The organism is Micromonospora sp. DT63, from assembly GCF_049841615.1.
Classification (GTDB): Bacteria; Actinomycetota; Actinomycetes; order Mycobacteriales; family Micromonosporaceae; genus Micromonospora.
This window is the reverse complement of sequence record NZ_JBNCKQ010000004.1, coordinates 89681-202092: the sequence shown is the minus strand read 5'-3', so window position 1 is coordinate 202092 and position 112412 is coordinate 89681. Positions and strand designations below refer to the sequence as shown.

Below are 112412 nucleotides of genomic sequence, written 5' to 3'. Positions count from 1 at the left end.
GAGAGTTGCGTGCGGGTGGCGCACCGGTGAACGGCGTCGGCTTCCAGAGCCATCTCCGGGTGGGGTCCGCGCCGAACGACCCGACGGGCAACCTGCGCCGCTTCGCCGCCCTGGGCGTCTCCGTGGCCATCACCGAGCTGGACGTGCGGATCCAGTTGCCGGTGTCCACTGAGAAGCTGCTCGATCAGGCTCTGCTTTACCAACACATGCTGAGGGCGTGTCTTGCCGTGTCCACGTGCGAGTCGATCACGTTGTGGGGCTTCACGGACGCCAGTAGCTGGATTGGTTCGCACTATCCCGGGTACGGCGCCGCCTGCGTCTTCGACACGAAGGTCGAACCGAAGCCGGCGCACGACGCCCTCGCGCAGGAACTGCGCTCCCGCAAGTCGGCACAGCCGAGCTGATCTGGCGCGAAACGCACCCGAACGCCACTAGTCAGGACACCTTACCGCCGCATAGGGTGCTCGTCGCGATCCTCCGTCGGGGAAATTGGGAAAGGAAGGTCGTGTCCGCGCACGCTCAGTTCCTCACGCCTGTCACGCCACAGCAGGCGCCAAGGTTCGACCCCGACCTGGGGGTGATCACACCCCCCTCCAACGGCATGGCCCGGACCGTGTTCGCGCGTCCGGCGCCGCGGGCCAACTGGCGTCGACGGTACGTGGCCTGGCTGGTGCTGCTCGACGTGCTCGCCGCCCTGGCCGCCAGCCGGACCGTGGTCGCCCTGCTCGACGAGGCCGATGCCGGCTTCTGGGACCAGCGGGTCCTGGGCAACATCAGTTCGTTCACGCTGGTGGCGAACGTCGGGGTGCCGGTGGGGTGGCTGGTCATGCTCGTCGCGGCCGGCGCGTACGACAGGCGGGCGCTCGGGCTGGGCACCGAGGAGCTGAAGAGGGTGGCGCGGGCCAACCTCGCGATGGCCGCCATGGTGTCCTTCCTGGCGCTCGGTTTCAAGAAGGACCTGTCCCGGGCGACGGTCGCCGCCATCATCATCTGCCTGCTGGTGTACACGCTGGTGGCGCGGTTCGCCGCCCGGGTGGTGCTGCGCCGGGTCCGGCGTACCGGGCGGGCGGCACAGAAGGTGCTGCTGGTCGGTCGGCTCTCCGACGCGCTCGCCCTGCACGAGGTGGTGACCCGCAACTACGGTGCCGGGCTGCATCCGATCGCGATCCACCTGCCCCGTCACCCGAGCCCGGGCGCGCGGGTGACGGCCCCGGTGCCGGTGTACGTGGGCTGGGACCTGGTTCCGTTGGTCCAGCAGATCGGCGCGGACACGATAGCGGTCTGCGGCCCCGCCAGCCTGGAGTCGTACGAGCTGCGCAAGCTGGCCTGGCAGTTGGAGGGCACCGGCCTCAACCTCGTAGTGGTTCCGCAGGTCACCGACGTCACCGGTCCCCGCATCCACGTCCGGCCGATCGAGGGTCTGCCACTGCTCAACGTGGACGAGCCGACGATCTCGGGCCTGTCGCTGCTGGCCAAGAACGTGCTCGACCGGGTCACCGCGCTGGTGGGACTTGTCGTCCTGAGCCCGGTGCTGATCGCCATCGCGGTGGCCATCAAGGCCAGCGGTCCGGGGCCGGTGATGTTCCGCCAGACTCGCATCGGCCACGAGGGCCGGGCGTTCAAGGTCTGGAAGTTCCGGACCATGTACATCGACGCCGAGGAGCGGCTGGCGGCCCTGCGCGACCGGAACGAGAGCGACGGGCTGCTCTTCAAGATCAAGGATGATCCTCGGGTCACCCCGATCGGCCGGCACCTGCGGGCGCTCTCACTGGACGAGCTGCCCCAGCTGATCAATGTGCTGCGGGGGCAGATGTCGCTGGTGGGCCCGCGCCCGCTGCCCACCGAGGACGACGACTACCGCGGTGACGTACGACGGCGGCTGCTGGTGCGACCGGGCATCACCGGCCTCTGGCAGATCTCCGGTCGCTCCGACCTGACCTGGGACGACGCGGTCCGGCTGGACCTGCACTACGTGGACAACTGGTCGCTGCTGTACGACCTGGCCATCCTCTGGAAGACCGTCAGCGTCGTGCTGGCGCGCAGGGGCGCGTACTGATCCGTCGCTGGCACCTGCCCCTACGGCGACGGGCGGCGGCCTCGCGGCCACCGCCCGTCGTCCAGACCAGTCCTACTTCTTGCTGCCGAGGCTGACGATCTCGCCCACCGAGTCCCGCCGGACCGCGTCGTAGAACGTCTTCACCCGCGGCTTGTCGGCGAACACGACGCTCTCCGAACCGACCTGACCGGTGCCCTTGGTGGGGCTGGTCAGGAACGTCATGTTGCCGCCCCGGACCCCGCGCAGCTGCGTGGCCATGTCCAACAGGGACAGGTCCCGGTCCACCGAGACGGAGTTCGAGGTGGCCTTGAGGAAGTCGTTGAGCTTGACGGGGTTGGTGATGATGCCACCGGACGACGCCTTGTCGATGATCGCGCGGATCACCTGCTGCTGGTGACGGATCCGGGCGAAGTCGCCGTCGGCGAACTGCTTGCGCTGACGTGAGTAGTCCAGGGCGGTCTCCCCGTCCATCCGCTGCACACCCTGCTTGAACGTGCGGAACGGCTCGTGGATCGAGGTGAAGCTCTTCTCGGAGTCGATCTCGATGCCGCCCAGCGCGTCGATGATCTCCTTGAAACCGGCGAAGTCGATCACGGCCACATGGTCCACCCGGACCCCGGTGAACGACTCCACGGTCTGCACCATGAGCGGAATCCCACCCCAGGCGTAGGCCGCGTTGACCTTCGCGTCCCGCCCGCCGTGGTTGCCGTCCTTCGACTTGGGCACCGGCACCCAGGTGTCCCGGGGAATCGAGATCAGTTGCGCGCTCGACCGGTCCTTGGGCAGGTGGGCCAGGATGATCGTGTCGGTGCGCGACCCGCTCGTCCGCTCCGGGTCACGGGAATCGCTGCCCAGGATCATGATGTTCGTGGCCCCGGTGACGGCCGGCTGGGGGCGGGACTCCTCCGGCACCCCGTCGAAGGCGTCGACCCGTTCGATGTCCGACTCGACCGACCGGAGGTAGAGCCCGCCGGCCACCGCACCACCGGCACCGAGCACCACCAGCACCAGCAGGCTGATCAGGAGGATCCGCCGCCACCGGCGACGCGGCCGCGGACCGCCCGGCGTTGATCCCTCGGCGGGCTCCAAGGACCCGGCGGCACCGGTGCTCGGTTCCGTCCCGGGCTCCGAGGTCTGTTCACGATGTGGCATGGGCGCGATGCTACTGAAGGCCGTTGCGCGCCGCGTACCCTCGTACAGCCGGCGGATGCTGTCATGTGGACGGTTCCTCGCCCGCCGCCGGTGCGACGTCGACCACCGGTACCCCGGCGACGGCATCGGCATGGCATGGTGGCCGGGTGCGGCTGACCTCGATCCACACGTACCCCGTCAAGGGTTGTCACCGCCTCGACCACGATGGCGCGTTCGTGCAGCCGTGGGGCCTGGCCGGCGACCGACGCTGGATGGTGGTGGACGCCGACGGCGTCGGCGTCACCCAGCGGGAGACCACGCTGCTGGTCGGCCTACGCGCCATGGTGCGCCCGGGCGGCCTGGTGCTGCGCGCGGACGGGCGGCCCGACCTCGACGTGCCGGAGCCGGCCGGCGGCGACCCCGTGGCGGTACGCACCTTCCGCAGCCGGACGATCCGGGTCGAGGCGCTGCCCGCGGGCGCGGCGGCCGACGCCTGGCTCGGCGAGCTGCTCGGCCGGCCCGTCCGGCTGGTCTGGTTGGCCAACCCGGCCCGGCACGTGGCCGCCGGCACGCGCGAACACGACACCGGCGACCAGGTCAGCTTCGCCGACGCCTACCCGCTGCTGCTGACCAACGCCGCCTCCCTCGACGCCCTCAACGGCTGGCTCGCCGACGCGGGAGAGGAGCCGGTGCCGATGACCCGGTTCCGGCCCAACCTGGTCGTCGACGGTGCCCCGGCCTGGGCCGAGGACGGCTGGGCCGGCCGGTCGCTGCGCATCGGTGACCTGCGGCTGCGCGCCGCCGGGCCGTGCGACCGCTGCGTGGTCACCACGACCGACCAGGAGACCGGGGTACGCGCGAAGGAACCGCTGCGCACACTCGGCCGCTACCGAAACGTCGGCCAGAAGCTCCTCTTCGGACTGAACGTGGTCCCCGTCGACAGTGGTGAGGTGCGCATCGGCGACCCGGTCGTCGTCGAAGCCTGACGCGGCGGCAGTTCCGGTTCGTGGATCCGCTGCGGGAGCGCACCCGTCACCGTGCGTCGATGCTGTCTTAGCTTTGGCTTAGCCGGCTTGTCCGCTCCCGCGCCGGTCCGGCAGCATCGCCGACGTGACCGACGGAAGCGCTCCCGGCGGCGTCGACAGCAGAGGCGCCGACGTCCGAGGTGTGGACGTCCGAGACGTCGACATCGAACTCGACCTGGACCCTGCTCCGGACGACCTGGCGGCGTCCCCGTCCGGCCCGGTGCCCTGGCTGGTCGCCACCGGCGTCGTCGTGCTCGCGGCGGTGCTCGGGCTCACCCTGGCCCTGCGCTCCGGCTCCGCCCCGGCCTGCGCGGCCGGCCGGACGCTCGCCGCCGCGCCACCCACCGGCACCGCCACCCACAGCGGCAAGGCGACCTTCTACGACTCGAAGGGCACCGGCGGCAACTGCTCGAACCCGGCGGCGCCAGCCAACCGGCTCTACGTCGCGCTCGGCCCCAGCGAGTACGCCGCAGGTGCCGCCTGCGGCGGTTTCCTCGACGTCACCGGCCCGAAGGGCACCGTGCGCGTCCTGATCATGGACCAGTGTCCGGAGTGCGAGCCGGGGCACCTCGACCTGTCCCGCGAAGCGTTCGCCCGGATCGCCGACCCGGTGCAGGGCCTCGTCCAGGTCACCTACCGCGCGGTGGTCAACCCGCCCCTGCCCGGCCCGCTGAGCTTCCGGATCAAGGAGGGCGCGTCGCAGTTCTGGTTCGCCGTCCGCGTCGGCAACCACGGCAATCCGCTGCGCTCCGTCGAGGTGCGCCAAGGCGCCGACGGCCCGTGGCGGGCAACCGCCCGGCAGGACTACAACTACTGGCTGCTGGCCTCCGGCGCGGGCCCCGGCCCGTACAGCGTGCGGGTCAGCGACGTGTACGGACACCGGGTCACCGTGTCCGGCATCCGGATGGCGCCCGGTCAGGTGCAGTCCACTGTGGTGCGGATGTACGAGCGCGGCGTCGTGGCCAGGACCTCGCGACCGTCCGCGACGGCCCGCCCACCGACCGGCCGACCCGGCGGTACGCCGACAGCGGCACGCCCACCGGCCGAGGTGGCGAAGGCGAACGCCCCGGCCACCCCGGTCGTCGACCGGCCCTCCACCCGCCCGGCCGGGGCAACCGCCCGCTGGTGCGGCTGACCGGCCTGGTGCGGTTGGCGGCTCAGCCGGTCGGTGTCAGGTCGAGCCACATGAGGATCTCGTCGCGGTCGTCACCCGGCGCCACCCGCAGCGCGCCCGGCAGCCGACCGATCTCCCGGTACCCGAGGCCGCGGTAGAACGCGTCCAGCCCCAACCCGTCGCGCACCGTCACGTGCAGCGCCTCGTGGCCCAACTCCCGGCCCAGTCGCGCGGCCTCGCGCATCAGCGCCGACCCGTGCCCCGCACCCTGGGTGTCCGGGTGGACCATCACCCGCTTCAGCACACACCAGTGCGCCTTGAGGCCGAACCGGTTGTCGGCGAAGATCAGCACCGCGACAAGCCGGTCGCCGTCGTACCCGACCAGCAGCCGGTCCGGCCCGTCCGCGATGCCCGCGAACGTCGGGTCGGCGATCGTACGGACATCGGTGGCGGTGACCGGCGGTACGAAACCCACCGCGCCACCGGCGTTGCTGACGTCCACCCACAGGGCGACGATGTCGGCGCGCAGCCGTGGGGTCAGCTCGGGATCAAGGACGAAGCGCAGACTCACGGCGCCCATCCTGACCCGGCGGCCAGGCTCCCGGCCCGTGATCGTGACGCGGCCGACAGCCAGCTCCCGCGGCACGCGGTGTCCGTTGATCGGTGCGGGAGAGGGGATTCGAACCCCCACATCCTTCCGGATACAGGTTCCTAAGACCTGCGCGTCTGCCGTTCCGCCACTCCCGCGTAATCGCAAAGTCTAGAGCGTCTGGCTTCGACGGTGTTGAGCCCGGCCTCCCTCAGGATGGTGAAGGTCGTGCCGTGACTCACCCCGCGCTTTGAGCGTGCGCCAGGTTCAGTCCAGGCCGAGGTCGCGGCGGAGCTTGGCGACGTGCCCGGTGGCCTTGACGTTGTAGAGCGCCCGTTCGATCTTGCCGTCGGCGTCGATGACGAAGGTCGAGCGGATCACGCCGGTGACGGTCTTGCCGTACAGCTGCTTCTCGCCGTACGCCCCGTACGCGGTGAGCACCGCCCGGTCCACGTCCGACACCAGTGCGAAGGTGATGGCGTCGCGGTCGCGGAACTTCGCCAGCTTCTCCGGCTTGTCCGGGGAGATGCCAACCACCTCGTAGCCGGCCGCCTGGAGCGAGGCGAGCGAGTCGCGAAAGTCGCACGCCTGCTTGGTGCAGCCGGGGGTCATCGCCGCCGGGTAGGCGTACAGGACCACCTTGCGGCCCCGCAGGTCGGCCAGGGAGAGCTGGTCGCCGGTGTCGGTGGGGAGGGTGAACTCGGGCGCGGGGTCACCGGGGGAGAGGCGGTCGGGCGCGGTCATGACCCGACCCTACCGCCGTGCGTACCGGTGCCGGCGTCGGCGGCACGCCCTCCTCCGGCAGGGGCATGAGCAGATCTTGGACAGTTTCCGTCAGCTGCTGACGGAAACTGTCCAAGATCTCGGAGCCGCCAAAGCGAACGGGAAGCGGCCGGCGCGCGACGTCGGGGCCCGCCAAAGGTGATCAAGACCATCCGTTGTTGCCAGAGTCTGGCAACAACAACTCCTAGGAAATAGGCTGACCCGGCCGGTCCCGGTCGGGTCCGCTGACGCGTGGGAGGTCGCGTGGAAACACTGGCGATGCACATCTCGAACGGGATCATCGACGGCCCCGTCGCGGCGGTCTTCGCGGCCCTGGCGCTCGCCGCGCTCACCGGATGCGTCCTGCGCGGCCGGCGGGACCTGGACGACCGGCTCGCCCCGATGGCCGGCCTGGTCGCGGCGTTCATCTTCGCCGTCCAGATGCTCAACTTTCCGATCTTCACGGCCGGTGTGAGCGGTCACCTGCTCGGTGGCGCGCTCGCCGCGATGCTGGTCGGGCCGTGGGTCGGCGCGCTGTGCGTGGCAGTGGTGCTCGTCGTGCAGGCGCTGATCTTCGGCGACGGCGGTGTGGCGATGCTCGGCCTGAACATCACCAACATGGCGCTGCTCGGCACCGCCGCGGCGTACCTGCTGATCGCCGTGCTGTTGCGGGTGCTGCCCCGCACGCGGGCCGGCCTGGCCGTCACCGCGTTCGTCGCGGCGCTGGTCAGCGTGGTGGTCGCGTCCCAGGGCTTCGTCGTCGAGTACTGGCTGGGCGGCACCACCGACCTGGGCGGCAACCTCGCCGGCCTGGCCGGCACGATGGCCGGCGTACACCTGCTGATCGGCATCGGCGAGGGCCTGATCACCGCGACCACAGTGCTCACCGTCGCGAAGGTGCGCCCCGACCTGGTGTACGCGCTGCGCGCGCTGCCCACCCCCGCCACCCCCGTCGTCCCGGTTTCCGGAGGTGTCCGATGAAGAACCGTTCCTGGGCGTTCCTGGCCGGCGGTCTGCTGGTCGCCCTGCTGCTCGCCGGTGTCGTGAGCAACTACGCCTCGTCGCACCCGGACGGCCTGGACTCCTCCCTGCTCAAGGGCTGCACCGTCGACGCCGACGACAACATCGTCGGTGGCAGCTGCCCGGCGCAGCAGGCCCGCGAGCACGAGCTGGGGGACAGCCCGCTCGCCGACTACGGCGTGCGGGGCATCGAGAACAGCTTCGTCTCGACAGGTCTCTCCGGGGTGCTCGGGGTGCTGGTGACCTTCGCGATCGGCGTCGGCGGCTTCTGGCTGCTGCGGCGGCGAGGCACCACGTCCACCACCGGCGACGGCCCGGCCACCCGCGACGCGTCGACCACTACCGACGCGACCGGCGACGCGGTCACCGCCAGTGATGCCGGGCACCGCACCGGCGCGGCCGGCTGAGCAGGAGGTACGCGGATGGGTGCCGGTCACGGGCATGTGCTGTACCGCGAGTCGACCTCGCCGGTGCACCGGCTCCCGCCCGAGGTCAAGATCGTGGCGATGGTGGTCTTCACGATCGCCGTGGTGGCCACCCCGCGCGAGGCGTTCTGGGCCTTCGGCGCGTACGCCCTGCTGGTGGCCGGGGTGGCGGCGCTGGCCCGGGTCGGGCCGCGCTGGCTGCTCAGTCGCGCGCTGATCGAGCTGCCGTTCGTGCTGTTCGCGGTGGCGCTGCCGTTCCTGGGCGCCGGCGAGCGGGTCGAGGTGCTGGGGCTGCGGCTGTCCGAGGACGGCCTGCACGGGGCGTGGAACATCCTGGCCAAGGGCACTCTCGGTGTCCTCGCCTCGCTGCTGCTCGCGGCGACCACCACCACCCGGGACCTGATCGTCGGGTTGGACCGGCTGCACTGCCCGCAGGTGCTCACCCAGATCGCCACGTTCATGCTGCGCTATCTCGACGTGCTGGTCGGCGAGGCGCGGCGGATGCGGGTGGCGCGGATCTCGCGGGGTGACGACCCCCGCTTCCTGTGGCAGCTGCGCGGCTTCGCCGCCGGCATCGGGGCGCTGTTCCTGCGCGCCTTCGAGCGCGGCGAGCGGGTCTACCTGGCGATGCTGTCGCGGGGCTACACGGGGCGGATGCCCGCGGTGTGGCAGGGCGACGGCGCGGCGACCGCAGGTCAGTGGCTGGTCGCGGCGACCGTGCCGGTGGTGGCGGCCTCCATCGCCGCGACCGCCGTCGTGCTGACATGATCGGTGTCGTGCAGACCGCCCTCTCGCTGGACGTTCGTGGCGTCCGGTACGCGTACCCGGACGGTCACGTGGCCCTGCACGGGGTGGACCTGACGGTGCCGCGCGGTGACCGGGTGGCGCTGCTCGGGCCCAACGGCGCCGGTAAGACGACGCTGGTGCTGCACCTCAACGGCATCCTCACCCCGACCGAGGGCAGCGTGAGCGTCGGTGGGCTGACTGTCACGCCGGACCGGGCGACCCTGGCCGAGGTGCGTCGCCGGGTGGGCATCGTCTTCCAGGACCCGGACGACCAGCTCTTTTTGCCCACGGTGGCGGAGGATGTGGCGTTCGGGCCGGCCAACCTGGGCCTGCGTGGCGCGGAGCTGGCCGCCCGGGTGGACGAGGCGCTGGCCGCCGTCGGGATGAGCGAGCATCGGGCCCGGGCACCGCAGCACCTCTCGTTCGGGCAGCGCCGACGGGTGGCGGTGGCCACCGTGCTGGCCATGCACCCGGAGATCCTGGTGCTTGACGAGCCCTCGTCGAACTTGGACCCGGCGGCCCGGCGTGAGCTGGCCGAGATCCTGCGTGGCCTGCCGGTGACCCTGCTGATGGTCACGCACGACCTGCCGTACGCGGCGGAGCTGTGCGAACGCTCGGTGATCCTGGACGCCGGCCGGATCGTCGCCGACGCACCCACCCACGACCTCCTGAGCAACGAGCCCCTGCTGGCGAGCCACCGCCTGGAACTCCCCTACGGCTTCACCCCACGCCCGTAGCCCCCTGCCGCCGCTCTCGGCGATCTTGCACTTGCTGTCCCGGCTTTTGCCGCGAAAGCCGCAGAACTCCGACACAAAGTGCAAGATCGCGGGGAGGTCAGCGGGTCGGGACCGTGGCTCGGGAGGTGGCGTGCAGGCGTAGGACTCCGGCTGCTGTCGCGCCGACACCGGTGATCAGGACTGCGGCCACCATGGCGCGGGCGACCTCGGGTGACCACGGCACCGGGGCGACCGACCGGGCGAACACCGCGGCGTTCGCCGCGCCCGCGAAGAGGGCCAGGCAGGCGCCGGCCAGCGCCACCACGAAGTCGGCCGCCGGGCGGCGGGCCAGCGCGTAGGCACCGGCGGCGAGCGCGCCCAGACCGGTGAGCAGCGCCCAGACCTGACCGCCCAGCAGCCCGGCGAGGACCCCGCCGACGCCCTGGGCGCCAGCGTCCAGCTCCCGCCCCACGGGGTAGAGCACGGCGACCGCGCCGCCGACGACCAGCAGCGCGCCCACCGCGGACAGCGCCCGGGCGCCGGCCGTGGAGGCGGCGGCGAGCAGGCCGAGCGCGCCCACCGCGAGCAGGCCGACGATGGTCACCGCCCACCAGGTGTACGCGTCCGGCGGTGGCACCCAGTCCAGCGTGCCGGCTATCTGCGCGGGGTCGGCGCCGTCGCGCAGCGGGATCGTCCAGTCCCGGACCCGGTGCTCACGCTCGGGCGCGGCGCGTGCCACGTCCGGTGGTGCCGACTCCTGCCACAGGGCCCTCTGGTCGTGCCAGCGCACGCTGACCCCGTCGTCGACGCGTCGCCAGGACGGCGGAGCGGCCGGGTCGGCGTCGGCCGGCAGCGCCGTGTCCCCGGCGAGGGTGCGGTTGAGGTAGGTGGCGGGGGACCGGCTGTTCTCGTACACGCCGTCCGGACCGACCCGCAGGTACGGCTCGCCGGAGTAGCCGATCACCTCGATGGCCCGGCCCGTGCGGTTGGTCAGCTCCAGTCGGGCACCCGCCTCGATCACCCGTACCGTCAGGCCGGGCCGGGCCGGCGTGACGCCGGTGACGCGGGTGCGGTAGTCGGAGCCGTCCGGGGCGTCCGCGCCGTGCGCGGCGGCGGGCGCCGCGGTGAGCACTGTCGCCGCGCAGGCGGTGGCGGCGATCACTGTGGCGCGCGCCAGCAGGGTACGGATCACTTGCCGGCCGCCGCCACGGCAGCGGTGAGGCCCTGCGGGCTGCGGTCGGCGAGTGGCTGACCGTTGACCAGGACGGTGGGCGTGCCGGTGACGTCGCTGCGGCTGGCCTCCTCGGTGACGTGCTCGGTCCACGTCTTGTACGTGCCATCGGACACGCAGCCGCCGAATGAGCCACGGTCCAGTCCCACGCCGACGCCGATGTCGATCAGCTCGTCGTCGCTGAGCCCGGCGCTGCCCTCGGGCGGCTGCTTGGCGAAGAGCGCCTTGGCGTACTCGTGGAACTTGCCGCCGGCCGCCGCGCAGCCGGAGGCGGCCGACGAGCGCGTGGAGTACTCGGTGGTGGAGAAGCGGTTGAGGAACGCGACCGGGTGGTAGACCACCTTCGCCTTGTTCTCGGACACGAGCTGCTCCAGCGTCGCCCCGGTGCTCTGCTCGAACTGCTTGCAGACCGGGCAGAGGAAGTCCTCGTAGACGTCGACGGTGACCGGCCCGCCGCCGACGACGATGCCGGTGCCGGGCTCGTTGGCGCCGGGCGGGGTGGTGAAGTCGTCCGAGCGCTGGCTGGACCAGACGCTCCAGCCGATCAGGCCGGCGATGACCAGCACCGCGACGGCGGCGGCGGAGACCCAGAGCGTGCGGCGGCGGCGTCGTTCGCGGGCCAGTTGCTCGCGGACGACCCGAGCCGCGTCCCGCTGCCCCTTGCGACTACTCATCCTCGTCCTCCACGGCCGGTTCGGCGGACAGCCACCCGTCCACCGAGACGGGCGTACGCGGCCAGATCACCAGAAATCCGGCCAGCACCAAGAATCCCAGGTCCCGCAGGATCTCCGGGAGGTAACTCGGGGCCTGTCCCTCGGCGAGCTGCCCGCCGCTGCCGAAGCAGCCGCAGTCGATGGCCAGGCCACGCGTCCAGGCCGAGGAGATCCCCGCGATGAAGACCAGCAGCAGCGCGACGGAGATACCCGCGCTGAGCCGGGTGGCCAGACCGAGCAGCAGCAGCACGCCCAGGGCCAGCTCGACGAACGGCAGCGCGGCGCCGACCACTGTCGCCACGTCGTACGGCAGCACCTGGTAGGCGTTCACGGCCCGGCCGGAGGCGGCCAGGTCACCGACCTTCGACGCCCCGGCGACCAACCACACGGCGGCGAGGCCGAGGCGGGCGGCCGTGCTGAGCCAGGGGCGGACGGCCGCCCAACGGCCGGCCCGGATGGGGGGTGCGGTCACGTTCATTTGTCGTCCCGTCTGCGCCGGAAGTTCCGGACTCAACCGGTGAGGGCGTCGCCGACGGCCTCGACCAGCTCGTCGCGGGCCCGGGCGACCCGGGAGCGGATGGTGCCCACCGGCACCCCCTCGACGTCGGCGGCCTCGGCGTACGACAGGCCGAGCAGTTGGGTGAGCACGAACGCCGCACGTCGCTCGGGGCTCAGCCGGCGCACGAGGTCGGCGGCGCCGAGCTGCCCGGCCGGGTCGGGATGCGGCCGGTCGGTGTACGCGTTCGCGGCCAGCCGCTCGTCGAGACGGCGACGCCGGATCACCGTCCGCAGATGGTCGGCGCAGGCCCGCCGGGCGATGCCGAGCAGCCACGTGCGGACGCTGGACCGGCCCTCGAACGCCGGCAGGGCCCGAAACGCCCGCAGGTAGGTCTCCTGGGTGAGGTCGTCGGCGCTGTCCGGGCCCACCAGAGCGGCCGCGAAGCGCCACACCTCGGCCTGGGTCAGCCGGACGAACACGGCCTGGGCTGCGGGGTCGCCGTCGCGCGCGCTCAGGGCCGACTCGGTCGCCGGGTCCCGGGCGACGTCACCTGTCGCACCGGCGGCACCGGAGTCACGCGGGACGGGGATCACGACAAACCAGGTTACGCGCCGCCGGGTGTGACGTCAGGGTCCTTCGGCCCTTGGATGGTCTGCGCCACGTCGGGAACTTTTCCCCGCCGCCAGCCGACTACCTGCTCATGACACGCGACCTCTCGTGCGCGGCGCTGGCGGCTGGCCACAGGTGAGCCGATCCCCCGCCTCGGGTCGCCGACATCCAGGTCCGTCGGCGACCATGGCCGGCATGACTGTCGCACCCCGCCGCTGGATCGCCCGGCTTGCCGCCGCCGCCGGCCTCCTGGTCACCGTCGTCGCCCTGTTGATCGCGCCCGCCACCCCGGCCAGCGCCCACGCGGTGCTGTCGAGCAGCAGCCCGGCCGCCTCGTCGGTGGTGTCGAGCGGGCCGGCCGAGGTGGTGCTCACGTTCAGCGAGTCGGTCCGCAAGGTGCCCGACAAGATCCGGGTCATCGCGCCGGACGGCGCCCGGGCCGACCGGGGCGAGCCGTCCTTCGAGGGTGGCGTCGTCACCATCCCGGTGGACCCGGCCGGTCAGCGCGGCACCTACCTGGTGACCTTCCGGGTGATCTCCGCCGACAGCCACCCGGTCTCCGGCGCGTTCACCTACTCGGTGGGCGCTCCCTCCACGCCGCCTGTCGATTCCGGCAACGACAGCCGCGCCGACCCGGTGGTGGAGAACGCCGTGAAGGTGGCCCGCTTCCTCGGCTACGCCGGTCTGGTGCTGCTGGTCGGGCCGGCGCTGGTGCTCGCCGCGCTGTGGCCGCGCCGGCTCTCCCGCCGGGGTCCCACCCGGCTGGCCTGGGTCGGTCTCTCCCTGGTGGCCGTGGCCACCCTGGCCGACCTGTGGTTGCAGGTGCCCTACACCGCCGGTGGCGGCCTCTTCGAGGTGACCGGCGAGGGGTTCGGCAGCGTGTTCGGCAGTGCCTTCGGCGCCGCCCACCTGGTCCGGCTCGGCCTGCTGGCGGCCTCGGCGTTCCTGCTGCGGCCGCTGCTGGCCCGCCCGGCCGGCCGGGCCGACGCGATCATCCTGGCCGTGCTCGGCGGGGCGGCCCTGCTGACCTGGCCGCTGGCCGGGCACCCGGCGGCCTCCCCGGCGCCGGCGGTCTCCGTGGTGGTCGACGCGGTGCACCTGGGCAGCATGGCGGTCTGGCTGGGCGGCCTGCTGATGCTCGCCGTCTTCCTGCTGCGCCAGGCCGACGAGCGGGAGTTGGGCGCGATCCTGCCGATCTGGTCACGCTGGGCGGCGCTCGCCGTGTCGGCCCTGCTGCTGGCGGGCACCGTCCAGGCGCTGATCGAGGTGGCCACCCCGGACGCCCTGTTCACCACCACGTACGGGCGTCTGCTGCTCGCCAAGATCGGGCTGTTCGCGATCGTGATCGCCGTGGCCGCGTACTCCCGGCAGTTGGTCCGTCGACGCACGGCGGCCCAGCGACCGACGCCGGTGCGCCGGGCGGTCCTGGTGGAGTTGGCCGTCACCGTGGTGGTGCTGGGGCTGTCGGCGACGCTGGTGCAGACCACGCCCGCCCGCACCGCCGTGGCCGGGCCGTCCGGCACCCAGGCCGGGCTCTTCTCCACCACGCTGACCAGCTCGCTGTTCACCCTCCAGGTCGAGCTGGACCCGGCCGAGCGGGGCAACAACTCGGTGCACCTGTACGCGTACACCAAGGACAACCAGCCGCAGCCGGTGGCGGAGTGGCGGGCGACCGCCGCGCTGCCCTCGGCCGGGATCGAGCCGATCGAGCTGCCGCTGCTGCCGCTTACCGACAACCACTCCTACGGCGACATCAGCCTGCCGGCCGCCGGCGACTGGCAGTTGAAGATCACCGTTCGTACGTCCGACATCGACCAGGCCACGGTGACCGCCACCGTGCCGATCCGTTAGAGAGGTTTCCCAAGCCCATGATCCGTCTCCGGCGTACCGCAACCGCCGCTGCCGCCCTGGCGTTCACCGCCGTCGCCACCGCCGTGCTCGGCTTCGCCGGGCCGGCGTCCGCCCACGTCACGGTGAACCCGAAGGAGGCGACCCAGGGCGGCTACGCCCGGGTGGCGTTCCGGGTGCCCAACGAGAGTGACACCGCGTCGACCACCAAGCTGGAGGTCGTGCTGCCGGAGAACGCGCCGATCGGCTCGGTGTCGACCATCCCGGTGCCGGGTTGGACGGTGACGACGGAGAAGCGCAAGGTGGACCCGCCGATCGACGTGCACGGCAGCCAGCTCACCGAGGCGGTCTCCAAGATCACCTGGACGGCTACCGGTGACGCGGCGGTCAAGCCGGGCCAGTTCCAGGAGTTCGGCGTCTCCATGGGGCCGCTGCCGAAGGTCGAGTCGATGGTCTTCAAGACCCTCCAGACGTACTCGGACGGCAACATCTCGCGCTGGATCGACGAGCCGCAGCCGGGCGGCGAGGAGCCGGAGAAGCCCGCCCCGGTGCTCACCCTCACCGCCGCAGGGCCGTCGGCGTCGGCCGCCCCGGCCGCTACGGCAGTCGCCGCGGCCGACGACGACGATGACGAGAGCGACGGCACCGCGATCGGCCTCGGCATCGCCGGCCTCGTCGCCGGCCTGGCCGGCCTGGTGCTCGGCGGTCTCGCGTTCGCCCGGACCCGCCGGAGCCCGGTCGCGAAGTCCTGACCCGTCGCTCACCGCTGGCCCGCCGGATTCCGGCGGGCCAGCGTGCTTTCGCCGACCGAAGCCGGCCGTGCCGTCGATATCCCCTGATCAGCCGGTCTACGTCGGTAAGGTCGGCCGGGTATCTGGCTACGGAGGGGGACGCTGCGAATGCGGTTCGTGCGGGTGATCACCGGAATGCTGCTGTTGGTCATCGGGATTCCGGCGCTGTTCGCCGGCGGCGGGCTGTGGCTCGTCACCCGGCACGCCGACCCCGGTGGGACCTTCACCGCCCGGTTCGAGACGGTCCGCACCCCCGGCCACGCGGTAGTGGTCACCGACCTCGACCGGTTGCTGCGGCGGGAGGCGCCCTTCACGCGCGCCGCGCAGACCCGCCTCCGGCTCGACGCCCGTACCCCCGACGGCCCGGCCTTCGTGGGGCTGGCGCCCACCTCCGAGGTGCGTCGGTGGCTGGAGTCGGTGCCGTACGCCTCGGTCCGCCGGGTGGCGTTGGCCCGAGGTCCGCTGCCGGTCCGCACGGACCCGGCGGTCCCGGCGGCGGCTCCGCCCGCCGGTGCGGCAGTCACCCCGCTCGGTCGCCCGTTCTGGGTACGCGAGGGTGTCGGCACCCTCCAGTGGAGCGCCGACGAGCTGAGCGGCGAGTCGATGAGCCTGGTGGTGATGCGCCCGGACGGCCGCGCCGACCTGAGCCTGGATCTGCGCGCCGAACTGAGCGCGGGTTGGGTCGGTCCGGTCACCTGGGGCCTGCTGGCGGTGGGGGTGCTGCTGGTGGCGTGCGCGGTGCTGCTCCTGCTGCGTCCGCCGCGTCCGCGCGAGGTGGTCTTCGTTGTCGAACCGGACCAGGTGCCGGTGCTCGCCGGCCGGCTCGGGGTCACGTCGCTCAGCGGCCTGAGTTCCCGGAATTCCGGTGCGGCCCCGCCGTTGCCGGCGGTGCGACAGCTCGTCCCGGTCGGCTCCGGCGCGGCCGGGTGGCCCCGGTCGGCGTCCGGCGCCGAACCGACCCAGCCGGTCACCCTCGCCGACCTGGACGTGCCGGCCCGGCTGCCCCGCCCGCCGGAGGTGGCGTTGAGCCTGGCGTGGCCGCCCGCCGGCGCCGAACCCACGGCACGGCCGATGCCGACGGACTGAAGCGGCGAGTGGCCCTCCGCGCTGCCGACGCGGAGGGCCACTCTCACCGGGGGATCGGTGCTACCCGAGCGACGCTTGAGGTAGGTGAGTCCAGATTAGCGCCGATGGTCGCTACTGGGGAGTTGTGTCCATTTGGTGCGACTTTTCCACGGTCCGGACCGGGCGGGCCACGCGGACCGGCAGGACCACCAGCAGCAGCAGGCTGAGCAGCACATAGCCGTTGCGCGCCACGAAGTCCACCGGGTCGTCGGTGCGGACCGGCGCCACCCCCCAGTCGTGGAACGACACCACGCCGTAAATGATCAACGCGGCGGTTCCCACGGCGAGCCCGGCGAGCCACCGCCGTCGACGGGACTCCTCCGGCCGGTTCGCGCTCAACGCCGCGTCGGCGAGCACCACCACCGCCGGCACGAACCAGTAGATGTGGTGGGTCCAGGTGATCGGGCTGACCAGAGCGCCGACCAGGCCGGTCAGGGTCAGGCCGGTCAGCGCGTCACCGGCACGCGCGGCGCGGGCAGCCCGCCACAGGCCGTAACCGGCCACCACCGCGACCACCAGGAGCCACAGCAACCGGTCCGGCTTCTCCGGCGCGGTGAACCGGCTGAGCAGCCCGAAGAGCGACTGGTTGCCGGTGTAGTCGGTGCGACCCACCCGGTCGTTGTCCCACAGCTCCTGCGTCCAGAACCGCCACGAGTCCCGGGGCGCGACCGCCGCCGCGAGCAGCGTCGCCGCCGCCGCCGTCGCGCTCGCCACCGCGGCGGCCCGCCACCGTCGGGTGGCCAGCAGGTACACGATGAAGATGCCCGGGAAGAGCTTGAGCGCCGTCGCCAGCCCCACGCCGACCCCCGCCCAGCGCCGTGCCTGCGGTACGGCGAACAGCAGGTCGGCCAGGATCAGCACGACCAGCAGCATGTTGATCTGCCCGAACGTGATCGTCTCCCGGGTGCTCTCCACCGCCAGCACCAGCAGGACGGCCACGGTCAGGGTGAACGTTCGCGGCAGGTGGTGCCGGGCGATCACCGGCGTCACCAGCCACCGGGTGGTCACCACCACGGCCACCAGAGTGAGCACCGTGAAGATCGCCACGGTGGCGCCGAGCCGGATCAGCCCGAACGGCCACAGCAGCAGCGCGCTGAACGGTGGGTACGTGAAGTACAGCTCACCCTGCACGCGGTCCGGCTGGACGTAGTCGTAGAGCGGGTGGCCGGCCGTCCACCAGTCCATCGCCGACATGTAGATCTTCAGGTCGAAGAAGTTGTGCACCAGGCCGGGCAGGTAGAGCGCCGGCAGCACGGCGATCAGCGCCACGATCGCGACCAGCCGACGGACCGTACGGCCGCCGGGATCGTCGTCGGTGACGGCGGGCGGTGCGACGGGTTTGACTGGCACTTGAGAAACCCTAGCGGTCCGTCCGGCCGAGAGCGCGCAGCCGTGGGGCGTGGGCTGCGCGTAGGCTGTCCCGGTGGCTGATCTCCTCGTCTGGATCGACTGTGAGATGACCGGGTTGGACCTTGGCAGTGACAAGCTGATCGAGGTCGCGGCACTGGTCACCGACCCCGACCTCAACGTGCTGGGTGATGGTGTCGACGTGGTGATCCACGCCGACGAGGCCGCGTTGGAGGCGATGCCGGAGATCGTCCAGACCATGCACGCCAAGTCCGGCCTCACCGAGGAGGTCCGCCGCTCGGCGGTCACCCTGGCCGAGGCCGAGGACCGGGTGCTGGAGTACGTCAGCACCTTCGTCAAGGACCCGCGCACCGCGCCACTGTGCGGCAACTCGATCGCCACCGACCGTGGCTTCATCGCCCGGGACATGCCCCGCCTCGACGCGCACCTGCACTACCGCATGATCGACGTGTCGTCGATCAAGGAACTCTGCCGCCGCTGGTACCCCCGGGTGTACTTCGGTCAGCCGCAGAAGGGCCTGGCGCACCGGGCGCTCGCCGACATCCGCGAGAGCATCCGGGAGCTGGAGTACTACCGGCGCACCATCTTCGTTCCGCTTCCCGGCCCGGACGTCGAGACCGCCAAGGGCATCGCCGCCGAGCTCTAGAGCGGGGCCGCGCGGTCGGCGGGGAACCCGCTGGACGCCGTGAGCGGTGGTGTGGCTATTATTGGTCCGCACCCCGCCCGGGGCGATCGACCGGGCGTCGGAGGCGTGGTGGCTGTAGCTCAGTTGGCAGAGCACCGGGTTGTGGTCCCGGTTGTCGTGGGTTCAATTCCCATCAGTCACCCCACTAGTGGATCTCTTCCACTGCGGCTCAGGCCCCCTCTTCGGAGGGGGCCTGAGCCGTCATAGGGGACTGGTAGGGAAAATCAGTCCACCGGTATCCGGTAGATCAGCTCGTATCGCCCGCGCGGCAGCACGATAGTCGCCGTCTCGACCGGCGTGCCCCCGGCGAAGTACGTCCGATCGATCTCGTACACGTCCGCCGGCCTACCAGGCAGACGCAGCGCGTCCGCCTCCGCGTCCAGCGCAGGCCGACTACTGATTCGCTCTTCGAACTCGTCGACGCGCACGCCGATCGCGTCCATTCGGGCGACCACGCCGACGGCCGTGCCGCCCTCGGGCCACTCGACCGGTGTTCCGCCCGTGATGCTCAGCGGCTCGTACGACGTCGAGAGTTGGACCGGCTCGCCGTCGGACAAGAACCGATATGCCGTCCGCATGACGGGAGTGCCCGGCTCGACGCCGAGGCGCACCGCGATCCGCTCATCGGCCTGCTCGTGGCGGCTCTCGTGCTCCCAGGTGGCCTGCTGGCCGGCGCGGGCCGCGTCCCGGGCGAACGGCGACGTCGATCCGGAACTGCTGCGGACGTCGCGGCCGGGTGCACGCCGCACCAGCCGTCGAGTGGCCTGGACGTAGACGCCGGAGCCTGCCCGGCCCTCGACGAGACCTTCACCCTTGAGCACGCTGATCGCCCACTTCGCGACGGTGCGGCTTACGCCGAACCGGGTCATGAGCTTGGTCTCGCTGGGCAACTTGGCACCCGCCGCCAACGCGCCGGACTGGATCTCGGCGCGTAACTCAGCGGCGATCGCCAGATAGGCAGGCGTCTTAGCCATGGGAATACAACCTCCGGTCAGCACGACCAGTCGATCACAGGCAACCTGGCGTGCCAAGTTTGCGCGGCGGGCTTGTTCGGGCGAACCTAGTGCACTAGGTTTCGAATAGCTCCCTGCTATCGGACGGCTCCGGTCAGCAACCATCGCTGCCGGTAGCGGGGAGTCCCAGACGACGTGTTGCCGCAGCACCTTGCCTATGCGGCCACCCACCGGGAAGGGATGTCGATGTGGCACATGATCAAACGAATCGCTCGGCAGTGGCCCCGCTGCGACCCCACGGCCGGCCGGGCCTGGCAAGCCGCGGACCGGCTGGCCGCGCATCAGCGCCTACTCGACCTGGCGGCCCGTCGGCGGGCCGAGCATTTGGCCGACGGGCCGACGCCATGATGGAAGAACCGACCACCGCCCGGGCTGGGGTAGAGGCGCACCACCAGCGGGCGATCCGTGAACTGACCGTGCTTGAGGCACGGCTCGCCGACGAGCACGTGCCGCGCCGCCCCGAGTGGGAGTGCCAGAGTTGTGCGCCGGGCACGTCCTGGCCTTGCCCGCCCGCACAGGTCCGCCTGTTCGAGCTGTACGGCCGCGACCGTATTGGGCTTTCCATGCACGTCGGTGCGCTGTACTACGTCGCCAGCCGGGAGCGGCCCGACGACGACCCGGGCGAGCTGTACGACCGGGTCGTCGGTTGGATTCGCTGATGACACCTGACGGTGGACTTACAGGAATCCGGGGTGTCCCGTCAGCGGGGACACCCCGGATTCCTGTAAGACGAGTCGATGGTGCGTGGGGCTCAGGCGGTCGGCGTGGCGGACGGGGTGCCGGCGCCGTCCGGGGTCGACGTGGCGTCCGGGTCGGCCGGCGGCTCGTACGGCAGGGCGCTGCCCTTGACGTACTCGTCCCAGCTCATGTTCCAGTCGGTCCAGCCGTTGCCGTTCTGGAGCTTGCGCTCGGTGCCCTTGACCGTGATCGGGTCGCCGATCTGGGTGTTCCTGAACAGCCAGTCACCGTTGGCCATCGACACGTTCACGCAGCCGTGCGAGACGTTGACGCTGCCCTGCTGCCCCTCGGACCAGGGGGCCGCGTGGATGAACTCGCCACCCCAGGTGAGTCGCTGCGCGAAGTCAATCTTGGTGCGGTAGCCCTCCTCGGGGCCCAGCTCCTCCATCGTGTCGAACACGGTCTTGCGCAGTTTCTCGATCACGACCATCGTCCCGCTGGACGAGGGGGTGCTCTTCTTGCCCAGGCTGACCGGGATGGTCTTGATCACCGAGCCGTTGCGGGTCACCGTCATCCGCTTGGTCTTGTTGTCCACGGTCATGATCAGCGATGAGCCGATCTTGACGTCCACGGAGAGGTCCGAGCGGCCGTAGTAGCCGTCACCCATCGGCAGGCCACCGGCCTGAACGCGGTAGGAGACCTTGGTGTTCGCCTTCCAGAACTCCTTCGGCCGGTACCGGATCTCGGTGGGACTGACCCAGTGCCAGATGCCCTCCTGGGCCGGCGTCGAGGTCACCGTCATCCGGCGCTGGACGTCGTCGCGGTAGTCCTCCGGCACGGCACGGCTGAACTTCACGATCAGCGGCATCCCGACGCCGACCACCTGGTTGTCGCCGAGGAAGCTGCTCACCCGTACCTGCTTGTCGGGCTTGGCCATCGTGGTGAAGCTGCTGGTCGCGGTGGCCGGCCGGCCGTCGTCGCCGGTGGCGGTGACCGTGGCGGTGTAGCTGGTGCCGTACTCGAGCGCCCCGTTCGGAAGCCACGTCTTGCCATCCTTGGCGAGGGTGCCCTCGACCGCCTTGCCGGCCGCGTCCTTGAGGTCGACAGTGGTCTCCTCGGCGTCCTTCGTGCTGAAGGTAATGCCGGTGGACGCCGGCACGTCCTTGGCATCCGCCGCCGGCTCGCTGATGGTGGCCGCGGCCTTGGGTGCCGGGCTCTCGTCGCCGCCCTGCCACGAGGACGGCTTGCCGCCGTCGCTGTCGGTGCAGGCGGAGGTGAAGGCCAGCGCCACGGCGAGCAGCCCCGCCGCGAGCACGCGGCGTCGCCCACGGGGCCGGATCAGCTGGTCCTGGCTAGCTCGCATGATGTCCTCACAGTCGTGGTCCCTGACCCATCGTCTCCTAATGACGCGCCAGAACCGGCCCCGGTTGCCGAGGGTGAACCGGAACACGCCGATCAGGATGCCGGATTTTTGTTACTATCCGGCGTTTCGTGATTCGGGCTCGTCTTTGCGCGGGACTGAGGGTCGCCGCCGCCGTCGTCGCGGCGCGGGCAGTGCAAGGGTACGCGCCGGCCCGTGCCAACGGCAGGGGCCGGCGCGCAGGAGTCGAACCCTCAGAGCAGCGGGCCGGAGCCACCCTTGGGCACCGGCAGAGCGCTGCCCTTCACGAACTCCGACCAGCTCAGGCTCCACGCCGTCCAGCCGTTGCCGGCGACGACCTTGCGCTCGGTGCCCTTGATCGTGATCGGATCACCGATCCGCGTCTTGTCGAACAGCCACTTGGCGTTCGCCATCGACACGTTCACGCAGCCGTGCGAGACGTTGGACCGCCCCTGCACATGCTCCGACCAGGGCGCGGCGTGGATGTACTCGCCACCCCAGGTGAGCCGCTGCGCGAAGTCGATCTCGGTGACGTAGCGGTTGGCCGGGTCCGGATCGTCGCGGGTGTCGAAGACCGTGGACTCCTTCTTCTCCATCACGACCATCGTGCCGCTCGACGACGGGGTGCTCTTCTTGCCCAGGCTCACCGGGATGGTCCGCGACAGCGCACCGTTCTCGTACACCGACATCTTCTTCGTGGCGTTGTCGACCTTCATCACGAACGACCGGCCGATCTTGGCGGTGGCCTTGCGGTCGATGTCGCCGTACTTGCCGTTGCTCAGCGGCACGCCGGCCAGCGCGATCCGCACGGTGATCGTGGTGCCCGGCTGCCAGTACTCCGGTGCGCGGTAGTAGGCCTGGGTGCCGTTGTCGACCCAGTGCCAGGCGCCCGGCTGCGGCGGGTCGGTCTTGACGAACATCCGCTTCTGGACGGCGGCCCGGTCCTTCTTCGGGATGCCCGGGTGGAACTCGGTGACCACCGGCATGGCGACCCCGTAGCTCTTGTCGTCGAAGAGGTAGAGGCCGGACCCGATTGTCGACTTCGGCTTGGCCATCGTGGTGAAGGTGCTGGTGCCCTGGCTCGTCGTGCCGTCGGACCCGGTGGCCGTCACCGTCGCGGTGTAGTTGGTGCCGTACTTCAGGGGAGCCGACGGCACCCAGGCGGAGCCGTCGGTGCGCAGCTTGCCCTCCACCGAGCCCCCGCCGGCCGCGGTCAGGGTGACCGAGGCCACCTTGCCGCCGTCCGGGAGCTTGGCGCTGATCTCCGTGCTCACGGGCTTGTTCTTCGTGCCGTTGGCCGGGCTCAGCGTCAGTGCCGGCCCGCTGGGCGCGCTCGACGCGCCCGATGTCGACGGAGCGGCCGATTCGGGTACGGCACTTGCGTCTGTCGACGTACCGCCGACGAATTCCGGCTTCTTCTGCTCGTCGCCGCACCCGGTCAGTGCCAGCGACGCCGCCAGGGTCAGAGCGCCCACCACCGCCCCGGCTCGCGTGAACCGTGCCATCCCCACCTCTGTTCTCGCGTACCTGGCGGACATCGTGCCGTATCAGTGCCGCGACCCACGCCCCCGTCCCAGGGCTGACGGCCGGTTTGTGGCCATATGCCCAATAAGCTCGACCGAAGGGGGGAGCCGGGTAACCGGATTGGAGCCCGGGTTGGCGGGGTGCTAATGTTCTCTCCGTTGCCGATCGAGCGCCGCTAGCTCAACTGGCAGAGCAGCGGACTCTTAATCCGCGGGTTCGGGGTTCGAGTCCCTGGCGGCGCACCAACGAGATAGGTCCTGACCTGGTGGTTCACACTGGGTCAGGGCCTTTTTCGTGTGCCTCGGTGGTGGGGTGGTCGCTCGGTGGGTGCTCGGGAGCCGTTGGACGGCTCGGGCGCTGTAGGGACCAGGCGCTGTGCTCGTGGACATCAGCGGCATCGGGTGGCGCTGGTGTTGTGCATGCAGCCCGACCCGGGCCGGGCTGAATCCACTGCTAGTCGGTCGAGTGCGGCAGGGGCATTGCCGTCCTACCGACTGGCCGGCGAGCGATTGCAGGGTCGTCAGCCGGTGCGACCGCGACGCCTCCGTGTTTTCCCTGACCGGCTGCCCTGTACGTGGCCAGGGTAGATTTCCGCTTGTCTTGAGCGGCCTCTAAGTGTGATCCTTCATGCTGGACATGAAGGACGTACAAATGGCATACGCCCGTTGGCGCCACATCCTGACCGAGTCGCAGCGGCACGCCCTAAAGGCAGTGGACGAGTGGAACTGCTCAAGCGGCAACTACTGCGACTTCCTCACCCACATGCACAAGGCCTGGCACTATCTGTTGCATGCTGAGTTCCACCAGGCAAAGATCGACTATCACTACAAGGACGCCCAGACCGGCGAGTACAAGTTGATCGACGGCGAGCCGAAGGCGTGGGATCTTGAATTCTGCTTGAAGCAGCGCTATCCCAACAGCAGCGACCCGGTCAGGCTGAACGCAGAGCTATTCGTAGCGCTGCGTAATAAAGTAGAGCATCGATACGAGCACAACGCGAAGGTCGCGACAGGCGGCAAGGCGCAGGCGCTTGTCATGAACTACGAGCATGAGATGGTTGGCCACTTCGGAGGCGCCTTCAGCCTCGCCGAACGACTCCGCTTCCCCGTCTCGCTCCAGTCCCTGACCGCCGAAGGACGTGAGCAGCTTCGAGCGACTGCCGCGAAGTTGCCGAAGGGCACTCGCGATCTGGTCGCGAAGTTCGAAGCGGCCATCGATCCGGCTGTGCTGGATGACTTGAAGTACGACTACCGGGTTCGGCTGGTGCCTGTCATCGGTTCGAAGACCGATGCCGACTTGGCGATCGACTTCGTCAAGCTCGATGACCTGAGTGAGGATGAACGCAAGGTCATGATGGAGGCGGGCCGGCAAGGAACAGTCATCATCAAGAATCGGCATGTCGAGGTGGCGGACAAGGACAAACTGCTTCCCAGTCGCGTTGCTTGTCTTGTCGAAAGCCAGTTGCCCTTTGAGTTCAACGTTCAGCGCGAGCACATCGAGATGTGGAGGCGGCTCGCGGTACGGCCTACTGCCGGGGCTTCCGATCCGTGTGACACCGACGCGCGGTACTGCGTCTACAACGAGGCTTTCAAGAGCTACGCCTACACTCCGGCTTGGGTGAAGCGGATCGTCAAGGAGATCGGCACCGTGGACAAGTATCGGGCCTTCTTCGGGCGCGAGCCCCGCATGAAGAAGGTGACCAGCCTGCCGAGGCAGGAGGGCCCGACGTCCTCCTCCCTCCACGATGGGCAGCCCATGAGGGAGACAGCCTGAGCTTGCCGAGAGCTCATTCAGCCTGGTTGGTGATCTTATGGTCGCCCGGATCCTCTATGAGATGTCCCAACGGGCCGATGTCGGTTGGTTCATGGGGGCCTTCGGCGAGGCCGACCTCATCCTGACCCCCTTTGGTCAGGGCGTCCAGGTGTGCGCAGTGCTGCATCACATTCTCGTTCGCAGCGGTGAGTGGACCGTAGGTGTTGAGGAGGCTTTCGCGTAGGTCTGGGCGGAGGGGCCAGATGCGGGTGGCGAGGCGTACGAGGTCGCGGGGCGCGAGGTCGTAGCGGCTGTGTTCGAAGTCGATCAGCCGAACTATGCCGTCGTCGCCGTAGATCATGTTGCGAGGCATGAAGTCGAGGTGGCACGGCACGGTCGATAGCGGTGCGAGCTCTCGTAGTGCTCGCATGTGGGCCCGTACCTCGTTGCGGTAGCTGGGTGTGATCCGATCTTCGGCGACATGAATCCAGTACTCGGCTCGGTCGGCGAGCCAGGCCGTCCAGTCCGGTTCGAGGCGGGGTGGTCCGGCGGCGTGCAGTGTCCTGAGTAGTTGTCCTGCCTGCCGGTAAGCGTCCTGCTCGGCTCCGGGGTCGAGCCGCCGCTGGCTGAGCGGGATGCCCGGTACGGCAGTGATGACGATGGCCGGTGGATCGTCGGTTGTCGCGAGCAGCCGGGGTGCCCGGTCACCGAGGGCGGGGACCCAGGTGCGGTAAGCCTGGACTTCCTGAGTGTGGCGTTCCGGGCTGCGGTGGGTCTTGACGATCACCTCACCCTGTGCCGTCGTCGAGGCGCGTAGGGCGCGAGTGCCGGCGTGGCCCGGGTGCCAGCTCACGGGCTTGGCGTCGGTGTCGAGGAGACGTTGGCAGAGCGCGAGGTGAACTCTGAGGTCAGTCATGGCGGGGTCGGAGGTGTCGTGTGTCGTTGTGGGTGACCAGCTGCCAGATGGTGCGGCCGAAGCGGTTGGTTGGTCGCTGCCAGCGAGCGACGGATGCATGGTCGGTGACGAATCCGAGCCCCAGGCACGCGTTCGGGGGCAGGCCGAGCAGCAGGGTGTGCGCCGCTTCGACGGTTTCCCCATGGGCCACGAGGAGAATTCGTTCACCATCGTGGCGGGCGAGGATCTTATGTAGCGCTGCGGTGGCTCGGTGGAGGTATTCGTTCCAGGTCTCCGAGCCGGAAGCGTACTGGTGGTCCGGGCTGTGCTGAGGCGGCCCTTGGAAGGATGTCTTGACGTCAAACCAGGGTCGGCCGTCGGCATCGCCGTGGTCAGGGCCGCGGAGGTCCGGATCAATGGTTGGGGGCAAGCGCAGGGCTTGAGTGATGATTTCGGCGGTCTGGGTCACTCGGAGTCGGGGTGTGGCGTAGAAGGCGGCATATGGTCGGTGAGCGTGCTCGGCGGCCAGCAGGGCGGCGAGTTGCGCCGCCTGGTTCCGGCCGAGAACGGTGAGGCCGGTGCAGCCCGTTTTGCCGCCGACGATTGCCGCGACGTTGCAGGCGGCTTCGCCGTGGCGGGCGATCACGAGTTCGGTAGTGGAGGTCATCCGAGAGCTCCTTCTCTGGTCGGCTCGGCGGGGAACGGGTCGGGCCAGGGTCGGACGGTGGGCCAAGGGTGCCGGTAGCCGTTGCGGCCGAGGTATCGCAGCGTCAGCAGGTGGTGCAGTTCGGCGTACTGCCTCAGGTTTGTCAGGCTGCAGAGCTGAGGTGCGATCACGACGCGGTAGGCGTGGAGGCAGTGGGCGAGGGTTTGCTCGTCGAGGCGGCCGTAGGTCATTGAGGCGGTGACCAGCAGGCCGGCCAGGTCGTAGCCGAAGGGGGCGAGCGTCATGTCATCGAAGTCGACGACGGCGACGTCATCGCCGTCCGCGAGGTAGTTCCGGATGTTTGGGTCCTTGTAGAACGCAGCGGGCCGTCCGGCTCGGTCGAGTACTGCGTCGATGGCCGACCCGTGGACGCCCGCAGCGGCAGCTGCGCGGTGTAGCGCCCCCAGCCGCGGGCTGACGAAGTCGGGGATAACGATCCCGGTTGAGGTCGTGTGGTGCTGATCGAGGCTGGCGGCCTGTAACTCCTGTCGGTGCGCGGCAGCGTGGAGCCGGCCGAGTGCCGCAGCGGCGCGTGGGAGATCGCCCACCTTCGGTGTGTGCCCGGGTAGCCGCTCGAAGATCAAATGCCGGACACCCCGTGCGACAAGCGTGGGCAGACGTACACCGGAATCCAGGCTGGCCAGCCAGGCGTGGTGGGCGGCAGCGGCAGAGCAGCGTCCCGGGTTGTCGTAGCGCTTGACGAAGGCGGCACCACTCACGGCCGCACCGCCACGGCGTAGCTGACGGTGGATCGGGTCATATAGGGCGGCGCGGATAGCCTCTGCCGGAGGGTCGCGGCGAGGGCGGGGATCCCGCCGGTCAGGGGGATCCGGTATTTGGGTGTGGTGGTGAGGTAACGGGCGAGGTGCGTGGGGTCCACGAAGTGGAAGACGTGTTCCTCGTGCTGGACGTCGATGACGGCCAGGTTGGTGGCGGCGATGGCGTGCAGGTTGCCGCTGTGGAAGCTCTCGTAGAGGCTCGGCCGATTGATGGCACCGAGGTCGAGTCCGGCGGCGTGCACGAGATGGTCGAGTTCGGCATAGCTGTCCAGCGACTTGGTGACCAGGACGGCGGTGCCGCCGGGGCGTAGGCAGCGGGCAATCTCCGCGACGGCGGTGGCCGGCGTCGGCGAGTGGTACAGGCAGAAGGCGGCCACTGCGGCGTCAGCCACTTTGTCGGGCAGGGGTAGGTGGTGAAAGTCGGAGCAGACCATGGAGCCTCGCGCGCTGGCGTGGCCGAGGCGGTCGCGCGTGGTGTCAAGCAGCGCGGTCGAGAGGTCCACGGCAACGAGCTGCCGGGGCCGGAGCCGGTCGGCCAAGCGCAGGGTTGTGGTCCCGCGCCCGCAACCGATGTCGAGCACGACCGCCCCGCGTGGAACCCGGGCGGCGAGCAGGTGGGCGATCGTGTCGGCGACGTCGCTTCCGCTGATCTTGGCGCGATGCAGCGCGTGGGTGCGGTCGGCGAGCCGGTCGTTGCCTCGGTAGAGGTCGCCATGGACCAGTGTGGGGTCAAGGAACGGGTTGGTCGACATCTGTCGCCTCCCGTCCCGCTTCGGTCAGGTCACGGGCTGGTGCTCGTCGCGGACGCGGTTGATCAGACGGGCGGCCTGGCGGCGGCTGGTGAGGGTGATCAAGTAGACGTGTGGTCCGTGCTCGCGGAGCAGGTCCTGGACTCGCGGGCGCATTCTGCGCCGGTAGCTGAGGATGTAGCGGACGAAGTTCCAGGTGATGCGGTCGTAGACGCCGTCCTGGTGGTGCTGTCCGCCGCGGTAGCGCCAGCGGCGTTGGGCGATGCCCCACAGGCAGGTCGCGGCGGACAGGTCGAGAAAGATCACGGTGTCGGCGGCGGCGAGCCGGATGGGCAGGGTGCCGGCGTAGTTTCCTTCGATGATCCATCGCTCGCCAGCGACGAGTTTCTCCTGCTGGGCGGCGAACTCGTCCTGCGGTAGCGGCTTCCAGTGCTCGTCGTAGTAGGTCGCGTCGAGGTGAGTCAGCGGCACGTCGAGGATCCGGGCCAACTGGCGCGCGACGGTGGACTTGCCGCTGCCGCCGCAGCCGATGATGGCGATCCTGTCCATGGTTCTCCAGGGTAGAGGTGCGGTGAGCTCGTCCGGTGGTGACACGGTGAGTCATGACCGCACCGGCTCCGGGTGGCGCAGCAGGTAGTCGAGCACTTCGAGTTGGGTTGAGAGCCGGAACGGGTCGAGGTGACGGAGGCATTCGGTGATGAGGTTGGCGTGCTCGCCGGTGCCGGCGATCTCGGTGAGCCAGCCGATGCGGTGCCGCACGTCTGCGGCGTCGTCGACGATCAGCGACGAGGGAACGAACGCATTGGCGCCTCGGACGTCGGCGGGCAGCAGCGGCACACAGCCGGCGAGGACGGCCTCGAAGATTCGTTGGGTCATCTGCCCGGCGGCGGCGTATCGGGCGGGCAGCAGCAGGACGGTGGCGAGCGCGTCGGCGTAGATCGCGGAGACGCGGGGGAAAGGGACTCGGCCGATGAAGTTCAGATTCGGCCAGCGCCTGGTGTCGGCCCACTTGCCGGCGATCAGGTGAGGGAGTTGCGCGGCGGTCGGCGCGAAGTAGGTGTCGAACGGGTGGTCGCGGTCGTACTGGTTGCCGATGTAGACCAGCGGGGTGCGACGGGGCAGGGCTACAAGCGTGGTGGGGTCGGCGGCGTCGATGGCCGTGTCGGCGACAGGAAAGAGCAGTGGTACCGCGCCCGGAGTCGGGTGCAGAGCGGGTTCGCAGACGGTGACGTTGCGGGTTCGGCGCAGGGGGTCCGCTGCGGGCAGCCGACGGTCCTTGTCCCACAGGATCGTTGGGGTGCCGAGCTGGTGGGTGTAGTGGTCGAGTAGATCGGCCTGCCTATGCAGGTCGCAGGTATGGCCGGGTCGCCCGCAGACGGTGGTGTTGCGGCCGGGAATGGGCCAGCGCCATTCGAGGAACAGGGCGTCGATATCGGGCAGGCCGACGTCCCAGCGGTAGTGGCCGGTGAGATCGTCGCCGGCCTCGCACAGGTCCCGGTTGGGTTGAAGGAAGACGATGTCACGGCCGGCTGCACGTAGCCCGTCGACCAAGGTCCGGCGGTGGCTGCGGCCTCCGTCCGGGGTGTCAGTGATGCCGGTACCGAGGAATCCCCAGAAGCTGTAGCCAATCTTCACTTGGTCACCCACTGGTCTTCGATGAGCAGTGCGTCGAGGCCGGATTCGGTTAGGCAGTCCAGGGCCATCTCTGGTGTGCCGCAGATCGGCTTGCCCTTGATGTTCAGTGAGGTGTTGATCAGCACGGGGTGGCCGGTGATCTCACCGAAGCGGGTGAGAACGTCGGCGAGGAAAGGGTGCTGCTCGCGCGTGACGGTCTGGACCCTGGCGGTGCCGTTGACGTGCACGATCGCGGGCAGCTTGTCGCGGGTCAGCTCGGTCACGGGAGCCGCGAGCGACATGTACGGCGACGGTTGGCGTAGCCGGAAGTAGTCGGTGGCCTTGTCGGCGAGTACGACAGGGGCGAAAGGCCGGAACGGTTCGCGGAACTTGACGCTGGCGTTGAGCCGCTCGACCACACCGGCCTCCAGGGGAGAGGCGAGGATCGACCGGTGCCCCAGGGCCCGTGGCCCGGCCTCCAGCGCGCCGGTGAACAGGCCCACGATTGCCCCGTCGGCTAACTGCCGGGCCAGATGGTGGGCGGGTTCGGCGGGGCGGCTGGCGTGCAGTCCCGCTCGCGGTGCGGCCGGTAGTACCAGGTCGGGATAGGCGGGGCCGAGGTAGCAGTGGTGGCGTATGCCGGTGGGTGGGCGGCCGGTCGCCTCGAGCCAGGCATGGGCGGCGGCGCCGATCGCGGTGCCCGCGTCGCCGGGGGCGGGCGGTACGTGTATCTCGTCGACAATGCCGGCCTGAGCGATGAGGCCGGCGGCTACGCAGTTCATCGCGACCCCACCGCCCAGGCAGAGCAGCCCGGAGCCAGTCAGCCGGCGGGCTCGCGCGGCGAGATGCAGCATTACTTGCTCGGTGCGTTTCTGCAGTGCAGCGGCCAGGTCGGCATGCACGGGCTCTACCGGTGCCATCGGCGGGCGGGGCGGGCAGGTCGCCGCGGCGAACGCGGGTGTGACCCGGCCGTAGCGGCTGGCGAGCACCCGCAGGGCGATCAGCGCTGGGTCGAGGGTGAACCCGTCGGTGGTGAGCCGGATCGCTCGGCACATCAGCTCTCGGAACCGGGCGGGGTCGCCGAGGGCGGCCAGCGCCATCACGGTGCCTTCCTCGTCACCGCGGCGCCAGCCGAGGTGTTCGGTGACGGCACCGTAGGCATAACCGAGGGAGGCCGGGTCGTCGATCGCGTGTGCCAGGTCGAGGCTGAGTCGCGGGTTGCGCCAGCGGGCGTGCCAGGTGGTGGTGGTCTGCAACTCGCCGAGGCTGTCGACGATCAGGACCGCTGCGTCATCCACACCAGCGGCGGCGAAGGCGTACAGGGCATGCGCGCGGTGGTGCGGCACTGGCTGGAGGTGGGCGCGTGGGAAACGCTCGGCCAGGTCTCGCATCCGGGCCTGGTAGCGGCGGTGGACCGTGGTGAAGCTGCGGGCCCGTGGTACGGCTCGGGCGCGGCTGGCAGCCTGTCGCAGATGGGTCGGCAGTTGACCCAGCGCACGTAGGTAGCGGCGCCCGTCGAAGTTGTACGCGACCGTGGTCACGTCCGACGACGACAGGCCAGCCCGGGCGAGCAGCCAGGCGACACCGTATGCCGGGTACGCCTTGCTGTGCTTGACCCCATCGAGCCGTTCCTCTTCGACGAAGCCGATCAGATGGCCGTCGACCAGCAGCGCCGCCGCCGAGTCATGCGTGTACGCGCACAGCCCAAGCACCACATCCGCGGTCATGCTAGCTCCGGCGATGCGAGGGCCGGCCGGGTGAGGTGCTGGTACCAGGCGACGAGGGCAGCGCCGAGCGGCCCTGGGGTGTCGTGGGCGATCTTGCTAGCCAGGTCCCGCTCGCCGAGCTTCCATGTCCGGTAGCTGGTCAGCACCCGTCCGAACGTGTCCCACAGGGTGCCGTCGGGCAGGTCGCCGTCACCGGAGATGACCTGCGCGAGGACAACGTCCAGGCTGGGCCAGTCCACGTCGACCGGATCCATCTCGGTGACGGTCGGTTTGTGGTGGAGACACTCAGCGGCGGCCGGAGCATGATCGGCGTAGAGGTGCAGTGAGTCGACGTGGTGGTGGTACTCGCCGACCTCGACACCGAGCCAGCCGGCCATCAGTTCCTGCAGGAGCGTGGTCGCGAAGATGTCGTACGGGAAGCCGAGCCAGAGGTCCTGGCTGCGCATGCTGGTGTGCATCTCGAGCCGGCCCTGCCGGATCAGGAACCGGTATCCGAGGGTGCACGGCACGTCCCGGTAGCCGCAGTGGTCGCGTGCCGGGTCATAGATCTGGACGACGGCTTGTCGGGAGTCTCGGTCGGCCGTCAGTTTCCGGACGACCGCGTCGAGCTGGTCGAGGCTGCCACCCCACCGGCGGATCCGTGGCCCGTACGCGCCCTGCAGGATCCCGTCGTCCGCGTAGCGCCGCAGGTTGTCGTTGAAGTCGAAGATCCACGGGTCATCCGAGCCAGAGAGGATCCACAGCGCCTCAGCGACGGCGAATGCCGGGTTGATGACGCGTACGGGTGGCACGGAGACCAGCCGGCGCCGAGGGTTGGTCAGGCACAGGTGCGCGCCGACGACCTCGGTGGTCATCATGTCGCGCGGGCAGGCGATACGGCCGTTGAGCAGCACTGCCTGACTGGCGGCGGCGAAGAGTTCGCTCGCAGAGTCCGCAGTCAAGACGATCATGAAAAGGGTTTCCTTCCGTCAGGAGGCGAACGCGGTGAGTCGGTCGCGGGAGAGGTTGACCAACCAGGCGGACTGCCGGGCCATGCCCTCGTGCAGGCCGACGGTGGGCCAGTAGCCCAGTAGCCGGCCGGCAAGGGTCAGGTCAGCGGCCGTCGAGGGAACGTCACCCGGCTGGACGTCGGCTACCTGGACCGGAATGTGCCGTCCAGTGACCGTGGACGCCTCCTGGATCGCGCCCCGCATGGAAACGCTCGCTCCGCCGCCGATGTTCACCACGGCGCACTGGGCATCTACCTGAGAGGCGGCGATCGTCGCGGCGACGACGTCGGTGATGTACGTGAACTCCCGCCGTTGGCTGCCGTCGCCGAAGAGGGTGACCGGCAGACCGGTATAGGCCGCGAACAGCAACCGGCCGATGGCCATGTCAGGTCGCTGGCGCGGCCCGTACACGGTGAAGTAGCGCAGGGCCACGACGCTGAGCCGGTTGTCGGGGCGGCACGCGTAGGCCACGCAGAGCTGCTCGGCGGCGAGCTTGCTCACTCCGTACGGGGAGACTGGGCTGGTCCGGTCGTTCTCGCGGCTGGGTCGGTCTGCCGGCCCGTAGACGCTGGACGAGGAGGCGTAGACGAGCCTCCGAACGCCCGATCGCACACACGCGTCGAGCAGCCGTTGGGTGCCGAGGACGTTGGACTGGGCGTAGTCGTGAAACTCCGAACCCCAAGAGGGCCGGACGCCCGGCCGGGCAGCCAGGTGGAACACGACGTCGCAGCCGTCCATGGCGTCATCGAGGCGGTCGGTGGCCAGATCCCGGCAGAGTGGTGTGAACAGCGGATTGGCGGCTGCGGCTGCCAAATTCTCATCGGCGAGCGCATCCTGACCGAGCCGGCGGCGGTCCAGGCCGACCACCTGAATTCCTCTGGCCAGGAGCGCGTCGACGACATGCGAACCGATGAAGCCGGCGGCGCCGGTCACCAGCACCCGCGCCGTCACCGGCGACCACCGCGCTGAGCCGATGGCGACAGCACGCGCTGCCACACGAAGGTCAGTAGAGGCGGGTCGCCCCGGAAGGTCGCCATCCGGTCCGTCGGTGGCACACCGGGCCGCGCCGCCGGACCAGGCGCACCCGTGGCGCCTGCGGAGGCGTGCCGCGAGATGTACACGGTCACGATGTCACCGTCCGACGGTCGGCCGATTCCCGCTGCTCGGTCCAGTCATGGCGGGCCCGCCGAGGTGACGGCGGGCCCGCCGAGGTGAGGCGGCGGCTGGGAGCACCCCGCCGGTCACCCGCCCGCGCAGCCCCGATGGCGGTACGCAGACGAGGAATCAACCTCACGACCGCACCTCCGGTCGCCACCACAACAAGCGGCGTCAGCTCTCCGGCCGCCTTGCCCGATCCGATCGATCTCTCCACCATGAATCCCCTGGCGTCGATGACAATGGGTTGGTGAGCTGGAGCCGCACGCAGCGGCCGTCGATGCTCGTCAACAGCGAACCGTCCGGCGGAGCCAAGCGGTACCGTCCACCACCCGTCCGCTCGCAACCAGGTAGTGACGGCCCGTAGCGGAGATGGCTAACGTGGCCGTCGTCAACAGAGGACGCACGGAGGTGCTCGCATGACCGGACGGCGCTACCCCGCCAACCGGCGGCTAGCGTGGGAGAGGCTGCAGCGGGGCTGGTCCTACGAGGAGGTCGCCGAGCGCATCCGCACGGCGATGAGTCACGCTGGCGAGACCGATACCGGGCTGAACGCGAACACAGTGCGGCGGTGGGAAACCGGTGAGCGTTGGCCTGACCCGCGCTACCGCAAACATCTCGTGGCCATCCTCGACAAGCCAGCCGATCAGCTGGGACTGCTTACTCCGGACGAGCTGGCGATGCGTCCGCAGGCAGAGACATTGCACGAGTTCAGGAGGTTGTGGGACATGATCACTGGAGGCGACGAAACCGGCTGGGATCGGGCGAGCGTCCTGCGCGCGTTGTTCGGCGCCAGCATGCTTCCCCTGGTGGCGCCGCTGCTATCACTCGATCCGCAGGCTGCGTACGCCCAAGCCAAGGCCATAGATCCAAGGGCCTACGCCGAGATCGTGCGGTGCCAGCGGACGCTGTACTGGACCAGCCCCGCACGCCCGCTGTACGAGGCTGCGTATGCCCACACACAGCTCGGCACCGGACTCGTCCGCGCGGCCACCGGCACCAGCCGGGCGACCCTCGCCAGCGCCCTCGCCGAGTCGGCGCTCCTCACCGCACGACTGGCATTCTTCGATCTCAACCAGCCTGCCGTCGCGCAACGCTGCTACGACGTAGCCCTCGCCGCCACCCGCGAGGCCGGAGACCACGCGCTGGCCGCCACCGTCCTCGGCCACATGGCTTTCATCCCGGCCTTCGGACATGATCCGACCGCTGCCCGATCACTGATCGACGCGGCGCTCCAGCACACCTGGCACGGCGTCAGCCCCGCCGTCCGCTCCTGGCTGCACTGCGTGGCCTCGGAAGTCGAAGCCCGCGCCGGGGCTGGGGCAGCAAGCCGCCACCAGATCGACCTCGCAGCGACCGCGATCACGACGCGACCCGAAATGCCCGAATGGTTCGACTACTACGACACCGACCGACTGCACTCCTTCGCTGGCTATGCAGTTCTCGCCGCTGGCGACCATGCCGAGGCCGCCCGCCACCTGGCCACGTCTCTCGCCGGCCTGACCGCGACGGGCGCAAAGCAGCGCAGCGTCGTCCTCGCCGACCTGGCCTCGGCGCACAGCAGCGACGGAGACCACGCCGCCGACTACCTCAACCAGGCCCTGGACGCCCTGCAGGCCGACTGGTACGGCACGGGGCTGGAGCGGGTCAGAGCCGTCCGGCAGGTACTCGGCGACAGCCGCGAGGGCAGCCAACTCGACGAACGCGTCGCCGCCCTCGCGACCAGCCGGGCCGCTCTTCCGGGGAGCTAAGCCGCCGACTCGTTGTGCCTACGTACCAGCCCGGGCAACTCGGCCAGCGAGTCGAGGTGGAAGAGGCAGCGGTCGCTGATGGTCTTGTCATCGAGGATGTATCCCCATGGGCCGCGTCGCACCAGGGCGGTCGCAAGCCCGGCCGCCTGCGCCGGCCGGATGTCGTTATCCAGCCTGTCTCCGACGTACAGCACCTGGTCGGCGGGGCAGCCAGCCTCCGTGACGACGCGGTCGAAGAACGCGGCCGACGGTTTCTCGACGTTCCAGCCGTCCGAGGTGCCGATCACGTCGACCGGCAGATCAAGGGCGCGCAGGATGGTCTCGGCTCGGGCGGTCTGGTTACCGGCCAGGCCGACCTGCACGCCCAATTCTCGCAAACTGGCCAGGCATGGCCGGGCGTCCGGGTAGAGGTTCTCTTCGGCGAAGTGCTCCGGCTGCCCAGCGGCGGTCCGGCGCTGCCGTTCCTCGGCGAGGTCGAACCCCGGCCGGAACACCTGGAACGTCTCCCGGTAGTCCAGACCGCGAGCGATGACCGCGCCGAAGACGGCCGAAAAGGTGTGCCGTGGGACGCCGAGCCAATCGGCCCAGGTGCCGTACTCCCGGGACTCGTCGACGATCGTTTCACCCACGTCGAAGAACACGCTCGAGATCATCCTGGGATTGTGCCCTTCGGTCGTAGGCGGATCAACGTGTGCCGCAGGAGGGGCCGTCGCACGGGGTCTTGGAGCGAGGGGAACCACTGCTGCTGGGCGTGCGTCCTTGGCCGACGATTCAATCCGGCTCGTTACCTGGTGGCGGGCGCGGATCCGTCTTCGAGGTAGACACCGCCCTGCCCGATCGCGGCGACCGCCGCGGTGACCCGCCGAGCCAGTAGGGGAATCAACACCTCGCCCAGTCGCTCCGGCTCGACAAAATCGAAGCCGTCGAGTTCGTCCGGGCACAGCCGCATCGCCGGGATCTGGTCCGCCGTCAGTACCCCGCCGTCGAACACGAACATGAGCCCGCCGTCCCACGGCGGGCTCGCCGGCACCCAGTCGACGCACAGCAGCGCCCCTGCGGGTATCGACAGGCCCAACTCTTCCCGGATCTCGCGTGTGCAGGCGTCTGTGGGGGACTCGTCCGGCTCCACGGTTCCGCCGGGAACTTCCCACACGTCCCTGTAGGCCGGGTGGACCAGCAGCACCCGGCCAGCCTGGTCGCGGAGGAGCGCGCCGGCCGCCGCGCGGACCCGCGTCACGCTGGCGATGTAGGAGAGGTCCGGTTCGGTCTGCGTCTCGGCCACGCGACCGACCCTACGAGCTCGCCCTCGGCGCATAGCTCGTTTTTGAAGGAAGGCGCGGTAACGATCCCTCGGGCGTTGTTACTTGGAGTAACCACCGCATCGGTGCGTGGCGCGTCCTGGCCGAGTCGGGGACGGCCTTGTCCGCGCGCCCCTGAAAGATCAGCCCGCAGTACGGCGCCGATCATTTAGATCAACTATTGGCGGTCCGATTTGACCGTGCCGCGCTTTCTGTCCTCAGCTCTTCGGCTGATTCACTGAACAGTGATCTCCAAAATCGGCCCCAAAACCCCGGTTTGGGTATGTGGGTGCTTGCACGGCTCGCCGACGCCTCGCTCAACGGCCGACGGCGAGCGCGGTCCTCGGTCACGGCGGTCCCGTCTTCCGATCTCCAGGTTTGCGCATCGACTACTCCCTGTCATAGCTGGCCTGAACGGGATGTCGGACTGTAGGTGCCCGGAGGATCATCGGGGGATGGGTGAACGGGGTGCCACGCGGCGGTTGTCTCCGCGGCGGTGGCGGATCCTGTCGTACTTGGCGCAGCACGGTTCCGCGTCGACGCTGGACGTGGCGCTTGTCTGCGCGGTGTCGCGGCTGACGGCCCACCGAGACCTGGTGTGGCTGCACGAGGCGGGACTGGTGAACCGCGAGCGCTCGCCGGAGGACCGGACCCATACCTGGTGGTACGAGGTCACGGCCGAAGGGACGGAGGTGCTCCGGCGTGCGTTGACGGCGTCGGGGCGACCGGTTCCGTTGCTGTTGGGTCAGCGGTCCTCCGGTCGGGCGGATGCTCTGCTGTTCCTGCCGTTAGTCGAGGTGTCGCGGCGCAACCCGGGGCTGTGCGAGCTGTTCCAGTGGCTGGCGACGATGGAGACCTCGTCGTGGCTGCGGCAGCACGACCTGGCGCACCTGCGGGCCGACGGCTACGGCGTTTGGCTACAGGACGGGCGGTGCCTGCGGTTCCTGGTACACGTCGATCGTGGCCCGATCGGCGACGTTGTCGCCGAGCACGAGCGGCCGGCGTCGGGGCTGGGTGGATTGTTGGCCGGCTATCGGCGTGCGGACCGGCTGGTGCCGGTCGGGGCGATTCTGGTGATCGCTCAGGATGCCGAGCGGGAGGAACGGTTGCGGGCCGACCTGCTCCGTGGGCCGCTGCGGAACGTTGTCGCCACGACCACGCGGCCGCTGTTGTATCGCCACTGGCCGGACGAGCAGGTATGGCAGGTGCCGGGGAACATCGGCATGCGTCGCCTCATCGAGGTCGGATCCTGACCGCACCACGTCACGCTGCCCGGGCAGCCCACTGGTGATCGGCGTAGGAGATCTCGTCGTCGACCCAGGAGAAGGGGCGTCCTTGCGCCGCGCGCCCACTCGACCGGCCCATGGGTCTTCCAGTGCAGTACGCCCACCTCGTCGCGGTGGGGGCCAGTCGACGTACCTGCTAGTTCATTCGGTCCGCTCCCGGCGGACCGGGTTGTCGCGCCAGTCACGGTACGGCGCCTCCTTCGGCCAGAACTGGTCACCGCAGGAGCAGAAGTAGACGTTCGCCCTTTCCCCGGACCAGATCATCTCCTCGTGCCGAAGTTGGTGTCCGGTGCGCCTGGCGTGCCACATCGCTCGGATCACGGGTGCTCCTCCTCGTAGACGAGGTCCCCAGTGTCCCAGATGGTCCTCCTCGGCTTCTGACGCAGCGCGCAGGCCAGCACGGGTGCCCGCGGCGCGGACCGTCTGGTGGGTCCAGCGCCGGGCTGCAACTCTCCAGACGCTTTGCGCTCCGGCAGCAGTCCTGGTCGTACTCCAGTTACGACCGCCAGCACCACATTTCGGATCCTCAACTAAGGAGTTCTCGTGCTTTCGCCGACACCTTCACCTACTGCCATTGGTATTGGCAGTGACGAGTTCCGGCTTGATCCCCGTTCGGGGGTCGGGCTTGGCGTCAGCGTTGACGTCAGTCTTCAGCCGGACCCCCGAACCGACCCCCTGTTTCCTCTCACACCTCAGGCCAGCCCGGCTGTCAGCTCCGTCGGCTTGTCCTGCGACAGACCCTGCCTGGTCTCGGGTCTCTCCCCCTGGGGCTGGCATCCCCTACCTGGAGAGGAGGTGATAGCCGGTGGATGACCCAGTCCTTCGGGTCCAGTCCCAGCTGACCGGCCGTGACCGGGTGCTGCTGGGCTGGTTGTACGACCACGGCGTGTTGACGTCGTTCCAGCTCGCGAACGCCCTGTTCCCGTCGTTGGACTTCTGCCAGCGGCGGCTGCGGACCCTGTACCGGTTGCGGTTGGTGGCTCGGTTCCGGCCGCAGCGTGCCGACGGCGGCTCGTACCCGTACCACTACGTCATCGACCAGCTCGGTGCCGAGGTCGTGGCGGCCAGCCGGGACGAACGCCCACGCCGGCGCGACCACGCCCGAGTGGAGCGGCGGCGCTGGACGTCAACGCGCAGCCTCGCGCACCGCCTGGGCGTGAATGGGTTCTTTACTGACCTGGCCGGGCACGCCCGTACCCATTCGGGTGCCGGCTTGGTGGAGTGGTTGCCGGAGGCGGTGTGCCAGCGCGCCGGAACGTTCACCAGCCGGCAGGATCCGGGGCTGGTGCGGGCGTATCAGCCTCGGGTGCGCCCGGACGGCTACGGCCGGTGGGTCGACGGTGGCGTCGAGGTGTCGTTCTTCGTTGAGTACGACACCGGCGCCGAGCAGTTGTCGATCCTGGCCGGCAAGGTGGACGGCTATCAGGAGCTGTTCGGGACGCTCGGGCGGATGTGGCCGGTGTTGTTCTGGGTGCACTCGGCCGCCCGGGAGCGCAACCTGCGCCGCGTGCTGGCCGACGTGCCGCTGTCGGTGCCGGTGGCTACCGGGGCCCGTGACCACGCCGTGACGGCCGGCCTGGGCCCAGCGGAGGCGGTGTGGGCCGTGGCCGGCGGGGAAGGGCAGCGGCTGCGGTTGGCTGAGCTGGCCGGTTACGTCGTTGACGTCTCTAGCCGGGCGGGTGAGGCCGCGTGATTGGCGACGGCACGACGGCGGCGGACAGCACCTCCGCAGCGGATCGGACAGCAACGGCCGGCGTCTGTCACGGATCTGTCGTGAGCAGTTCGGCCGGTGCTGACAGATCTGTGAGAGCACGGAACGTCCGCTCCCACAGCCGCGCGACCGCATCCCCGTTCCGCATCTGTTGCGGGAGGTCCGCGGCCGGCGTGCGGTCCCCGTCTCGATGGTATTCCGAGGCCGGGTCGGTCCGCCATCCGGTCCGGCCTCTTGTGACAGGCGGACGGGTCGTTGTTCCGGTCCGGGTCGAGGAGGTGATGGGCCACGACGGCACCGGCCACTGACCCGAACGCGGGGGTGCGGGGTAGCCGCGTCGAGGGCGTCGTCCAGGTCGTCATCATGCTGGCCATTGGCGGCGCAGCCGGAGCGGCCAGCTTCACCCACGTGCACAACGTAGCCGCTGCGCACGGCCAACCCGGCTGGCTGGCTTGGGCCGACGCGATCGTCCTGGAGCTGATGTCCATCGCCTCCGGCCTGGAACTACGCCGCCGCAAACGCGCTCACACCTCCACCGTGTTCCCCGCGACCGTGCTGGCGTGTGCGGTCACCCTGTCCCTGGCGGCACAGGTCGTCGAGGCCGAACCCTCGGTCATCGGGTGGATCACCGCCGCCGTACCCGCGCTCGGTTTCCTCGTCATGGTCAAGATCGCCCTCGGCCGGACCAGTACCGCCACGCACGCCCCTGCCGTGGCGGTTGTGGGCTGCCAACCGGATGGGGCCGGATGGACCCGTCCGGACAGCGGACCGGACGAGACCGTGCGGTCCGCCGTCACGGCGGGGGAGCGGTCCAGCAACCGGACCGTCCGCTCATCGGATGCTCGTCGTCACGGGGACGGACGGGAACGGCGGCGGCGAGCGGCCCGGGGACCGTCTCCGCAGCCGTCCCGCGCGGTGGCCGAGCTGCTGCCAGCGGCGCGAAAGGTCCGGGACCGGCTCTCCGCAGACGGTCAGGCACTGACCCGGGCAGCGCTCGCCGACGCCCTCCGCGCAGCCGGTCACACCGTGTCCAACACCCGAATATCCGAACTGCTCAAGACCCTCAAGGTCGAGTCGTCGGCACCACCCGGACTGATCGTGAGCTCGGTCATGCCGACCAACCTGACGTCACCGCCTCTGTCACCGGAGCGGCGCGACGGTGGCCTGGCAGCCACCTCTGCGCCGGTCGACCCCGACAGGGCTACCCCGCTCCTACCGCACCGCCATCCATCTCATAACCAGGAGAAGCCTGATCATGAACAGCCCAACGAACCCCGTTGACCAGACAACCCGCACGACGACCGACAGCACCACCGCGTCCAGCGTCGGGCAGGTGTGGACGGTCGAGCGCATCCGTGCCCTCGGCGTGACCACCACCCTCGCCACCACCGCGTCGGTGCTCGGGATCAGCCGATCCCAGGCGTACCGGCTCGCTGCCACAGACCAGTTCCCCGTACCGCTGATCCGGGCCGGTAGCCGCATCATCGTCCCGGTAGCCGCCCTGCTCCACCTTCTCCAACCCGACCCCGTCGCAGCCGGAGGCGGGCGACTTGAAGCCGACGCGAAGGTGAGCGTGGATGCGTTGACCCCGCCGCCAGCGGATTCCACCCGGCACCGCTGGCGGCACCATACGAAGCATCCAGGAGACGATGAGTGAAGGGATCCACCTTCAAACGCTGCGGCTGCCGCGACAGCGTCACGGGCCGGCGACTGGGACGCTCCTGTCCCCAGCTTCGCCGGCCCGGCGGCGGCTGGTCCCGCACCCACGGCCACTGGCACTGGCAGATCGAAATCCCCGCCCGCGCCGACGGCACCCGCCGTCCACTCCGCCACGGCCCCTACGCTACCCAGGCCGACGCCGACGCCGTCCTGGACCGCATCCGGGCCGCGCTCGCCGTCCCCGACCCCACCGACCCGCACACCACCGTCAAGACCGGCGACCTGATCGAAACCGCCGTCAAGACCGGCGCGCCCGTCCCCACCCCGGACCAGGTCCGGCGGGCGCTGCACCTGGACATCACCCCTACCGAACTGCCCACCATGCAGGCGTACCTGACCGACTGGCTCGCCGGACGCAAGAACATCAAGACAGGCACCCTGCGCTCCTACGAAGGCCACATCCGGCTGTACCTGATCCCGCACCTCGGCCACCTGCGCATCGACCGGCTCCGCCCCGGCCACATCGCCGCCATGTACGACACCATCGCCGAACGCAACACCACCATCGCCACCCTGCGCGCCAGCCGCGACCCCGCCAAACGCGACAAGGTCAAGAACCAGCGGATCGTCGGCCCCAGAACCCTGCACGTCATCCACGCCACCCTGCGCAAAGCCCTCAACGACGCGATGCGCCGCCACCGCTACATCGACACCAACCCCGCCCTCATGATCGAACTACCCACAGCCCGACCACCCAAGCCCACCATCTGGACGGACCAACGCATCAAGACGTGGCGCGATACCGGCAAGACCCTCAGCCCGGTCATGATCTGGACTCCCGAACACACGGGCAGGTTCCTCGACCACACCCATGACGCTGGCGACCGGCTCTACGCCCTTTACCACCTCATTACCTTCACCGGCCTGCGCCGAGGCGAAGCCTGCGGCCTGCACTGGGACGACCTCGATCTCGACGCCGCTACCCTCACCGTCCGCTGGCAACTCGTCCAGCAAGGCTGGGCCACCGCCATCGACACCCCGAAAACCGCCGACAGTGAGGCGGCTGTCGCCCTGGATGCCGAGACTGTGGCGGTGCTACGCGCTCACCGCGCGAGGCAACACCGCGAACGTCTCGCTGCCGGTACCGCCTGGACCGCTACCGGGCTCGTGTTCACCACCCCGACCGGTGGTCGGCTCCACCCTGCCGATGTAACCGACCACTTTCATCACCTCGCTACGCAAGCCGGGCTACCACCCATCCGGCTTCACGACCTCCGCCATGGCGCCGCGACCATGGGCCTCGCCGCCGGCGTCCAGATGAAAGTGATCTCCAACCGGCTCCGCCACTCCAGCCCACACTTCACCGCCAAATTCTACGGCGACGTCCTCCCCGAGCTATCCCACGCCGCGGCCGAAGCAACCGCATCAGTCGTTCCGCGTCGGCGTGGCGCGACAAGGCAGGCGTAATCGTCAGCGTGAAGGTCGGTAGGCACGAAATCCACGAATCGTAGAACTGAGGCGAGGCGGTCACGGAGGCTCGCTCCGCTGGTGCGCCCGTGTCGGTCGCTGACGTATTGGTGCCATCGTGAGGGGTGACGCGGCTCGCCATTGAGCGTCCAGAGACCACCCAGATGCGGTGCAGAGGCCGCTCTCCGGATCACCCAGGCGGCCTGTGCCCGACGGTGTGCACCAGCTGGCCCGTAGAGGCCGCTCACGCCCCAACCGGCAACCACGGCATGCGATGTCATCAGCACCTGTTCGAGGGCTGGGCAGGCCCTCTCCCAATCGAGGGTGTTGCGTCCTACCTGATTAATCTCCGCAACATCGGTTGTGGGCAGCGTGAACAGGTTGGCGACTTGGACGCCGTCACACCGGAGCACGTCTGCGGCAACATGCAGATTACGCATCGTGGCGGCACCGGTTGTAAGCGGTGGGTTGAGCAGGATCGCGCCGAGAGCCCGTCGCGCCGTGCCGTCAGGCCGGGCCATCGATGGCCAGCGTTTCGCCCTTTGTCATCTGCTCAACGGCCTTGAGTGTCCTCTCGGGATCTTGTCCCTGCATGAAACGAACCGCCGACTGAGCGGCATACGCAGCGTCCAGCTCGAATGTCAACCAGCGGCGGTCAAGATTCTCGGCCGCGCGACCGGTTGTGTTGGAACCGCCGAAAAAATCCACAACGAGGTCCCCGGGCTCCGTGCACATTTCGATGAAGAACGACGGCAGCTTGAGCGGGAACCGTGCCGGATGGCCGGGGAGTCCTAGGGCCTTGCATGTTCGTAGGTAGGCGTCGTTGGACTGGCTGTTCGGGATGGAGAGCAGGTTGGAAGGCAGCGCGCCTCCGTTGTCTCGGCCGAATGCCTCGCCGATGCTGTGCTCGGACGGCCGGTCCTTGGGGGTGTAGTAGCGCGCCGGATCGGCTAGCAGTCGCTTCATCGACTCGGAGTAGGGCACCCGGACGTTGCCAACGTTGGCCTTCGGCTGGTCGGTCTTGGACAGCCACCACACCGTGTTGACTGCGTCCTTCGCGCGGATCTTACGCTTGTTGACCCACTCGATGGGCGACGGCAGCTTCGAGGGGTTGTACCAATAGAACTCCTCCGCTAGCCGGTAACCGACGTCGTCAACGAAGGCGAGTAGTGCCCGGTACTGGTGGAGCGATCGCACCGGCAGGCCCCGCTGGTACGCCCCGCCGATATCGATCACGAGGCTGCCGGTTGGCTTGAGGGCGTCTTTCGCAAGCTTCGCGAACTCGGTCAGCCAGGCGACATACCGCTGCTGATCTTCGTTGCCGTACGCCTTCTGCCGCAGCAGAGGAAAGGGCGGGCTCGTGACGAAGAGGTCAACGCTGTCTGCCGGTAGCTGAGCGAGCAGCTCCAAGCTGTCTCCGCTGATCATCGCTCCGCGGCTGGTCAGGTAGCAGACCCGACCAGATGTCAGATGATCAATAAGATCGCGCATCGCCCTCATTCCGCCCGGTCATCCGGACACCTTACCGGGTGATTTGGCGCCGACCGTCAACCCTCCCTGCCGTGTGCGGGTGAGATCCCGCAGGCCTGGCTCCCGGCAGACAATAGTGGTAATTCGGGCAGAGGTGGGGCGTCGCTTACCACTCAGCGCGGGGTTCTCAGTGCTGCGGGGTTGAGATCGAGGACCCCTCATTCAACGGGGGGCAGCGCTGACAACGTGCCGAGGTGGGCGGATGTCTCGGTAGATGCATGTCGGTAGCAGATGAGAGGCTCTTCCTGTTGCGGCTTGGGGGTGGCCGCAGCGCACTTGCGGGAGGAAGATCGCGACATGGCCGAAACGCTACCCGAATGGCTCGAGATGCCTGAGCAGGAGTTTCAGGCTTCGTATCGGCCAGCCCGAAGCCTGACGAGCAGCTATCTGCACCGCGTCCTCATACGCGCGCTTGGCTCGGCCGTGACGCGGCTGCCGCCCGAGGAGGCCCTCCGCTCGAAGCCCCTCGTGATCGACTTGGCCCTGCCGTTGCCGTCGAAGCTGCGCTTCTACCTGTATGGCGCGACGCAGCACCCGTCCGAGCGCCAACAGGGCACGTTCAAGGTTCAGCTGACCTGTGGGGTGTCTCGGGATGACCAGCCCTCGTCGAAGTACCGCCATTTCGATCGCACGGGCGATATCCGCCCCATCCTCGCTGGCTATCAGCCCGACTTGAACGTCTTCATCCTCTGGGATGCCGACCTGCATGACGTCGGCGACGGATTCCCGTTCTCCAAAAACGTACAGGCTCCGCCGGACCTCGTCTGGCATGCCGTAGCGAGGGGTCTGGACCAAGACACACGTCGACTCAAGCGGCCGTCGGTAACCGAGTCCATCGTCGCCGTCCGGCCCCGCCAGCTTGCCGAAGCTCTTCACCTGCGCATTCGATTGAGCAACGAGGCCCTCTGCGGAGGGTTGTTCTGATGCTCAAGAACCTCGGAACCCTGGCAACTGAGTACACCAGCGACACGAGCGACATCGCCCGTGACTTTTACACTCCCTGCCTCCGCGAGTCGGTGACCTACGACCGGATCACCGGGTTTTTCAGCTCGACCGTTTTTCACCTCATCCACCCAGCGCTCGCCATCTTCATTACCGGGAACGGCGGCGCGATGCGCCTGCTCTGTTCGCCCCGGCTCAGCGGCCCCGACGCCGACAGTCTGATCTTCGGCTATGCCGCCCGCACGAACACCGCCCTCGTCGAGACACTCCGGGCCGAGCTGGCCGAGATGCTGGCCTCAGCGCACGCCGCCGGGGCAAAGCTGCTGGCCGCCCTCGTCGCTTCCGGCCGCCTCGACATCAAGCTTGCGAGTGTCGCCACAAGTGTCTCCGAGGCCGATAAACGCATGTTCCACGACAAGGTGGGGTTGTTCGCGGACGCGGCCGGCGACGTAGTTGGCTTCCGCGGTTCGCTCAACGAGAGCTACCTGGGTCTCGCGCCAGACGGCAATATCGAGTCGGTTGATGTCTGGCCGTCTTGGGAGGGAGGTCGAGATGCTCAGCGGGCCCGCAACGCCGGTACCCGCTTCGAACGACTGTGGCAGGGGCAGGTACCTGGCGTCAGGGTAGCCGGGTTGCCCGACGACATCCGCCGCGAACTGGAGCGCGTGGCGGTCGACGTTGACCTCGAGGCGCTGTTGCGTGACCTGGGGAAGAAACAGAACGCCCGGCTATCCGTCGGGGCTCCCGCTGTGGGTGGCATCGAGCTACGAGGGCATCAGATCGAAGCGTTTAATAGTTGGGTGGCAGAGGGGCACAGAGGCCTGCTTGCCCACGCCACGGGATCGGGCAAGACCATCACTGGCCTTTACTGCGCACAGAAGGCTCTAACAGATGGGCGAGTGCCGCTCATACTGGTGCCCTCGCAGCTTCTTTTAAAGCAGTGGGGCGACCAGGTCCGTGAGCTGTTGGGTGCGCGAGTTGTTCTCGTGGGTGGCGGCCATAACGAGTGGTCGCGCGGCGGGCTGCTGCGCGCCACCATCGAGTCCTCCCGCATCGAGCGGCCATACGCCATTGTGGCCGTCGCCAACACGGCCGTAAATCCGGCCTTCCGCTCGCAGGTTCGCCCGATGGCGCGCAAGCTGCTCGTGATCGCCGACGAGGCGCACCGCTTCGGCAGCCCGCAGTTCCGCACGATCCTTGACTGGCTCGATGCTCCTTGGCGACTTGGGCTCAGTGCGACGCCAGAGCGAGCCGGAGACGCCGACGGCACTGCGGCGGTATTCGACTACTTCGGCGGTATCATCCACCGCTACACCCTGAAAGACGCGCTGGATGATGGCGTGCTCGCTCCTTACGTCTACGACCCCTCGTGGGTCGGCCTGACAGAGGCCGAGCAGCAGCGCTGGGATTCGCTCACGGTTGAGATTCGCCGACGCTATGCCGTAGCAAAGGCTCCCGGTGCGAAGCCCCATACCGCCGACCAGCTTCGCATGAAACTCATAGAACGGGCGCGCATTGCCAAAGGCGCTGCCAACAAGATTTTAGTCGCCGCTGACCTGATCGCCCAGCACTACCGCCCCGATCAAAAGTGGCTGGTGTACTGCGACAATCAGTCACAGCTCGCGGACGTTCGCCAAGCCCTCGATCACCGAGGCATCCGCACCTGGGAGTATCACCGACAGATGCGCGGAGACCCCGATGCGACGCTTAAGCTGTTTGACGTCGCTGGCGGCATCGTTGTGGCCATCAAGTGTCTCGATGAGGGGGTGGACATCCCTTCAGCCACCCACGCGCTCATCCTGGCCAGCTCCCGCAACCCCCGTGAGTTCATCCAGCGTAGGGGCCGAGTGCTGCGCCGTTCCCCCCATAAGACGGTCGCTACGCTACTCGACGTCCTCGTGCTACCTGACACCCTCGATCAGAAGGACCCAACGTGGTCCTTGGTGGTCGGAGAGCTGGCACGGGCGCTCCAATTCGCGGGTTGGGGGATTGGGCAGGCGGCCACTTCAAGGTTGGAGGACAAATGGGTGTCAATGGGCCTGCCTCTGGTCGAGATTGACCAGTTACGACCCGCAGGTGTTGAAGCTGATGATGTTGACGAAGGAGATTCCACCGGTGACTGAGACACCAGAGGAGAGGGCCGACTTGGTGGCGACCGTTGAAGAGATCCGGGCGCGGGATTTCGCCAGCCTCGACCCGGTGCTGGTCGGCGAAATCCTGGCCGTCCAGCACCGGTTCGCAGAGGATCGTAGCGAAGCCCGGAAGCGGACGGATCAGATCATCAACCGGTGGGCCGCGCGCCAGCTGGCATCGGGGGCAGACTCCTGATGCTCACGCTCCAGGGCCTGGCGGTGCGCGACTTCGGCCCGTACCGGGGTCGGCAAGATATGGCTTTTTCCCGTGATCGAGGCGTCTACATCATCTACGGGCCCAACGGTCGGGGAAAGACGACCCTGCACAACGCCTTCCGCTACGCCCTTTATGGAGAGATCCTCGGCCGTCGCCGTGCCGAGGAGGCCCGGGACCTAGCCAATACAGAGGCGAAGAAACAGGTCGGCTACGGCTCCTTCGAGACCATCCTCGACTTTGAGTATGGCGGGGTTCAGCACCGGCTGACCCGCCGCTATGACGAGCGCAAGCAGCCACATGAGTTAGCACTCTTGGAACGGGCCGGTGTTCCACTGGCGCAAGACGACATGGAAAAGACTCTTCAAACTATTGCGCCGTACTCCGTCAGCCAGTTCTTCCTCTTCGACGGTGAACTCCTGCGCCAATACGAGAACCTTCTCGACAAGGACAGTGAGGAGGGTGAGGCCTTGGAGAAGTCCATCGAGCGAGTGCTCGGCATACCCATCGTCGGCAACGCCAGGGCCGACGTCGCCGAGCTGCACAAGTTTGCTGATCGGCAGCTCACTGAGCAGTACGCAACCTCCGACAAGACTAGGCGCACCGCGCTCTCCCTCAGGGAAGCCCAGGATGTTGCCGGTCGACAGCAGCAGGCTCGTGACGAGATCGTCGAGCGGATCGATATGGTTCAAGACCAGATCACAGACCTTGAGCTTCAGCTGCGTGAGCAGGAGAAGTCAGAGCGTATCCTCGGCGCCCTCGACAACCTACGACAGCGGCAGGCCAGCTTGGACCTTCGCGAGCGAGAAGCCATTGCCGGACTGGACGAGCTAACGGGCGGTCTGTGGAAGGCGGTGCTTTCCCGCTCGGCCGCCCAACGGCTCGCGGCCGTGGAAGCCGAGGTCGAGTCCGCTGAGGCCGACCTCCTTGCGGCATCCGCCGCCGTGCGCGACCTCGCGCACCTTCATGCCGAGACCAATTGTCCCGTGTGTCACCGCGATGTGCCGGAAAAGCTTCGAAGTCAGCTCACGTCTGAGCTGAAGGCCGCCGCCTCCGTCACTCATCACGCCGCGGTCGAAGCGCGGCTGTCAGAGGCTCGTCACCGGCGCAGGGTCCTGCAGGCACTCGCCAGCGAGGACGCCCGGCTGGTAGCCGAGCGGGACAAGGGACTTCGGTCCGTCCGGTTCGAGCAGCAGGAGGTCCGAGCAGACATCATCGGGCTGGAACAGGAACTCGCTGAGCTTGGCTCCGAGACTGCACTTCGAGACCTCACAGCTAAGCGCGTCGAGCGCCAGACGCAGCTCAACCGCGAGCGCGACCGATTGCAAGCTTGCGACAAGGAGCTGCACGACCAGTCACTCGTGATCGAAGAACTGAAGCGGCGTTTGCGTAAGGAGCAGGTCCAACCCGATCCAAGCATCGCTCTCAAGGAACAACTCACACACGCCCTCATGCAGCTATTCGCTGGCTCCATCGACGCCTACAGGGCAAAACTACGGAGGCGGGTAGAGGCACGCGCCTCCGAGATTTTCCGGCAGCTGGCGTCGGAGACAGACTATGTCGGGCTCCGGATCACCGACCGATATGGGCTTGAGATCATCGACTCAGATGGTGAGGTAGTCCGGCGATCCGCTGGCTACGAGCACCTTGTTGCTCTCTCGCTCATCGCAGCTCTCCAAGACAGCGCCGCTGTCCGTGGCCCTGTGATCATGGACTATCCGTTCGGCCGACTCGACACCGACAACACGGCACGCGTCGTCGCGGCGCTACCGCGGATGGCCCGCCAAGTGGTCCTACTTTCGTTCGACGGCGAGTTCGACCGCACCGAAGCGCTCAATGCCCTCGGTTCCAACCTGGTGGCCGAGTACGAGCTGGAACGCGTCACCTCCAAGCACACCCGCATCCAGCCTCGGAGGACGATCTAATGGCCGACCTCAAGAACATTGCGCTGACGGTCGAAGCAACCCAGATCCTCAATGAGCTGCGGCAGTCGCTCGGCATCACAGAGCAGATGGACCTGATCCGGCTCGGCTTCGCGTACGCCGTTCAGGAGGGTGCCGACCTCACCCGCGACCCCGGCACGCGTGGCGGCAGTAACTACGACAGCCCTGGCCTCGACAACGAAGGCCTCATGGCCGAAACGGTCAAGATCTATTATAGCGTCACGGAGGTGCGGGAGGAGCCGTACCGCGCCGTAGAGGCCTTGATGAACAAGGGCCTTCGGCTCCTCAAGGAGCACCTTCGCGACGGCGTTATCGGCACCCTCGGCGATCTTGTGGAGCGCGATCGGGACATCAGGTAACCGCTCACACGCTTTTCCCGAACTCGCCCGACGGATCTCTTACCAACCGCCTTGGTGGGGTTGGCGCCTCGGGCCTAGTGCGGGGCGGACTCGTCGAGCCTGAGTCGCATCACGACGCCCTCCACGATCCCCAGGGATTGACAGGGCGTATCGCGGGCGCTCTGCGGGTGCTCCGACGCGATGGAGGGGCCAGCTACCAGCCGACTGATCGGGATGTTGGCTCGATAGAGATGCCTCTATCTCGTCACGGCCATACTCGCCGTCCGGTCGAGTCGTGTGACGCTGCGAGGGGCCCTCTCGAACGGGGTCGAGCCGGTGGGCTGTGGATCTAAATAGGCGAGACGCACCCGCGCAACGTGTCAGGAGGCCAGCTTGACCAGCGGCGCGACAAGCGGCTGGGGATCGTCTCCGAATAGCAGCACGACTGTCTTATGACGCGCCCGGCTGAGGACGACATAGAGCAGCTTGGAGCCGGTGTCGAACGGCTCATACCGTTCTCTGCCGTAGAAGTCGTTGCTGCGCAGCACGACGATGGTGGCGTCGGCCTCCCGGCCTTTGGTCTGGTACAGGCCCATGAGCTGGACTGGCGCCGCCGGTTCACCGACGGCGTAGGAGAGTAGGCCGGCGCGGTGCTCGCCGATCGCGGCGGCGAGGTGCTCGATCGCATCCGCCGGGTCAGGGTGGCGGCGCAGGTGACGTGCGACCAACGGCTGCAGTAGCTGGGTGGCGTTGTGCCAGTGGTTTTCGCCTCGGGGTAGGCCAAGGGTGGTGTGCGCGGCGGCAGCGTGCTTGACGGCTTCTCCGATGTCATCGGCGAGCAGGGCCTCGCTGAGCTCGGTGAGGCGCCTGTTCAATGTGGCTGGCATGCTACGGCGGCCGAGGAACATCCATGCGAGGTCGGGAGCCTGTTTGCCGCGCACGGAGCTGGTGACGAACACCGCAAGCTGTTCCCGGACGCTCTGCCAATCGTCGGCCCCAGCGGCGAATCGGATCATTGCGTGCTGAGCCTCTAGCGCAGTGGCCAGGCATTCGGGCAGGCCGACGATCTCGTGGTCGATGCCGCGTTGGGTGAGCTGGTCGGATAGGCCGGTGGTCGCGTCGATGTGGTGGCTGAACACACCGACGGAGGTACCGTCCTCGCGGAGGCTTTGCACGACCTCGGCAACAACGTCGGCCTCTTTGTCAATCGGCAGGCCGGCGCGAACTTGCAGCCGGCCGCTGTCGAGGGCGGTGATGACCGCCTCGTGCTCGAACTCGCGGCGTCGGATGGCCGCTGCGGCGGCGGGCAGGATGTTGCTCGGGTCCCGGTGCGAGACGTCCGGTAGATCCAGACGGCGAGCGTCGGACAGCGCCATCGCGGCGTCCAGCCGCTCGGGACCGACACCGACCGCGCCGGGCAATGTGCTGTAGATGCACTGGTTCGGGTCACCCAGCAGCAGCAACCGTGCCTGGCCACGGACCGTCGTCAGTAGCTCAAACTGGCGGTCGTCGGTGTCCTGAAACTCGTCGCTGACGATGATCGACCAACGCGCCTGCAAATAGTCACGGACCGCAGGCACCGCACACAGGTCGAGCGCCCGGGGCATCATGTCCTGGTAACGGATAGCGTCGTCGACCCGGAAGAGCTTCGCCTCGGCATCGGTCAGCATCTGCGGGTCAGTCAAACCGATGACGGATCCCCAGCGAGTGAGCAACCGCCAAGCGAAGGCGTGAAACGTGGTGATTTCCACCCGCGACCCGTACGAGCCGAGCACGTCGGCCGTGCGATCTAAGATTTGCGCCACCGACGAGCGGGAGAATGACAAGAACAACGCCCGCGCGACCGGCAGCCGCTCTCGCCTGCGCGTCGCAGCCGTACGCTCACGGTCGGCGCGCTCCAAGTGCGCGCGTACTGCGGCGGCTGCAGTGGTGGTCTTGCCCGTGCCGGCGCCGCCACACACCAACAGGACTGGATCGTCGGCCTCGATGATCTCCTGCTGTTCCTCACCTGGTTCGTAAGTCATGGCAGTTCGATCAGCCCGGTGGCGGCGGGCGGCTTCGCGAGGGTGTCGAGGACCTTCTTCGCCAGCGGTGGCGTCTTCCCTCGGGGCATTGCCTCCACGAACGGCTGGTGCAGCCCGCCCTTACTCTTGAGCGCCTTTACGATCGCCTGCTCCAGGTCGTCGTCAGCGATCGAGCTGACGTTGATCCCGACCAACCCGTGCTCAGTCACCAGCCGCTCGAACGCGGTCCTCAGCCGGATGGTATCGACATCGCTCACCAGTGCCTGCTCGACCGAGCAGTGCTCGGGCAGACGGATAACGTGTTCGGCCAGCGCGGTCAGCTCAGCGATCAGAGCGGCGTCCCCGCCAGGCTTGTCATTGTCGAGGATCACCCGTACGTGGAAGCCGAGCGCGGCGGCGAGCCGTGCCAACTTCGGCAGTTCGTCCTTGCCGCCGTCGCCATTGGCGGGTGCGACCATCCGTACCCCGTACGCCGCTGGTGGCGCGATACCCGACCTGCGGAGTCGTCGGTCGGCGACAGCCGTGTAGCCCTCCAAGTCGTGCGGGCCCTCCAACAGCCCTACCGCGCGGGCGGTCATCGCCGGGAGTAGAAGCGGGTGCAGGTACCGGCGGGCGGCGCGCTCTTTGCGGTCGGTCGTCGCGGCCAGCTGGTGCGTTCGTCGCTCACCGTGGCTGCGGGTCAGCCGGATCATCTCCTCGGGCGCGAAGGCGCGAACCGTCTCAGGCCGGCGGGTCGACAGCCAGACCTGCCCGCTGGTGCGGCACAACCGGGAGGCCAGGTACTCGGCGGACGCGACGTCTAGGTCATCGCCGAAGTCGTCGCCGAGGACGATCGCCCCCGGTGCGGCTGCGGACACTACCGCCTCGGCTGCGGTCAGCACACCAGTCGTGGTCGAGCCGTGCGCGGTCACTGGGAGCGGACCGGCCGTGTCCAAGGTGAGTGTGGGGCGCATGGCCCGCAAGATCGCGCTAACGGATCCATCGTCGGTCGTGAACCCGATGTCGTCCGCCGGTACAGTGCTGTTCATTTCAAGCAGCTGCGCGGCCCCGGCCTGCAGGACTTCCTCGATGGTCTTACGGATCCCGCTGCTGTCGGCCAGCGCTTCGGTCGCACTATCCACGTCCGTGCCGAGCTTGGTCAGCGCTGTCAGTAGATTGGCCTCGTCGGCATCGGCCACCAACCGGCGGAATACCCCGTCCGGCCGCATCTGCAGCGGCGTACGCCGATCCAGCACGATCGGGGCCAACAGCTCCCGCTCGCTACGCGGCACCCGGTTACCGGTCTTTGGGTACTCCACCCAGTGCTCGGCGATTTCGGTTGCCGGGTCGAAACGAAGCCGGTAACACAACCGCAGACCCATCACTGCCTCATAGGCGTGATCTTCTTCTGCAGGCAGCCCTGTCTCCGAGTCGATCAACTCTAGCCAGTCCTCCAGTTCCTGCTCGACTGCCGTGCCGAGGTCCACGAGCGTCACCTCGACCGCAGTCAGCTCCTTGACATCCTCGTCGGCCGGCGGGAAGGGCCGGTACACGTCCAGGGGATCCGGCCTGGCCATGGTGCTCCGCGGCTCGAGCACCCGACGCAGCCCAGTGATCAGATCGGTTCGACCGGCGCGCGGCTCGCCGACCACCACCGCATGCTTTGCCGGGCGCACCACCATGTCCACGAACCCACGGAAGCGCTGCAGGCGAACCCTGACTACGCGCATAGCGATGCCCACCCCTCGATCACAACTGTGAGAACTACCGTCGATCTACGCTGGCGCGGCCGTCGGCACTGAGCCGGTTCGGCGAATCCCTGTTCACGGAAGCTACCGCCAATGCCCGCACCATCTTGCCGCACCGTCCACCTGTCGCGCTGCCGACTTTCGGTCGGGTGAGGTTGCCCTTCAGCCACCTGCGGAGTGAGGCGCCGGATTTGGCGACGGTGCCGCAGCCGCGGTTAACCGGTTAGCAGCCGAGGCGTTTCAGCGTCCCCTTGAAGGGGGCGTACAAGTAACGGCCCGGTCAACCGCTTGTGGCTGGCCCTCCCGGGACTGGGCGGTTGCACATCCGGGTGCTCAAGGGGTGCTCCGCCGCCGTGGACGGGCTCGGCGTCGTGTGGATTGTGTGACACTCGCGTCCAGTGGAATCGGGCGAGAACTGCCGATGCGTGGACTGATGGGACGCATAGGGACCGCGAAGTTTGATCGACGCTGGCTCTTAATCCGCGGGTTCGGGGTTCGAGTCCCTGGCGGCGCACCAACGAGCAAGACCCCGACGTGGCAGATCTCTGCCGGGCCGGGGTCTTTTTCGTCTCTCACGCACCCTCGACCATCCCGCGCGCCGCCGTCAGCCACCGCGAAAGCTACGCCGGTACGCCTGCGGGCTGGTGCCGGTGATTCGCTTGAAGCGGTCCCGAAAGGCGGTGGTGGAGCCGAACCCGACCTGCGTCGCCACCCGGTCGACGGGTTGGGCGGTGGTCTCCAGGAGGTGCTGCGCCCGGTGGACGCGGACCCGGTGCAGCCATCGCAGTGGCGTGGTCCCGGTCTGGTCGCGGAACCGCCGGTTCAACGTCCGGGTACTCATCCCGGCGTGGCGGGCGATGTCGGCGAGGGTCAGCTCACGCCGGGAGTTGTCGCGCATCCAGGCCAGCAGCGGTTCCAGGGTCGCCCCCTCGGGGGCCGGTGGTTCGTGCGTGATGAACTGCGCCTGTCCGCCCGCGCGTTCCAGCGGCATGACGGACAGCCTCCCCGTCTCGGCGGCGACGGCTGCGCCGTGGTCGCGGCGGACCAGATGCAGGCACAGGTCGAGCCCTGCGGCGGCGCCGGCGGAGGTCAGGAACTGGCCGTTGTCCACGTAGAGCACGTTGGGGTCGACCCGGACCCGCGGATGCCGAGCGGCGAGCTGGTCGGTGGCGACCCAGTGCGTGGCGGCACGGTGTCCGTCGAGCAGGCCGGTGGCGGCGAGGGTGAACGCGCCGCCGCAGATCGAGGCGATCCGGGCGCCGTTCGCGGCGGCCGCGCGCAGCGAGTCGAGGACCGCGGGAGGCGTCGCGGCGCCGGGGTCGGAGACACCCGGCACGATCACGGTGTCGGCGTCGGCGAGGACGTCCAGGCCCCACGGCACCGCGATGCTGAACGCGCCCGCGGTGACCGTCGGCGTGGCGGCGCAGACGAGGACGCGGTAGCCGGCGCTGCCGTCGGGCAGGCGGGTGCGCCCGAAGACCTCCATCGGGGTGGACAGGTCGAACGGGACGACGCTGTCGAGGGCGAGCACGGCCACCGTGTGCATGGCGAAATTCAACCAGTCAGGGCTGTGCGGTGACCGGTGGGCGCGTGCCGGCCGGGCGCCGCGCGACCCGGTCGTACAGGTCTCGGACCGACAGGCCGCCGGTGAAGCACCAGAGCGCGATCACCGGGTCGCAGAGCGCGCAGCCGAACGACGAGTCGTGCAGCGACGCGATGATCGGGGTGCCGTGCCTGTGGTGCAGCACGTCCCAGACCGTGTGCAGGAGCCATCCGACGCCGATGAAGGTGTACGAGGTGAGCCCGGCGTATCCCACCACCAGCAGCAGCGCGCAGAAGGCCAGCTCCCACAGCCCGAACCCGCCACCGCTGATGTAGGCGGCCCCGGCGCCGGTGACGACGAGGGCGTTCAGGCGCCGCCGGTGCGGCTCCGGCACGAGGGAGTTGAGCCCGACGTAGACCAGCCCGATCACCACAGGCATGACATAACGAAGCACGATCCAGCCCGTTCCCGTTGGCGGAAAAGCCTTTCGGAAGGAGCGTAGGAAGGCCCACCGCCGAGGACGAGAGGCGAAAATGCCAGGGTCCGCCTGATTCTCGCCACCCGTCCCCGGCGGGGGTCCCTCCCGGGCCGGCGAGCCTCAGTAGTCGATGGTGATGGCGGCGATCTGGCGGGTGCCGTTGGAGACGATGGCGGGGCCGGCGAAGCGGGAGCTGGCGTAGGTCAGTGCCGTCTTGTGGCCGGGACTGTTGAACCAGGCCTCGATCATCTGCTCGGGCGAGGAGTTGCCCGACGACGCGAACAGGACCTCGTGCCCGCAGTGCGTGAAGGTGCCCGCGTCCAGGTTCTGCTTCACGCAGGCCTCCGCGGCGTCCTGCTCGTTGGTGCGCATCTTGACCTCGGGCAGCCCGAGCGCGCGGCGTCGCTCGTTGAGCAGCACCAGGAGGCGTTGTTCGGCGGCGGACACACCGGCCGGCAGGGCGGCGGTCGACTTCCTGGCCGGCCTGCTCGGCGTCGGTGACGAGGTACGCGTCGGCGTCGCCGATCTGCTGGGGGTGGGGCTCGGGCGTGCGGCGCTCGGGGAGGGTACGGGCGCTGTGGGGGAGGGCGACTCGACAGCAGGTTCGCTCGGCTCGGGGGCGGCGTCGGTGACCTGCGCCGAGGGCTCGGCGGCTGCGGCGCTCGCCGGCTGTTTCGTCGGCCCGTCGGCGTAGGTGGTGAGGACGAGCCCGCCCCCTGCTACCAGGGCGACGGCCGCGACGGCGCCGACCAGGGTCTTGGGGAGCGACAGTGCCGTGAGGCGGGCCTTGGGCACCATCCCGGCCTTCGCGTACGCGCCTGCCGATGTGGCGCCCTGCGAGGAGGCGACGAGCTGGACCTGGTGGGAGACGTCCGACGCGAGGCGGGCCGGGACCGGCGTGAGCGCGAGGCCGGCGAGCAGCCGCTCGGCGGGAACCAGGTCCGAGGTGGTGTTCGGGCAGTACGTGCAGTCGCGGATGTGGCGTGCGAGCCGCTTGCGCCACACCGGCGCCGGTTGACCGTCCCAGTCGGCGGCCGTGTCGAGGAGGCCGGCGCAGCCGGGCCGGGCGATGAGGGCCCGCACCACCAGCCGAGCGGTGTCCAACTGCGCCTTCATCCGGGCCACGCGGACGGTCACGTGGTGCGGGTCGATCTGCAGCGCGTCGACCAGGTCGGCGCGGGACAGGTGACCGGCCTCGACCAGCCACCACAGGGAGAGCAGGTGGCGGTGGTCGTCGTCCAGCCAGCGCGTGGCCAGGACGACCTCCCGGCGCTGATCGGACAGGCGCAGCTGGGTCAGGGTCAGATCCTCGAAGTCCGAACCCGGGGCGACCATGTTGTCGATGTCCTCCGGCGGCGTCGGTGTGGTGTGCCGGTGCTGCCGGTAGGCGCGGACCTCGTTCATGGTGACGGCGACCAGCCAGGACCGGAAGAGCCGCGGATCGCGTACGCCCGCCAGCCCTCGTACGACGCTCAACATCGTGTTCTGCACGACGTCGTCGACGTCCGCGGATCGATTCAGTGCCCGTCCCACGATGTTGTACACCAGTGGCAGGTAGTGCGAGACCAACTCGTCAGTCGCGGCGTGGTCACCGCGGCGGGCCGCGTCCACCACCGCCGACAGGTCGGTTCTGTTCGGGTACGCGTGATAGGTCACGCTCACAACCTCGCCTTCACGGGACATCGTCGTACACCGTGGAGATGGGTTGCGGCCCGCTCAGGTCACACAAACTGAGCTGTCACCTGGTGCTGTTGAGGCGGACGATGGCGCCGTTGAGCGCGGTGGCGAAGAGCGTCCACGCGGCGTACGGGGCCAGCGCGGCACCCGCGACCGGGTCGACGCGGGAGGCGCGGCGGACGAGCGCGAAGTTCGAGGCGTTGAGGGCGGCGATCTCGGCCAGCGCGACGGTGGGCCTGCGGGCCTTGAAGAACAACGCGCTCCAGCCGAAGTTGAGAGCCAGGTTGAGCGCGTAGGCGCGGGTGAAGGCGGCGCGATCGGCACCGTCGGTGCGGTCCAGTACGCGGGCGCCGGCCACCGCGATCAACGCGTACAGCGGCGTCCACGCCAACGGGAACGCCACCGGCGGTGGCTGCCAGCTCGGCTTGCGCAGCCGCCGGTACCAGCCGTTGGAGGTGTCGTTCACCGCTGTCCCGGCGGCGGCCGTGACGGTGACCGCCGCCGCGGTCTTGACGAGGGTCGGTAGTCGCATGGTGTTCAGCTACCCGGCCGGCGGCGGATCAACCACGGGTGGTCGCCGGGGCTGGGCGAAGGCGGGCGACCGCAGGCACCCGCGATGCCTCAAGTAATGCTCAAATTACGTTGATCCCGGCCGATGCCGATGAAGATCCGCATACGCTCACCGGACTCGCGCAGGGCCCCGGACCTTCTCGCCACGCCAACCATCACCCGTGCTCAGACCCAGGATGCGCGAGCGTCATCCGTCCGTCCTATGTGGATCAGTGTGAACACGAAGGAGGGGATAATGCGACGCAGACAACGGCGCATCGCGTTTGTGGTGCTGCCCGCCCTGATGGCGGGCGTCCTCGTGTCGACCGGGCCAGCGGGTGCGGATCCCGCGGGTCCGACCGCCACGGCCGGCTCCGCGCCATCCCAGCTTGAGACCGTGGACCAGGTACGCCGCGTACACGTCAAGCTGGCCGGCGCCGACATGCTGGACAAGGTCGTCGCTGCCGGCTTCGACCTCGAACACGGCCTCCGGCGCGTGCCGACCGGCATCGAGGGCGAGGCGGTGGTCACCGCCGAGCAGATCACCGAACTGACGGCGATGGGCGTCGAGGTCCTCCGCGGTGGCGTCGGGTTCGGCTGGAGTGACGAGGCCGATGGCGGCATCGCGGGCGCTGCCGCGCGGGTGGCGCAACCGGCCAGCCACGAGGCGACGGTACGGATCGCCCGTGCCGACTGGTTCACCACCAAGGGCCAGGGCTTCCTCTACGTCGAGGCGCGCACCACGGAGGGGCAGCAGGCCGAACCGGTCGTCGAGATGCAGCTCGAGAACGACTCGGGCAGGGCCACGCCGTTCGGCTTCGCCCGGACGATGAGCCGCTTCGTCGACTCGGGGCAGTACATGTTCCACCGCAACCTGTTCAAGCTCGACGCGCGCCCGAACCAGATCCGGGTCACGAGCTCAACCGGCGGCGTCGCCACCGGCACGGTCTCCGACTGGCTTGAGGACGCTCCGCCGCCGCTGACGGCGAACCCGTCCTACAAGTCCGACTTCGTGGACGGCTACCGGCACCCGCAGCAGCTCTACAGCCGCGCGAAGGAGATCGCCCGCCAGTACCCGGACATCGCCGAAATCGTCTACCTCCCGAACCAGACCAACGGCTACCAGCGCAAGGCGCAGGCCACGATCGGCGGTACGGGTCAGTCGGCAGTCGTGGTCAGCTCGGCGGCGTGGGGCCACGAGGGTGGCAACGACGTCACTGTCGAGTTCGTGGACCGGCCGGGGGCGGACCTCCCGCTCACCGTGGAGGTCGCGGGCAAGGCGGTCCGCGTCCTGCTCGGCACCGACGCCTCCGGCGCTCCGGCGAGTACGGCCACCCAGGTCGCGGACGCGCTGATGACCCGGTCCCAGGGCCTCATCGACCGGGCGCACCCGTACCGCACCAACGCGGGCACCGGCATCGTCGCGGCGACGGCCGGCCCGGTCGCGTTGACCGACTTCCTCGACCAGAAGCGCGTCGGCGCACCGGACGGTGAGGTGCCGCGGGGCCCGGTCACCATCCCCGTCCTGCGGATCGGCAAGCACCGTGACGGCAGCAAGCCCGGCGTTCTCATCCAGGCGCAGGACCACGCCCGCGAGTGGGTGCCGGCGACGACCAGCCTGGAGTCGGCCGAGCGCCTGGTGTACAACTACCGGTCCGACCGGGAGACGAAGAAGATCGTCGAGAACACCGACGTCTTCCTCATCCTCTCCAACAACCCCGACGGGGCGAACTACAGCTTCTACAACTTCGCCTCCCAGCGGAAGAACATGACGAACCACTGCCCGAACGCGACCGCCGACCCGGGGCAGCGGAACTCCTGGGGCGTCGACCTGAACCGGAACTACCGGGTCGGGTCGGGCCACGACGGCTACGCCGGAGGGTCGACCAACTGCGTCAGCGGCACCTACCAGGGGCCGGAGGAGCTGTCCGAGCCGGAGTCGAAGAACATCATCTGGCTGGTCGAGAAGTACTCGAACATCAAGTTCATGATGTCCGTGCACTCCAACGGCGGGCAGCTGTTCTGGCAGCCCGGTGCGTACATCGCGGACGGGCGGATCACCACGCCGCGTCCGCCGCTGGGCGACGAGGCGTTCTACTGGCAGTCGGCGTCCCGGATCCTGTCGCAGGTCAAGGCGCACCGGGAGACGGTCGTCACGCCGGAGAACGTCGGCGGCTCGTCCGACGTCCTCTACTCCTCCGCGGGCAACGTGCGCGAGGACCTGTACTACACCTACGGGATCTACGCGTTCGGCTGGGAGGTCGGTGGCTCCGTCTACAACCCGGCCACCGGCGACTGGCAGGGCGGCTCGTTCCAGCCGGAGTGGGTGGGGAACCCCGAGCTGGTCAGCGGCCACGCCGAGACGATGGAGTACGCCAACGGGATCATGGAGATGTTCCGGGTCGCGGCGGACTGGGGCCGGGATCGGAAGAACCCGACGTCCGAGCTCGTTCCCGGCGCCGGGACGTACCGCGGGCCGGTCGACGTGCGCTTCGAGACGAGCGAGCCGGCCACCATCTACTACACGACCGACGGCAGCCGACCGACGCTCCAGTCGCCGCGCTACGCGGCCACCGAGTTCCGGGAGCCGGGGCAGGTGTTCCACGTGACCGAGACGACGACGTTCCGCTGGTTCTCGGTGGACAGCGCCGGCAACATCGAGAAGAACTACGACCCCACGAAGAACGACAGGCGCAACAACTACCGTACGGCGACCATCAAGATCGCCAAGAGGTAGTCCGCATACCGTGATCGTCGCCCCGCCGGTCGGTGTCACCCGCACCGGCGGGGCGGCGGTCAACAGGGCCCGCGCGGGCGTCGGCGGCGCGGATAGGTGCGCGTCCGGTGGGTATGCGGCCCGCATGCCCGCGAGCGAGGATTCGGCAGCCGAACCGGGCCCACCACCGCACCGGCCTTCTCGCGCCGACCGGGCGTTCGCCGCACTGCGGGAGCGGGCGCGCGAGGCGTGGCGCGTACGAGCCTGGCGTTTCCGGCTCTACGGGCTGCTCGCCGTGCAGGCCGCCGTCGCGGCGGGGCTCGCGTGGTTCGTCGTGTACCGGTTCCTCGGCAATCCGTCGCCGGTCTTCGCGCCCACCACTGCGGTCGGCATCGCGGCCGCCGCGATGGGCTCCCGCCTGCGGCGCACCATCGAGTTGCTGGTCGGGGTGGTGCTCGGGCTCGCCGTGGGTGACACGCTCATGCCGCTGTTCGGCATCGGCCCGTGGCAGACCGGTGGGGTCGTCCTGCTGGCGATCATCGTGGCCATCCTGCTCAAGGGTGGCGGGTCGCTGCTCACCCAGGCCGGCGGTACGGCGGTGCTCATCGCCACCCTCGAACCACCGGTCCGTGACCTGTCCATCCCCCGGTTCGTGGACGCCACGGTCGGAGGGCTGATCGGGTTGGCGGTCAGCCTGCTGCTGGTGCCCATCCATCCGCGGCGGACACTGCACCGACTGGCCGAGCCCGTGGTCGGCCCCGCGGTGGTCGCCATGCACCATGTGGCGGCGGCGCTGCGCGTGCGTGATCTCGGGCAGGCGGAGCAGGCCCTGCGCGAGCTGCGGAACATCGGCCCGCAGATCATCGCGTTACGGGACGGGCTGCAGGCCGCCGGGGAGGTGGTTCGACTCGCGCCGCTGCGCTGGCATGAACGCGACTCGTTCGCCATTCACGCGGAGTCGGTCCGGCATCTGGAACGCAGCCTGCACAGTTGCCGATCTCTGGCGAGGCGGCTCACGACGGCGCTCAAGGACGACGAGCCGCTGCCGGAGGAGCTCTCGGCCGCCATCGACCTGCTGGCCGACAGCGCGCAGGACCTACGCGGCGCGATCATCGCCCGAGAGGAGCCACGGGAGCCGCGCGAGCGGATCCTGGAGGCGGTCGAGCTGGTCGGACGCGCGCAGGGCCTGTCCGCCCGCGACCCCACCCGCCTGCACAGTCACCGTCTGGGCTACTCCGGGATGATCGCCGTGGGCGAGTTCCGGACCATCGCCCATGACCTGCTCATCGCCAGCGGCCTGGACCCCGAGGAGGGTGCGGCGCTGGTGCGCCTGGCGATAGGCCGGGGCCAGCACGACTGACCGCAGGGTCGGCCGGTCAGCTGGACGTCCGCTTGGGCAGCAGCAGCTCCTCGTGATCGAGTTCGCGTTCCAGGACGCGCAGTTCCTCGTCGGGCAGCCGACCGCTGTCCCGCCAGCGCACGAGTTCCTCCCGCTGGGCGTCGATCGCCGTCCGGCGGACCTGGAGCGCCGTCTCGTACTCCGGTGAGGTCGGTATCTCGGACGACTCGCTCTGTTCGAGCAGGTCGAGCCGCCCGCGGTAGCGCGCCAGGCGGGCCAGCAACTGGGTGCGGGTGGTGTTGACGGCCACCGCGCTGTCCGGGTCCTCGACGGCGACCTCGTCCAGGCGGGCCAGGGCGGCCTCGACCGCCGCCGAGCGGGCCTCGTTGCGGACGCGGGCCTGGTCGGTCTCGTTGGCGCGTAGCCCGAGCCTGCGCACGAGCGGCGCGAACGTCAGGCCCTGCCCGACGAGTGTGACCAGGACGACCACGAAGGTGCAGAACAGCAGCAGGTCGCGGTCGGGGAAGGGGGCGCCGCTGTGGGTGGTCAACGGCAGGGTGAAGATCGCGGCCAGGCTGATGACACCACGGGTGCCCGACCAGCTCAGCGCGGTCACCTCGCGCGGGGACAGCCGTTGGGCGTTGCGGTCGGCGCGGGCGATCTGGCGGGCGCTGCTGCCGGGCTCGTCGGGGTCGTCCTGCTCGGAGACGCCGCCCAGCCGGGTGTGCAGCGACCGGGGGAGGGACTGGGTCAGCACCAGCCAGGCGGGGCGCAGCAGCAGCACCACGCCGACCGACACCGCGACGGCGATGACGATTGTCGACGTGTCGTACTGGCGCAGGCCCTTCACGACCTCGGGGAGCTGCTGGCCGATCAGCAGGAAGACGAAGCCTTCGAGGAGGAAGTCGACCAGCCGCCACACGGCGCTGGTCTGCAACCGGGCGGCCCCGGAGCCGAGCTGGGGCGTCTGGTGGCCGACGATCAGCCCGGCGATCACCACGGCGAGCACCCCGGAGACGTGCAGCTCCTCGCCCAGCAGGTAGGCCACGAACGGTGTCGCGAGCGAGATGGCGTTGGACATCAACGGGTCGGTGGTGAGCGGTCGGGCCAGCCGGACCAGCCAGGCGACGGCGGCGCCCACTGCGATTCCGCCGATCGCCGCCAGCAGGAACTTCGCCACGGCTCCCGGGAACGAGAACTCGCCACCCACGGCCGCGGCCACCGCGACGCTGAGCATCGTCAGGGCGGTGGCGTCGTTCAGCAGCCCCTCGCCCTGGATGATCGTGACCATCTTCGGCGGCAGGTTGACCCGGCGGCCCACCGCGAGGGCGGCCACCGGGTCGGGCGGCGCGATGGCGGCGCCGACCGCGATCCCGGCGGCGAGTGTCGCGCCGGCGACGAACAGGTGGAACCCGATGCCGACGAGGACTCCGGTGAGGAGCACCAGCAGCACGGACAGGCTGACCACGATGCGCAGGTTGCGGCGGATGTCCAGCAGCGAGGAGTCCAGTGCGGCGCTGTAGAGCAACGGCGGCAGCACGACCATGAGCACGAGGTCGGGATCCAGCTCGATGTTGGGGCCGGGGAGCAGCGCGTACGCGATGCCGATGAGCGGCAGCAGCGCGGCCGCCGGCAGGCCGGTGTGGGCCGCGACCCATCGCACGGCGACGATGACCGCGACGGCGGCGAGCACGAACAGCAACATCGAGTGCGTGCTCACCTGATGACGTCCCCTTCAGCGGCGCGGAGCGGATTTCGGCGGTCGACTGCGGGCTCGTGACCGAGCGACCGGTCGTATCTGTCCGGCCGCGCCCGTGGATGCCGTGCGGACAGCGCAGCACGCAGCGGTAACGAGTTTACCCGCTTGATCAACGGAACCGCCTGGTCGACGAATGGGTGGGGCCCCGCCCGGCCCGGAGCCGCCGCCACTGGTGCAGCCCATCGGCTCACATCTATAGTTGCCGAAATCACCAGATCATGGCCGTGGTCCCTGCGGCCGGATCGTCGAAGCGCTTCGACGATCCGTCGTTCAGGCCCGTCAACCGGGTGTCGAGCCTGGCCACGCCGGTCGGTCTCGGCGTCCTTCGTGACGTCGCTCGTACGACATGAGGAGAAACCGCATGCGGAACAGGCGCCTTCGGCGCGGGATCACCGCGCTCGCGCTCGCACTGCTCGTCCTACCGGCCGTTCCCGGCACGGCGCACGCCGAACCCACCTACCCGTTCCGAGATCCCCACCTGCCCGTGCAGGCCCGGGTCGACGACCTGCTCGGCCGGCTCACCCTGGACGAGAAGATCTCGTGGCTGCACCAGTACCAGCCGGCGGTTCCCCGGCTGGGCATCGGCCTGTTCAAGACCGGCACCGAGGCGCTGCACGGGGTCGCCTGGTCCACCGACATCGACAACAACGGCGCGGTCGTGAAGGCTCGCGGCACGTCCTTCCCGCAGCCGGTGGGCATGGCGAGCACCTGGGACACCGACCTGATCCAGCGGGTCGGCTCGGCCGTTGGCGACGAGGCGCGCGGCTACCACGCGCAGAACCCGCGGGTCTGGGGCCTGAACCTCTGGGCGCCGGTGGTCAACCTGCTCCGCGACCCTCGGTGGGGCCGGAACGAGGAGGGCTACTCCGAGGATCCGCTGCTCACGGCGAAGATCTCCACCGCGTACGGCTCGGGGATGACCGGCGGGGACCCGGACCACCTCAAGAGCGCACCGACCCTGAAGCACTACCTGGCCTACAACAACGAGGTCCGGCGCGACGTCACCTCGTCGAACGTGCCCCCACGGGTGCTCAACGAGTACGACCGCGCGGCCTTCCGGCCGGCCATCGCCGCCGACGCGGCGACCGGGGTGATGGCCTCGTACAACCTGGTCAACGGCCGTCCCGCCACGGTTGACCCGGATCTGGCGACTGTGGTGCGCGGCTGGACCGACCAGCCGCTGATGAATGTCACCGACGCCTGGGCGCCGAACAACCTGGTCGCCTCGCAGGGCTACTACGCCACCCAGCCCGAGGCGAACGCCGCGATCATCAAGGCCGGCGTCAACAGCTTCATCACCGACGACACGAACGCCCAGCCGACGGTCACCGCCATCAAGCAGGCCCTCGCCTCCGGCCTGCTCACCGAGGCGGACATCGACGCCCGGATCTCCGAGACCCTGAACGTCCGGTTCCGCCTCGGTGAGTTCGACCCGGGAGGCGGCCGGTACGGCGACATCACCCCGGACGTCATCAACAGCCCCGAGCACCAGCGGCTGGCGCGGCAGGCCGCCGGTGCGGCGATGGTGCTGCTGAAGAACTCCCGACAGGCCCTTCCGCTCAACCCGTCCCGGACCCGCAAGGTGGCAGTGCTCGGCCCGCTGGCCGGCACCCTCTACTCCGACTGGTACGGCGCCGACCTGCCGTACGAGGTGACCGCGCTCGACGGCATCCGCGAGCGGCTGGGCGGCTCCGCCAGCGTCAGCGGGCTCGACGGCGCCGACCGGATCGCCCTGAAGGACCCGGCGACCGGCCGGTACGTCACGGCCACCGGCACCACCGACGCCGACCCGGTCGCCGCGACCGGCGCCACCGCCTCGCTCGCCGCCCAGTTCGACGCGGTGGACTGGGGCCAGGGTGTGGTGACGCTGCGCAACGCCGCCAACGGCCGCTACCTCGGCTACAACTGGGGGCCCTTCATCACCCGCGACGAACAGCCGAACGGCTGGTACGTCCAGCAGCAGTTCACGCTGGAGCCGCAGGCCGACGGTACCGTCGCGCTGCGCTACACCGGCTACGAGACGACCGAGAGCTGGTTCGGCGCCAACACGTACGTCACGGTCGGCGACGGCGGCGCCCTCACGCTCGGCGCGTCCACCGCGGCGGACGCGACCCACTTCGCCCGCGAGGTGGTCAGCAGTGGAGTCGACCGCGCCGTCGCGGCGGCCAAGGCGGCCGACACCGCCGTCCTGGTCGTCGGCAGCAACCCGTTCATCAACGGGCGCGAGGCGCACGACCGGACCTCGACGGCGTTGAGCGCCGGCCAGGAAGCGCTGGTCAAGGCGGTGACCAAGGCCAACCCGCACACCGTGCTGGTGCTCCAGACCAGCTACCCGGTCACCATCGGCTGGGAGCAGGAGCACGTTCCGGCGATCGTCTGGACCACCCACGCGGGCGCCGAGACCGGGCACGCCGTCGCCGACGTCCTGTTCGGCGACCGCAACCCGTCCGGCAAGCTCACCCAGACCTGGTACCGCTCCGACCGGCAACTACCGCCGGACCTGCTGGAGTACGACATCATCTCGTCCGGGCAGACCTACCTCTACAGCACCGCGAAGCCGCTCTACCCGTTCGGCCACGGGCTGTCGTACACCCGGTTCCGGTACGGCCAGCCCCGCACCGACGCCCGCTCGGTCGCGGCCGACGGCACGATCTCGGTGAGCGTCGACGTGACAAACACCGGCAGCCGAGCCGGGTCCGAGGTCGTCCAGCTCTACACCCACCAGCGCACCTCCCGGGTGAAGACCCCGATCCGGGCGCTCAAGGCGTTCCAGCGGGTGCAGCTCGCACCCGGGCAGACCCGGGCCGTGACGCTCCGGCTGCCCGTCGAAGACCTGGCGAACTGGGACGTCACCCGCAGCCGGTGGGTGGTCGAGTCGTCCACGTACGACCTGCTGGTCGGCACGAACGCGGACGACATCCGGGCCCGGACGGCGGTCGCGGTGCGCGGTGCGACGATCCCGGCCCGGGACCTCTCCCGGACCACCCGGGCCGAGAACTTCGACAGGTACGCGGGGGTCCGGCTCGTCGACGAGACGAAGGCGCGGGGTACGGCCGTCGGCGCCACCGCCGCCGGTCAGTGGATCGCCTTCGCCGGTTCCGCGCTGCGCCCCGGCGCCCACACCTTCACGGCGAGGGTCGCCAGGGCGGCGGTGGGCGCCGGCACGATCCAGGTCCGGCTGGGTTCGCCCACCGGCCGGCTGCTCGGCACGGCCACCGTGCCCGGCACCGGCGACGACTACCGGTACGTGAGCGTCAGCGCCGAGGTGGCCCGGACCGCCGGCACCCACGACGTGTACCTGGTGTTCGACTCCGCGCTGCGGCTGGCGGACTTCTCCCTCAGGTGACGCGTCGGCTCGGGCCGGGGTGCCGTTCGCCCCGGCCCGAGCCGTCCCGGACCGTGCTGCCTCGGTGGAAGCGCCAGGCCTGCGAATTCATCGGATGATCCGTTATGGCGATGGGGGTCAGCCGGCCCCTTTGACCTATTTAGAAGGCATTTACGCATAGACGGGTTACAATCTCGTATTGCAGTCGTCACACGTGTGACTTACGCTCCCGGAGAGAGTTCGTAGCGATTGGCAAAAGAGTGCGGCCGGGCGGCAGGTGCCCCCGCCGGTCCTAAGTGGCGTCGCTGTTCCCTGCTCGTCGCTCGATACACGCCTCAGGCACCACGTCGACGACCAGGAAGGACAGCACGTGAGAACAGCCGCATCCACCACCCGAACGGCATTGATCGCGGCGGCGATGCTCATCGCCGCCACGGTGCCCGCCGTGATGTCACAGCAGCGCCCGGCCGCGGCCGCCGTTCAGGAGACCTACTACGTCGCCCCGGACGGGAACGACAGCAACGCGGGGACCCTCCAGTCGCCGTTCAAGACGGTGCAACGCGCACGCGACGCCGTCCGCAGTGTTAACGCGAACATGACCGGCGACATCACCGTGTACCTGCGCGGCGGCAGATACCCGGTCACCAGCACCATCGAGTTCGGCGCCAGCGACTCCGGCACCAACGGGTTCCGGATCAGTTACGCCGCCTATCCCGGCGAGACGCCGGTCCTCGACGGCGGCGTCCAGGTGACCGGGTGGACCCAGCACAGCGGCAACATCTGGAAGGCGCCGCTGGATCGCAGCACCAAGCTGCGCACGCTCTACGTCAACGACAAGCGGGCGCAGATGGCGACCAAGACCGTCAGTTCGGCGGGGTGCTACGGGACGTACAACGTCACCGCCGGTCAGGCGTCCTGGGCGTGGGAGTCGGGCTCGCAGTGCGACGGCGCGAAGTACAGCCAGAGCGACTTCCCCGCCATCCCCCGCAACCAGGACGACATCGAGATCGAGACGGGCACGACCTGGACCACCGCCATCGTGGGGGTCCGCCAGGTGACCACGGACGGCGCGAACCGGGTCGCCCTGTTCCAGCAGCCGGGCGCGGCCATCGCGCAGGGCGCGTTCAACGGCAACGCCCAGGTCGGCGGCAGCCACAAACTCATGAACGCGTACGAGTTCCTCGACGCCCCCGGCGAGTTCTACTTCGACAAGGGCACGAAGACGGTCTACTACTACAAGGCCAGCGCCGACAACATGTCGACCGCCGCGGTCTACGCGCCGAACAACGTCGCCACCCTGCTGCGGGTCGCCGGCGCCTCGACGAGCAGCCACGCGCGCAACATCACGTTCTCCGGCCTGACCGTGGAGCACTCCGACTGGAACCTGTTCAACGTCGCCGGCTCGTCCTTCAAGCAGGCGCAGCAGGGCAACCTCGGCGCCCAGGTGTACGCCAAGGGCAACTTCCACGTCTACTACTACCGCAACGTGGACGTCACGCCCGGCATCGTCCAGGTGCAGAACGCCGACGGGATCCTCCTGCAACGCAACCGGATCCAGCACACCGGCGCCGACGGCATCAGCATGGTCAACGACGTGCAGAACTCGCAGTTGATCGGCAACTACACCAATGACGTCGCCGGCTCCGCCATCGACGTCGGCCATCCGCAGCACGTCTACATCGGAGACGGCACGTCGAGCAACCGGGAGAAGTACCTCCCGCAGGTCGAGGGGCTGCCGAAGAACATCGAGATCAAGAACAACTATCTGTACGACAGCGCGGTCCTGTTCAACGGGCACAGCCCCATCTCGGCGTACTTCGTCGACACCCTCACGATCCAGCGCAACCGGATCGAGAAGGCCCCCTGGTCGGGCATCACGATGGGCTGGGGCTGGTGGAACTTCGACGGGTCGTCGGGCTCGATCGCGCCCAACCGGCCGACCACGACGGCGCGGAACAACACCATCAGCTACAACCACATCATCGACACGGTCCAGCGCCTCAGCGACACGGCGCCGATCTACACGCTGGGCAGCCAGCCCGGGACCACGATCACCAACAACTACCTCCAGGGCGTGCCCTCGGGCCACAAGTACGGACTGCACCCGGATGAGGGGTCGGCGTACATCACCTTCCGGGACAACGTCCTGAGCATCGACAAGAACGTCACCTGGATGATCAATTCCGACGACTTCGGTCGGAAGCACGATCTGAGCATCACGCAGATCTACGGCCCGATCAACAAGGTGTCGAACAAGAACCTGCCGAACAGCACGGTCGCCGACATCCTCGTCTCCTCCGACTACGTCTGGCCGGCGGCGGCGTACACCATCGCGGCCAACTCCGGCCTGGAGGACGCCTACCGGGACATCATTCCGGCGAGCAACTTCTCCGCACCGAACTATGTGCTGCCGGCCAGCACGTTCGTCACCAGCGCCACGGCGTCGATCCCGATCCGGAGCACCGGCGACGCCACCAAGTCGGTCTGGCTGGCTCCGTACGGCACGACCACCTTCACCGCCGGGCCGACGATGACCAGGGCTTCCGGCACCGCCACGTCGATCGCCGTGCCGACGAGTCAGGGCGAGTACCGGCTCTACGTCGTCGACGCACAGGGCAACCGGTCGGCCGAATCGACGTCGATCGTCCGGCAGCAGAGCGGGGGCGGCAGCCAGCAGGGCGGGCAGCTCGTGGGCGGCCAGTCCGGCCGTTGCGTCGAGGTCCCCAACTCGTCCACCACCAACGGCACCCAGGTGCAGCTGTGGGACTGCGGCGGGGGCGCGAACCAGCGGTGGACCGCCACCGCCAGCAAGCAGCTGATGGTGTACGGCAACAAGTGCCTGGACGCTTCCGGGGCCGGCACGGCCAACGGCACCCAGGTCATCATCTGGGACTGCCACGGCGGGCTCAACCAGCAGTGGAACGTCAACGCCAACGGCACCATCACGAACGGCCAATCCGGGCTCTGCCTGGATGCCAACGGCGCCGCCAGCGCCAACGGCACGAAGATCATCCTCTGGTCGTGCAACGGTGGCCCGAACCAGCAGTGGAGCCTGCGGAGCTGACCGACCGACAGCGCCCGGGGCCGGGCCGATGACGGCCCGGCCCCGGGCTGTCCGCATCTCCGCCCACACCTCGTCCGGCCAGCATGTGCTACCGGACAACAAGTGGGTAATGGTGGGTGATGAAGACAACCTGGAAGCCGCACGAGAAGCACGGCGGCCTGTCGGAGAAGGACAAGCGTGAGTTGCCGGAGAGCGTTTTCGCGTTCCCCGACAAGCGCAAGGAGCCGATGACCGACGCGAGTCACGTCCGTAACGCCGTCGCCCGCTTCGATCAGGTGCAGGGTGTCACTGACAAGGAGCGCGACCTGGCGTTCCAGAACATCCTCGCCGCCGCGAAGCACTACGGCGTTGACGTCGCGGAGACGAACTGGCGCCAACTCGGCAAACTGCCGCACACGCCGAACCCCGCGCACTGAACGCACCGCGTCCGGCCCCGGGGACGGGTCGCAGGGCCGGGTCGAGGGCGTGTTAGCGTGCTCGTCGTTGTCAGCGGGCGCCGCTAGCTCAACTGGCAGAGCAGCGGACTCTTAATCCGCGGGTTCGGGGTTCGAGTCCCTGGCGGCGCACCAACGATCAAGGCCCTGACCTGGTGGTTCACACCGGGCCGGGGCCTTTTTCGCGTATGGGGGCGGTGGGCGGTCGCCCGAGGAACCGGACCATCTCCCGCGTGGCAGGCACTGGCAAGCTCATGCCGCTTGATCACGCGCTCAGTTCGAGTACCAGGGACGGAGGCGCAGCTGATGATGGTGTTCGCTGCCTTGACCGATGCTCCGTGGGTTCTGGAACATCACCGGCCGAGTCACCGAGCTCTTCGATGGCAGCGATTACCGCATTCGGTTGAGCGCTTCGGTCAATGATGCCGCTACGTCAGGCTGAGAGAAGTCCTAGACCATCAACAGTCCGTCCGAACTGGTGAGGGTAAGTCGCCCGTACAGCATGATCGGTAGTTGTCTATTGTTCTTGAAGCGGCGATCCGGACCTCCCGACTTGTTGGTGTACTGCCAGGTCGTTCCGACGCATTGAGCGTCGGCCGGTGGAGCTTCCGACTCAATGAAGCGCTGTGGCTGCGCATGGGCATTTTCTGCGGCATAGGGGAGGCGGGCGTACCGTCTGCCGTGGCGGACGATCAGCCGGTCCGGAAGAAAGTAGATAGAGTGTTCTTTACCGTGCAGGCTTCTTGGGCTTACAGGGAGGGTGACGTTCCCTTGCCCATGATCGCGGCTCCTTACTTGTGGCCGCCCGTGCTTTGACGCCCAGATCCTCATCGATGGGCTGCGAGCCCTCCACGGGTCGGACCGTCTCTAGCCGCAGGCCCCGCTTAAGATCGGAAAGTCGCCAACGCTCGTTCCTGTCGGTAACCGGACTGAAGTCCCCAGTCGGTTAAGGGTGGCCGCCTGGATGGCTGGAACTGCCGATCCGAGTTGTCGATTTTGCCTTGAGGACTGCGGCGCTACCTTCGTCGGGCCGTGGTGAAGCCTTGGGGGCAATGATGGGATACCGCTTTAATGCACCACCGAACTGGCCGGCTCCGCCTGTTGGATGGATCCCGCCATCGGGCTGGAAGCCGGATCCCGCGTGGGGCCCTCCTCCGTCCGGGTGGCAATTATGGATCCCCGACTCGTCAGCTCCGGCCGAGGCAGCGCCCGTTGCGGTCGCTCGGCAGGTTGCTGTGGCCCCCGTCGTCGTCTCCCAGCAGCGCAGCGAAAGTCCCGAGATTCCCCTGTTCGGTGCGCGTGGCAAGGCACGCGAACTCGCTGTGGAAAATGAGCATCTTCGCCGCGAGTTGGACCAGGTGAGGGTGGAGCTGACGGGTCTGCGGGCAGAGATGTCACGGCTTGGCATGCTGTCTGCGATCGAGCTTGAGCAGCATCGGGCTCGACTTGGCCGTGAGGTCGCCGACCAGGCTGCGAAGGGTGAAGCGCAAAAGGCCGAACTCGATCGGCACTTGCGCGGTCTCCGGCAGCAGATTGTGGTCACCGAGGAGACTGCGCTACTCCAGGAGGCAGGTGTCTATCAGTACCGGCACCCCCTGTCGGACGCGGTCGCCTACCAGAGCCAGCTAAGCCGCCTTCAGGAGCGGATCAAGGCGATGACCAGGAAGGACGGAGGCGCTGTCAAGGCCGCCACCGGGTGGACGGTCAACGGCTCGGCTGCCGAGGGTCGGGCTATGATTCGGGATTTTTCCAAGCTCATGCTTCGTGCCTACAACGCCGAGGCGGACAACCTGGTACGAGGGTTGAAGCCGTACAAGCTCGCCTCGGCCGTCGAGCGGCTGGGGAAGGTAGCTGCGACCATCGCCAAGCTCGGCAAGACGATGGACATTCGTATTGCCGAGGGGTACCACCGGCTGCGGGTGGAGGAGCTTGAACTCACCGCCGACTACCAGGAGAAGCTGGCTGAGGAGAAGGACAGAGAACGCGAGGAGAAGGCTCGGCTCCGCGAAGAGCGACGTGCTCAGCAGGAGATCGAGCGCGAACGCGCTCGGCTGGACAAGGAACGTCAGCACTACGCCAATGCCATGACGGTCCTTCAGGCTAAGGGTGATATCGATGGGGCAGCCCAGATGCAGGATCGGTTGAGCCAGATTGACACTGCGCTCCAGGATGTCGACCGGCGGGCCGCGAACGTCAGGGCTGGCTACGTGTATGTGATCTCCAACCTCGGTGCGTTTGGCGAGAAGATGGTCAAGGTCGGCATGACCCGTCGCTTGGATCCGCTGGACCGGGTGCGCGAACTCAGTGACGCCTCGGTGCCCTTCAACTTTGACGTCCACGCCCTGTTCTTCTCCGAGGACGCTGTCGGCATCGAGGCGCAGATGCACGCTCGTTTGGCCGACCGACGTGTCAACCTGGTCAACCACCGCCGCGAGTTTTTCTACGCCACTCCGGAAGAGGCCAAGCTGCACCTGCTGAAGTTGGCTGGCAGCCTACTGCAGTACGAGGAGATCCCCGAGGCACTGGAATACCGGCAGAGCCTCACCCATGCGCAGAAGCAACCAGCCGCAGCCACATGACAGGCCAAGGCCTTGGATGGCGGGTACCGCCAAGCTGGCGGGGTCCAACGGATCACTGTGCACACGGCGCTCTGCAACTGTTATGGGTATCCGTCGCCGATGGACCAGCCCGGGTGGACTGTTCGCCATCCGGCCAGGTGGTCCACGACAAGACCAGAGCGAACTCGCCGACCACACTGTCACGCACGTGTACCGCCTCGACAGGGGTTTGGTGGCGGAGATGGGGATCCGGGAGTGACATGACGTGCTCCCATGCCGCCGCTGGCTACGACCCCACCGTCCGCGGCGATTGGAGCCGAGGAGGCATCGTGGTCGCCGAACGTCGCGTACCCGTAGAGCACCTGACGGTGGCGGCCACCAGTACGAATATGACTATCTTATCGACCTCAATCGATTGACTTGAGATAGACAACAAGTAATGTGTTCGTGGGTTCGGTCCGTCCCGGACTGATCGGCGGCAGGAGTTTCTGATGGGTGTGCAACGACGGCGCAAGCCGCGCCGGGCCACGGTGATCGGTGTGGCCGGATCTCTCGTGGCGGGGCTGCTGACCACCCAGGCCGTCGCCGGCCCGGCGAAGGCCGCCGCCGACCTCACCCTGGCCGTGGACGTGGCCGCCGCCCGCCACAAGATCAGCCCCGACATCTACGGCATGAACGGCGGCGACCCGTCGCTCGTCGCTGAACTCGGCACGCCGGTGGCCCGCTGGGGCGGTAATGCGACCAGCCGCTACAACTTCAAGAACCACACCTACAACACGGGCAGCGACTGGTACTTCGAGAACATCGTGGCCGGGCCCGACAACACGGTCGAGGCGTTCGTCCAGCGAAACCGGGACCACGGGACCAAGCAGGTGGTCGCCGTGCCGTTGATCGGATGGGTGGCGAAGGACTCGCCCTCGTCACACCCGTTCGCCTGCGGCTTCCCGGCCACCCGCTTCCCGGAGCAGGACTCGTTCGACCAGTGGGACCCCAACTGCGGCAACGGCCGGCACGCCGACGCGAACCTGACCGGTGCGCTCCCCACGGACACCTCGATCCCGGCCGACGCGTCGTTCGCCGGCGAGATGGTGTCGCATCTGGTGACCCAGTTCGGTCCGGCGTCACGCGGCGGCGTGTCGATCTACGAACTCGACAACGAGCCGGTGCTGTGGAACTCCACCCACCGCGACGTGCATCCCGACCCGGTGAGCTACGACGAGCTGGGCGGCAAGGGCACGGCGACCGCCGCGGCCATCAAGGCCACCGACCCGCGCGCCGCGGTGCTCGGCCCCTCCGGCTGGGGTTACTGCGAATGGGTGGCGTCCGGCGTGGACGGGTGCGCGCCGGGGGCCGACGCGGCCGCGCACGGCGGGCTCAACCTGTCCCAGTGGTACCTGAAGAACATGAAGGACTTCAGCGACGCCCACGGCGGGAAGCGCTTCCTCGACTACTTCGATCAGCACTACTATCCGCAGATCAGCGGCGGCAAGGACCCGGATTCCAACGCGCTGCGGCTGCGGTCCACCCGGTCGCTGTGGGATCCGACGTACGTCGACGAGTCGTGGATCGGCCCCGGCGGGGTGAACGCGCCGCCGTTGCAGTTCATCCGCCAGATGAAGGCATGGGTCGCGCAGTACTACCCCGGCACCAAGGTCGCCATCACCGAGTACAACTGGGGCGCGCTGGACGACATCAACGGCGCCCTCGCGCAGGCCGACGTCCTCGGCATCTTCGGGCGCGAGGGTCTGGACCTGGCCACCATCTGGGGCGAACCCAAACCGACCGACCCCGGCGCGTACGCGTTCCGGATGTACCGGAACTACGACGGAGCCGGGAGCAGGTTCGGTGACGTGAGCGTGTCGGCGGTCAGCGGCGATCAGGGTCAGCTCGCGGTCTACGCCGCGCAACGCTCGTCCGACAAGGCGCTCACCGTGCTGGTGGTCAACAAGACGGGCGGCGATCTGACCTCCCGGTTGGCGCTCGCCGGATTCCGCGGCGGCGACAAGGCGCAGCGGTTCACCTACAGCCCGGCCGACCTCACCTCGATCGTCCGGGGTGCGGATGTCCGGGTGGCCCGGGGCGGCGTCAGCGCAACGTACCCGGCGAACTCCGTGACGCTGCTCGTCCTGCCGCAGCGTCGGCCCTGAGCGTCCACGGGCGACCTCGAACGTGATCGGGTGCGGCGGGTGACGGCCAGCGTCATGCTCGCCGAACTCACGGGCAGCCCGGATACGATCCTCGTCTGCGTTCGGGGAAACTCCGGCTCGGGCAAGAGCAGCATCGCCCGCGAGTTACGACGCCGGCACGGCCGGGGCTGCGCCCTGGTCGAGCAGGACTACCTGCGCCGCATCGTCCTGCGCGAACGGGACAGGCCTGGCGGTGCGGCACCGGCGTTGATCGGGCAGACCGTTCGGTTCGCCCTCGACCACGGGTATCACGTCGTGGTGGAGGGCATCATGCACAGCAGCCGCTATCGCAGCATGCTGACCTCGCTGCGGGACGGCCACCGAGGGCGGTCGCTGTTCTGCTACCTCGACGTGTCCCTGGCCGAGACCCTGCGCCGGCACCTCACCCGCCCGCAGGCCACGGAGTTCACCGCCGAGCAGATGAGCGGCTGGTACGTCGCCCGTGACGTCCTGGGCTGGCCCGACGAACTTGTCCTGCCCGAGACCACCGGACTGGACGATGCCGTCGAGGCCATCGCGACCGCCGCCGGGCTGCCCCAGATCGGCCGTGACGACGACCAGCTCCCGAACGTGCCGCTCCCGTAGCGCAGCTCAGTTGGCCACCGGTGGCCGCCCGCCATCCGGCAGGTTGAGTGCCCACCTGTGGCAGCATCGACGGTGTTGAGCGAGGGTGAACCGTTCTACAGGAGTGCGTATGGCGCTGGGTCCCGTACTGGTGATCGGTCTTGATCCGGCGCGGATCCCGGGCTGGGACCCGGAGCCGGTGGTCGCGGCGATAGCCCGCGGTCAGGCCCGTTTCGCGGAGCACGGCGTCGAGGCCGACATGTGCCTGGTGGCGCCGGACGACGACCCTGAGACCGCGATCGTCGAGGCGCTGACCCGCCGGGACTTCGCCTGTGTGGTGGTCGGCGGCGGCATCCGCAAGCACGAGCCGTTGCTCCCGCTCTTCGAGAGGGTGGTCAACCTTGTCCGGCAGCACGCTCCCGGCGCCGCGATCGCCTTCAACAGCACCCCGGAGGACACTGTCGACGCCGCGCTGCGGTGGCTGCCCGGCGACGTGAGCGGACGCCACGACGGCTGAGGCCGTAAGCCTCGCCAGCAGGCGGCGACCGGGATGGTCCGCGACGCCTCGGGTCAGCACGCGGGCAACGCCGAGGGAATAGGTCGGCGGGGTGACATGGATCGCTCCCATGATCAGTCGAGAGACATGGTTGCCTCGGGCTACCGTGTCGTCGGTCAAATGATCAGCGTGAGCGGCTGGCATCCCGGCCGAGTCACGGGCACCGGGTCAGACCCCCTGAAGGAGGTTCCATGGCACGCACCCGCATCGCCGGGACGCTCGCCGCCGTCCTCGTCCTGCCGGCCCTCTCCGTCGTCGTCGCGGCGTCACCGGCAGTGGCGGAACCCGCCGCGTCGAAGGCCGCCCAGCCGAGCGACATGCGTGAGCTCACCCGCAAGGACTTCACGCTCGACGGGCGGCCCATCGCGACGCCGCCGCGCTACCAGCCGCGCACCCAGGCCCGCCGGCAGGCGCAGAAGGCGACCGTCGAGACGCCGGCGGTCGGTACGGTCCGGCAGTGGCTCGGCCTCGACGACGTCGAGGGCACCGTCTACCGCAAGGACTACACGCTGCGGGCCGTCGGTGAGCACATCGAGGTCTGGGTCGCCAACGACCTGGCATTCCCGGCCGGCGACTGCCGCGCCCAGGTGCCGTCCTCGACGCAGATCACCGACACGCAGGTGCAGCACCTCGTCGACGAGTTCGACAACAACATGTACCCGAAAGAGACGAACGCCTTCAGCACCCCGCCGGACCGCGACGGCACGAACGCCCAGATCGGGCCGGACGCCGACGGCAACGGCGGTGTCTACACGGGTGCGGGCGACAAGACCGTCACCCTCGTGGACAACGTGCGCGACGACAACTACTACACGTTCCCGGCCGCGCCGACCTACGTCGCCGGCTTCTTCTCGGCGCAGTTCAACGAGCTGCTCGACCGGAACGTGATGACCGTCGACGCGTTCGACTGGCTGCACCGGATGACGGCGAACCCGCCGGACGAGCCCACCGACGACCTGTGCACCAGTCGTGGCGCGCGGCCGAACAGCTACGAGGGCACGTTCGCCCACGAGTGGCAGCACCTCGCGCACTACTACACCGACCCGTTCGAGGGTAACTGGATCAACGAGGGTCTCTCCGACTTCGCCATGTCGCTGACCGGTTACAGCAACTCGAAGGCCACCGTCTTCGACCGGGGAGCGGACAGCCACCTCTACTGCTACCAGGGTTTCGGCACCGTCCAGACGCCGTACAACACCAACCCTCGCGAGTGCGGCGGGCCGGAGAACTCCCTGACCCTGTGGGACGAGAGTCCCGACCCGAACGCGGTGCTCGCCGACTACGGCAGCGCGTACTCGATGATGATGTTCCTGTACGACCGCTACGGCGCGGCCTTCATGTCCCGGCTGCACCGCGACGGCGAGCGGCAGGGCATCGCGAGTCTCGACGCCGAGCTGGAGACCGTCGGCGTGCACGACGTCTACCAGGTCGTCCACGACTTCCAGTCGATGACCCTGCTGGACAAGCTCGTCGGCGAGTCGAAGCTGGGCATCACCCTCGGCGTCGCCAAGAGCCGGGTCACCACGCCGAGCCTGCGCTCCACCGTCAACCTCGCCAGCGCGGCGGCCAACGGCACGCCGGGTGTCGCGCCGAACGGCGCCGACTATGTGCAACTCGGCGCCGCGAAGGGCAAGGTGCTCAGCGGTCGGGATCTGCGTTCGGTGAAGTTCCAGGGCGCGAAGACCCTGCCGGCGCTTCCGCTGGCGTGGACGAGCACCACTTCGGACCCGGACCGTCCGGGCAACGCCGTGCTGTTCTCCGGCAACGCCAACAGCCTCGACTCGGCGGCGGTCACCTCCGTCGAGGTGCCGACCGCGGACCCGACGCTGCGGTTCCTCGCCAAGTACGGCGCGGAGCTCGGCTTCGACTACGGCTACGTGACCGTGTCGACCGACGGCGGCGCCACGTACACGGCGATCCCCGGTGACCACACGGTCGAGGGCCCGCTGGGGCCGGCGCTCAACGGCACGACCGACGGATTCGAGGCACGCTCGTACGACCTGTCGTCGTACGCCGGCAAGACCGTGCTGCTCGGCTTCCGCTACGTCAGCGACGGCGGCGTCAACGAGGGCGGCCTGCTGCTCGACGACATCACCCTCGGCGGGAAGACGATAAGTGACGGCGCCAGCCTGACGCCGTTCGACTCGCCCACCGAGATCCGGCCGACCCAGGTCAAGAACTGGAACCTGCGGCTCATCGGCATCGACGAGAAGCACTCCATCGCCTGGCAGTTCGAGTCCAACGGCAAGTCCGAGGTCACGATCGGCAAGGTGCAGTTGGCCGTGCTGGACGCGTTCCCCAAGGTCGTCGCCGTGGTGGCGTACGACGAGCCGACCGAGCAGGTGACGCAGTACGCGCCGTACCAACTCACCGTCAACGGCGTCGTACAGCCCGGAGGGGTCGGCTCGCTGAGCTGATCTCCGCCCCGATCGCGGGGGCACCTGCCGTCCTGGCCGACGGCGGGTGCCCCCGCGTCGCTCTTCCCGCAATCGGGACCATCAGTGCTGTGCGGTGGCGTACGGGGAAGTCGGGCACGTTCAGGTCAGGCCGACCTGAAGGACGCGAGAACGTCGAGGTAGTGCGGGTTGGTCATGACGCCCAGCACGTTGCCGAAAGGGTCCACCACCGCCGCGGTGACAAACCCGGCGTCCCCGTGCGACGTGATCGGCTGGTATTCCGTGGCGCCCATCGCGAGGAGTCGGTCCACGGTGGCGTCGAGGTCGTCCACGTGCCAGTGCATGACAGCGCCACCGGGGCCGGTCGCCGAGCCGGCTGGCGCGTACCTGCGGTCGATGATGCCCAGCTCCGCCTGGTAGTCGCCGACGCGGAACTCCGTGTAGGCGGGACGCCCGTCCGGACCGGGCCGCGAGAAGTAGGCCTCCTGGCCCAGGAATCGGGCGTACCAGTCAGTGGCCGCCGCCACGTCGTCCGCCCAGATGTTCAGGGTGGCGAATCCGCGCAGGCTCACCTGGTGTCCTCTCGTCGATGTCGTCCGGTGGTCACGCTATCGGCGAGCACCGACAGCTTCGTCTCCCGACACGGAGACGGCCAGCCGTGTAGCGCGCGGTATGCCGGGTAGTCGCCGCCGTCAGTCCGACGAACGGCGGGAGCCAACGTGGAGACGACGTACCCGGGTGTGGAGGAGCACGGCCTGATCGGTGACCTGCAGACCGCCGCGCTGATCAGCAAGGACGGCACGATCGACTGGTTCTGCGCGCCGCGCTTCGACTCGCCGAGCATCTTCGCCGCCCTGCTGGACCGTGGAAAAGGTGGCCATTTCCAGCTGTCTCCCGACGGTGTCGAGTATTCGAGCAAACAGCTCTACCTACCCGGCACGCCGATCCTGATCACCCGTTTCCACAGCGCCGACGGGGTCGGGGAGCTGTTGGACTTCATGCCCGTCACGGGCGAGCAGGCCACCGACCGGCACCGGTTGATCCGGCTGGTGCGGATGGTCCGGGGGACCATGCGCTTCCGCTTCGACTGCCGGCCGCGGTTCAACTACGCACGAGATCCGTACGAGCTGGAGGTCCACCCGGAGGGCGACGTCTTCCGCAGCTCGACCCTCTCCCTCACCATGACCCCCTTCATGAACGCGGAGGGCCTCGTCGACAGGCGGACGATCCAGCGCGACGCCGAGGGCGTCTGCTTCTCCAACGTGCTGCACGCGGGCGACATCGGTGGCGTCGTCCTGGAGACGGCCTGCCCACACGCACCCCGGGCCCTCAGCACCGCCGAGGCGTGCGAACTGCTCGCCGAGACCAGGGACTACTGGCGTCGGTGGGTCGCCCGTTCGTCCTACACCGGTCGCTGGCGGGAGATGGTCGACAGGTCGGCGATGACGCTCAAGCTCATGACGTACGCCCCGACGGGCGCCCTGGTCGCCGCCCCGACGGCGGGGTTGCCGGAGCAGATCGGCGGACCACGGAACTGGGACTACCGCTACACGTGGATCCGCGACGCCTCGTTCTCGGTGCACGCGCTGCTCAGCATCGGTTTCACCGAGGAGGCCCAGACGTATCTGTCCTGGCTCGAAGCGCGCATCCGGGACGCCCACGACGGCGACTCGCCTCTGCAGATCATGTACCGCGTCGACGGCTCGCCGGACCTTTCCGAGGAGGTGTTGGGCCACCTGGAGGGGTACCGCCGCTCGGCGCCGGTACGGATCGGCAACGGCGCGGCGGGCCAGGTGCAACTGGACATCTACGGCGAGGCGCTCAACTCGCTGCATCTCGCCGACCAGAGCGGGCTGATGACGTCGTACGACGGGTGGCGCAAGACGGCCGGCCTGATGGACTGGCTCTGCGACAACTGGAACCAGCCCGAGGACGGCATCTGGGAGACCCGCTCCGGGCGGCAGGACTTCACCTACGGGCGGATGATGTGCTGGCTCGCGTTCGACCGCGCGATCCGCATCGCCCACGCACGTGGGCGTCCCGCGAGCATCACCCGCTGGGCGGACGAACGCAACGCCGTCTACGAGCAGGTCGTCGCTCGGGGATTCCATCCGGAACGACAGGCCTTCGTGCAGCACTACCGCACCGACATCACCGACGCCTCGCTGCTCGCGATGCCCGGGGTGGGCTTCATCGCGCCGAACGATCCGATGTGGCTGTCGACGTTGCGGGCGATCGACAACGAGCTGGTCTCGGACAGCCTCGTCTACCGCTACGACCCGAAGGCGTCGCCCGACGGGCTCGCCGGCTCCGAGGGCACCTTCAGCATGTGCACCTTCTGGTACGTCCAGGCCCTCGCCCAGTCCGGTCGGCTCGACGACGCCCGGCTGACGTTCGAGAAGATGCTGACGTACAGCACGCCGCTGGGGCTCTACTCGGAGGAGATCGCGCCCACCGGTGAACAGATCGGCAACTTCCCGCAGGCGTTCAGTCACCTCTCGCTGATCAGCACGGCCCATCACCTCGACGCCCTGCTCGACCGGGAGGCGTGACCGCGGGCGTACGCGTCAGAAGAGGGTGAGTGGTTCGACAGGTATCGGTTCGGGCAGTGCGTCGAGCCCCGGCACGCGCGCCCGTACCTCGTCGTGGAAGCGGCGGGCGAGTGCCGGCGCGTCGGCGTTGTCCGGCGTGTGGATGAACACGGTGGGGAAGCGACCCTCGCGCAGCCAGTCGGCGGCGACCTCGACCCAGCGCTGCCATCCCTGCACCGTCCGGGCGCTGTCGTCGCGGCCCAGGTAACGGACGATCGGGCGGTCGGTCAGCGCGACCGACCGCAGCGGCACCCGTGGCTTCTTGGTCCAGGCGTCGCGTTCCGCGTCGCTGGTCGGCGGACTGGCGAAGAACGCGGTGGTGTCGAAGGGGATCCATTCGGCCGAGGCGGCGGTGAGGGTCTCCTCGAGCCGCCGGATCGCGTGCGGGTCGGTGAAGAACGCCGGGTGGCGAACCTCCACGGCGTACCGGTGGGAGCCCGGGAGCTGGCCGAGGAACCGGTCGAGGGCGGGCACGTCGGCGGGTGAGAACGACCCCGGCAGCTGGATCCAGAGCGCGTGGGCGCGGGGACCGAGGGGCTCGATCGCGTCCAGAAAGGCGCGCAGCGGGTCGCCGACGTCGGTGAGCCGGCGTTCGTGCGTGACGACCTTGGGGAGTTTGAGGACGAACCGGAAGCGGGGATCGGTCTGCGCCGCCCAGGACGTCACGGTGTCCCGAGCCGGCGTCGCGTAGAACGTCGTGTTTCCCTCGACGGCGTCGCACCAGCTCGCGTAGTGCCGCAGGCGCTCTCCGGACGGCAGCGAGTGACCCGGCCACGACCGGTGGGTCCACATCGCGCATCCCACGTGCAGACGCATGACCGCCCCTCCTTCGCTGTGCAGCCGGGCTCACCGTATACGGGCCGGCGCGACGGGCCGGGCCGACGGTGCGGCGGGTAGCGTGCGGCGCCATGCGCGTGCTGTTCGCCAGTCTTGCGTCCGTCGGTCACACCTACCCGTTGATCCCGTTGGCCATCGCCGCCCGCGAGGCCGGTCATGACGTTCACTTCGCCGTTGGCGAGGCGGTGCACGCGCCGCTCGCCGCGAACGGCCTACGGCCGTTCCGCCCCGGCGACGTCTTCTACGAGGCGTACGCCGAGGATCTGGAACCGGAGCTGGCGCGTCTTCGACCCGACCTGGTGGTGCACGAGTGGGGTATGCCGGGAGCCGCCGTCGCCGCCCATCGGGCCGGCATCCCGGGCCTGTGGCACGGGTTCGGTCGTCTGTTTCCCCACGGCATCGGCCTCGAACTGCCCACCGCGAACGCCGAGGTCGCCGGCCGCCCGCATCTCGACATCTGGCCGCCCTCCCTGCAGGACGAGACGTTCCTCGCCACCGAGCGTCGGATCGAGCTGCGGCCGGTCGCCTTCTCGACGCCGGCCCCGCTGCCCCCGGCGGTGCGACACCGGACAAACCGGCCTCTGATCTACCTGTCCCTCGGCACCGCGTTCGGCACGCCGGAGCTGCTCCGGACGGCCATCGCCGGTCTGGCGACGCTGGATGCGCAGGTGGTGGTCGCCGCGGGTCGCGTGCCCCCGGAAGAGCTTGGCGACATCCCCGACCGGGTCACCGTGCACCGCTGGGTGCCGCAGGCGGAGCTGCTGCCGCTCGTGGACGTGGTGGTGCACCACGGCGGCAGTGGCACCACCCTCGGCGCGCTCGCGGCAGGCGTGCCGCAGGTGCTCATTCCGCAGGGCGCCATCCAGTTCGCCGATGCCGAGGCGCTCAGCGCCGCCGGTGTCGCCCTGCGGCTCCTACCGGGTGAGGTGGATGCGGAGGCGGTCGCCGAGCAGACCCGACGTCTGCTCGCGCCGCACGCCGCGCAGCGCGCGGCGGTCCGTGACGTCGCCGAGGAGATCGCGCGGATGCCCGCACCGGCGTCCGTCGCCCAGCGCCTTCCGGAGTTCGTCGAGTGAGCACGACAGTGCGTCAACTCGTGGTTGACGACGAGAGATCGTCAACCTATGGTTGACGCATGACCGAACCTTTCCAGATGAACGACCAAGTCAAGCTCGACGACCTGATCCAGGCGATCAAGAAGGCGCACACCGACGCGCTCGACCAGCTCACCGACGCGGTGATCGCCGCCGACCACCTCGGCGAGGTCGCCGACCACCTGATCGGGCACTTCGTCGATCAGGCCCGGCGCTCGGGCGCCTCGTGGACCGACATCGGCCGCAGCATGGGGGTCAGCAAGCAGGCCGCGCAGAAGCGCTTCGTGGCGAAGGGCTCCACCGAGGCCGCGGCGCTCGACCCCAACGCCGGCTTCGCCAGGTTCACCCCCCGGGCCCGCAACGTGGTGGTGGCCTCGCAGGAGGAGGCCCGTGCCAGCGGTAACGCCGAGATCGGCCCCGAGCACCTGGTGCTGGGCCTGCTGGCCGAGCCGGAGGGCCTTGCCGCCAGGGTGATGGCCGGTCGGGGCGCCACCCCCGAGGCGGTGCGGGAGGCGGTCGGTGCCGTCCTCCCACCGCGCGCGGAGCAGGTTCCGGAGCTCATCCCGTACGACGCGCGCGGCAAGAAGGCGTTGGAGCTGACCTTCCGGGAGGCGCTGCGCCTCGGGCACAACTACATCGGCACCGAGCACATCCTGCTCGCCCTGCTGGAGCAGGAGGACGGCGCTGGCGTGCTCACCAACCTCGGCCTGGACAAGGCGGCGGTCGAGGGCGACCTGTCCGCCGCCCTCGCCGCCGCCGTCGGAAAGAAGTGAGTACCCGGGATCAGGACACCTCGGGGAAGCCGTAGCGCAGGGCGTGCTCCGGATCGGCCGGGTCGATCTGGCGTACGCCCGCGTCGGCGAGCCGCTTGTTGACCTCGTCGAGCTGCTCGCGGACCAGTCGGGCCTCCTCCTCGGTGACCCGGCCCCGGTGCGGCTTGCCGGCGTGCTCCAGCGTGCCGTAGTCGATCTTTTCGGCGCTCTTGCGGGCCTTGGGCGGGCGGACCCGCTCGGCAGTCTTCAGCAACTGCGCCATCGGGACGTCGGTGGCCATCGCGTCGAACTCGCTGGCGGTCAGGACCACCCGTCGTGGCTCGCCGCCGCCGTGCCGGTCGTGGATCTCCACCACCGCCACGTCCAGCGCGGCGTCGTCGATGCTCTCCACCTCGCCCGGGGTGGCGTCGAGCTGCACGGGCCCGGCGACCAGGTCCGGGTGCTCCAGGACGACGACACGAACCACCTCGTCGTCCTGCTGCAGAACGGTGCCGGTGAAGTCGGAGACGTGGATCGTCTTCTTGCCCATGCGCGGAGCTTCTCCTGTCGTAGGCCGGGGTGCCGGACCTGGAAGAAATTACCCGACAGGTGTGCGAATGCCGGCGCTGGTCCTCCTGCGGTGTGTCGTCCCCAACCAGCGTCAGAGGCCGCCTTCGGTGCTGGCCGGGCCGTTGCGGCGGGTCAGCGCGTGTTGAGGCCGTGCCGGCTGGAGCTGCCGGCCGGCAGTCTGTTCAGCTTGGCCCAGGACAGGGTGTCCGTCGTGCGGGTCACCCGGTAGCGCGGTTGGGCCGGAAGGGGTCCGGCGACCTCCGCTGCCCGCCAGAGTCGCGTGGGGTCCTGGTGGAAGCGGTCGTTCGGCTGAATCGGCATGACCATACCGTCCCAAACAAAGGTGTCCATGTATGGAAATACCTATGACGGTCGATCTCGCCACCCGGTTCCCGCATCTCGGGCAGCACCATGTCCGACGCATTCACGGGCCCGGTCACCCGGTCCCGACGGGAAGGCCCGCCCGCGCGGGCCGCTGCGCGTACGGTGATCCACGACGTGTCCGGCGACGGGAGGTAGGCATGCTCGACCGGCGGCTCCAGCTGCACCTGGCCTCGTGGCTCGGCCAGTGGCCGGCCGGCCCGGGGCTGCACGTGGTCGCCTCGCATCGTCGCCTCAGGCCGGCCTGGGACGGGCGGCTGCGACCGGCCCTCGCCGTCGACACCGGTCGGAGCGCGGTGCTCTCCGTCGCGCCGGACCGGGTGGCGGCGATCCGGGCGTTGGTCGAGCGCGCTCCGGAGCGCATGCTCGCGGCACTGCCGGAAGCCGTCGGCCTGCCCGCCTTCTGCGTGCACGACGGTCCGTTCCGGTGGAGTCTGTCTCCCGCGCCGCTGCCCGACGTGGGGGAGTGGACCGAGTCGACAGCCCCCGGCCTGCCGCCCTGGCTGCGGCTTTTCGACCGGCAGGTGCTCGTGGTCCGCGACGCGGACGGCGCCTATCTCGCCGGAGCCGGGATAAAACGCCACGACGCGTACGGGCACGAACTGGCCATCGGCACCGCGCCTGCGGCTCGGGGCCGGGGCCTCGCCCGTCGGCTGGTGGCGCAGGCGGCGCGGCGGGTCCTGGACGAGGGGGCGGTGCCGACGTACCTGCACGAGAAGGACAATCACGCCTCCGCCCGGGTGGCCGAGGCGGCGGGCTTCCCGGACCGGGGTTGGCGGGCGTACGGGGTCTATCCGCGCTGAGGCGGGGCGGTCGCCGGGCGCCGGTCCCAGTGCGCGGACCGTGGATCCCGGGCCGGATCCACGGTCCGCAACCTGCCCCCAGGCCCCGGTTCTCGGGCGATCGGCCGCGTCGGTGGACGGGTCGATCCGATGTCGATCACGCTACGTATCGAATGTGCCCGGTGCAAGGTGCGAGCTGTCGGGTCGGAGTGTCGAATAACGGACTTGACCTGCGGCGGAGCCGCGCGTTGGGTGTGAACCGGTCAGTGACGCAGCGTGCGGATGAGGTCGAGCACCTGTCGGGTCACCGGGCGGAGCACCCGCAGCCGCGACAACGCGACCAGCCGGTCGATCAGCGGCACCACACCGTCGATCAACTGCCGGGTCTTGACCTGACCGGGCGACCGGTCGTGCACCCAGTAGAGGACGACGCCCATGTACGCCAGCCAGAGCAGCTCGGGCAGTGCGGGGCGCAACTCCGCGTCGACCTTGGCGGTCGAGCCGGTCAGCACTTCGGCGAACAGCTCGATCGCCGCCTGCCGGGGGCCGGACGACTCGGCCGAGAAGGGGCTGAGCGGAGAGGTCGGCTCGGCCGCGGTCTTGAAGAAGGTCGCCGCGAACGCGTGCGACGGCGTCAGCACGTCGATGCCGGCGTGCAGCACCCCGGCCAGCCGGTCGCCGAACGTCACCTCCCGGTCGAGCACCGGTTGGGCCTTCGCCCGGTGCTCGACCTGGGACTGGGCGTAGAACTCCTGGATCAGGTGGTCCTTCGAGCCGAAGTAGTAGTAGGCGTTGCCCACCGCGACGCCGGCCTCCTGCGCGATCGCCCGCATCGTGGTCTGGGCGTAGCCGCGCTCGCGGAACAGCCGCATCGCGGTGTCCCGGATCAGCTGCCGGGTCTGCTCGCCCCGGGCGGTCGCAGGTTCACCCGCAGTGGTCGTCGGCGCCTGTTGCTCGGTCATCGGGGTCACGGTATCCCGCCGGCTCGTCGGTCGACTCGGCCCACGGATCGCGGACCCGTTCCCGGATCGCGGAGGCGGTCGCCACCACCTGCCGGGCCAGCGGCAGCAGATGCGGCCGGGACAGCCGTTCGGCCGCCGACCGGTGGTTGGCCAACGCCCAGAGGCAGGCGAACCAGGCGCCGTCGCCCGCGTACACCTCGCCGGTGTCGGCCACGACGGTCAGGTCACGCAGGGTCGCGTCGTGGTCCAGGCCGGGGAAGCGCCGCCGGGCCTCGGTCGAGCCGGCCGGCACGAACTCCAGGGGTACGAGTTGGGCGCGGGACGCGAGCCACCGGCGGGCGGCCCGGCAGATCGGGCAGTTCGCGTCGAACAGGACGGTGAACCCCCGGTCCCCACCGCCCCCGAACGCGGTGGGATCCGAGGGCCCGCCGACCGGTGCGGCGGTCATCGGGTCGCGGGGTTGGTCCCCGGCCCGTCGGCGCCGGGCTGTGCCGCGCGGGGCTGTGCGGCGCCCGGCTGTGGTCCCACCGGCTGTGGTCCCACCGGTTGGGGTCCCGTCGGGTAGGGCCCGACCGGCTGTGCGCCGACCGGGTAGGGCCCGCTCGGGTGTGCGCTGTGCGGTGCGGGTGGCATGGGGAGCCGGCCGATCGGTGCGATGGGCGGGTGCGTGGCGAGCTGGCGGAGACGGCTGCGGCGGTAGCGGCCCAGTGCGAAGACGTTGAAGAAGTGCAGCGCGCCGAGCACCAGCAGCACCAGGCCGATCTTGAGGGACAGCTCCTCCATGGCCTGACTGGTGGTGAGCACCGGGTCGGGGTGCTTCATGGCCACCGTGACGTAGCCGAGGTTGAGCAGGTAGAAGCCGACCACCAGGAGGCTGTTGACCGCTCGGGCGAGTCGTTCGTCGGCGAACACCTCCTCCAGGAAGACCTGCCCGTTGCGGGACAGCGCTCGAGCCACCCAGATGGTCAGGCCGACGCTGACCGCCAGGTAGATCACGTACATCCAGACCTTGATGTCCATGTGGACGCCTTCCTTGAACGTGTTCAACTACCGACGACTTCAGCCTAGATCGGGCATTGAACATGTTCAAGAAGAGGCGACAGGTGACTGTGGACACTGTGGCGCAGCGCTGAGAGCCGCCCGGTCGAGCCCTGGAGCCCGACCGGACGGCGTCGAGACTCAGTGCGCCAGACCCAGGGCCTCGGCCGCCGCGCGGCCGTTGGCGTGGCTCGCGCCGTAGGTGGTGACGAAGGCGCGTACGCCCGCTGGGCGCCACTGTGCCGGCCAGCCCATCTCCACCACGGTCACCGGGTGCTGGGCCGCCAGGTCGGCGATCAGTTCCGGGCCGCCGGGCAGCCGGTGCAGGTGTCGTCCGACAAGCACGATCGGACGCTCGCCGGCCAGCCCGCGCAGCGTGGCCGGGTCGGTCTCGCTGGCGATCACCCGGATCTCCCGAGTGCCGTCGAGGTGCGGGCCGAGGCCCCACGGCACCCGTCCCTCGGCGATGGTGGACTCGGTGTGCAACTGCACCACCAGCGGCTCGTCCAGGCCGGTGAGCGCCCCGTGCACCCGCACCGCCCGGCGTGCCACCGCGTACCCCAGATCGGGGTCGGCGGCGGTCGGTGACGCGCCGGCGGCCCGGGTCCAGGCGGCGAGTGCGGCGGCGCGGCCGGCCGCCTCCTCGACCCGGGCGATCGGCAGCCGACCGTCGGCGGTCGCCTCGGCGATCTCGGCGGCCACCCGCTCGACGAGCGCGGCGTCGACCTTCGCGCCGATGCAGAGCAGGTCGGCGCCGGCCGACAGGGCCCGGACCGCGGCCGGTCCGACGCCCCCGGCGGCCACCGCGGCGCCCTTCATCTCCAGCGCGTCGGTGATCACCGTGCCGGTGAAGCCGTACTCGGTGCGCAGCAGGTCGACCAGGACGGCCCGGCTGAAGGTGGCCGGGTCGTCTCCGGTCAGCGCCGGCACCCGGATGTGCGCGGTCATCACGGCACGCGCCCCGGCCGCGACGACCGCGGCGAACGGCGGCAGGTCCCGCTGGCGGAGCACCTCCAGCGGTACGTCCACGGTGGGCAGCTCGTGGTGGGAGTCGGCGATGGTGGCGCCGTGGCCGGGGAAGTGCTTGGCGCAGGCCGCGACGCCTGCGGACTGCAGGCCGCTCACGGCGGCGGCCGAGTGGGCGGCCACCCGGACGGGGTCGGCGCCGAAGGAGCGGGTGCCGATCACGGGGTTGTCGTCGGCGGTGTTCACGTCGACGGTGGGTGCGAGGTTGACGGTGATGCCGAGCGCGGCCAGTTCGGCGCCGATCGACTGGTAGACCCGTCGGGTCAGCTCCACGTCGTCGACCGCGCCGAGCGCGGCGTTGCCCGGGTACGGGCTGCCGGTGGCGTGCGCCAGCCGCGTCACGTCGCCACCCTCCTCGTCGATGGCGATCAGCACGTCGGCCCGGCCGGCGCGCAGCGCCGCGGTGCCCGCCGCCACCTGCGCGGGGTCGTGCACGTTCGTGCCGAACAGCGTGTGCCCGGCCAGCCCGTCGGCCACGAGGTCGACCGCCCAGTCCGGCGGGACCGGTCCCGGGTACGCGGCGAGCAACGTGCCCAGCGCGAGCCGACGCAGTCCTGGATCGAGCCCCACGTGATCTCCCCCTTCGGTCCTTCGGGCACGAGCGTCGTACCCGCGGTGGTCGTCGCCCTGCCGGGTCGGCCGAGCGCTCTGCCTCCGGGTGGCCGTTACGCTACGGCTACCCGTTCGCAGGTCGGTTTACAGTTAGCAAAGTTTACTAAAACTAGAGGACGTGGCATGAGTGCGACCCGGCTGCCCGGCACCCCCCGCCTGTTGCGGGCGCTCAACGACCGCGCGGCGTTGGAACTGCTGCTGGAGCGTGGGCCGCTCACCCGGGCCCGGCTCGGTGAGCTGACCGGGCTGTCCAAGGTCACCGCCTCGCAACTCGTCGAGCGGCTGGAGGAGCGCGGCCTGGTCAGCCGGGTCGGCGAGCAGGCCGGCGGGCGGGGGCCGAACGCCCAGCTCTACGCGGTGCGTCCGAACAGCGCCCACGTCGTCGGCGTGGACGTCGGGCCGGACCGCGTGGTGGCCGCCTGCGCCGACATCACCGGTGCCGTCATCGGCCGCGTGGAGCAGTCGACACGGGACACCGACGATCCGGTGGGCGTGGTGCACAACGCAGTGGTGCAGGCCGCCAGCAGCGCCCAGGCTCAGCTCAGCAGCGTCCGCCGGATCGTGCTCGGCACGCCGGGCCTGGTCGACCCGCACACCGGCGACATCACCTTCGCGTTCAACCTGCCGCGCTGGCACAGCGGCCTGCTCGCCGCGCTGCGCGACGACCTGCACACGCCTGTGGTCTTCGAGAACGACGTCAACCTGGCCGCGGTGGCCGAGGCGCAGTCCGGCGCCGCGCAGGGCGTGGCCGACTTCGTCCTCGTCTGGGTGGGTGCCGGCGTCGGCCTGGCGATCATGCTGGGTGGCCGCCTGCACCACGGCAGCAGCGGCGCGGCCGGTGAGATCGGCTACCTGCCGGTGCCCGGAGCGCCGATCCCGCGCGACGTCTCGCGGCGTGCCAAGCCGGCCTTCCAGCAGGTGATCGGCGGCGACTCGGTACGCGCGGTGGCCCGCGAGCACGGCTACCCGGCCAGCGACGCCGCCGAGGCCGTCCGCGCGGCCGTCGCCGGTGGCGCCGCGGGCGGCCCGATGCTCGACGAGCTGGCCCGTCGGCTCGCGCTCGGCGTGGCAAGCACCTGTGTGGTGCTCGACCCGCCGTTGGTCGTGCTGGCCGGTGAGGTCGGCCAGGCCGGCGGGACGGCACTCGCCGACCGGGTGCAACGGGAGGTCGCGGCGATCACCCTGGTCCGGCCGCGGGTGGTGCCCACCGGCCTCACCGAGGAGCCGATCCTGCGCGGCGCGCTGCGCACCGCCCTGGACGCCGTCCGCGACGAGGTGTTCGGCTCCACCGTCGGCTGAGCCCGCTGGGGCGGTCATGTGAAGGAATATTTCACCGGTGGCAGCGACGCTGCAACCCGTTGCCGGGCCAGGCTGCCAAGCCGCCCACGGCGGGCGGCCCGGGTGGACCTCAGATCAGGTCGCGGCGACGGAAGGTGGCGAACGCCGCCATGGTCAAGCCACCGGTGATCACGAGCAGCACCACCAGCGACGGGCCCCAGGTCAGGCTGTAGAAGCCCGAGCAGGAGCCGGTGCCGGAGCTGCTTGTGCAGAGCTGATTGTCCCAGAAACGCACCTCGCCGTTGAGCCACGCCACGATGTGGCTGGAGAGCATCCACCGGTCCGGCCGCCGGGCGTCGACGATCTCCAGCACCAGCCGGGCGCCCAGCTCCCACACCACGGCGTACGCGGCGGCCACGCCGAGCGCCGCGGAGGTGTGCCGGCCCAGCGTCGCGATGGCGAAGCCCAGGGCCGTGGCCAGCAGCACCAGCACCAGGCCGCGTCCGTGGATCGCGCCCAGCGAACGCCAGAAGTCGCCGCTCAACTGGCCGGCCAGCCCGGCGGTCTGCCCGATCACCCAGAAGGTCGCCAGGTAGACCAGAGAGGCCGCCACCGCCAGCGCCAACACCGTGCCGAGTAGGGTGCCCAGCTTCGCGCCGAGCACCGTCAGCCGGCGCGGTCGCCACAGCAGCAGGTTCACCACACCGCCAGAGTTCAGATCGGCCCCGATGTACGAGGCGCCGACCAGGAACCCGAACAGCACCAGGAAAGCGATGAGGAAGTAGAGCAGCGGGCGGGCCTGCTGTTCGAAGCTGAACACCCCGGGCAGATAGTCGGCCGCGATCGGCAACCGGTCCTGCCGGATGGGGTCCACCTCCGAGCAGTCGGCCGGGAGGTACTCGTCGGTGTAGCCGGGCGGAAGCGTGCCGTTCTGCCGGGCCAGGCACGCTTGGTGAGTGTCCTCCATGCGCTGCAGCGTCTCGGCGGCCTGCGCCCGCGCAGAGCTGAGCTCGGCGGAGGTTGGCTTGTGCGAGCCCGCCAGTGTGGTCGCCGCCGTGACGGCGAACGCCAGCGCCAGCAGGACGACCATGAGCTGCACGAAGCGGCGCGCGGACAGCCGCTCCAACTCGGCCCGGACCAGGTTCACGCGTCCACTCCCCGTACGTCGAGATCGATCACGGCGTCGTCGGCGCCGGACGGCCGCGCCCAGTCGTCGACCTGGCGCGGGACCGACGGATGCTCGCCGCCGCCGGTCAGCTCCAGAAAGACGCTCTCCAGATCGGGCCGGATCGGCGTCAGCTCGCTCACCCACAGCCCCTGCTCGCCCAGCACCCGGCTGATGACCGTCGGATCGGTCGCCCCGCTCACCACCAGCGCGTCACCCTCGACGGCAGCCGTCAGCTCCGCCGCACCCAGCAGCTCGGCGGCGCGGACCGGCTCGGCAACCCGGACCAGGAACTCGTGCCGGTCGTGACCCGCCAGCACCTCGTCCACCCGGCCGGCCGCCACCCGCCGCCCGCGCGAGATGATCGTGACGTGGTCGCAGATCAGCTGGATCTCGCCCAGGATGTGGCTGGACACCAGCACGGTCACCCCGGCCGCCGCGAGCGACCGCATCAGGTCGCGCATCTCGCGGATGCCGGCCGGGTCGAGACCGTTCGCCGGCTCGTCCAGGATGAGCAGCCGCGGATCCTTCAGCAGCGCGGACGCCACCGCGAGGCGCTGCTTCATGCCCAGCGAGTAACCCTTCACCCGCTCGTCGCCGCGGTCGCGCAGACCCACCAGCTCCAGCGCCTCGTCCACCCGGGAGATCGACACCCCACCGGCGCGCGCCAGCAGCCGTAGTGTGCGGCGCCCGGTGAAGTTGCCGAAGAACTGCGGACTCTCCACGATCGCGCCGACCCGGCCGGCCACCCGGGGCAGCAGCTCCGGCGACGGCTCGCCCAACACCGTCATCCGCCCGCCGTCGGCCCGGACCAGCCCGAGCAGGGCGCGCAGCGTGGTCGTCTTGCCGGAGCCGTTGGGCCCCAGAAAGCCGTGGATCTGCCCGGCCTCGACCAGCAGGTCGAACCCGTCGACCGCCACCCGTGGGCCGTGGCGCACGCTGCGGAAGGTCTTGCGTAGACCCTCGATCTCGATGACCGCGCTCATCCGCGCGACTCCACACGTCGATCGGGCATCTGTCGTCCTCCGGCTGTGGTGATCAACGACACGGTGCCTCACCCTATGGCGGGGGCGCCGCCCATGGGGGGCACCCCGACGCTGCGTGGTTGGATGGTCGGGTGACTGGTGACCTGATCCCCGGCGCTGCCGGCGCCGCGCCTGCCGCCGCTCCCGTGGACCCGGATCTGGTGGTCAGCCTCGACAGCGTCGGCGTACGCCGCTCCGGCACCGCCCTGCTGCAGGACCTGACCTGGCGGGTCGAGCTGGACGAGCGCTGGGTGGTGCTCGGCCCCAACGGCGCGGGCAAGACCACCCTGCTCAACCTGGCCGCCGGCCGGCTACACCCCACCACCGGCGTCGCGCACGTGCTCGGTGAGCGGATCGGCCGCACCGACGTCAACGAACTGCGTACCCGCATCGGGCTCTCCACCGCCGCGCTCGCCGAGCGGGTCCCCGCCGACGAGCAGGTCAGCGACGTGGTGGTGACCGCCGCCTGGTCGGTGGTCGGCCGCTGGCGGGAGAGCTACGACCGCGGTGACGAGGCCCGGGCGCGGGCGTTGCTCAGCCAGCTCGGTGTCGGCAACCTCGCCGAGCGCCGCTACGGCACGCTCTCCGAGGGCGAACGCAAGCGCGTCCAGATCGCCCGGGCACTGATGACCGACCCGGAGCTGCTGCTGCTCGACGAGCCCACCGCCGGGCTCGACCTGGGTGGCCGCGAGGACCTGGTCACCCGGCTGGCCGAGCTGGCGTACGACCCGGACGCCCCCGCCATGGTGCTCGTCACCCACCACGTGGAGGAGATCCCGCCCGGGTTCACCCACGCGCTGCTGCTGCGCGAGGGCGCCGTCGTCGCCCAGGGTCTGCTCGCCGAGACGGTGACCGGCGACAACCTCTCCAAGACCTTCGGTCTGCCGCTGGTGGTCGAGCGGTCCGGCGACCGCTACACCGCGCGCGCCGCCTGAGCGGGTGACCGTGTCGCAGACCCGGGTGGTGGTGGTCGGCAGCGCCAACATGGACCTGGTCGCGATGGCGCCGTCGCTGCCCCGGCCGGGCGAGACCATGCTCGGCACCGACTTCGTGATGGTGCCCGGTGGCAAGGGCGCCAACCAGGCCATCGCCGCGGTCCGGGCCGGCGCCTCCTGCGCCTTCCTCGGCGCGATCGGCTCCGACGCGTTCGGCGTGACGCTCCGGGCCCGGATCACGGCGGCCGGCGTGGACACCGGCCACCTTCGGGTGGTCTACGGCGCCTCCGGTGTGGCGCTCGTGATGGTCAACGCGCAGGGGGAGAACGCCATCCTGGTAACCCCCGGCGCGAACGACGCGCTGGTCGGCCTCACCGACGAGGAACTGGCGACGGTGCGCGGGGCGGACGTCCTGGTCGCCCAGCTGGAGATCCCGGTGCAGACGGTGACCGCCGCCGCGCTGGCCGCCCAGGCCGCCGGCACCCGGGTGATCCTCAACGCCGCACCGGCCCGGGACCTCCCACCGGAGCTGCTTCAGGCGGTGGACCTGCTGGTCGTCAACGAGGGCGAGGCGCAGGCGTTCACCGGTCGCGGCCGGGAGGAGCCCCGCGCGCTGCTCGACCTGGTGCCCCGCGCCGTGCTCACCCTCGGCGACGCGGGTGCCTGGTACGTCGATCGGGACGGCGCCGAGGTGCACGTGCCCGCCGTCGGAGTCGACGTGGTCGACTCCACGGCGGCCGGTGACGCGTTCACTGCCGCGCTGGCGGTCGGCTGGGGCGAGGGGCGGGACGTCGTCGACGCCGTGCGCTGGGCGGCGGCGGCCGGCGCGGCCTGCGTACGCAAGCTCGGCGCCTCGGTGGCCCTGCCGCACCGTGCCGAGATCGACGCGCTGTACGCGCCCGGCTGACCCGTCGTCGGGCACCGCGACGTCGGTACGCCCGACCACGTCACGCCGGCCGGCCGGCGCCCGTGCGGAAGGCCCGCCGGTACGCCGACGGTGACGTCAGCATGATCCGTCCGAAGTGGTGGCGGAAGGTGACCGGGGTGTCGAAGCCCACCGCGCCGGCGATCTGCTCGATCGGGGCTTCGGTCTCCTCCAGCAGCGCCAGACTGGCCCGGACCCGCTGGTCGATGAGCCACCGGATCGGGCTGGTCCCGGTGGCTCGGGTGAAGTGCCGCAGGTAGGTGCGCGGTGACATGTGTGCCCGCGCGGCGAGCCGGGCGATGCTCAACGGCTCGGTGAGGTGCGCGAGCGCCCAGTCGATGCTGGCGGCGATCCGGTCGTCGTCCGGATCGGCGGTCACCGGCGCCTCGACGAACTGGGCCTGTCCGCCGTCGCGGTGCGGAGGGATCACCAACCGGCGGGCGACCGCGTTGGCGATCGCCGCCCCGTGGTCACGCCGCACCACGTGCACGCTGAGATCGAGGCCGGCGGCGCTGCCGGCGCTGGTGAGCAGGTCGCCGTCATCGAGGTAGAGCACGTCCGGGTCCACCTCGACGCGCGGGTACCGCCGTGCCAGCAGCTCCGCGTACCGCCAGTGGGTGGTGGCCCGCCGCCCGTCCAGCAGGCCGGCGCCGGCCAGCGCGAACGCGCCCGAGCAGATCGACATGATCCGGGCGCCGCGTGCGTGTGCCGTTCGCAGCGCCGCCACCAGGGCGGGCGACGGGTCGGCTGTCACGTCCGGCACGCCGGGCACGATCACCGTCCGCGCCGCCGCCAGCTCCGCCAGGCCGTACGGGGTGTGCAGGCTGACTCCGCCGACGACCGGGACCGGCCCGGGCTTCTCGGCGCAGATCACCAGGTCGTACCAGTCGACGTCGAACTCGGGGCGCGGCAGCCCGAACACCTCGGTGACGATGCCGGTCTCGAACACCGACATCCCCGGGTACGCGAGCACGGCGACGCGGTGAGCGGCCGGCCGTCGCGGCGTTGGCAGCGGGCGCGGGCGCGTCTCCACCGCACTGTTCGGCATGGCGGGATGTTAGCGCAGGACGTCGTTCCCGCCACTCGTCCCGGCCGCCCGGTGCGGCCACGATCAGTGTCATGACCTTTGCTTTCGCTGTCCCGCCGGCCGCTCCGGACGTCGCAGTCGCCCACTTTTCCGCCCGACTCAGCGTCCAGACCGATGTGAGTGACGTGCACGCCGACCTGGCGGCCCGTACCCCCGGGCTGGTGGTGGTCGACTCCCGGGGCGTGGCCGGCTGGGCGCAGGGGCACCTGCCGGGAGCGGTGCACCTGCCCACCGCCGAGATCGCCGCCCGGGCGCCCGACCTGATCCCCGCCGGCACGGCGGTGGTCACCTACTGCTGGGGGCCGGGCTGCAACGGCGCGACCCGGGCGGCGCTGGAGTTCGCCCGGCTCGGTGTTCCGGTCAAGGAGATGCTCGGTGGGTTCGAGTACTGGGTACGGGAGGGACTGCCGGTGGAGACGGAGACCGGGCTGACCCGACGTCCCGTCGACGAGCTGACCGCACCAAGGGGGACGATCACCTGCGACTGCTGACCCGGCCACCGACCAGCGGCCGGCGCGTGGGTCTCAGCCGGCAGGCTCGTCGCTGAGCTTCTCGCCGCGTCGCCGCAGCATGCCGAGACCGGGGATGCCCGCCACGGCGAGCTTGAGATCACGGGTGACGTCCAACAGGTCGTGCAGGTCGGGCCCGACCCGGTCCAGCGTCGCCAGGATCGGCAGGATGTCGGCGGTCAGGTGCTCCTTGAGCTTGGGCAACTCGTCGATCAGGTGGATCGCCGCGGTGATCTCCTCGTGGCTCAGCTCCTCGACGAACCGACCGGTCATCGGCGCGGCCCGCCGCAGCGCCGGCTCGTACGCCGCCAGCAGCTCCGCCGCCGTGGTCGCCGCCTGCGCGGCGGTGCCCACGGTGACCGCGGCGCTGCCGGCCACCGCCTCGGCCTCGGTGACCACAGTGCCGGCGAGGTGCGCGACCTTCTCGGCCTCGGTGACCACCACGGCGGCGGCCGTCGCCACCTCGCTGGCGGTGTCGATGGCGGTGGTCGCGGCGGCGCTGATCACCGCCACCTCGCGGACCGCCGCCTCGGCGTCGGTGAGCACCGCGTCGGTCCGGTCCAGGGTCGTCTCGATCCGGTCCACCACGCCGTTGATCCTGGCCAGCAGCGCTTCCACCCCGTCGAGCACCGCGAACGCGCGGGCGGGCACGGCGGCGAACGAGGCCGCCGAGCCGAGCGCCTGATCGAGGGCGGAGCGGGTCAGGCCGACCACGGCGCCTGGTGTGGGGAGGGGAATCGCCATGGGAACAAGTGTGCGTCGGCCCCGCCACAACCGCTCGCGGGCGATCACCGGTGCGGTCCGCGGCGGTAGGGTGCCGGCATGTCGGCCGCCTCGCCGCACCACCCTCCGAGCACCCGCGCGGCCGTCCTGCTCGCCGTGCTCGCGGCGGTGGCCGCCGCGCTCGGCACGGCGGTGCTGGTCCGCGCGGACGCCGGCCTCTCCGTGCGGCAGGTCACCGTCGACGGCGTGCCGATGACCGAGGTACGCGCCGGCCCGCCGACACCGGACGCGCGGCGGCCCGGCGTGGTGATCGCGCACGGGTTCGCCGGTTCGGGGCGGCTGATGCGCCCGATCGCCGACACCGTGGCCCGCCGAGGAGCGGTAGCCCTGCTGTTCGACTTCGCCGGGCACGGCGCCAACGCGGCCCGACTCGGCCCCGACATGTCACCCGCGACGCTCGCCGCCGACCTGGACGCCGCGGTCGCACATCTGCGCGCCCAGCCGGATGTGGACCCGACCCAGATCATGCTGGTGGGTCACTCGATGGGCGCGGGCGCGGTGACCCGGTACGCGGCCGCGCATCCGGAGATCGCCCGGACCGTGGCGATCTCACTGCCCGGCTCCGGCGAACTGCCGCCGGGTCGCCCGGCGGAGTTGTTGCTCATCGTCGGCGGCGCGGAGTTTCCCGCGTTCCGGCGCGCGGCCGACGACGCGGTGCGGCGCGGGGCGGCGGTCGGCCGGCGGCCAGTGGTGGTGGTGCCCGGGGTGGAGCACATCTCGGTGCTCTTCGCGCCCCGCACCCACGAGGAGATCGCCGGCTGGCTGCCCAGCGTCGACGGGAGCGCGTCGCCCCGACCGCTGGTCCGGCTCGCCGGGGCGGCGCTGCTGGTGTTCGCGTTCGCCATCGGCGTCGTCCCGTTGGCTGCCCTGCTCCTGGGCCGGCGGGCCGGCGCAGGAACGGCGTCGGCCGCCGGCCGGCCGCCGCTGCGTGGTCTCGTCCTGCTCGGGCTGGCCGTCCTCGCGGGCGGTCTCGCGGCGGCGGCGGCCGCCGTCCTGCCGACCAACCGTCTCCCGCTCGCGGTCGGCGGATACGTCACGGGCTTCCTGCTGGTCAGCGGGTTGCTGGTGAGCGGTGGCCAACGCTGGCTGCCCGCCGCGACGCGAGCGCCCGGCGTGGCCGTGGACGAGACCGCTCGTCGTACGCCGGCACGGACCACAGTCGCCGCGCTGGCGCTGACGGCGTACGCCGTCCTCGCCGTGGGGCTGCCGATCCACCTCGGGCTGACCTCGGCGCTGCCGGTCGGCGCCCGCTGGTGGTTGCTCCCGGTGGTGCTGGGCGCGTGCCTGCTGTTCCTGCTGGGCGTCGAGCAGGTCGCGGCCGGCCGGACCTGGCGTCGTCTGCTTGTCGTCGCGGTCACCGTGCTCGTGCTGAGCACGTCGGCGGTGGTCGGCCTGGCACCCGGGTTCGTGCTGCTGGTGGTGCCGTTGTTCGCCGTGCTGCTCGGCTGGCACGTGCTGTGGGCGGCGGTGCTGCGCCGGTACGCGACCCCGCGCTGGCTGCCGGCGCTCGTGGGCGCCGCCCTGCTGGGCTGGCCGATCGCCACCACCCTGCCCCTGGCCTGACGGCTCCGCCGTCGAGTTGAGGCCCGGCCGGGGGTCTAGCGGCCGGCGCGGGCGACCCGCAGCGCCCACCAGATCAGTGGGACCTGCATAGGCACCCGGCCGTAGGCGACGGCCCGTTTCGACGGCCGCCGGTGCCGCCAGTCCACAGCCATCTTCACGTTGGCCGGCAGCACGGCGACGAACAGCGCTGCGGCGGCCCGACCGCCGGCTTGCCGGGTCGCGGGGTGCGCCACCGCCGCCGCCACCGCCAGCTCGGCGACCCCGCTGGCGTACGTCCAGAGCCGGGCCGGCCCGGGCAGCGCGCGCGGCACGATCGGGTCGTAGAAACTGGGGCGCAGCAGGTGGGTGACGCCGGCCGTGGCGAGCAGCCCGGCGAGCGCGACGGCCTCGCCACGTCGGGTGGTCATCGATGGTCCCCCTGCTGTTCGACGGCGCGCTGCACGGCCCGGTAGATCTGCCCGAACCGTAGCGCGTCCGGCGTGCGCAGCAGCATGTGCTCCTGACCGTGGTGCTGCACCCACAGCTCGTGCACGTGGCTGCCGCGCTCGTACGAGCGGTCCAGCCAGCCGAGGGGAATCTCCAGGAACGGGGCCAGCGCCAGCGCCCCCACCGCGCAGGCGGCCAGGATGATCAGCGCCAGTTGCCAGTTGCCCCGATCCTGTGCCGACCAGGCCAGCGAGACCACGCAGACCAGCGCGACGAGGGGCGGCAGCGACAGCAGCAGGACCAGCACACCGCGACCCAGCACCCGGCCGCGTACGGCGAGGGTCTTCTGCCCTCGTTCGTGCCAGACGAACGTTACGTCGGGCAGGGCGATCACCTGACCGCCGGCCCGGATCGACTCGGAGGTCACCTGCACCGCGTCGTCCCGGTAATAGAGGGTCATCACTAAGCCTAACCACCGGCAGGCAACTCGCGCGCCTCGGCGGCGGCCGCGACAGTTCCGTCAGCGGTCGACGGAACTGCCCCAGATCGGCGAACGGCGAGGGGGCTAGCGGCGCGCGGTGGGCCGGGCGGCTGGCTGGGTGTGCTCCATCGCGCGCTGCACCGCCCGGTAGATCTGCCCGAAGCGCAGGGCGTCGCCGGTGTGCAGCAACCGCACCGGCTGCCCGCGCCAGCGGGCCCAGATCTCCATCTGCCGGCTGCCCCTGGCGTACGAGCGGTCCAGGTATTCGAAGAGGAAGTCGGCGACCGGGCCGACGGCCAGCCCGACCAGCACCGAGGCGCCGACGATGGCGATGGTCACGGTGGGGGAGCGGTGCAGCCAGACGGCCAGGCCGATGCCGAGCACGGCCGCGACAAGTGGGCCGGCCAGCGCGGCGCCGAGCGCGCCTCGCCCGACCAGCACCCGCCAGGAGCGGCTGCCCCGGCGGTGCCAGACCATGGTGATCTCGGCCAGCGAGTAGCTGCGGCCGTCGACCTGGACGGCGGTGGAGGTGACCTGCACCGACCTGTCGTCGTAATACGTGATCATGGCTGGACTCCCGCCCGAGGGGCTGACACACACTACTTACCCCAACGAGCCGGGTCGTAAGGTTGGCACGCGACTTCGACGAGGAAGTGAGGGCAGCGTGGGCGAGTTCGTTCGGCTGGAGACCACTGACGGCATCGGCACCATCCGGCTGGAGCGGCCGCCGATGAACGCGCTCAACACCCAGGTGCAGGAGGAGTTGCGCGCCGCCGCCACGGCGGCCACCGCCGACCCCGAGGTCCGCGCCGTCATCGTGTACGGCGGGGAGAAGGTCTTCGCCGCCGGGGCGGACATCAAGCAGATGGCCGACATGTCCTACGTGGACATGGCTGACCGGGCGGCTGCCCTTTCCAGCGCGCTCGGCGCGATCGCCCGCATCCCCAAGCCGGTGGTCGCCGCGATCACCGGCTACGCCCTGGGCGGGGGCTGCGAGCTGGCGCTGGCCTGCGACTGGCGGGTCGTGGCCGAGGACGCCAAGCTCGGCCAGCCGGAGATCAGGCTCGGCATCATCCCCGGTGCGGGCGGCACCCAGCGGCTGGCCCGCCTGGTCGGGCCGGCACGCGCGAAGGATCTGATCATGTCCGGGCGGATGGTGGACGCGCAGGAGGCGCTGCGGATCGGCCTGGCCGACCGGGTCGCCCCGGCTGCCGAGGTGTACGACGCGGCGGTCGCGCTCGTCACGCCGTACCTCAATGGGCCGGTGCAGGCGCTGCGCGCGGCGAAGCTGGCTGTCGACGGCGGCCTGGACATGGACCTGAACTCCGGCCTGGCCTGGGAGAGTCAGCTCTTCGCGGCGCTGTTCGCGACCGACGACCGGCGCGAGGGCATGGCGGCGTTCGTCGAGAAGCGCAAGCCGGACTTCACCGGCCGCTGACGGTCAGGGCCTGTTTTATAAGAACTGGCCGGCCTGCGGCGGGCCCGGACGACGACCGACGGCGTTGCGGTTTCGTCCGGATACAACACCGGTATCCGGACGAAACCGCGCCTTGCCGGATCGCCGCCCGGACTCCGCCTCGGCTCGACCGCCCTTATAAAACAGGCCCTTAGCTGAGAACGGTTCACATTGTTCCTACCGGCCAGTAGCGTGGGGCCTCGGTCATGAGGAACGAAGGGGAGCGGCGAATGACGGAGCGGATCGAGGGTCACGGCGGAGAACTGGCCCTCGCGGCACTACGCGCCCACGGCGTACGGGAGATGTTCACGCTGTCCGGCGGGCACGTCTTCCCGCTGTACGACGCCGCGCACAAGGCCGACTTCCCGATCTACGACGTCCGGCACGAGCAGTCCGCGGTCTTCGCCGCCGAGGCGGTGGCCAAGCTCCAGCGCCGTCCCGGCCTCGCCGTGCTCACCGCCGGGCCGGGAGTCACCAACGGCATCTCGGGCATGACCAGCGCCTTCTTCAACGCGTCCCCGGTGCTGGTGCTCGGTGGCCGGGCACCAGCGTTCCGCTGGGGATCGGGCAGCCTCCAGGAGATGGACCACCTGCCGCTGGTCGCCCCGGTCACCAAGCACGCCGAGACGGTGTTCAGCACCGACGACATCCCGCGTGCGGTGGGCGCGGCCCTCACCGCCGCGCTCACCCCGCACCGCGGACCGGTCTTCCTGGACTTCCCGCTGGAGACCGTCTTCTCGGTCGCCGACGCCGACCTGCCCGCGCCGTCCGGCGTCGACCCCGTCGAGCCGGACCCGGACGAGGTCAGCCGGGCCGCGACGCTGATCGCCGGTGCGCAGCGGCCGGTCATCATCGCCGGCTCGGACGTGTACGCGGGCGACGCGGTGGCCGCCCTGCGCGAGGCGGCCGAGGCGTTGCAGGTGCCGGTCTTCACCAACGGCATGGGCCGCGGCTCCCTGCCCCCGGAGCATCCCCTCGCCTTCGCCAAGGCCCGCCGCGCCGCGCTCTCCGGCGCCGACGTCGTTGTGGTGGTCGGCACGCCGCTGGACTTCCGGCTCAGCTTCGGGGACTTCGGCGACGCCAAGGTGGTGCACATCGTCGACGCGCCAAGCCAGCGCGCCACGCACGTGCAGCCGGCCGTGGCCCCGGCCGGCGACCTGCGCCTGATCCTCTCCGCGCTGGCCGACCACGCCGGTGACCGGGCCGACCACACCGACTGGATCGCCGACCTGCGGGTCGCCGAGGACGCGGCGAAGGCCCGGGACGCCGCCGAGATGGCCGCCGAGACCGACCCGATCCGGCCGGCCCGCATCTACGGCGAACTGCGCCGGGCCCTCGCCCCGGACGCGATCACCATCGGTGACGGCGGCGACTTCGTCTCGTACGCCGGTCGGTACCTGGAGCCGTCGCAGCCCGGCACCTGGCTGGACCCGGGCCCGTACGGCTGCCTGGGCACCGGAATGGGCTACGCGATGGGCGCCCGGGTCAGCCACCCGGACCGGCAGATCTGCGTGCTGATGGGCGATGGCGCGGCCGGCTTCTCGCTGATGGACGTCGAGTCGCTGGTCCGCCAGAAGCTGCCGGTGGTGATCGTCGTCGGCAACAACGGCATCTGGGGGCTGGAGAAGCACCCGATGAAGGCCATGTACGGCTACGACGTCGCCGCCGACCTCCAGCCCGAGCTGCGCTACGACACGGTGGTCAGCGCGCTCGGCGGCGCCGGGGAGACGGTCGCCAAGGCCGCCGACCTGGGCCCGGCCCTCAAGCGGGCGTTCGACGCCGGAGTGCCGTACCTGGTGAACGTGCTCACCGACCCGACCGACGCGTACCCCCGGTCGTCGAACCTGGCCTGAGTCGCACCCGCCGCCGCCGTCGCCCCTCGCGGGCGGCGGCGGCGCGGCGTCTTCCCGCAGCTAAATAGGCGGAATGTCAGCGTCGGTCGTCGTAACGTCAGCGCGGGATCGGCGGGATGTCAGCCCTGTCGCCCATGGTGGTGTCATCACCCGCAGACGACAGGAGTTGCGATGGACCACGCGATCCGCGCCGAGGGTCTGGTGCGGCGTTTCGGCGCCACCACCGCCCTCGCCGGAGTTGACCTGGCGGTCCCGACCGGGACGGTCTTCGGTCTGCTCGGGCCGAACGGCGCCGGCAAGACCACTGCGGTACGGGTGCTCGCCACCCTGCTGCGCGCCGACGAGGGACATGCCACCGTGGGCGGCTTCGACGTGGTCCGCGACGCCCACCGCGTGCGTCAGCTGATCGGCCTCACCGGCCAGTACGCCTCGGTCGACGAGACCCTGACCGGCGCGGAGAACCTGCTGCTGATCGGGCGGTTGCTCGGCCTGCGCCGGGCCGACGCCAAGCAGCGGGGCCGGCAACTGCTCGACGACTTCGGGCTGAGCGACGCCGCCGACCGGGCCGTGAAGACGTTCTCCGGCGGGATGCGGCGGCGACTGGACCTCGCCGCCAGCCTGGTCGGTAGGCCGCAGGTGCTGTTCCTCGACGAGCCGACCACCGGCCTGGACCCGCGCAGCCGCAACGACCTGTGGGACGTCGTCCGTACCTTGGTCGCGGACGGGGTGACGGTGCTGCTCACCACCCAGTATCTGGAGGAGGCCGACCAGCTCGCCGGCGAGATCGCCGTGGTCGACCACGGGCGGGTGATCGCCCAGGGGACGCCGGAGGAGCTGAAGGCGAAGACCGGCGGGCAGACCCTCACCGTGCGTCCGGTCGACCTCAGCGACCTGGGCACCGTGGTCGCCATCGCCGGCGAGGTGGCCGGCGTGACCCCCGAGGTCGCACAGACCGCGGTCACCGTCGCGGTGAACGACCCGCGCGTACTGCCCGTCATGGTGAGCCGCCTCGACGCGGCCGAGATCCCGGTCGCCGAGCTGGCGCTGCGCGGCGCGAGCCTGGACGAGGTCTTCCTCTCCCTCACCGGCCACCGGGCCGAGGACGCCCCGGCCGACACCGACCTGGAAAGGACCCCGGCATGACCTCCGTGACGCTCAGTCCCGCGCTCGCCCCGGCCCGGCGACTCGGAGTCGCCGCCGGGCTGCGGCACACCTTCACGCTGGCCTGGCGCAGCCTCGTGCAGATCAAACACAACCCGATGGAGCTGCTCGACCTCAGCATCCAGCCGGTGATGTTCGTGCTGCTGTTCACCTACGTCTTCGGCACGGCCATCGCCGGCTCGTCCGGCGAGTACCTCACCTTCATGCTGCCCGGCATCATGGTGCAGAACGCGCTCTTCGCCACGATGACGACGGGGTTCGGGCTGAACAACGACCTCACCAAGGGCGTCTTCGACCGGCTGCGGGCGCTGCCCATCGCCCGGTGGGCGCCGCTGGCCGGCCGGATCCTCGCCGACACCGTCAAGCAGGCGTGGTCGATCGCGCTGCTGCTCGGCGTCGGGTCGATCCTCGGCTTCCGGGTCGGCAACGGCGTGCTCGGCGTGGTGGGGGCGTTCGCGCTGCTGCTGGCGTTCACGCTGGCCGCGTCCTGGATCTCGGTGCTCGTCGGGGTGCTGGTGAGTGAACCGGACAAGGTGCAGATCTTCGGCTTCATGGTGATCTTCCCGCTGACCTTCACCAGCAACATCTTCGTCCCGACCGACCGGATGCCCGGCTGGTTGCAGAACTGGGTGGAGGTCAACCCGGTGACAGTGGTGGCCGACGCGCTGCGGGGCCTGCTGGTCGGTGGGCCGGTGGCCGGGCCGGTGCTCCAGACGCTGCTGTGGGGCGCCGGCATCGCGGTGATCTTCGCGCCGCTGGCCGTACGCGGCCTCAGGCGTCGGGTCTGAGGGGCGTACCGGCCGAGCTGGTGCTCACACCTCCGGCCGGTCACCCTCACGGGGCGGCTCACCGTCGCGGCGGCGCAGGTCGTCCTCACGCCGGCGCAGGTCCTCCTCCCAGCGGCGGAAGAGCTCCTGGTCCTGTTGGCGGGTGCGGTCCTGCACGGAGCGCAGGAACTCCGGGTCGTCGTCGGGAGCGAGCGGGCGGCGCGGCTGCCGGTCGGTGGAGCCGTTGCCGGAGGGCCACGCCGTGCGGGTCGCGGTGCCGGGCTCCCGGCCGGCGATGAACCAGGCGATCGACCCGACCAGGGGGAAGAACAGGATGATCAGCACCCAGGCGATCCGGGGAAGGGCGCGGATCTGGCCCTCCTCGGCGGAGAGGCAACTGATCAGCGCGCAGACGGCGAGGACGATCTGCGCCAGGAAGAGGAGAACGTACAGCCGGGCCATGCACCCATCATGGCGCACCGCGTCCCGTCACCACAGTCCGCGAACCGTCACCAGCACGCCGAGCAGTGCGAGCCCGACGGTGCCCAGCGCGACCAGCGGCAACGTCCGGCCGCCGGTGCGGGCGGCCCCGGTGCCGGTGCCGCGGGGCCAGCAGAGCACGAGCACGCCGCCCCAGAACAGGACGGCCGCACCGGCGACCACCGCTCCGAACGGGCCGCCGTTGGACGCCAACCGGACGGCGAGCGCGGTCACCACGGTCAGCGTCAGCAGGGTGCGTCGCCAGGCCAGCCGGGTCCGCTCCGGTTGCAGCCCGGGATCGCGTCCGGCGCTCACCGTCCGCCGATCGCGCGCGCCAGCACCGCGATGACCAGCAGCACCGCGCCGGCGCCCACGGCGAGGGCGAGGACGGCGGGGAAGCGGGAGGCGGGCAGCTCCTGACCGAGCCGGATGGCCCGTTCGGTACGCGCCCAGTGGTCCACGGCGCGGATCGCGACGGCGCCGCCGAGCAGCAGCAGCGCGACAGCGATGACCTCCCGCAGGTGGCTCATCGGCAGCTGCGGCAGGAACTGCGCGGCGGCCAGCCCGCCACCGACCAGCGCCAGGCTGGTGCGCAGCCAGGCCAGGAAGGTCCGCTCGTTGGCCAGCGAGAACCGGTAGTCGGGCGTCTCACCGACGGCCCGCGCCTCGGCCGGGTCGAACCACCGCCTGATCACCTCCCACATGCTGGGAGATTATCCGCTTCCCCCGGGTCTTAGCCTGAGCAGGTGACGGATCTTGATGTGACCACGCTGCGCACCGCCTACGACAACCAGCTCCGCCCGGAGATCCCCGACCCGGTTCCGGCCGGGGTGACCGTGGAGCGGGACGGGCCGCTGGTCCGGATCATCGGGCTCGACGCCGGGGGGTTCCTCACCTACCGCGACCTGGGCGGGTTGACCGGCGACGCGCTGGACGAGCTGATCGCCCGGCAGGTGGCGCTGTTCCGCGAGCGCGGCCAGTCGGTCGAGTGGAAGCTCAACGGGCACGACGAACCGGCGGACCTGGCGGATCGGCTGCGCGCCGCCGGCTTCGTGCCGGAGGACCGGGAGACCGTCGTGGTCGGGCCGGTCGCGCCGCTGGCCGCCGCGCTGCCCGTCGTCCCCGAGGGGGTACGCCTTCGTGAGGTGAGCGCCCGCGTCGACCTGGAGCGGATCGCCGCCATGGAGGAGGAGGTCTGGCAGGAGGACCGCTCCCACCTCGTGTGGGGTCTGGCCAAGGAGATCGACGCCGACCCGCACTCGATCACCGTGGTGGTGGCGGAGGTGGACGACACGGTGGTCAGCGCCGGCTGGGTGCGCTTCCCGGCGAACACCGGCTTCGCCACCCTGTGGGGTGGCTCGACCCTGGCGCAGTGGCGGCACCGGGGCATCTACCGGGCGCTGGTCACCTACCGGGCCCGGCTGGCCGACCAGCGGGGCCGGACGCTGCTGCAGGTCGACTGTTCCGAGGACAGCCGGCCGATCCTGGAGCGACTCGGCCTCGTCCCGGTCACCACCACCACCCCGTACGTCTACACTCCGTGATCATGGAACAGCGGTTGACGGACGAGGAGCGCCTGACCCTCAAGACGGGTGCCTTCGGCGCGGTCTTCCTGGTCTCGAACGCCGATCCGGGGATGCTGGGCGTGATCCGGGAGAGCGTCGCCGCCTCCGGCGCGTTGGCCGACGCCAGTGGGGTGGTCAAGGAGGCGCTGACCACCGGTCCGCTGCCCCGGCTGCCCCGGGACTCCCAGCTGGAGATCGAGTCGGTGGTGTTGCCGGCGCTCGGCCGGGCGGTGCGGATCCTGCGGGAGAAGTCGCCGGCCGACGTCGAGGCGTACCGCTCGGTGGTGTTGACCGCGGCGGACCGGGTGGCCCGCGCGCACGACGGGGTGGCCCCGGCGGAGGCCGCCGCCATCGACCAGATCCGGGGTGCGCTGGCCGAGCCGGCCTGACCGCACGAGGTGCCGGTGAGCTGTGTCACTCTGAGTGCCCGGTGGTCGCAACCTACTGGCAGGTAACATTGCGCCGTGGGCAACTGCACAGCAGCCCGCGGTTGACCTGGCGTCGACCGACGCGCGAGGCTGCGGCCCAACCGGGCGAGCCAATCGCAACACCACACAGGAGGGTCGTCGAAGCGCGATGAACATCGTCGTACTCGTCAAGCAGGTGCCTGATTCGGGCGCGGACCGCAACCTGCGCAATGACGACAACACCGTCGACCGCGGTTCGGCGAACAACGTGATCAACGAGATGGACGAGTACGCCATCGAGGAGGCGCTGAAGATCAAGGAGGCGCACGGTGGCGAGGTCACCATCCTGACGATGGGTCCGGACCGGGCGACCGAGTCGATCCGTAAGGCGCTCTCCATGGGCCCGGACAAGGCCGTGCACGTCGTGGACGACGCTCTGCACGGTTCCTGCGCCGTGGCCACCTCGAAGGTGCTCGCCGCCGCCCTCGGTCAGCTCAACGCCGACCTGGTGATCTGCGGCGCCGAGTCCACCGACGGCCGGGTCCAGGTCATGCCGCACATGATCGCCGAGCGGCTCGGCGTCGCGGCGCTCACCGGCGCCCGCAAGCTCACCGTCGACGGCGCCACGCTGACCGTCGAGCGGCAGACCGAGGAGGGCTACGAGGTCGTCACCGCCTCCACCCCGGCCGTGGTCTCCGTGTGGGACACCATCAACGAGCCGCGCTACCCCTCGTTCAAGGGCATCATGGCGGCCAAGAAGAAGCCGGTGCAGACGTTCTCCCTGGCCGACCTCGGCGTCGCGCCGACCGAGGTGGGCTTCGACGGTGCGACAAGCGCCGTCGTCGAGCACACCAAGCGCCCGCCGCGCTCCGGCGGCGCCAAGATCACCGATGAGGGCGAGGGCGGCGTCAAGCTGGTCGAGTTCCTCGCCACCGAGAAGTTCGTGTGAGAGGGGGGTTCTGACATGTCTGAGGTTCTCGTCGTCGTCGAAGCCACCAAGGAATTCGGCGTCAAGAAGGTCACCCTGGAGATGCTCACCCTCGCGCGTGAGCTGGGCACCCCGAGCGCCGTGGTGCTCGGTGGCGCCGGCGCGGCCGAGGCGCTGAGCGCCAAGCTGGGCGAGTACGGCGCGGAGAAGATCTACGCCGCCGAGGGTGACGAGATCGACGGCTACCTGGTGGCCCCCAAGGCGACCGTGCTGGCCGAGCTGGTCAACCGGGTGCAGCCGGCCGCCGTGCTGCTGGCCTCGGCCCAGGAGGGCAAGGAGATCGCCGCCCGCCTCGCCGTCAAGCTGGACAACGGCATCCTGACCGACGTGGTCGGCCTGGCCGCCGACGGCACCGCCACCCAGGTCGCCTTCGCCGGCTCCACGATCGTCAAGTCCAAGGTCACCAAGGGTCTGCCGCTGGTCACCGTCCGGCCCAACTCGGTCACCCCGGCCCCGGCCGCCGCGAGCCCGGCGATCGAGCAGCTGACCGTGTCGGTCACCGACACCGACAAGCTGGCCAAGGTCGTCGAGCGGGTCGCCGAGCAGAAGGGCTCCCGCCCCGAGCTGACCGAGGCCGGCGTCGTCGTCTCCGGTGGCCGGGGTGTCGGCAACGCCGACAACTTCAAGCTGGTCGAGGAGCTGGCCGACCTGCTCGGCGGCGCCGTCGGCGCGTCCCGTGCGGCCGTCGACTCCGGCTTCTACCCGCACCAGTTCCAGGTGGGCCAGACCGGCAAGACGGTCTCCCCGCAGCTCTACGTCGCGCTCGGCATCTCCGGCGCCATCCAGCACCGGGCCGGCATGCAGACCTCGAAGACGATCGTCGCCGTCAACAAGGACGGCGAGGCACCGATCTTCGAGTTGGCCGACTTCGGCGTGGTGGGCGACCTGTTCAAGATCGTCCCGCAGGCCGCCGAGGAGATCCGCAAGCGTAAGTGACAGTGCAGGAACCGAAAAGTGGCCGCCCGTCGCCGGGCGGCCACTTTTTCGTGGAGAGCTGATCAGCGGGCCGGGGAGCTGAGCCGGCCCGCTGATCAGCCCGTCAGGGTGCCTCTCAACAGGCTGTCGCCGGAGTGGCGGGTGTTGTTGTCGTACTTCTCAGCGGAGACGTCGACCACCGAGTAGCTCTTGAGGTCGACATTCGGTGGCAGGGGCAGCAGAGCGTCCGAGTCGACACCGAGGGTGCCGATCGAGAACATCTCCATGTTCGTCGGGTTGATGAGCCAGACCTCGTAGTACCCCGGCACGCGCGGGAGATTCGCCACATGCAGATGTAGTTGGCCGCTCTGCAGAACCCGCGCGTCACCCTGGGCGGACTTCGGCGTCGAACCGAAGGCGGCCAGGGGCGCGCTGGCCAGCACCGCGGGCGTCGGAGCGGGCGCCGGATCGTCCGGACGCAGCACCGAGACGGTGCCCACCACGCCGATCGCCGCCGCCGCGACGGCGGTCACCGCGGTGGCCGCCCAGCGCGACCAACCGGCACGTCGACGGGACCGTGACCGGCCGCCCGGTCCGGGGCCCGCGACATCCGGCGCCGCAGGCGCGGTCGGCGAGCCGCCCGGCCGCTGCCCGATCGTCGCCTGCTCGGCGGCCTGCTGCCGGCGGGCCTCGGTCAGCGACGGTACGGCCTCGGCCGCCCTGATCTCGGCGGCGATGCCCCGCCAGATGTGCTCCGGCGGGTCTGGCAGGTCACCGAGGCCCTGCGTCTCCACGCCGAGCCCGGCCACCTGCCGCAGAGCCGTCAGCTCCGCGCGGCAGTGCGCGCAGGTGTCGAGGTGGGTGCTCTCCCCGTTGTCCGCGTCGCTCTCACCGAGCGCCAGAAAAACCAGCCGCTCGTGCTCCAGGTGCTGCACCGTCCACCTCCCATCTGCGTTTCAAGCTCGCCATGCCGCGCCGGATGTGACTCTTCACGGTGCCCAGCGGCACCCCGGTCACCGTGGCTATCTGCTGGTGTGTCAGGTCGTCGTAGAAGGCCAGCTCCAGCATGCGTCGCTGGTCGTCGGGCAGGCGTGCCAGCTCGTCCGCGATGACCAGCCGGTCCACCACCCGGTCCGGGTCCGGTGTCGACTGCGCCGGCTCGGGCAACTGCCGGACCGTCTCCACCACGCGGGTCTCCCGCGCCGTGGCCCGCATCCGGTCGATCACCTTGCGCCGCCCGATGCCGAGTAGCCAGCCGATCAACGACCCCTTGGCCGGATCGAAGGTGTCCCTTCCCAGCCAGGCGGCCACGAACGTCGCCTGCGTCACATCCTCGGCGTCGGCGCGGTTGGCCAGCATGGAGGTGGCCAGGTGGAGGACGGCGCGGCCGTAGCGGTCGTACGCCTCGCGCAGCGCCACCTCGTCGCCGGACCGAAACCGGGGCGCGAGGTCGTCCACCGGTGGGTCCGGTTGTTGTGGTAGCGCCGTCATCAGGCGTCCCGCCTTCGATGGGGCATACCCGACTGTAGCTGCCACAGTCCCCGCCCCACTTTCCCGGTCGATGTCATCTCACCAGCTCTTCGTCCGTCGGACCCGATCCGGATGCGGTGGTGGCCGGAAAAAGAAATCGCGTCGAGGGCGCATCCAGCCGTCGCGGAGCCGGCGTAACCCGTTCTGCAAGCCAGGCCTGACGAATCAGCACCAATCACCAGGAGGCAGACATGCAGCTCTCGTACTTCCGTCGGGTCGCCGCGGGCGGCGCCGTCGCCGCGTTGGCCTTCGCCGGCGTCGCCGCGTTCACCGCCAGCCCCGCGTACGCCGCCACGTCGAAGGTCTCCGTCGTGCACGGCATCCCGGACACCCCTGTCGACGTCTACGTCAACGGCAAGAAGACGCTCAACAACTTCAAGCCCGGTGACGTGGCCGGCCCGCTGAACCTGGCCGAGGGCGAGTACGACATCGCCCTCACCAAGCCGGGCGAGCCGGTCGGCAGCGCGATCCTCAAGGTCGACAACGCCGAGGTGCCGGGTGGGGCGAACATCAGCCTCGCCGCCCACCTCGACGCCGCCGGCAAGCCGAAGATCACGCCGTTCGTGAACGACGTCTCGAAGGTCGACGCCGGTAAGGCCCGGCTGATCGTCCGGCACACCGCCGCCGCCCCGGCGGTCGACGTGCGTGCCGGTGGCACCCCGGTCTTCAAGGGCCTGACCAACCCGAAGGAGGCCAAGGCCGACGTCGACGCCGGCACGGTGAAGGCGGACGTGGTGCTGGCCGGCACCGACACCGTGGCCATCGGCCCGGCGGACCTCAACCTCAAGGAGGGCACCGCCACGATCGTCTACGCGATCGGCTCGGCCGAGGACAAGAACCTCGACGTGGTGGCCCAGACGATCACCGGCCTGCACTCCGCCCCGGGCGGCGTGCCGAGCGGTGACGGTGGCCAGGCGGGTACCGGCGTGCAGACCTGGTGGTACGCGCTGGCCGGTGCCGGCGTACTCCTGCTGCTCGGTGGTGGGGTGCGGATGGCGACCGCGCGGACCGGTCGCAAGTGACGGTGCGCAACCGCGGCGCGCTGGCGGCCCTGGCCGCCGGCGTTGCCGCGCTCACCGTCGCCACCCTGGTGGCGTGCAACTCCCAGCCGGCCGGGAACGTCGGCGCCGAGGAGGCGAGCACGCTTGCCGCCAGCGCGACCCCCTCGGCCGCCGACGCCGACCCGTCGGTGCCGGTGGCGGCCGGTGAGCTGCCGGCCGGCGCCGGGATCGTCCCTCCGGTCCGGCTGGTGATCCCCGGGATCGACGTCACGGCCACTGTCAACGCGGTAGGCATCAACGAGCGGACCAACGAGTTCGAGGTGCCGCCCAGCGTCGATCAGATCGGCTGGTACCGCTACGGCCCCGGCCTGGAGGCGGACGCCGGTTCGGTGGTCATCGCCGGTCACGTGGACAGCGCCAAGCAGGGCAAGGGGGCGTTCTTCCGGCTGCGCGAGCTGGACCAGGGCGACACCCTGACCGCGACCGGCAGCGACGGCAAGGCGCGCGAGTACCGGGTCGTCGCCCGGGAGGAGTACGCCAAGACCAAGATCCCGCTGGAGCGGTACTTCGCCCGCGACGGCAAGCCGCGACTGACGCTGATCACCTGCGGCGGGCCGTTCGACGCCAAGGCCCGCAAGTACCGCGACAACATCGTCGTCACGGCGGTGCCCGAGTGACCGGGCGGTCGTGACGGTGCCGGGGTGGGGGAATCCCACCCCGGCGCCGTCGCATGGAGCCCACTCCGCCCTCCGGTCCCGGACAACCCGGCCGTACGCTGAACGGTGATGGCTTACCTGGATCACGCGGCGACGACTCCGATGCTCGACGAGGCACTGGAGGCGTACG

At 70.0% G+C, this 112412-nt stretch carries 108 protein-coding genes and 4 tRNA genes (2 of these 112 running past the window's edge); 58 read left to right on the top strand and 54 right to left on the bottom strand.

Annotated elements, in window-relative coordinates; all coding sequences use genetic code 11:
• Together ACLQ27_RS16735 and ACLQ27_RS16730 are read left to right on the top strand one after the other, a co-directional pair.
• Positions 1-404 carry the end of an endo-1,4-beta-xylanase gene (locus tag ACLQ27_RS16735; protein WP_357494039.1) on the top strand. The gene continues 766 nt to the left of window position 1, outside the view, so only the last 404 of its 1170 coding nucleotides appear in the window; the start codon falls outside the window, past its left edge; the stop codon is at positions 402-404.
• 197 nt (positions 405-601) lie between these two features.
• Complete coding sequence (locus tag ACLQ27_RS16730) at positions 602-2056, top strand: sugar transferase (RefSeq protein WP_234581560.1); 1455 nt, start codon at positions 602-604, stop codon at positions 2054-2056.
• 72 nt (positions 2057-2128) lie between these two features.
• On the opposite strand, the gene ACLQ27_RS16725 is transcribed toward ACLQ27_RS16730, so the two are convergent.
• Positions 2129-3208, bottom strand: coding sequence for an LCP family protein (locus tag ACLQ27_RS16725; RefSeq protein ID WP_357494041.1), 1080 nt, complete (start codon positions 3206-3208; stop codon positions 2129-2131).
• Between the two features lie 146 nt (positions 3209-3354).
• Between ACLQ27_RS16725 and ACLQ27_RS16720 the strand changes: the two genes are divergently transcribed.
• A complete protein-coding gene (locus ACLQ27_RS16720; protein ID WP_357494043.1) occupies positions 3355-4173 on the top strand; it encodes an MOSC domain-containing protein in 819 nt (272 codons plus the stop codon).
• Positions 4174-4297: 124 nt separating this feature from the next.
• The gene (locus ACLQ27_RS16715; protein WP_357494045.1) at positions 4298-5347 is read left to right on the top strand and encodes an expansin EXLX1 family cellulose-binding protein; all 1050 of its coding nucleotides are present in this window, start codon (positions 4298-4300) and stop codon (positions 5345-5347) included.
• A gap of 22 nt (positions 5348-5369) precedes the next feature.
• On the opposite strand, the gene ACLQ27_RS16710 is transcribed toward ACLQ27_RS16715, so the two are convergent.
• The 3 genes from ACLQ27_RS16710 to bcp form a co-directional block, all read right to left on the bottom strand.
• Complete coding sequence (locus ACLQ27_RS16710) at positions 5370-5897, bottom strand: GNAT family N-acetyltransferase (protein WP_357494047.1); 528 nt, start codon at positions 5895-5897, stop codon at positions 5370-5372.
• 93 nt (positions 5898-5990) lie between these two features.
• A tRNA-Leu gene (locus ACLQ27_RS16705) sits at positions 5991-6073 on the bottom strand.
• A 109-nt stretch (positions 6074-6182) separates the two neighbouring features.
• Positions 6183-6659 carry a thioredoxin-dependent thiol peroxidase gene (bcp, locus tag ACLQ27_RS16700; RefSeq protein WP_425867514.1) on the bottom strand — a complete coding sequence of 159 codons (477 nt, stop codon included), beginning with the start codon at positions 6657-6659 and terminating at the stop codon, positions 6183-6185.
• Positions 6660-6941: 282 nt separating this feature from the next.
• Here bcp and ACLQ27_RS16695 point away from each other — a divergent pair, with 282 nt between their 5' ends.
• The 4 genes from ACLQ27_RS16695 to ACLQ27_RS16680 are packed head-to-tail and all read left to right on the top strand — an operon-like array spanning position 6942 to position 9645.
• Positions 6942-7658: an energy-coupling factor ABC transporter permease gene (locus ACLQ27_RS16695; RefSeq protein WP_357494049.1), complete on the top strand. Its 717-nt coding sequence runs from the start codon at positions 6942-6944 to the stop codon at positions 7656-7658.
• Positions 7655-8104, top strand: a complete 450-nt coding sequence (locus ACLQ27_RS16690) for a PDGLE domain-containing protein (protein ID WP_425867512.1) — start codon at positions 7655-7657, stop codon at positions 8102-8104. The genes ACLQ27_RS16695 and ACLQ27_RS16690 overlap by 4 nt, the downstream gene beginning before the upstream one ends.
• A gap of 15 nt (positions 8105-8119) precedes the next feature.
• Positions 8120-8890, top strand: coding sequence for a cobalt ECF transporter T component CbiQ (cbiQ, locus tag ACLQ27_RS16685; protein WP_357494053.1), 771 nt, complete (start codon positions 8120-8122; stop codon positions 8888-8890).
• Positions 8887-9645, top strand: coding sequence for an energy-coupling factor ABC transporter ATP-binding protein (locus ACLQ27_RS16680; protein ID WP_357494055.1), 759 nt, complete (start codon positions 8887-8889; stop codon positions 9643-9645). Before cbiQ ends, ACLQ27_RS16680 begins: the two co-directional genes overlap by 4 nt.
• Positions 9646-9742: 97 nt before the next feature.
• Here ACLQ27_RS16680 and ACLQ27_RS16675 read toward each other — a convergent pair whose 3' ends face one another.
• From ACLQ27_RS16675 to ACLQ27_RS16660, 4 genes are read right to left on the bottom strand one after another with little or no spacing between them, the layout of a single operon-like run.
• Positions 9743-10816 carry a hypothetical protein gene (locus ACLQ27_RS16675; protein WP_357494057.1) on the bottom strand — a complete coding sequence of 358 codons (1074 nt, stop codon included), beginning with the start codon at positions 10814-10816 and terminating at the stop codon, positions 9743-9745.
• Positions 10813-11529 (bottom strand): DsbA family protein, encoded by a 717-nt coding sequence (locus ACLQ27_RS16670; RefSeq protein ID WP_234581425.1) that lies wholly within the window; start codon positions 11527-11529, stop codon positions 10813-10815. Before ACLQ27_RS16670 ends, ACLQ27_RS16675 begins: the two co-directional genes overlap by 4 nt.
• Positions 11522-12046 (bottom strand): MauE/DoxX family redox-associated membrane protein, encoded by a 525-nt coding sequence (locus ACLQ27_RS16665; protein ID WP_357494059.1) that lies wholly within the window; start codon positions 12044-12046, stop codon positions 11522-11524. Before ACLQ27_RS16665 ends, ACLQ27_RS16670 begins: the two co-directional genes overlap by 8 nt.
• A 32-nt stretch (positions 12047-12078) precedes the next feature.
• On the bottom strand, positions 12079-12660 hold the full coding sequence (locus tag ACLQ27_RS16660) for a sigma-70 family RNA polymerase sigma factor (RefSeq protein WP_357494061.1): 582 nt from the start codon (positions 12658-12660) through the stop codon (positions 12079-12081).
• Positions 12661-12862: 202 nt separating this feature from the next.
• On the opposite strand from ACLQ27_RS16660, the gene ACLQ27_RS16655 reads away from it, so the two are divergent.
• The 3 genes from ACLQ27_RS16655 to ACLQ27_RS16645 all read left to right on the top strand — a co-directional run bounded on the left by ACLQ27_RS16655 (position 12863) and on the right by ACLQ27_RS16645 (position 16401).
• On the top strand, positions 12863-14527 hold the full coding sequence (locus tag ACLQ27_RS16655; protein WP_234581420.1) for a copper resistance CopC/CopD family protein: 1665 nt from the start codon (positions 12863-12865) through the stop codon (positions 14525-14527).
• Positions 14528-14544: 17 nt separating this feature from the next.
• Positions 14545-15276: a YcnI family protein gene (locus ACLQ27_RS16650; protein WP_357494065.1), complete on the top strand. Its 732-nt coding sequence runs from the start codon at positions 14545-14547 to the stop codon at positions 15274-15276.
• A gap of 147 nt (positions 15277-15423) precedes the next feature.
• Complete coding sequence (locus ACLQ27_RS16645; RefSeq protein ID WP_425867509.1) at positions 15424-16401, top strand: hypothetical protein; 978 nt, start codon at positions 15424-15426, stop codon at positions 16399-16401.
• 111 nt (positions 16402-16512) lie between these two features.
• Here the strand turns inward: ACLQ27_RS16645 and ACLQ27_RS16640 are convergent, their stop codons facing one another.
• Positions 16513-17790 (bottom strand): glycosyltransferase 87 family protein, encoded by a 1278-nt coding sequence (locus ACLQ27_RS16640; protein ID WP_425867507.1) that lies wholly within the window; start codon positions 17788-17790, stop codon positions 16513-16515.
• A gap of 73 nt (positions 17791-17863) precedes the next feature.
• Here ACLQ27_RS16640 and orn point away from each other — a divergent pair, with 73 nt between their 5' ends.
• Both orn and ACLQ27_RS16630 read left to right on the top strand, forming a co-directional pair.
• Entirely contained in the window at positions 17864-18454 is a 591-nt protein-coding gene (gene orn, locus ACLQ27_RS16635) for an oligoribonuclease (protein WP_308195323.1), read from the top strand.
• Between the two features lie 108 nt (positions 18455-18562).
• Positions 18563-18638 (top strand) — tRNA-His (locus tag ACLQ27_RS16630).
• Between the two features lie 79 nt (positions 18639-18717).
• On the opposite strand, the gene ACLQ27_RS16625 is transcribed toward ACLQ27_RS16630, so the two are convergent.
• Positions 18718-19491 (bottom strand): GntR family transcriptional regulator, encoded by a 774-nt coding sequence (locus ACLQ27_RS16625; protein WP_357494069.1) that lies wholly within the window; start codon positions 19489-19491, stop codon positions 18718-18720.
• Between the two features lie 362 nt (positions 19492-19853).
• Here ACLQ27_RS16625 and ACLQ27_RS16620 point away from each other — a divergent pair, with 362 nt between their 5' ends.
• Entirely contained in the window at positions 19854-20165 is a 312-nt protein-coding gene (locus tag ACLQ27_RS16620) for a hypothetical protein (RefSeq protein ID WP_357573177.1), read from the top strand.
• A gap of 92 nt (positions 20166-20257) precedes the next feature.
• Here ACLQ27_RS16620 and ACLQ27_RS16615 read toward each other — a convergent pair whose 3' ends face one another.
• Positions 20258-21547: a L,D-transpeptidase gene (locus ACLQ27_RS16615; protein ID WP_357494073.1), complete on the bottom strand. Its 1290-nt coding sequence runs from the start codon at positions 21545-21547 to the stop codon at positions 20258-20260.
• 251 nt (positions 21548-21798) lie between these two features.
• Positions 21799-23070 (bottom strand): Ig-like domain-containing protein, encoded by a 1272-nt coding sequence (locus ACLQ27_RS16610; RefSeq protein ID WP_425867504.1) that lies wholly within the window; start codon positions 23068-23070, stop codon positions 21799-21801.
• A gap of 188 nt (positions 23071-23258) precedes the next feature.
• Here ACLQ27_RS16610 and ACLQ27_RS16605 point away from each other — a divergent pair.
• Both ACLQ27_RS16605 and ACLQ27_RS16600 read left to right on the top strand, forming a co-directional pair.
• Positions 23259-23334 (top strand) — tRNA-Lys (locus ACLQ27_RS16605).
• Positions 23335-23716: 382 nt separating this feature from the next.
• Positions 23717-24862 carry a DUF3644 domain-containing protein gene (locus ACLQ27_RS16600; protein ID WP_425867502.1) on the top strand — a complete coding sequence of 382 codons (1146 nt, stop codon included), beginning with the start codon at positions 23717-23719 and terminating at the stop codon, positions 24860-24862.
• A gap of 13 nt (positions 24863-24875) precedes the next feature.
• Here ACLQ27_RS16600 and ACLQ27_RS16595 read toward each other — a convergent pair whose 3' ends face one another.
• The 10 genes from ACLQ27_RS16595 to amcA are packed head-to-tail and all read right to left on the bottom strand — an operon-like array spanning position 24876 to position 33421.
• Positions 24876-25757, bottom strand: coding sequence for a phosphotransferase enzyme family protein (locus ACLQ27_RS16595; protein ID WP_425867501.1), 882 nt, complete (start codon positions 25755-25757; stop codon positions 24876-24878).
• Positions 25750-26403, bottom strand: coding sequence for a histidine phosphatase family protein (locus ACLQ27_RS16590; RefSeq protein ID WP_425867500.1), 654 nt, complete (start codon positions 26401-26403; stop codon positions 25750-25752). The genes ACLQ27_RS16595 and ACLQ27_RS16590 overlap by 8 nt, the downstream gene beginning before the upstream one ends.
• Positions 26400-27161, bottom strand: a complete 762-nt coding sequence (locus ACLQ27_RS16585; RefSeq protein ID WP_425867498.1) for a phosphotransferase — start codon at positions 27159-27161, stop codon at positions 26400-26402. The genes ACLQ27_RS16590 and ACLQ27_RS16585 overlap by 4 nt, the downstream gene beginning before the upstream one ends.
• The gene (locus ACLQ27_RS16580) at positions 27158-27973 is read right to left on the bottom strand and encodes a class I SAM-dependent methyltransferase (RefSeq protein ID WP_425867496.1); all 816 of its coding nucleotides are present in this window, start codon (positions 27971-27973) and stop codon (positions 27158-27160) included. Before ACLQ27_RS16580 ends, ACLQ27_RS16585 begins: the two co-directional genes overlap by 4 nt.
• 24 nt (positions 27974-27997) lie before the next feature.
• Positions 27998-28519: a topology modulation protein gene (locus tag ACLQ27_RS16575; RefSeq protein ID WP_357352028.1), complete on the bottom strand. Its 522-nt coding sequence runs from the start codon at positions 28517-28519 to the stop codon at positions 27998-28000.
• A 51-nt stretch (positions 28520-28570) separates the two neighbouring features.
• Positions 28571-29605 carry a hypothetical protein gene (locus ACLQ27_RS16570; protein ID WP_357352026.1) on the bottom strand — a complete coding sequence of 345 codons (1035 nt, stop codon included), beginning with the start codon at positions 29603-29605 and terminating at the stop codon, positions 28571-28573.
• Positions 29602-31311, bottom strand: a complete 1710-nt coding sequence (locus ACLQ27_RS16565) for a carbamoyltransferase family protein (protein WP_425867494.1) — start codon at positions 31309-31311, stop codon at positions 29602-29604. The genes ACLQ27_RS16570 and ACLQ27_RS16565 overlap by 4 nt, the downstream gene beginning before the upstream one ends.
• Positions 31308-32261: a thymidylate synthase gene (locus tag ACLQ27_RS16560; protein WP_425867492.1), complete on the bottom strand. Its 954-nt coding sequence runs from the start codon at positions 32259-32261 to the stop codon at positions 31308-31310. The genes ACLQ27_RS16565 and ACLQ27_RS16560 overlap by 4 nt, the downstream gene beginning before the upstream one ends.
• An 18-nt stretch (positions 32262-32279) precedes the next feature.
• Entirely contained in the window at positions 32280-33251 is a 972-nt protein-coding gene (locus ACLQ27_RS16555) for an NAD-dependent epimerase/dehydratase family protein (protein WP_357352020.1), read from the bottom strand.
• Entirely contained in the window at positions 33248-33421 is a 174-nt protein-coding gene (amcA, locus tag ACLQ27_RS16550) for a multiple cyclophane-containing RiPP AmcA (RefSeq protein ID WP_425867870.1), read from the bottom strand. Before amcA ends, ACLQ27_RS16555 begins: the two co-directional genes overlap by 4 nt.
• Before the next feature lie 453 nt (positions 33422-33874).
• Here amcA and ACLQ27_RS16545 point away from each other — a divergent pair, with 453 nt between their 5' ends.
• Complete coding sequence (locus ACLQ27_RS16545) at positions 33875-35206, top strand: helix-turn-helix domain-containing protein (RefSeq protein WP_425867489.1); 1332 nt, start codon at positions 33875-33877, stop codon at positions 35204-35206.
• Here ACLQ27_RS16545 and ACLQ27_RS16540 read toward each other — a convergent pair.
• Together ACLQ27_RS16540 and ACLQ27_RS16535 are read right to left on the bottom strand one after the other, a co-directional pair.
• On the bottom strand, positions 35203-35859 hold the full coding sequence (locus ACLQ27_RS16540) for an HAD family hydrolase (protein ID WP_425867487.1): 657 nt from the start codon (positions 35857-35859) through the stop codon (positions 35203-35205). The two genes, ACLQ27_RS16545 and ACLQ27_RS16540, sit on opposite strands and share 4 nt — an antisense overlap.
• 131 nt (positions 35860-35990) lie before the next feature.
• A complete protein-coding gene (locus ACLQ27_RS16535) occupies positions 35991-36488 on the bottom strand; it encodes an NUDIX domain-containing protein (protein ID WP_425867485.1) in 498 nt (165 codons plus the stop codon).
• A gap of 471 nt (positions 36489-36959) precedes the next feature.
• On the opposite strand from ACLQ27_RS16535, the gene ACLQ27_RS16530 reads away from it, so the two are divergent.
• Positions 36960-37757, top strand: coding sequence for a DeoR family transcriptional regulator (locus tag ACLQ27_RS16530; protein WP_425867484.1), 798 nt, complete (start codon positions 36960-36962; stop codon positions 37755-37757).
• A gap of 174 nt (positions 37758-37931) precedes the next feature.
• Here the strand turns inward: ACLQ27_RS16530 and ACLQ27_RS16525 are convergent, their stop codons facing one another.
• Positions 37932-38111, bottom strand: coding sequence for a hypothetical protein (locus ACLQ27_RS16525; protein WP_425867483.1), 180 nt, complete (start codon positions 38109-38111; stop codon positions 37932-37934).
• A gap of 484 nt (positions 38112-38595) precedes the next feature.
• On the opposite strand from ACLQ27_RS16525, the gene ACLQ27_RS16520 reads away from it, so the two are divergent.
• The 4 genes from ACLQ27_RS16520 to ACLQ27_RS16505 all read left to right on the top strand — a co-directional run bounded on the left by ACLQ27_RS16520 (position 38596) and on the right by ACLQ27_RS16505 (position 42627).
• Positions 38596-39483, top strand: coding sequence for a replication-relaxation family protein (locus tag ACLQ27_RS16520; protein WP_425867481.1), 888 nt, complete (start codon positions 38596-38598; stop codon positions 39481-39483).
• Positions 39484-39861: 378 nt separating this feature from the next.
• The gene (locus tag ACLQ27_RS16515; protein WP_425867868.1) at positions 39862-40782 is read left to right on the top strand and encodes a DUF2637 domain-containing protein; all 921 of its coding nucleotides are present in this window, start codon (positions 39862-39864) and stop codon (positions 40780-40782) included.
• Positions 40757-41158, top strand: coding sequence for a helix-turn-helix transcriptional regulator (locus ACLQ27_RS16510; RefSeq protein WP_425867479.1), 402 nt, complete (start codon positions 40757-40759; stop codon positions 41156-41158). The genes ACLQ27_RS16515 and ACLQ27_RS16510 overlap by 26 nt, the downstream gene beginning before the upstream one ends.
• Entirely contained in the window at positions 41155-42627 is a 1473-nt protein-coding gene (locus tag ACLQ27_RS16505) for a tyrosine-type recombinase/integrase (RefSeq protein ID WP_425867477.1), read from the top strand. Before ACLQ27_RS16510 ends, ACLQ27_RS16505 begins: the two co-directional genes overlap by 4 nt.
• On the opposite strand, the gene ACLQ27_RS16500 is transcribed toward ACLQ27_RS16505, so the two are convergent.
• Both ACLQ27_RS16500 and ACLQ27_RS16495 read right to left on the bottom strand, forming a co-directional pair.
• Positions 42534-43148 carry a DUF1643 domain-containing protein gene (locus ACLQ27_RS16500; protein ID WP_425867475.1) on the bottom strand — a complete coding sequence of 205 codons (615 nt, stop codon included), beginning with the start codon at positions 43146-43148 and terminating at the stop codon, positions 42534-42536. The genes ACLQ27_RS16505 and ACLQ27_RS16500 overlap by 94 nt on opposite strands.
• Positions 43135-44118: a DNA-methyltransferase gene (locus ACLQ27_RS16495; protein ID WP_425867473.1), complete on the bottom strand. Its 984-nt coding sequence runs from the start codon at positions 44116-44118 to the stop codon at positions 43135-43137. The genes ACLQ27_RS16500 and ACLQ27_RS16495 overlap by 14 nt, the downstream gene beginning before the upstream one ends.
• A gap of 336 nt (positions 44119-44454) precedes the next feature.
• On the opposite strand from ACLQ27_RS16495, the gene ACLQ27_RS16490 reads away from it, so the two are divergent.
• Genes ACLQ27_RS16490 through ACLQ27_RS16470 form a run of 5 tightly spaced genes read left to right on the top strand, consistent with a single transcriptional unit; the run spans position 44455 to position 49747 of the window.
• Positions 44455-45081 (top strand): hypothetical protein, encoded by a 627-nt coding sequence (locus ACLQ27_RS16490; protein WP_425867471.1) that lies wholly within the window; start codon positions 44455-44457, stop codon positions 45079-45081.
• Positions 45081-47222 (top strand): DEAD/DEAH box helicase family protein, encoded by a 2142-nt coding sequence (locus ACLQ27_RS16485; protein ID WP_425867469.1) that lies wholly within the window; start codon positions 45081-45083, stop codon positions 47220-47222. Before ACLQ27_RS16490 ends, ACLQ27_RS16485 begins: the two co-directional genes overlap by 1 nt.
• Entirely contained in the window at positions 47215-47427 is a 213-nt protein-coding gene (locus ACLQ27_RS16480; RefSeq protein ID WP_425867467.1) for a hypothetical protein, read from the top strand. The genes ACLQ27_RS16485 and ACLQ27_RS16480 overlap by 8 nt, the downstream gene beginning before the upstream one ends.
• On the top strand, positions 47427-49370 hold the full coding sequence (locus ACLQ27_RS16475) for an AAA family ATPase (protein ID WP_425867465.1): 1944 nt from the start codon (positions 47427-47429) through the stop codon (positions 49368-49370). Before ACLQ27_RS16480 ends, ACLQ27_RS16475 begins: the two co-directional genes overlap by 1 nt.
• Positions 49370-49747, top strand: coding sequence for a hypothetical protein (locus ACLQ27_RS16470; protein WP_425867463.1), 378 nt, complete (start codon positions 49370-49372; stop codon positions 49745-49747). The genes ACLQ27_RS16475 and ACLQ27_RS16470 overlap by 1 nt, the downstream gene beginning before the upstream one ends.
• Before the next feature lie 359 nt (positions 49748-50106).
• Here the strand turns inward: ACLQ27_RS16470 and ACLQ27_RS16465 are convergent, their stop codons facing one another.
• From ACLQ27_RS16465 to ACLQ27_RS16440, 6 genes are all read right to left on the bottom strand, one after another.
• Entirely contained in the window at positions 50107-51750 is a 1644-nt protein-coding gene (locus ACLQ27_RS16465; protein ID WP_425867461.1) for a UvrD-helicase domain-containing protein, read from the bottom strand.
• Positions 51747-53417 (bottom strand): hypothetical protein, encoded by a 1671-nt coding sequence (locus ACLQ27_RS16460; protein WP_425867460.1) that lies wholly within the window; start codon positions 53415-53417, stop codon positions 51747-51749. Before ACLQ27_RS16460 ends, ACLQ27_RS16465 begins: the two co-directional genes overlap by 4 nt.
• Positions 53418-54081: 664 nt before the next feature.
• Positions 54082-55023, bottom strand: a complete 942-nt coding sequence (locus ACLQ27_RS16455) for a GlxA family transcriptional regulator (RefSeq protein WP_425867458.1) — start codon at positions 55021-55023, stop codon at positions 54082-54084.
• A 16-nt stretch (positions 55024-55039) separates the two neighbouring features.
• Positions 55040-55459, bottom strand: a complete 420-nt coding sequence (locus tag ACLQ27_RS16450) for a DUF6010 family protein (protein WP_357494077.1) — start codon at positions 55457-55459, stop codon at positions 55040-55042.
• 159 nt (positions 55460-55618) lie between these two features.
• Positions 55619-57154 (bottom strand): sigma-70 family RNA polymerase sigma factor, encoded by a 1536-nt coding sequence (locus ACLQ27_RS16445; protein ID WP_357494079.1) that lies wholly within the window; start codon positions 57152-57154, stop codon positions 55619-55621.
• Positions 57155-57236: 82 nt separating this feature from the next.
• Positions 57237-57707, bottom strand: coding sequence for a TspO/MBR family protein (locus ACLQ27_RS16440; RefSeq protein WP_030331183.1), 471 nt, complete (start codon positions 57705-57707; stop codon positions 57237-57239).
• A 273-nt stretch (positions 57708-57980) separates the two neighbouring features.
• Between ACLQ27_RS16440 and ACLQ27_RS16435 the strand changes: the two genes are divergently transcribed.
• Complete coding sequence (locus ACLQ27_RS16435) at positions 57981-60461, top strand: M14 family metallopeptidase (protein WP_425867455.1); 2481 nt, start codon at positions 57981-57983, stop codon at positions 60459-60461.
• A 124-nt stretch (positions 60462-60585) separates the two neighbouring features.
• Positions 60586-61800, top strand: coding sequence for an FUSC family protein (locus ACLQ27_RS16430; RefSeq protein ID WP_357494084.1), 1215 nt, complete (start codon positions 60586-60588; stop codon positions 61798-61800).
• 16 nt (positions 61801-61816) lie between these two features.
• Here the strand turns inward: ACLQ27_RS16430 and ACLQ27_RS16425 are convergent, their stop codons facing one another.
• Entirely contained in the window at positions 61817-63484 is a 1668-nt protein-coding gene (locus tag ACLQ27_RS16425; protein ID WP_357494284.1) for a Na+/H+ antiporter, read from the bottom strand.
• Between the two features lie 415 nt (positions 63485-63899).
• Between ACLQ27_RS16425 and ACLQ27_RS16420 the strand changes: the two genes are divergently transcribed.
• The 9 genes from ACLQ27_RS16420 (at position 63900) to ACLQ27_RS16380 (ending at position 78642) form a co-directional block, all read left to right on the top strand.
• Positions 63900-66884, top strand: coding sequence for a glycoside hydrolase family 3 C-terminal domain-containing protein (locus ACLQ27_RS16420; RefSeq protein WP_425867453.1), 2985 nt, complete (start codon positions 63900-63902; stop codon positions 66882-66884).
• Between the two features lie 349 nt (positions 66885-67233).
• Complete coding sequence (locus ACLQ27_RS16415) at positions 67234-69927, top strand: RICIN domain-containing protein (RefSeq protein WP_425867451.1); 2694 nt, start codon at positions 67234-67236, stop codon at positions 69925-69927.
• A 119-nt stretch (positions 69928-70046) separates the two neighbouring features.
• Entirely contained in the window at positions 70047-70343 is a 297-nt protein-coding gene (locus tag ACLQ27_RS16410; protein ID WP_234581390.1) for a DUF6582 domain-containing protein, read from the top strand.
• Between the two features lie 77 nt (positions 70344-70420).
• Positions 70421-70496: transfer RNA gene (locus ACLQ27_RS16405), tRNA-Lys, on the top strand.
• Positions 70497-71596: 1100 nt separating this feature from the next.
• Positions 71597-72940 carry a DUF4041 domain-containing protein gene (locus ACLQ27_RS16400; RefSeq protein WP_425867449.1) on the top strand — a complete coding sequence of 448 codons (1344 nt, stop codon included), beginning with the start codon at positions 71597-71599 and terminating at the stop codon, positions 72938-72940.
• A 470-nt stretch (positions 72941-73410) separates the two neighbouring features.
• Entirely contained in the window at positions 73411-75066 is a 1656-nt protein-coding gene (locus ACLQ27_RS16395) for a glycoside hydrolase family 44 protein (RefSeq protein WP_425867447.1), read from the top strand.
• A 54-nt stretch (positions 75067-75120) separates the two neighbouring features.
• Positions 75121-75690, top strand: a complete 570-nt coding sequence (locus ACLQ27_RS16390; RefSeq protein WP_425867866.1) for a kinase — start codon at positions 75121-75123, stop codon at positions 75688-75690.
• Positions 75691-75799: 109 nt separating this feature from the next.
• The gene (locus tag ACLQ27_RS16385) at positions 75800-76186 is read left to right on the top strand and encodes a hypothetical protein (RefSeq protein ID WP_425867445.1); all 387 of its coding nucleotides are present in this window, start codon (positions 75800-75802) and stop codon (positions 76184-76186) included.
• A 230-nt stretch (positions 76187-76416) separates the two neighbouring features.
• Positions 76417-78642, top strand: a complete 2226-nt coding sequence (locus ACLQ27_RS16380; protein ID WP_425867444.1) for a peptidase M6 immune inhibitor A — start codon at positions 76417-76419, stop codon at positions 78640-78642.
• 125 nt (positions 78643-78767) lie between these two features.
• Here ACLQ27_RS16380 and ACLQ27_RS16375 read toward each other — a convergent pair whose 3' ends face one another.
• Entirely contained in the window at positions 78768-79193 is a 426-nt protein-coding gene (locus tag ACLQ27_RS16375) for a VOC family protein (RefSeq protein WP_234581386.1), read from the bottom strand.
• Between the two features lie 147 nt (positions 79194-79340).
• Between ACLQ27_RS16375 and ACLQ27_RS16370 the strand changes: the two genes are divergently transcribed.
• Positions 79341-81173, top strand: a complete 1833-nt coding sequence (locus ACLQ27_RS16370; protein WP_357494098.1) for a glycoside hydrolase family 15 protein — start codon at positions 79341-79343, stop codon at positions 81171-81173.
• 15 nt (positions 81174-81188) lie between these two features.
• Here ACLQ27_RS16370 and ACLQ27_RS16365 read toward each other — a convergent pair whose 3' ends face one another.
• Positions 81189-82004 (bottom strand): DUF72 domain-containing protein, encoded by an 816-nt coding sequence (locus tag ACLQ27_RS16365; protein WP_357494288.1) that lies wholly within the window; start codon positions 82002-82004, stop codon positions 81189-81191.
• A gap of 116 nt (positions 82005-82120) precedes the next feature.
• On the opposite strand from ACLQ27_RS16365, the gene ACLQ27_RS16360 reads away from it, so the two are divergent.
• Both ACLQ27_RS16360 and ACLQ27_RS16355 read left to right on the top strand, forming a co-directional pair.
• Positions 82121-83125, top strand: a complete 1005-nt coding sequence (locus tag ACLQ27_RS16360; protein ID WP_425867441.1) for a glycosyltransferase — start codon at positions 82121-82123, stop codon at positions 83123-83125.
• Between the two features lie 59 nt (positions 83126-83184).
• Positions 83185-83916: a Clp protease N-terminal domain-containing protein gene (locus ACLQ27_RS16355; protein ID WP_234581381.1), complete on the top strand. Its 732-nt coding sequence runs from the start codon at positions 83185-83187 to the stop codon at positions 83914-83916.
• A 10-nt stretch (positions 83917-83926) separates the two neighbouring features.
• Here ACLQ27_RS16355 and ACLQ27_RS16350 read toward each other — a convergent pair whose 3' ends face one another.
• Together ACLQ27_RS16350 and ACLQ27_RS16345 are read right to left on the bottom strand one after the other, a co-directional pair.
• A complete protein-coding gene (locus tag ACLQ27_RS16350; RefSeq protein WP_357494102.1) occupies positions 83927-84445 on the bottom strand; it encodes a hypothetical protein in 519 nt (172 codons plus the stop codon).
• Positions 84446-84597: 152 nt separating this feature from the next.
• The gene (locus ACLQ27_RS16345) at positions 84598-84786 is read right to left on the bottom strand and encodes a DNA repair protein (protein WP_425867440.1); all 189 of its coding nucleotides are present in this window, start codon (positions 84784-84786) and stop codon (positions 84598-84600) included.
• A gap of 200 nt (positions 84787-84986) precedes the next feature.
• Between ACLQ27_RS16345 and ACLQ27_RS16340 the strand changes: the two genes are divergently transcribed.
• Positions 84987-85649 carry a GNAT family N-acetyltransferase gene (locus ACLQ27_RS16340; RefSeq protein ID WP_357494104.1) on the top strand — a complete coding sequence of 221 codons (663 nt, stop codon included), beginning with the start codon at positions 84987-84989 and terminating at the stop codon, positions 85647-85649.
• Between the two features lie 242 nt (positions 85650-85891).
• Here the strand turns inward: ACLQ27_RS16340 and ACLQ27_RS16335 are convergent, their stop codons facing one another.
• From ACLQ27_RS16335 to ACLQ27_RS16320, 4 genes are all read right to left on the bottom strand, one after another.
• Entirely contained in the window at positions 85892-86590 is a 699-nt protein-coding gene (locus tag ACLQ27_RS16335; protein WP_357494106.1) for a TetR family transcriptional regulator, read from the bottom strand.
• On the bottom strand, positions 86553-87038 hold the full coding sequence (locus ACLQ27_RS16330; protein ID WP_425867438.1) for a thiol-disulfide oxidoreductase DCC family protein: 486 nt from the start codon (positions 87036-87038) through the stop codon (positions 86553-86555). Before ACLQ27_RS16330 ends, ACLQ27_RS16335 begins: the two co-directional genes overlap by 38 nt.
• The gene (locus ACLQ27_RS16325; RefSeq protein WP_425867436.1) at positions 87035-87610 is read right to left on the bottom strand and encodes a hypothetical protein; all 576 of its coding nucleotides are present in this window, start codon (positions 87608-87610) and stop codon (positions 87035-87037) included. Before ACLQ27_RS16325 ends, ACLQ27_RS16330 begins: the two co-directional genes overlap by 4 nt.
• Before the next feature lie 159 nt (positions 87611-87769).
• Positions 87770-89224 carry a glycoside hydrolase family 3 N-terminal domain-containing protein gene (locus ACLQ27_RS16320; protein ID WP_425867434.1) on the bottom strand — a complete coding sequence of 485 codons (1455 nt, stop codon included), beginning with the start codon at positions 89222-89224 and terminating at the stop codon, positions 87770-87772.
• Positions 89225-89389: 165 nt separating this feature from the next.
• Here ACLQ27_RS16320 and ACLQ27_RS16315 point away from each other — a divergent pair, with 165 nt between their 5' ends.
• Complete coding sequence (locus ACLQ27_RS16315; protein ID WP_234581370.1) at positions 89390-90565, top strand: ROK family transcriptional regulator; 1176 nt, start codon at positions 89390-89392, stop codon at positions 90563-90565.
• A gap of 109 nt (positions 90566-90674) precedes the next feature.
• Here ACLQ27_RS16315 and ACLQ27_RS16310 read toward each other — a convergent pair whose 3' ends face one another.
• Positions 90675-91691 (bottom strand): ABC transporter permease subunit, encoded by a 1017-nt coding sequence (locus tag ACLQ27_RS16310; protein ID WP_357494114.1) that lies wholly within the window; start codon positions 91689-91691, stop codon positions 90675-90677.
• Entirely contained in the window at positions 91688-92695 is a 1008-nt protein-coding gene (locus ACLQ27_RS16305; RefSeq protein ID WP_234581366.1) for an ABC transporter ATP-binding protein, read from the bottom strand. Before ACLQ27_RS16305 ends, ACLQ27_RS16310 begins: the two co-directional genes overlap by 4 nt.
• A gap of 131 nt (positions 92696-92826) precedes the next feature.
• Here ACLQ27_RS16305 and ACLQ27_RS16300 point away from each other — a divergent pair, with 131 nt between their 5' ends.
• Together ACLQ27_RS16300 and ACLQ27_RS16295 are read left to right on the top strand one after the other, a co-directional pair.
• Entirely contained in the window at positions 92827-93669 is an 843-nt protein-coding gene (locus ACLQ27_RS16300) for an ABC transporter ATP-binding protein (RefSeq protein WP_234581363.1), read from the top strand.
• A gap of 10 nt (positions 93670-93679) precedes the next feature.
• Positions 93680-94576 (top strand): ribokinase, encoded by an 897-nt coding sequence (locus ACLQ27_RS16295; protein WP_357573758.1) that lies wholly within the window; start codon positions 93680-93682, stop codon positions 94574-94576.
• A 40-nt stretch (positions 94577-94616) separates the two neighbouring features.
• Here ACLQ27_RS16295 and ftrA read toward each other — a convergent pair whose 3' ends face one another.
• The gene (gene ftrA, locus ACLQ27_RS16290; protein ID WP_425867430.1) at positions 94617-95642 is read right to left on the bottom strand and encodes a transcriptional regulator FtrA; all 1026 of its coding nucleotides are present in this window, start codon (positions 95640-95642) and stop codon (positions 94617-94619) included.
• 71 nt (positions 95643-95713) lie between these two features.
• Here ftrA and ACLQ27_RS16285 point away from each other — a divergent pair, with 71 nt between their 5' ends.
• Complete coding sequence (locus ACLQ27_RS16285; RefSeq protein WP_425867429.1) at positions 95714-96172, top strand: rhodanese-like domain-containing protein; 459 nt, start codon at positions 95714-95716, stop codon at positions 96170-96172.
• Between the two features lie 33 nt (positions 96173-96205).
• Here ACLQ27_RS16285 and ACLQ27_RS16280 read toward each other — a convergent pair whose 3' ends face one another.
• The gene (locus ACLQ27_RS16280) at positions 96206-96934 is read right to left on the bottom strand and encodes a hypothetical protein (protein WP_234581361.1); all 729 of its coding nucleotides are present in this window, start codon (positions 96932-96934) and stop codon (positions 96206-96208) included.
• Between the two features lie 78 nt (positions 96935-97012).
• On the opposite strand from ACLQ27_RS16280, the gene ACLQ27_RS16275 reads away from it, so the two are divergent.
• Complete coding sequence (locus tag ACLQ27_RS16275; protein WP_425867427.1) at positions 97013-98536, top strand: dienelactone hydrolase family protein; 1524 nt, start codon at positions 97013-97015, stop codon at positions 98534-98536.
• Between the two features lie 35 nt (positions 98537-98571).
• On the opposite strand, the gene ACLQ27_RS16270 is transcribed toward ACLQ27_RS16275, so the two are convergent.
• The 3 genes from ACLQ27_RS16270 to ACLQ27_RS16260 form a co-directional block, all read right to left on the bottom strand.
• Positions 98572-98943, bottom strand: a complete 372-nt coding sequence (locus ACLQ27_RS16270; protein WP_425867426.1) for a DoxX family protein — start codon at positions 98941-98943, stop codon at positions 98572-98574.
• A complete protein-coding gene (locus ACLQ27_RS16265) occupies positions 98940-99422 on the bottom strand; it encodes a DUF6232 family protein (protein ID WP_234581355.1) in 483 nt (160 codons plus the stop codon). Before ACLQ27_RS16265 ends, ACLQ27_RS16270 begins: the two co-directional genes overlap by 4 nt.
• Before the next feature lie 105 nt (positions 99423-99527).
• Positions 99528-100010, bottom strand: coding sequence for a DUF6232 family protein (locus ACLQ27_RS16260; RefSeq protein ID WP_357494125.1), 483 nt, complete (start codon positions 100008-100010; stop codon positions 99528-99530).
• Positions 100011-100107: 97 nt separating this feature from the next.
• On the opposite strand from ACLQ27_RS16260, the gene ACLQ27_RS16255 reads away from it, so the two are divergent.
• The 4 genes from ACLQ27_RS16255 (at position 100108) to ACLQ27_RS16240 (ending at position 104701) form a co-directional block, all read left to right on the top strand.
• Complete coding sequence (locus ACLQ27_RS16255) at positions 100108-100881, top strand: enoyl-CoA hydratase/isomerase family protein (protein ID WP_357494127.1); 774 nt, start codon at positions 100108-100110, stop codon at positions 100879-100881.
• A gap of 248 nt (positions 100882-101129) precedes the next feature.
• Positions 101130-102752 (top strand): acetolactate synthase, encoded by a 1623-nt coding sequence (locus ACLQ27_RS16250; protein WP_357494129.1) that lies wholly within the window; start codon positions 101130-101132, stop codon positions 102750-102752.
• Between the two features lie 171 nt (positions 102753-102923).
• Positions 102924-103895, top strand: coding sequence for an ATP-binding cassette domain-containing protein (locus ACLQ27_RS16245; RefSeq protein WP_357494131.1), 972 nt, complete (start codon positions 102924-102926; stop codon positions 103893-103895).
• Complete coding sequence (locus ACLQ27_RS16240; RefSeq protein WP_357494133.1) at positions 103892-104701, top strand: ABC transporter permease; 810 nt, start codon at positions 103892-103894, stop codon at positions 104699-104701. The genes ACLQ27_RS16245 and ACLQ27_RS16240 overlap by 4 nt, the downstream gene beginning before the upstream one ends.
• Before the next feature lie 24 nt (positions 104702-104725).
• On the opposite strand, the gene ACLQ27_RS16235 is transcribed toward ACLQ27_RS16240, so the two are convergent.
• From ACLQ27_RS16235 to ACLQ27_RS16225, 3 genes are read right to left on the bottom strand one after another with little or no spacing between them, the layout of a single operon-like run.
• Positions 104726-105142: a PLD nuclease N-terminal domain-containing protein gene (locus tag ACLQ27_RS16235; RefSeq protein WP_357494135.1), complete on the bottom strand. Its 417-nt coding sequence runs from the start codon at positions 105140-105142 to the stop codon at positions 104726-104728.
• Positions 105143-105169: 27 nt separating this feature from the next.
• Positions 105170-105475 carry a DUF202 domain-containing protein gene (locus ACLQ27_RS16230; RefSeq protein WP_357494137.1) on the bottom strand — a complete coding sequence of 102 codons (306 nt, stop codon included), beginning with the start codon at positions 105473-105475 and terminating at the stop codon, positions 105170-105172.
• Entirely contained in the window at positions 105472-105864 is a 393-nt protein-coding gene (locus tag ACLQ27_RS16225) for a YidH family protein (protein WP_354855211.1), read from the bottom strand. Before ACLQ27_RS16225 ends, ACLQ27_RS16230 begins: the two co-directional genes overlap by 4 nt.
• 42 nt (positions 105865-105906) lie before the next feature.
• Here ACLQ27_RS16225 and ACLQ27_RS16220 point away from each other — a divergent pair, with 42 nt between their 5' ends.
• From ACLQ27_RS16220 to ACLQ27_RS16205, 4 genes are all read left to right on the top strand, one after another.
• Complete coding sequence (locus ACLQ27_RS16220; protein ID WP_234581340.1) at positions 105907-106704, top strand: GNAT family N-acetyltransferase; 798 nt, start codon at positions 105907-105909, stop codon at positions 106702-106704.
• On the top strand, positions 106701-107114 hold the full coding sequence (locus tag ACLQ27_RS16215) for a hypothetical protein (protein WP_354855213.1): 414 nt from the start codon (positions 106701-106703) through the stop codon (positions 107112-107114). Before ACLQ27_RS16220 ends, ACLQ27_RS16215 begins: the two co-directional genes overlap by 4 nt.
• Positions 107115-107301: 187 nt before the next feature.
• Entirely contained in the window at positions 107302-108081 is a 780-nt protein-coding gene (locus tag ACLQ27_RS16210; protein WP_344357351.1) for an electron transfer flavoprotein subunit beta/FixA family protein, read from the top strand.
• Positions 108082-108096: 15 nt separating this feature from the next.
• Positions 108097-109056 carry an electron transfer flavoprotein subunit alpha/FixB family protein gene (locus ACLQ27_RS16205; protein WP_234581336.1) on the top strand — a complete coding sequence of 320 codons (960 nt, stop codon included), beginning with the start codon at positions 108097-108099 and terminating at the stop codon, positions 109054-109056.
• A 95-nt stretch (positions 109057-109151) separates the two neighbouring features.
• On the opposite strand, the gene ACLQ27_RS16200 is transcribed toward ACLQ27_RS16205, so the two are convergent.
• Both ACLQ27_RS16200 and ACLQ27_RS16195 read right to left on the bottom strand, forming a co-directional pair.
• Positions 109152-109970, bottom strand: coding sequence for an anti-sigma factor (locus ACLQ27_RS16200; RefSeq protein WP_425867422.1), 819 nt, complete (start codon positions 109968-109970; stop codon positions 109152-109154).
• Positions 109924-110526, bottom strand: a complete 603-nt coding sequence (locus tag ACLQ27_RS16195; RefSeq protein ID WP_234581334.1) for an RNA polymerase sigma factor — start codon at positions 110524-110526, stop codon at positions 109924-109926. The genes ACLQ27_RS16200 and ACLQ27_RS16195 overlap by 47 nt, the downstream gene beginning before the upstream one ends.
• 230 nt (positions 110527-110756) lie before the next feature.
• Here ACLQ27_RS16195 and ACLQ27_RS16190 point away from each other — a divergent pair, with 230 nt between their 5' ends.
• The 3 genes from ACLQ27_RS16190 to ACLQ27_RS16180 all read left to right on the top strand — a co-directional run.
• Positions 110757-111587 carry a DUF4397 domain-containing protein gene (locus ACLQ27_RS16190; protein ID WP_357494144.1) on the top strand — a complete coding sequence of 277 codons (831 nt, stop codon included), beginning with the start codon at positions 110757-110759 and terminating at the stop codon, positions 111585-111587.
• Positions 111584-112243, top strand: a complete 660-nt coding sequence (locus ACLQ27_RS16185; protein WP_425867421.1) for a class F sortase — start codon at positions 111584-111586, stop codon at positions 112241-112243. Before ACLQ27_RS16190 ends, ACLQ27_RS16185 begins: the two co-directional genes overlap by 4 nt.
• Before the next feature lie 108 nt (positions 112244-112351).
• Positions 112352-112412, top strand: the beginning of a protein-coding gene (locus ACLQ27_RS16180) for a cysteine desulfurase family protein (protein WP_425867419.1). 1115 nt of this gene lie beyond the right edge of the window; 61 of the gene's 1176 nt are visible here — the first part of the coding sequence; its start codon is at positions 112352-112354; its stop codon lies off the right edge, out of view.

Bases quoted from the DNA above. Each gene is read 5' to 3' on its own strand.
- ACLQ27_RS16730 (WP_234581560.1), top strand. From the start codon at position 602: ATGGCCCGGACCGTGTTCGCGCGTCCGGCGCCGCGGGCCAACTGGCGT.
- ACLQ27_RS16725 (WP_357494041.1), bottom strand. From the start codon at position 3,208: ATGCCACATCGTGAACAGACCTCGGAGCCCGGGACGGAACCGAGCACC.
- bcp (WP_425867514.1), bottom strand. From the start codon at position 6,659: ATGACCGCGCCCGACCGCCTCTCCCCCGGTGACCCCGCGCCCGAGTTC.
- ACLQ27_RS16690 (WP_425867512.1), top strand. From the start codon at position 7,655: ATGAAGAACCGTTCCTGGGCGTTCCTGGCCGGCGGTCTGCTGGTCGCC.
- cbiQ (WP_357494053.1), top strand. From the start codon at position 8,120: ATGGGTGCCGGTCACGGGCATGTGCTGTACCGCGAGTCGACCTCGCCG.
- ACLQ27_RS16680 (WP_357494055.1), top strand. From the start codon at position 8,887: ATGATCGGTGTCGTGCAGACCGCCCTCTCGCTGGACGTTCGTGGCGTC.
- ACLQ27_RS16670 (WP_234581425.1), bottom strand. From the start codon at position 11,529: ATGAGTAGTCGCAAGGGGCAGCGGGACGCGGCTCGGGTCGTCCGCGAG.
- ACLQ27_RS16665 (WP_357494059.1), bottom strand. From the start codon at position 12,046: ATGAACGTGACCGCACCCCCCATCCGGGCCGGCCGTTGGGCGGCCGTC.
- ACLQ27_RS16655 (WP_234581420.1), top strand. From the start codon at position 12,863: ATGGCCGGCATGACTGTCGCACCCCGCCGCTGGATCGCCCGGCTTGCC.
- ACLQ27_RS16650 (WP_357494065.1), top strand. From the start codon at position 14,545: ATGATCCGTCTCCGGCGTACCGCAACCGCCGCTGCCGCCCTGGCGTTC.
- ACLQ27_RS16645 (WP_425867509.1), top strand. From the start codon at position 15,424: ATGCGGTTCGTGCGGGTGATCACCGGAATGCTGCTGTTGGTCATCGGG.
- ACLQ27_RS16620 (WP_357573177.1), top strand. From the start codon at position 19,854: ATGGAAGAACCGACCACCGCCCGGGCTGGGGTAGAGGCGCACCACCAG.
- ACLQ27_RS16615 (WP_357494073.1), bottom strand. From the start codon at position 21,547: ATGCGAGCTAGCCAGGACCAGCTGATCCGGCCCCGTGGGCGACGCCGC.
- ACLQ27_RS16610 (WP_425867504.1), bottom strand. From the start codon at position 23,070: ATGGCACGGTTCACGCGAGCCGGGGCGGTGGTGGGCGCTCTGACCCTG.
- ACLQ27_RS16600 (WP_425867502.1), top strand. From the start codon at position 23,717: ATGCTGGACATGAAGGACGTACAAATGGCATACGCCCGTTGGCGCCAC.
- ACLQ27_RS16595 (WP_425867501.1), bottom strand. From the start codon at position 25,757: ATGACTGACCTCAGAGTTCACCTCGCGCTCTGCCAACGTCTCCTCGAC.
- ACLQ27_RS16590 (WP_425867500.1), bottom strand. From the start codon at position 26,403: ATGACCTCCACTACCGAACTCGTGATCGCCCGCCACGGCGAAGCCGCC.
- ACLQ27_RS16580 (WP_425867496.1), bottom strand. From the start codon at position 27,973: ATGTCGACCAACCCGTTCCTTGACCCCACACTGGTCCATGGCGACCTC.
- ACLQ27_RS16575 (WP_357352028.1), bottom strand. From the start codon at position 28,519: ATGGACAGGATCGCCATCATCGGCTGCGGCGGCAGCGGCAAGTCCACC.
- ACLQ27_RS16565 (WP_425867494.1), bottom strand. From the start codon at position 31,311: ATGACCGCGGATGTGGTGCTTGGGCTGTGCGCGTACACGCATGACTCG.
- ACLQ27_RS16560 (WP_425867492.1), bottom strand. From the start codon at position 32,261: ATGATCGTCTTGACTGCGGACTCTGCGAGCGAACTCTTCGCCGCCGCC.
- ACLQ27_RS16545 (WP_425867489.1), top strand. From the start codon at position 33,875: ATGACCGGACGGCGCTACCCCGCCAACCGGCGGCTAGCGTGGGAGAGG.
- ACLQ27_RS16540 (WP_425867487.1), bottom strand. From the start codon at position 35,859: ATGATCTCGAGCGTGTTCTTCGACGTGGGTGAAACGATCGTCGACGAG.
- ACLQ27_RS16530 (WP_425867484.1), top strand. From the start codon at position 36,960: ATGGGTGAACGGGGTGCCACGCGGCGGTTGTCTCCGCGGCGGTGGCGG.
- ACLQ27_RS16510 (WP_425867479.1), top strand. From the start codon at position 40,757: ATGAACAGCCCAACGAACCCCGTTGACCAGACAACCCGCACGACGACC.
- ACLQ27_RS16500 (WP_425867475.1), bottom strand. From the start codon at position 43,148: ATGGCCCGGCCTGACGGCACGGCGCGACGGGCTCTCGGCGCGATCCTG.
- ACLQ27_RS16495 (WP_425867473.1), bottom strand. From the start codon at position 44,118: ATGCGCGATCTTATTGATCATCTGACATCTGGTCGGGTCTGCTACCTG.
- ACLQ27_RS16490 (WP_425867471.1), top strand. From the start codon at position 44,455: ATGGCCGAAACGCTACCCGAATGGCTCGAGATGCCTGAGCAGGAGTTT.
- ACLQ27_RS16485 (WP_425867469.1), top strand. From the start codon at position 45,081: ATGCTCAAGAACCTCGGAACCCTGGCAACTGAGTACACCAGCGACACG.
- ACLQ27_RS16475 (WP_425867465.1), top strand. From the start codon at position 47,427: ATGCTCACGCTCCAGGGCCTGGCGGTGCGCGACTTCGGCCCGTACCGG.
- ACLQ27_RS16470 (WP_425867463.1), top strand. From the start codon at position 49,370: ATGGCCGACCTCAAGAACATTGCGCTGACGGTCGAAGCAACCCAGATC.
- ACLQ27_RS16465 (WP_425867461.1), bottom strand. From the start codon at position 51,750: ATGACTTACGAACCAGGTGAGGAACAGCAGGAGATCATCGAGGCCGAC.
- ACLQ27_RS16455 (WP_425867458.1), bottom strand. From the start codon at position 55,023: ATGCACACGGTGGCCGTGCTCGCCCTCGACAGCGTCGTCCCGTTCGAC.
- ACLQ27_RS16450 (WP_357494077.1), bottom strand. From the start codon at position 55,459: ATGCCTGTGGTGATCGGGCTGGTCTACGTCGGGCTCAACTCCCTCGTG.
- ACLQ27_RS16440 (WP_030331183.1), bottom strand. From the start codon at position 57,707: ATGCGACTACCGACCCTCGTCAAGACCGCGGCGGCGGTCACCGTCACG.
- ACLQ27_RS16435 (WP_425867455.1), top strand. From the start codon at position 57,981: ATGCGACGCAGACAACGGCGCATCGCGTTTGTGGTGCTGCCCGCCCTG.
- ACLQ27_RS16430 (WP_357494084.1), top strand. From the start codon at position 60,586: ATGCCCGCGAGCGAGGATTCGGCAGCCGAACCGGGCCCACCACCGCAC.
- ACLQ27_RS16425 (WP_357494284.1), bottom strand. From the start codon at position 63,484: ATGTTGCTGTTCGTGCTCGCCGCCGTCGCGGTCATCGTCGCCGTGCGA.
- ACLQ27_RS16420 (WP_425867453.1), top strand. From the start codon at position 63,900: ATGCGGAACAGGCGCCTTCGGCGCGGGATCACCGCGCTCGCGCTCGCA.
- ACLQ27_RS16410 (WP_234581390.1), top strand. From the start codon at position 70,047: ATGAAGACAACCTGGAAGCCGCACGAGAAGCACGGCGGCCTGTCGGAG.
- ACLQ27_RS16395 (WP_425867447.1), top strand. From the start codon at position 73,411: ATGGGTGTGCAACGACGGCGCAAGCCGCGCCGGGCCACGGTGATCGGT.
- ACLQ27_RS16390 (WP_425867866.1), top strand. From the start codon at position 75,121: ATGCTCGCCGAACTCACGGGCAGCCCGGATACGATCCTCGTCTGCGTT.
- ACLQ27_RS16385 (WP_425867445.1), top strand. From the start codon at position 75,800: ATGGCGCTGGGTCCCGTACTGGTGATCGGTCTTGATCCGGCGCGGATC.
- ACLQ27_RS16380 (WP_425867444.1), top strand. From the start codon at position 76,417: ATGGCACGCACCCGCATCGCCGGGACGCTCGCCGCCGTCCTCGTCCTG.
- ACLQ27_RS16365 (WP_357494288.1), bottom strand. From the start codon at position 82,004: ATGTGGACCCACCGGTCGTGGCCGGGTCACTCGCTGCCGTCCGGAGAG.
- ACLQ27_RS16360 (WP_425867441.1), top strand. From the start codon at position 82,121: ATGCGCGTGCTGTTCGCCAGTCTTGCGTCCGTCGGTCACACCTACCCG.
- ACLQ27_RS16355 (WP_234581381.1), top strand. From the start codon at position 83,185: ATGACCGAACCTTTCCAGATGAACGACCAAGTCAAGCTCGACGACCTG.
- ACLQ27_RS16350 (WP_357494102.1), bottom strand. From the start codon at position 84,445: ATGGGCAAGAAGACGATCCACGTCTCCGACTTCACCGGCACCGTTCTG.
- ACLQ27_RS16345 (WP_425867440.1), bottom strand. From the start codon at position 84,786: ATGCCGATTCAGCCGAACGACCGCTTCCACCAGGACCCCACGCGACTC.
- ACLQ27_RS16340 (WP_357494104.1), top strand. From the start codon at position 84,987: ATGCTCGACCGGCGGCTCCAGCTGCACCTGGCCTCGTGGCTCGGCCAG.
- ACLQ27_RS16335 (WP_357494106.1), bottom strand. From the start codon at position 86,590: ATGACCGAGCAACAGGCGCCGACGACCACTGCGGGTGAACCTGCGACC.
- ACLQ27_RS16330 (WP_425867438.1), bottom strand. From the start codon at position 87,038: ATGACCGCCGCACCGGTCGGCGGGCCCTCGGATCCCACCGCGTTCGGG.
- ACLQ27_RS16325 (WP_425867436.1), bottom strand. From the start codon at position 87,610: ATGGACATCAAGGTCTGGATGTACGTGATCTACCTGGCGGTCAGCGTC.
- ACLQ27_RS16315 (WP_234581370.1), top strand. From the start codon at position 89,390: ATGAGTGCGACCCGGCTGCCCGGCACCCCCCGCCTGTTGCGGGCGCTC.
- ACLQ27_RS16305 (WP_234581366.1), bottom strand. From the start codon at position 92,695: ATGAGCGCGGTCATCGAGATCGAGGGTCTACGCAAGACCTTCCGCAGC.
- ftrA (WP_425867430.1), bottom strand. From the start codon at position 95,642: ATGCCGAACAGTGCGGTGGAGACGCGCCCGCGCCCGCTGCCAACGCCG.
- ACLQ27_RS16285 (WP_425867429.1), top strand. From the start codon at position 95,714: ATGACCTTTGCTTTCGCTGTCCCGCCGGCCGCTCCGGACGTCGCAGTC.
- ACLQ27_RS16280 (WP_234581361.1), bottom strand. From the start codon at position 96,934: ATGGCGATTCCCCTCCCCACACCAGGCGCCGTGGTCGGCCTGACCCGC.
- ACLQ27_RS16275 (WP_425867427.1), top strand. From the start codon at position 97,013: ATGTCGGCCGCCTCGCCGCACCACCCTCCGAGCACCCGCGCGGCCGTC.
- ACLQ27_RS16270 (WP_425867426.1), bottom strand. From the start codon at position 98,943: ATGACCACCCGACGTGGCGAGGCCGTCGCGCTCGCCGGGCTGCTCGCC.
- ACLQ27_RS16265 (WP_234581355.1), bottom strand. From the start codon at position 99,422: ATGACCCTCTATTACCGGGACGACGCGGTGCAGGTGACCTCCGAGTCG.
- ACLQ27_RS16260 (WP_357494125.1), bottom strand. From the start codon at position 100,010: ATGATCACGTATTACGACGACAGGTCGGTGCAGGTCACCTCCACCGCC.
- ACLQ27_RS16250 (WP_357494129.1), top strand. From the start codon at position 101,130: ATGACGGAGCGGATCGAGGGTCACGGCGGAGAACTGGCCCTCGCGGCA.
- ACLQ27_RS16245 (WP_357494131.1), top strand. From the start codon at position 102,924: ATGGACCACGCGATCCGCGCCGAGGGTCTGGTGCGGCGTTTCGGCGCC.
- ACLQ27_RS16240 (WP_357494133.1), top strand. From the start codon at position 103,892: ATGACCTCCGTGACGCTCAGTCCCGCGCTCGCCCCGGCCCGGCGACTC.
- ACLQ27_RS16235 (WP_357494135.1), bottom strand. From the start codon at position 105,142: ATGGCCCGGCTGTACGTTCTCCTCTTCCTGGCGCAGATCGTCCTCGCC.
- ACLQ27_RS16225 (WP_354855211.1), bottom strand. From the start codon at position 105,864: ATGTGGGAGGTGATCAGGCGGTGGTTCGACCCGGCCGAGGCGCGGGCC.
- ACLQ27_RS16210 (WP_344357351.1), top strand. From the start codon at position 107,302: ATGAACATCGTCGTACTCGTCAAGCAGGTGCCTGATTCGGGCGCGGAC.
- ACLQ27_RS16205 (WP_234581336.1), top strand. From the start codon at position 108,097: ATGTCTGAGGTTCTCGTCGTCGTCGAAGCCACCAAGGAATTCGGCGTC.
- ACLQ27_RS16195 (WP_234581334.1), bottom strand. From the start codon at position 110,526: ATGACGGCGCTACCACAACAACCGGACCCACCGGTGGACGACCTCGCG.
- ACLQ27_RS16190 (WP_357494144.1), top strand. From the start codon at position 110,757: ATGCAGCTCTCGTACTTCCGTCGGGTCGCCGCGGGCGGCGCCGTCGCC.